The 115,343-nt window shown below is 53.4% G+C and carries 85 protein-coding genes and 2 tRNA genes (2 of these 87 only partly in view); 35 read left to right on the top strand and 52 right to left on the bottom strand.

The window, feature by feature from the left end; translation table 11 throughout:
• A protein-coding gene (locus J7I43_RS04380) for a hypothetical protein (protein WP_209143632.1) crosses the window boundary here: on the bottom strand, positions 1-2,460 show its 5' portion. It extends 504 nt beyond the left edge of the window; only the first 2,460 of its 2,964 coding nucleotides appear in the window; the start codon lies at positions 2,458-2,460; the stop codon falls past the left edge of the window.
• A 131-nt stretch (positions 2,461-2,591) separates the two neighbouring features.
• Between J7I43_RS04380 and J7I43_RS04375 the strand changes: the two genes are divergently transcribed.
• Positions 2,592-2,936 carry a HesB/IscA family protein gene (locus tag J7I43_RS04375; protein WP_209143630.1) on the top strand — a complete coding sequence of 115 codons (345 nt, stop codon included), beginning with the start codon at positions 2,592-2,594 and terminating at the stop codon, positions 2,934-2,936.
• Between the two features lie 259 nt (positions 2,937-3,195).
• On the opposite strand, the gene secDF is transcribed toward J7I43_RS04375, so the two are convergent.
• Entirely contained in the window at positions 3,196-6,330 is a 3,135-nt protein-coding gene (secDF, locus tag J7I43_RS04370) for a protein translocase subunit SecDF (RefSeq protein ID WP_209143628.1), read from the bottom strand.
• A 223-nt stretch (positions 6,331-6,553) separates the two neighbouring features.
• On the opposite strand from secDF, the gene J7I43_RS04365 reads away from it, so the two are divergent.
• From J7I43_RS04365 to J7I43_RS04355, 3 genes are all read left to right on the top strand, one after another.
• A complete protein-coding gene (locus J7I43_RS04365) occupies positions 6,554-7,747 on the top strand; it encodes a serine hydrolase (RefSeq protein WP_209143627.1) in 1,194 nt (397 codons plus the stop codon).
• A gap of 44 nt (positions 7,748-7,791) precedes the next feature.
• Entirely contained in the window at positions 7,792-8,499 is a 708-nt protein-coding gene (locus tag J7I43_RS04360; RefSeq protein WP_209143625.1) for a DUF4397 domain-containing protein, read from the top strand.
• A gap of 102 nt (positions 8,500-8,601) precedes the next feature.
• The gene (locus tag J7I43_RS04355; RefSeq protein WP_209143623.1) at positions 8,602-9,792 is read left to right on the top strand and encodes a pyridoxal phosphate-dependent aminotransferase; all 1,191 of its coding nucleotides are present in this window, start codon (positions 8,602-8,604) and stop codon (positions 9,790-9,792) included.
• Positions 9,793-9,837: 45 nt separating this feature from the next.
• Here J7I43_RS04355 and J7I43_RS04350 read toward each other — a convergent pair whose 3' ends face one another.
• From J7I43_RS04350 to nusB, 5 genes are all read right to left on the bottom strand, one after another.
• Positions 9,838-10,437, bottom strand: a complete 600-nt coding sequence (locus tag J7I43_RS04350; RefSeq protein ID WP_209143621.1) for a hypothetical protein — start codon at positions 10,435-10,437, stop codon at positions 9,838-9,840.
• Positions 10,438-10,472: 35 nt separating this feature from the next.
• Entirely contained in the window at positions 10,473-11,081 is a 609-nt protein-coding gene (gene coaE / locus J7I43_RS04345) for a dephospho-CoA kinase (RefSeq protein WP_209143619.1), read from the bottom strand.
• Between the two features lie 70 nt (positions 11,082-11,151).
• On the bottom strand, positions 11,152-11,502 hold the full coding sequence (gene yajC, locus J7I43_RS04340) for a preprotein translocase subunit YajC (RefSeq protein ID WP_209143617.1): 351 nt from the start codon (positions 11,500-11,502) through the stop codon (positions 11,152-11,154).
• A 36-nt stretch (positions 11,503-11,538) separates the two neighbouring features.
• Complete coding sequence (locus tag J7I43_RS04335; RefSeq protein ID WP_209143615.1) at positions 11,539-11,979, bottom strand: DUF1573 domain-containing protein; 441 nt, start codon at positions 11,977-11,979, stop codon at positions 11,539-11,541.
• A gap of 12 nt (positions 11,980-11,991) precedes the next feature.
• Positions 11,992-12,921, bottom strand: a complete 930-nt coding sequence (gene nusB / locus J7I43_RS04330) for a transcription antitermination factor NusB (RefSeq protein ID WP_209143613.1) — start codon at positions 12,919-12,921, stop codon at positions 11,992-11,994.
• Positions 12,922-13,193: 272 nt separating this feature from the next.
• On the opposite strand from nusB, the gene J7I43_RS04325 reads away from it, so the two are divergent.
• From J7I43_RS04325 to J7I43_RS04280, 10 genes are all read left to right on the top strand, one after another.
• Complete coding sequence (locus J7I43_RS04325; RefSeq protein WP_120516114.1) at positions 13,194-13,475, top strand: co-chaperone GroES; 282 nt, start codon at positions 13,194-13,196, stop codon at positions 13,473-13,475.
• A 54-nt stretch (positions 13,476-13,529) separates the two neighbouring features.
• Positions 13,530-15,164, top strand: a complete 1,635-nt coding sequence (gene groL, locus J7I43_RS04320) for a chaperonin GroEL (protein ID WP_209143611.1) — start codon at positions 13,530-13,532, stop codon at positions 15,162-15,164.
• A 126-nt stretch (positions 15,165-15,290) separates the two neighbouring features.
• The gene (locus J7I43_RS04315; protein WP_209143609.1) at positions 15,291-15,794 is read left to right on the top strand and encodes an FKBP-type peptidyl-prolyl cis-trans isomerase; all 504 of its coding nucleotides are present in this window, start codon (positions 15,291-15,293) and stop codon (positions 15,792-15,794) included.
• Positions 15,795-15,806: 12 nt separating this feature from the next.
• Positions 15,807-16,310, top strand: a complete 504-nt coding sequence (locus J7I43_RS04310) for an FKBP-type peptidyl-prolyl cis-trans isomerase (protein WP_209143607.1) — start codon at positions 15,807-15,809, stop codon at positions 16,308-16,310.
• A gap of 129 nt (positions 16,311-16,439) precedes the next feature.
• Complete coding sequence (locus J7I43_RS04305) at positions 16,440-17,012, top strand: RNA polymerase sigma factor (protein ID WP_209143605.1); 573 nt, start codon at positions 16,440-16,442, stop codon at positions 17,010-17,012.
• A 103-nt stretch (positions 17,013-17,115) separates the two neighbouring features.
• Positions 17,116-18,072 carry a FecR family protein gene (locus J7I43_RS04300; RefSeq protein WP_209143603.1) on the top strand — a complete coding sequence of 319 codons (957 nt, stop codon included), beginning with the start codon at positions 17,116-17,118 and terminating at the stop codon, positions 18,070-18,072.
• Between the two features lie 251 nt (positions 18,073-18,323).
• The gene (locus tag J7I43_RS04295; protein WP_209143601.1) at positions 18,324-21,839 is read left to right on the top strand and encodes a SusC/RagA family TonB-linked outer membrane protein; all 3,516 of its coding nucleotides are present in this window, start codon (positions 18,324-18,326) and stop codon (positions 21,837-21,839) included.
• Between the two features lie 30 nt (positions 21,840-21,869).
• On the top strand, positions 21,870-23,243 hold the full coding sequence (locus tag J7I43_RS04290) for a SusD/RagB family nutrient-binding outer membrane lipoprotein (RefSeq protein WP_209143599.1): 1,374 nt from the start codon (positions 21,870-21,872) through the stop codon (positions 23,241-23,243).
• Positions 23,244-23,357: 114 nt separating this feature from the next.
• Positions 23,358-24,788: an L-serine ammonia-lyase gene (locus tag J7I43_RS04285; RefSeq protein WP_317197057.1), complete on the top strand. Its 1,431-nt coding sequence runs from the start codon at positions 23,358-23,360 to the stop codon at positions 24,786-24,788.
• 120 nt (positions 24,789-24,908) lie between these two features.
• Positions 24,909-25,463, top strand: a complete 555-nt coding sequence (locus J7I43_RS04280; protein WP_209143597.1) for a DUF7935 family protein — start codon at positions 24,909-24,911, stop codon at positions 25,461-25,463.
• Between the two features lie 36 nt (positions 25,464-25,499).
• Here J7I43_RS04280 and J7I43_RS04275 read toward each other — a convergent pair whose 3' ends face one another.
• Complete coding sequence (locus tag J7I43_RS04275; protein ID WP_209143595.1) at positions 25,500-26,402, bottom strand: M23 family metallopeptidase; 903 nt, start codon at positions 26,400-26,402, stop codon at positions 25,500-25,502.
• A 54-nt stretch (positions 26,403-26,456) separates the two neighbouring features.
• Here J7I43_RS04275 and J7I43_RS04270 point away from each other — a divergent pair, with 54 nt between their 5' ends.
• From J7I43_RS04270 to J7I43_RS04250, 5 genes are all read left to right on the top strand, one after another.
• Positions 26,457-28,010, top strand: a complete 1,554-nt coding sequence (locus J7I43_RS04270) for an acyl-CoA mutase large subunit family protein (protein WP_209143593.1) — start codon at positions 26,457-26,459, stop codon at positions 28,008-28,010.
• A gap of 33 nt (positions 28,011-28,043) precedes the next feature.
• Positions 28,044-28,940 carry a class I SAM-dependent methyltransferase gene (locus J7I43_RS04265; protein ID WP_209143591.1) on the top strand — a complete coding sequence of 299 codons (897 nt, stop codon included), beginning with the start codon at positions 28,044-28,046 and terminating at the stop codon, positions 28,938-28,940.
• A 10-nt stretch (positions 28,941-28,950) separates the two neighbouring features.
• On the top strand, positions 28,951-29,355 hold the full coding sequence (locus tag J7I43_RS04260) for a hypothetical protein (protein WP_209143589.1): 405 nt from the start codon (positions 28,951-28,953) through the stop codon (positions 29,353-29,355).
• 160 nt (positions 29,356-29,515) lie between these two features.
• Positions 29,516-33,592, top strand: a complete 4,077-nt coding sequence (locus J7I43_RS04255; protein WP_209143587.1) for a gliding motility-associated C-terminal domain-containing protein — start codon at positions 29,516-29,518, stop codon at positions 33,590-33,592.
• 8 nt (positions 33,593-33,600) lie between these two features.
• Positions 33,601-34,623 carry a PorP/SprF family type IX secretion system membrane protein gene (locus J7I43_RS04250; protein WP_209143585.1) on the top strand — a complete coding sequence of 341 codons (1,023 nt, stop codon included), beginning with the start codon at positions 33,601-33,603 and terminating at the stop codon, positions 34,621-34,623.
• 48 nt (positions 34,624-34,671) lie between these two features.
• On the opposite strand, the gene J7I43_RS04245 is transcribed toward J7I43_RS04250, so the two are convergent.
• The 9 genes from J7I43_RS04245 to J7I43_RS04205 form a co-directional block, all read right to left on the bottom strand.
• On the bottom strand, positions 34,672-36,882 hold the full coding sequence (locus J7I43_RS04245; RefSeq protein WP_209143583.1) for a S46 family peptidase: 2,211 nt from the start codon (positions 36,880-36,882) through the stop codon (positions 34,672-34,674).
• A gap of 116 nt (positions 36,883-36,998) precedes the next feature.
• Positions 36,999-38,405 carry a dihydrolipoyl dehydrogenase gene (gene lpdA / locus J7I43_RS04240; RefSeq protein ID WP_209143581.1) on the bottom strand — a complete coding sequence of 469 codons (1,407 nt, stop codon included), beginning with the start codon at positions 38,403-38,405 and terminating at the stop codon, positions 36,999-37,001.
• Positions 38,406-38,563: 158 nt separating this feature from the next.
• Positions 38,564-39,229: a LolA family protein gene (locus J7I43_RS04235; RefSeq protein WP_209143579.1), complete on the bottom strand. Its 666-nt coding sequence runs from the start codon at positions 39,227-39,229 to the stop codon at positions 38,564-38,566.
• Positions 39,230-39,367: 138 nt separating this feature from the next.
• A complete protein-coding gene (locus J7I43_RS04230; RefSeq protein WP_209143577.1) occupies positions 39,368-41,959 on the bottom strand; it encodes an FtsK/SpoIIIE family DNA translocase in 2,592 nt (863 codons plus the stop codon).
• A gap of 43 nt (positions 41,960-42,002) precedes the next feature.
• Entirely contained in the window at positions 42,003-43,070 is a 1,068-nt protein-coding gene (locus J7I43_RS04225) for an alpha/beta hydrolase (protein WP_209143575.1), read from the bottom strand.
• 2 nt (positions 43,071-43,072) lie between these two features.
• Positions 43,073-44,137 (bottom strand): alpha/beta hydrolase family protein, encoded by a 1,065-nt coding sequence (locus J7I43_RS04220; protein WP_209143573.1) that lies wholly within the window; start codon positions 44,135-44,137, stop codon positions 43,073-43,075.
• Positions 44,138-44,145: 8 nt separating this feature from the next.
• The gene (locus J7I43_RS04215; RefSeq protein WP_209143571.1) at positions 44,146-44,532 is read right to left on the bottom strand and encodes a DUF423 domain-containing protein; all 387 of its coding nucleotides are present in this window, start codon (positions 44,530-44,532) and stop codon (positions 44,146-44,148) included.
• Entirely contained in the window at positions 44,525-45,031 is a 507-nt protein-coding gene (locus J7I43_RS04210) for a shikimate kinase (protein WP_209143569.1), read from the bottom strand. Before J7I43_RS04210 ends, J7I43_RS04215 begins: the two co-directional genes overlap by 8 nt.
• Positions 45,028-45,666, bottom strand: a complete 639-nt coding sequence (locus tag J7I43_RS04205) for a 4'-phosphopantetheinyl transferase family protein (RefSeq protein WP_209143567.1) — start codon at positions 45,664-45,666, stop codon at positions 45,028-45,030. The genes J7I43_RS04210 and J7I43_RS04205 overlap by 4 nt, the downstream gene beginning before the upstream one ends.
• A gap of 70 nt (positions 45,667-45,736) precedes the next feature.
• On the opposite strand from J7I43_RS04205, the gene dcd reads away from it, so the two are divergent.
• Complete coding sequence (gene dcd / locus J7I43_RS04200; RefSeq protein ID WP_209143566.1) at positions 45,737-46,273, top strand: dCTP deaminase; 537 nt, start codon at positions 45,737-45,739, stop codon at positions 46,271-46,273.
• A gap of 23 nt (positions 46,274-46,296) precedes the next feature.
• Here the strand turns inward: dcd and J7I43_RS04195 are convergent, their stop codons facing one another.
• The 4 genes from J7I43_RS04195 to J7I43_RS04180 form a co-directional block, all read right to left on the bottom strand.
• Positions 46,297-47,148, bottom strand: coding sequence for a KilA-N domain-containing protein (locus J7I43_RS04195; protein ID WP_209143564.1), 852 nt, complete (start codon positions 47,146-47,148; stop codon positions 46,297-46,299).
• 121 nt (positions 47,149-47,269) lie between these two features.
• Complete coding sequence (locus tag J7I43_RS04190; protein WP_209143562.1) at positions 47,270-48,517, bottom strand: serine hydrolase domain-containing protein; 1,248 nt, start codon at positions 48,515-48,517, stop codon at positions 47,270-47,272.
• 96 nt (positions 48,518-48,613) lie between these two features.
• Positions 48,614-49,843 (bottom strand): TlpA disulfide reductase family protein, encoded by a 1,230-nt coding sequence (locus tag J7I43_RS04185; RefSeq protein ID WP_209143561.1) that lies wholly within the window; start codon positions 49,841-49,843, stop codon positions 48,614-48,616.
• A gap of 10 nt (positions 49,844-49,853) precedes the next feature.
• Positions 49,854-50,525: a YggS family pyridoxal phosphate-dependent enzyme gene (locus J7I43_RS04180; protein ID WP_209143559.1), complete on the bottom strand. Its 672-nt coding sequence runs from the start codon at positions 50,523-50,525 to the stop codon at positions 49,854-49,856.
• Positions 50,526-50,732: 207 nt separating this feature from the next.
• Between J7I43_RS04180 and J7I43_RS04175 the strand changes: the two genes are divergently transcribed.
• Positions 50,733-51,872 (top strand): acyl-CoA dehydrogenase, encoded by a 1,140-nt coding sequence (locus tag J7I43_RS04175; protein ID WP_209143557.1) that lies wholly within the window; start codon positions 50,733-50,735, stop codon positions 51,870-51,872.
• Between the two features lie 33 nt (positions 51,873-51,905).
• Positions 51,906-52,853: an arginase gene (locus J7I43_RS04170; RefSeq protein WP_209143555.1), complete on the top strand. Its 948-nt coding sequence runs from the start codon at positions 51,906-51,908 to the stop codon at positions 52,851-52,853.
• Here the strand turns inward: J7I43_RS04170 and J7I43_RS04165 are convergent.
• The gene (locus J7I43_RS04165) at positions 52,850-53,863 is read right to left on the bottom strand and encodes a DUF3810 domain-containing protein (protein ID WP_209143553.1); all 1,014 of its coding nucleotides are present in this window, start codon (positions 53,861-53,863) and stop codon (positions 52,850-52,852) included. The genes J7I43_RS04170 and J7I43_RS04165 overlap by 4 nt on opposite strands.
• A 79-nt stretch (positions 53,864-53,942) precedes the next feature.
• Between J7I43_RS04165 and J7I43_RS04160 the strand changes: the two genes are divergently transcribed.
• Positions 53,943-54,812: a fructosamine kinase family protein gene (locus J7I43_RS04160; protein WP_209143551.1), complete on the top strand. Its 870-nt coding sequence runs from the start codon at positions 53,943-53,945 to the stop codon at positions 54,810-54,812.
• Here the strand turns inward: J7I43_RS04160 and J7I43_RS04155 are convergent.
• Positions 54,809-57,238 carry a PAS domain-containing hybrid sensor histidine kinase/response regulator gene (locus J7I43_RS04155; protein ID WP_209143549.1) on the bottom strand — a complete coding sequence of 810 codons (2,430 nt, stop codon included), beginning with the start codon at positions 57,236-57,238 and terminating at the stop codon, positions 54,809-54,811. The two genes, J7I43_RS04160 and J7I43_RS04155, sit on opposite strands and share 4 nt — an antisense overlap.
• 231 nt (positions 57,239-57,469) lie before the next feature.
• Here J7I43_RS04155 and J7I43_RS04150 point away from each other — a divergent pair, with 231 nt between their 5' ends.
• The 4 genes from J7I43_RS04150 to J7I43_RS04135 all read left to right on the top strand — a co-directional run bounded on the left by J7I43_RS04150 (position 57,470) and on the right by J7I43_RS04135 (position 59,898).
• A complete protein-coding gene (locus tag J7I43_RS04150) occupies positions 57,470-58,006 on the top strand; it encodes a YceD family protein (RefSeq protein ID WP_209143547.1) in 537 nt (178 codons plus the stop codon).
• 33 nt (positions 58,007-58,039) lie between these two features.
• The gene (gene rpmF / locus J7I43_RS04145; RefSeq protein ID WP_120516147.1) at positions 58,040-58,234 is read left to right on the top strand and encodes a 50S ribosomal protein L32; all 195 of its coding nucleotides are present in this window, start codon (positions 58,040-58,042) and stop codon (positions 58,232-58,234) included.
• 48 nt (positions 58,235-58,282) lie between these two features.
• Positions 58,283-59,236 (top strand): phosphate acyltransferase PlsX, encoded by a 954-nt coding sequence (plsX, locus tag J7I43_RS04140; RefSeq protein WP_209143545.1) that lies wholly within the window; start codon positions 58,283-58,285, stop codon positions 59,234-59,236.
• Positions 59,237-59,487: 251 nt separating this feature from the next.
• Complete coding sequence (locus J7I43_RS04135; protein WP_209143543.1) at positions 59,488-59,898, top strand: hypothetical protein; 411 nt, start codon at positions 59,488-59,490, stop codon at positions 59,896-59,898.
• On the opposite strand, the gene J7I43_RS04130 is transcribed toward J7I43_RS04135, so the two are convergent.
• Together J7I43_RS04130 and mazG are read right to left on the bottom strand one after the other, a co-directional pair.
• Positions 59,864-63,625, bottom strand: coding sequence for a sensor histidine kinase (locus J7I43_RS04130; protein ID WP_209143540.1), 3,762 nt, complete (start codon positions 63,623-63,625; stop codon positions 59,864-59,866). The genes J7I43_RS04135 and J7I43_RS04130 overlap by 35 nt on opposite strands.
• A gap of 4 nt (positions 63,626-63,629) precedes the next feature.
• Positions 63,630-64,394 carry a nucleoside triphosphate pyrophosphohydrolase gene (gene mazG / locus J7I43_RS04125; RefSeq protein ID WP_209143538.1) on the bottom strand — a complete coding sequence of 255 codons (765 nt, stop codon included), beginning with the start codon at positions 64,392-64,394 and terminating at the stop codon, positions 63,630-63,632.
• Between the two features lie 146 nt (positions 64,395-64,540).
• On the opposite strand from mazG, the gene J7I43_RS04120 reads away from it, so the two are divergent.
• A complete protein-coding gene (locus tag J7I43_RS04120; protein ID WP_209143537.1) occupies positions 64,541-66,787 on the top strand; it encodes a Tex family protein in 2,247 nt (748 codons plus the stop codon).
• A 45-nt stretch (positions 66,788-66,832) separates the two neighbouring features.
• Here the strand turns inward: J7I43_RS04120 and J7I43_RS04115 are convergent, their stop codons facing one another.
• The 3 genes from J7I43_RS04115 to J7I43_RS04105 form a co-directional block, all read right to left on the bottom strand.
• The gene (locus J7I43_RS04115; RefSeq protein WP_209143535.1) at positions 66,833-67,111 is read right to left on the bottom strand and encodes a hypothetical protein; all 279 of its coding nucleotides are present in this window, start codon (positions 67,109-67,111) and stop codon (positions 66,833-66,835) included.
• 99 nt (positions 67,112-67,210) lie between these two features.
• The gene (locus J7I43_RS04110; RefSeq protein ID WP_209143533.1) at positions 67,211-68,755 is read right to left on the bottom strand and encodes a RagB/SusD family nutrient uptake outer membrane protein; all 1,545 of its coding nucleotides are present in this window, start codon (positions 68,753-68,755) and stop codon (positions 67,211-67,213) included.
• Between the two features lie 31 nt (positions 68,756-68,786).
• Positions 68,787-71,831, bottom strand: coding sequence for a SusC/RagA family TonB-linked outer membrane protein (locus J7I43_RS04105; protein WP_209143531.1), 3,045 nt, complete (start codon positions 71,829-71,831; stop codon positions 68,787-68,789).
• 179 nt (positions 71,832-72,010) lie between these two features.
• Between J7I43_RS04105 and J7I43_RS04100 the strand changes: the two genes are divergently transcribed.
• Positions 72,011-74,884: a triple tyrosine motif-containing protein gene (locus J7I43_RS04100; RefSeq protein ID WP_209143529.1), complete on the top strand. Its 2,874-nt coding sequence runs from the start codon at positions 72,011-72,013 to the stop codon at positions 74,882-74,884.
• Positions 74,885-74,893: 9 nt separating this feature from the next.
• Here the strand turns inward: J7I43_RS04100 and J7I43_RS04095 are convergent, their stop codons facing one another.
• Genes J7I43_RS04095 through J7I43_RS04080 form a run of 4 tightly spaced genes read right to left on the bottom strand, consistent with a single transcriptional unit; the run spans position 74,894 to position 77,884 of the window.
• Positions 74,894-75,409, bottom strand: coding sequence for a hypothetical protein (locus J7I43_RS04095; protein ID WP_209143528.1), 516 nt, complete (start codon positions 75,407-75,409; stop codon positions 74,894-74,896).
• Entirely contained in the window at positions 75,409-76,050 is a 642-nt protein-coding gene (locus J7I43_RS04090) for a carbonic anhydrase (RefSeq protein ID WP_209143526.1), read from the bottom strand. Before J7I43_RS04090 ends, J7I43_RS04095 begins: the two co-directional genes overlap by 1 nt.
• Positions 76,051-76,071: 21 nt before the next feature.
• Positions 76,072-76,854, bottom strand: a complete 783-nt coding sequence (locus J7I43_RS04085) for an enoyl-CoA hydratase-related protein (protein ID WP_209143524.1) — start codon at positions 76,852-76,854, stop codon at positions 76,072-76,074.
• Between the two features lie 19 nt (positions 76,855-76,873).
• The gene (locus tag J7I43_RS04080; RefSeq protein WP_209143522.1) at positions 76,874-77,884 is read right to left on the bottom strand and encodes a DUF3667 domain-containing protein; all 1,011 of its coding nucleotides are present in this window, start codon (positions 77,882-77,884) and stop codon (positions 76,874-76,876) included.
• Positions 77,885-77,997: 113 nt separating this feature from the next.
• Here J7I43_RS04080 and J7I43_RS04075 point away from each other — a divergent pair, with 113 nt between their 5' ends.
• The 5 genes from J7I43_RS04075 (at position 77,998) to J7I43_RS04055 (ending at position 81,495) form a co-directional block, all read left to right on the top strand.
• Entirely contained in the window at positions 77,998-78,828 is an 831-nt protein-coding gene (locus tag J7I43_RS04075) for a hypothetical protein (RefSeq protein WP_209143520.1), read from the top strand.
• A gap of 75 nt (positions 78,829-78,903) precedes the next feature.
• Positions 78,904-78,979: transfer RNA gene (locus J7I43_RS04070), tRNA-Gly, on the top strand.
• An 85-nt stretch (positions 78,980-79,064) separates the two neighbouring features.
• Positions 79,065-79,150 (top strand) — tRNA-Leu (locus J7I43_RS04065).
• Between the two features lie 316 nt (positions 79,151-79,466).
• Positions 79,467-81,200 (top strand): serine hydrolase, encoded by a 1,734-nt coding sequence (locus J7I43_RS04060; RefSeq protein ID WP_209143518.1) that lies wholly within the window; start codon positions 79,467-79,469, stop codon positions 81,198-81,200.
• A 40-nt stretch (positions 81,201-81,240) separates the two neighbouring features.
• Positions 81,241-81,495, top strand: a complete 255-nt coding sequence (locus J7I43_RS04055; protein WP_209143516.1) for a hypothetical protein — start codon at positions 81,241-81,243, stop codon at positions 81,493-81,495.
• A 54-nt stretch (positions 81,496-81,549) separates the two neighbouring features.
• Here J7I43_RS04055 and J7I43_RS04050 read toward each other — a convergent pair whose 3' ends face one another.
• On the bottom strand, positions 81,550-82,455 hold the full coding sequence (locus J7I43_RS04050; protein WP_209143514.1) for a winged helix-turn-helix domain-containing protein: 906 nt from the start codon (positions 82,453-82,455) through the stop codon (positions 81,550-81,552).
• 263 nt (positions 82,456-82,718) lie between these two features.
• Between J7I43_RS04050 and J7I43_RS04045 the strand changes: the two genes are divergently transcribed.
• Positions 82,719-83,294, top strand: a complete 576-nt coding sequence (locus tag J7I43_RS04045; protein WP_209143512.1) for a GNAT family N-acetyltransferase — start codon at positions 82,719-82,721, stop codon at positions 83,292-83,294.
• On the opposite strand, the gene J7I43_RS04040 is transcribed toward J7I43_RS04045, so the two are convergent.
• From J7I43_RS04040 to J7I43_RS03950, 19 genes are all read right to left on the bottom strand, one after another.
• Positions 83,265-86,165: a PVC-type heme-binding CxxCH protein gene (locus J7I43_RS04040; RefSeq protein ID WP_209143510.1), complete on the bottom strand. Its 2,901-nt coding sequence runs from the start codon at positions 86,163-86,165 to the stop codon at positions 83,265-83,267. The two genes, J7I43_RS04045 and J7I43_RS04040, sit on opposite strands and share 30 nt — an antisense overlap.
• A 485-nt stretch (positions 86,166-86,650) precedes the next feature.
• Positions 86,651-89,092, bottom strand: a complete 2,442-nt coding sequence (locus J7I43_RS04035) for a zinc-dependent metalloprotease (protein ID WP_209143508.1) — start codon at positions 89,090-89,092, stop codon at positions 86,651-86,653.
• Positions 89,093-89,104: 12 nt separating this feature from the next.
• Positions 89,105-89,545: a hypothetical protein gene (locus J7I43_RS04030; protein ID WP_209143506.1), complete on the bottom strand. Its 441-nt coding sequence runs from the start codon at positions 89,543-89,545 to the stop codon at positions 89,105-89,107.
• A gap of 75 nt (positions 89,546-89,620) precedes the next feature.
• On the bottom strand, positions 89,621-91,132 hold the full coding sequence (locus J7I43_RS04025; protein WP_209143504.1) for a RagB/SusD family nutrient uptake outer membrane protein: 1,512 nt from the start codon (positions 91,130-91,132) through the stop codon (positions 89,621-89,623).
• A gap of 18 nt (positions 91,133-91,150) precedes the next feature.
• The gene (locus J7I43_RS04020) at positions 91,151-94,480 is read right to left on the bottom strand and encodes a SusC/RagA family TonB-linked outer membrane protein (RefSeq protein WP_209143502.1); all 3,330 of its coding nucleotides are present in this window, start codon (positions 94,478-94,480) and stop codon (positions 91,151-91,153) included.
• A 232-nt stretch (positions 94,481-94,712) separates the two neighbouring features.
• Positions 94,713-95,885 (bottom strand): FecR family protein, encoded by a 1,173-nt coding sequence (locus tag J7I43_RS04015; RefSeq protein ID WP_209143500.1) that lies wholly within the window; start codon positions 95,883-95,885, stop codon positions 94,713-94,715.
• Between the two features lie 22 nt (positions 95,886-95,907).
• On the bottom strand, positions 95,908-96,507 hold the full coding sequence (locus J7I43_RS04010) for an RNA polymerase sigma-70 factor (protein ID WP_209143498.1): 600 nt from the start codon (positions 96,505-96,507) through the stop codon (positions 95,908-95,910).
• 127 nt (positions 96,508-96,634) lie between these two features.
• Positions 96,635-97,834, bottom strand: coding sequence for an AhpC/TSA family protein (locus J7I43_RS04005; protein ID WP_209143487.1), 1,200 nt, complete (start codon positions 97,832-97,834; stop codon positions 96,635-96,637).
• A 29-nt stretch (positions 97,835-97,863) separates the two neighbouring features.
• On the bottom strand, positions 97,864-98,949 hold the full coding sequence (locus tag J7I43_RS04000; protein WP_209143485.1) for a TlpA disulfide reductase family protein: 1,086 nt from the start codon (positions 98,947-98,949) through the stop codon (positions 97,864-97,866).
• Between the two features lie 17 nt (positions 98,950-98,966).
• Positions 98,967-100,175: a TlpA disulfide reductase family protein gene (locus J7I43_RS03995; protein WP_209143483.1), complete on the bottom strand. Its 1,209-nt coding sequence runs from the start codon at positions 100,173-100,175 to the stop codon at positions 98,967-98,969.
• A gap of 11 nt (positions 100,176-100,186) precedes the next feature.
• A complete protein-coding gene (locus J7I43_RS03990; protein ID WP_209143481.1) occupies positions 100,187-101,650 on the bottom strand; it encodes a RagB/SusD family nutrient uptake outer membrane protein in 1,464 nt (487 codons plus the stop codon).
• A gap of 27 nt (positions 101,651-101,677) precedes the next feature.
• On the bottom strand, positions 101,678-105,067 hold the full coding sequence (locus J7I43_RS03985; protein WP_209143479.1) for a SusC/RagA family TonB-linked outer membrane protein: 3,390 nt from the start codon (positions 105,065-105,067) through the stop codon (positions 101,678-101,680).
• 213 nt (positions 105,068-105,280) lie between these two features.
• On the bottom strand, positions 105,281-106,414 hold the full coding sequence (locus tag J7I43_RS03980) for a FecR family protein (RefSeq protein WP_209143477.1): 1,134 nt from the start codon (positions 106,412-106,414) through the stop codon (positions 105,281-105,283).
• A gap of 92 nt (positions 106,415-106,506) precedes the next feature.
• Positions 106,507-107,046 carry an RNA polymerase sigma factor gene (locus tag J7I43_RS03975; RefSeq protein WP_209143475.1) on the bottom strand — a complete coding sequence of 180 codons (540 nt, stop codon included), beginning with the start codon at positions 107,044-107,046 and terminating at the stop codon, positions 106,507-106,509.
• Positions 107,047-107,540: 494 nt separating this feature from the next.
• Positions 107,541-109,274 carry a tetratricopeptide repeat protein gene (locus J7I43_RS03970; RefSeq protein WP_209143473.1) on the bottom strand — a complete coding sequence of 578 codons (1,734 nt, stop codon included), beginning with the start codon at positions 109,272-109,274 and terminating at the stop codon, positions 107,541-107,543.
• A 291-nt stretch (positions 109,275-109,565) separates the two neighbouring features.
• Positions 109,566-109,985, bottom strand: coding sequence for an SRPBCC family protein (locus J7I43_RS03965; protein WP_209143471.1), 420 nt, complete (start codon positions 109,983-109,985; stop codon positions 109,566-109,568).
• Positions 109,986-110,189: 204 nt separating this feature from the next.
• Positions 110,190-110,444 carry a hypothetical protein gene (locus tag J7I43_RS03960; RefSeq protein WP_209143469.1) on the bottom strand — a complete coding sequence of 85 codons (255 nt, stop codon included), beginning with the start codon at positions 110,442-110,444 and terminating at the stop codon, positions 110,190-110,192.
• 110 nt (positions 110,445-110,554) lie between these two features.
• Complete coding sequence (locus J7I43_RS03955; protein WP_209143467.1) at positions 110,555-112,792, bottom strand: S41 family peptidase; 2,238 nt, start codon at positions 112,790-112,792, stop codon at positions 110,555-110,557.
• An 89-nt stretch (positions 112,793-112,881) separates the two neighbouring features.
• Positions 112,882-115,343, bottom strand: partial view of a TonB-dependent receptor domain-containing protein gene (locus J7I43_RS03950; protein ID WP_209143465.1) — the 3' portion only. The gene runs 4 nt beyond the window's last position; the window shows 2,462 of its 2,466 coding nt (coding positions 5-2,466); the start codon falls outside the window, past its right edge; the stop codon is at positions 112,882-112,884.

The following is a 115,343-nucleotide window of genomic DNA, read 5'->3' as shown; positions in this document are numbered from 1 at the left end:
GTAACGCAGGCTCAGCGACTGCCCGAAGTGCGAGTAAATATTTTGCAACGCTTTGATGCGCTGGTTGGAAAAACCGAGGCTCAGGTCGAGGTACTGGATGTGGCTGTCGGTAAAGCGGTATTTGGAATTGCCGGCGCGCGTGCGGTTCACTTCGTGGTAATTGCCGCCGACCGTGAGGCCGGTGTAATATTTTCCCGCGGAGAACGTCAGCGGAACGCTCATACCGCCGTACCAGTCCAGCTCGTTCCATTGCACCTGCACTGTATCGTTCACGAAAAGGTAACGGTCCATGCGGTAATCGGCCCCGGTGCGCAGGTACGGGAAGAAGCCCGCGTAAGTAAGCGACCCGCTCACCGCCGGGCTGTTCTCATTCGTATTGTAATACGCGCCGATCGTGCTTTGAAGGGTGCCCAGCACATTGTCTCCATACAGGTACCAGCCGTATTCCGGGTCGTTGATGCTCGGTATCCAGCTGTGGAAATTAAAAAGACGGTGCGTTTTAGCGTATTTGCGGGCCTCCAGGTTGCTGACAGGCACTTTATCGAGAATGTTGCCTTCTTCGCCCAGATCGGGCCGTAACCATGCGCTGTGGTGATTTTCCTGCGGGTTGAAGGGCGTGCCTTCCGCCAGCGGTTCCCGCAGCAGCTTGTAACCTTCGGCGGTGAATTCGCTGAAAACGATCTTATCCTGCTGAACGGCCATGTGGCTCACGCCGTTGGGGCGGCGGGTGATGCGGCGCACGGGGCCGCCGGCCAGCGGCACGGAATAAATGTTGTCCGCATCGGCGAACGATGCCTGGAAGTACACTTTGTCGCCTTCTATGCTGGAAATGCCGATGGTTTGAGTGCCGAAAGGAACGAGAAATTCGATTTCCCCCATTCCCACCAGCATGTCCAGCAGCGCTTTATTTCTTTGGTCAATAAACGCCGGGGACATTTTTGGCAGTTCCCCTTTCTTCATCCCGATTGAAGTGTCTCCCATGCCGTGCAGCGGCGGGTACGATTCCCATTTCCCTTTTGCGGCCTGCAATTTGTCCGGAACATACCGCAGCCGCTGCCTGATCAACGCCATCCTGCCTTGCTGATCGCGCACCGCGCTGACGATATACTGATCGTCTTCCGTGAATTTTGGATAGGTATAGTACCAGTTTGCGGGGTTTTCCGGCTCCCTGAGCACCTGCCCTGTTGCCGCATCCAAGATTTCCAGTTGATATCGTTGCTCCGGCGTTACCGCATTCACCACGATCCATTTGCCGTTGTGGCTCAGGTCCGGCGAAAAACAGCGGCGCTCGTGTTTGAGCGTGGCGGCGCGCCCCGTCTGCCGGTCGAACACTTTCACGACGGAATAGTCTTTCCGGTTCCAGCGCGGGTCGTACCGTGCTTCCGTCCACAAAATACGGCCGTTGCGGTAGCTGAAATAATCGTCGAAACCGATACCCGGCCGCGCGATCAGCTCTTCGCTGCCGTCAGCGTGCCGCAGCCTGAAACTGGCGGGCTCCTTATAGGAATTATGCTGGTAAATAAGCGTGCTGTCGTTTACCGCGTACACATACCGGTAATTAGACACGGTGCGGCCCGCGGGCGTAAGCGTATCGGCCTTTTCCACGTCCTTCGGCTTCCAGTTTTTTGCATAATGGTCGAGCGAAGCGGCGAAGAACGAAGCGGCGTTTTTGCCGGTGCGGCGTTTCAGGCTTTGCGAAAAGGGATAAAACACGCCGCGGTAACGTACCGCGTCGTCCGTAACGCCCTTCCAGAAGTCTTTCCCGTATTGCAGCCTTCCGTAACTGCTCATGAGGTAGCCGGTATTGTAATGGTTGGGCATGAATTTTTTGTACGACCCGTTGCGCACCTGCATGTAACTGTAGTTTTTATCGGCCAGCGTAAGCGCGCGGAACCCGTCGAAAAACGCGGGCAGGCGGCCGCGGCCCTGTAAGCTGAGCGCGGTTTCCATGGTTACGGCATCGCCTTCCCAGAACCAGTCCGGCACCGCCACGGCGCTGGCGGCACCCTGCCCCAGTTCGCCGCCGAGCCAGTAAAACACTTTGCTGATGCCTTTTTTGAAATTGTTGTTCTGCACCACGTGCCGGTATTCGTGCAGCGCCAGCTGGTCCAGCCAGTTGATGGAGCCCAGCTCCGTACTGTTAGGCGGCGGGGTGATGAAAAATTCGGAGCGATACGGCCCCACCTGTACATAACCGTTGGATTGCAGCGTTTGATGTTGCAGGATGATATTGATCTTTTTCACCTTCGGGCCGAGGCTGCCGGTATTGTAACGGCTCATGTGCCGCACGAGGTCCGCCACGCGCCTCCCCTGCGTTTCCATGCCATAAGGGAAAATCACCCGCACCGTATCCGTATTCACCTGTTGCCACTTTTGGGAGGGCGGGTTGCCGCCGAACAGTTGTGCAGCCGCCTGGTTGGCTAATAAAACGGCCACGGCAAGGCATAGTAGTCTTTGCATATGAGATGGGTTAGGCACCGGGAAACAAATTACATACAATTTTTTACTTTCATATCTCCCGGCCTGACCTTCATGTGACAACATACATTCTTCATTTTTCCGTATTTTTGTGTATAAATCGTATCAAAACAATGGAAACAATCACCAACGCACCTATAAATCTCACCAGCGGCGCCATAAAGGAGCTGCAACGCCTCCGCGCGGAAGAAAGCTTCGACCAGAGCCAGTACCTGCGCATCGGCGTGAAAGGCGGGGGTTGCTCCGGCCTTTCCTACGTGCTGGGCTTTGACGCTAAAATGGAAGATGACGAGGTTTACGAAATTGAAGGCATTCCCGTTGTGATGAAAAAATCGCACGGCCTGTATCTCCTGGGCATGGAAATCGACTTCCAGCACGGGCTGAACGCGCGCGGTTTCACTTTCACCAACCCGAACGCCACCTCCAGCTGCGGCTGCGGAACATCATTCGCGGTTTGATCATTGCAGGAAAAGCATATTTATAGCAAAGGCCTTCCCCTCCGGGAGGGCCTTGATGTTATATGAACCCCGCCATTGATACTTTTTTGCTTTTCGCTCTCCTTCTTCTCTCCTATATCACTCGTATATCGATCCTATACGGATCGTATATGCACCGCATCCCAGTAAAATAACATTCAAAGAAAAACCTTCGCCGCGGGCCTCAAAAACAAAGGCCGCTCCAAACGGAACGGCCTTTTATGAAAATTTATTTTTCAGCTTATTTGCCTCTTACCAGCGGGGGAGCTTTTTCCACTTTCACCGCTTCGGTCTCATTGGCCAGGGTATTCTTCTTGTCGAAGTCTACCAGGATGGGAGCCGCCACGAAGATGGAAGAGTAAGCGCCGGTGAGCACGCCGATCAGCATCGCGAAAGCGAAACCGCGGGTAACTTCACCGCCGAAGATGAAGAGGATAAGGATGGTGAGGAACACCGTTACAGAGGTCATGATCGTACGGCTCAGCGTTTCGTTGATCGCGCGGTTGATCACTGTTTTGCTATCTCCACCTTTGGTGAGGCGGAAGTTCTCACGGATCCTGTCGAACACGATCACCGTATCGTTCATCGAGAAGCCGATCACCGTAAGGATCGCCGCGATGAAGTGCTGGTCGATCTCCAGTGCGAACGGTACCCAGCTGCGGCAGAAAGAGAACACTGCCAGCGTTACGAGCACGTCGTGCAGCAGGGAGAAGATGGTGCCGATAGAGTACTGCCATTTGTTGAATCGCAGCAGGATGTACAGGAACACCACAAGCAGCGACAGGATGGTGGCTTTCACGGCGCCGGTCCTCAAGTCGTCTGAGATCGTAGGCTGTACGGTCTGCGAGCCAACCAGGTATTTCGACTGCCAGGCAGCCAGGTCGAGGTTGCCCTCGTAGTTGGATTTAATGCCGTTGTACAGTTTGCCGAGCACTTCCTTGCCCACTTCGTCGGTATTCTCGTCGATCTTGTAAGCGGTAGTGATGTTCAGCTGGTTGTTGGTGCCGATGGTCTTTACGTAAGTCTCGGATTCGAACTCTTTGTTCAGCGCATCATGTACGGCTTCGCGGTTCACCGGTTTGTCGAAACGCACGGTGTAGCTGCGGCCGCCGTTGAAGTCCACGCCACGGTCGAAACCGTTGAAGAAAGACCCAACGCCCAGTACGAGCACGATTGCGGAGATAACGTAAGTGTATTTGCGCATGCCTACGAAATCGTAGTTGGCATGCCTGAAGATCCTGCGGGAGATCGGGGTGAAATACTCCAGGTGGCGTTTTTTGTTCGTCCACCAGTCGGTGATCATGCGGGATACGAGGATACCGCAGAACAGGGACAGGAGCAGACCGATGATCTGCGTGGTGGCGAAGCCCAATACGGGGCCAAGACCGAAGTAGAACAGGATGCAGGCTGTGAGCAGCGAGGTGATGTGACCGTCGAGCACCGGCGCGTAAGAACGTTTGTAACCGTCTTCCACCGCCTGCTGGTAGGTTTTACCGCGGCTCAGCTCGTCCTTGATCCTTTCAAAGATAATTACGTTCGTATCCACTGCCATACCGATGGTAAGCACCAGGCCGGCGATGCCGGGCATGGTGAGCGTGGCGCCCAGCGATGCGAGGATGCCTACGGTGAACAGCAGGTTGAGTATCAGCGCGATGTTGGCCACCCAGCCGCCGGTGTTGAAGTACACCAGCATGAGCACGAAGATCACGACGAAAGAGATGATGAATGATTTGGCGCCCGCGGCGATGGATTCCTGGCCGAGAGTGGGGCCTACCACCTGCTCCTGCACGATCTTGGCGGGGGCGGGCATACGGCCGGACATCAGGATGTTCGCAAGGTCGTCCGCCTCTTCGGTAGTGAAGCTGCCGCTGATAGAGGAGTTGCCGTTGGGAATTTCGTTGATGATGGAAGGCGCGGTGTACACGACGTTGTCCAGCACGATCGCTACGTAATTATAAGTGCTGCGGTCGTCCGGATTGCTGGGCTTCAGCTGGCGGGTAAGGTTGCGCCAGTCGCGGGTGCCCACATTGTCCATGCTCATGCTCACTTCCACCTGGTGGTCCTGGCCGAAGTCTGCACGCGCGGCGATCACCCTTTCACCGGTGATTTTCGCTTTCGGGTTGGTCGGGTTCACTTTGATGCCGAACACCTGGAGGTATTGGTTGCGGTCTTCTTTATTGGAAGGGCCGTAAAGGAACACGAGGTCTTTCGGCATGGCCGCTTTCACCGCGGGCATTTCGAGGTAGCGACGGAAAGTGGCGGTATCTCTCGGGAGCATCTGGCCCAGCATGGAGCTTGGTTCGGGATTGATCTTGAAGATCACGAACAGCGGCATTTCCTTCTGGTCCCTTGCAAGCGCGAGCGCTGCGGAATCGCCTTTCGCCACGTTCTTGCCGGAATCTTTCGCGAGAATGTCTGCGAGGGAGCCGGTGGAATCGGGGGAAGCCGGGGCGGCTGCGGTAGCGGTGGAATCCGTTGTTACGGCGCCGGTGTCTACTTTGGGAGCGTTGCCCTGCGCGGCCTTGATGGCTTCGTTCATGGGCAGCAGCACTTCTTCGTAGAACTGCTGGCTGGTTTTGTATGTTTCACGGAACTCGAGGTTGGCGCTGGCCTGCAGGTACTTGCGTACGCGCTCCGCATCGTCCACACCCGCCAGTTCCACGGAAATGATGCCGCGGTTCTCGTCGAGGTTGATGGAGGGGGAAGCCACACCGAACTTGTCGATCCTGTTCTGTAATACTTTATGCGTGTTTTTGATCGCTGCTTTGGCTTCGTTGCGGATCACGTTCAGCACCTGGTCGTTACTGCTGTTGAAGGTGATCTGCTTCTGCTGCGCGCTGGCGAAGATGGAAGAAAGTTTGCCATTGGGCGCTTCTTCTTTATAAGCTTCGCCAAACAGCGTCACGAAATCGGACTGGCTGTTCTTTTTACGTTCTTTCGCCTTGGCGATCGCTTTGTTGAACGCGGGATCTTTGGATTGATTGGCGAGCTGGCGCACAACGTCTTCCACGCTAACCTCGAGCACAACGTTCATACCGCCCTGGAGGTCGAGGCCCAGGTTCAGCTGTTTTTCTTTCGCTTTGGTATAGGTGGTAAACCAGGGAAATCCTGCAATCTCCTTGCCACTGGTGCTGTCCAGTATCTGTTCCGTACGCGCTTTGATGTAGTCGTTGAGGGTATCTCTGTACAGGGATTGCGCCTCTTTGTTACCGGCATACTTCTGTTCGGCGGAGGGATACTGCTTGGCCACAAAGTCTTCGGCCTGGGTCTTTATCTTTTTCTCATAGTTCCGCACCACGAACGTGAAGGACAACTGATACAAAGAGATAAGGATCAGTGCGACAGCAAAAAATCTAACCAGTCCTTTTAGTTGCATTTTGTTTGATTATTAATATAAATTTTTTAAGAGTTGCAAAGATAGAATTTAAATTGATATATTAAAGCCCGGATACAAACAGTTCTAAAACCAATATCTGATTGGTTTTGAGCTGCCTTCCGGCTAAAAAATCCTTTCTATGGCGCAACGGTTTTTTCTGGCAGGTGCAATATTGGTTTTTTTTGCGAACTGCCAAACTCCCAGGGCGATAATTTCCACCGCTATGACAAAAAATTCCGATGTATTCCTGGATTCGCTGCTGAAAACGAATGCCACGCGCCTGGGCCCTGTCATGGCCGATCCGGCGGAATACCGCCTCCAGGTCATCTACACCCGCATCGACCGCAATGCCCGCAACCGCCCGGTTTTTACCGACTTCACTTATCGCCTTTCCCCTGAAACCTACTTTTACCCGGCTTCCACCGTCAAAATGCCCGCCGCTTTCCTCGCTCTCGAAAAAATGAACCGGCTCGGGCTGGACAAACACACCGTCATGCATACCGACAGTCTGTCAGCCATTACTACGGCCGTTACGGCAGACAGCAGCGCGGCCAACCTGCAGCCTTCCGTAGCGCATTATATTAAAAAAATATTCCTCGTCAGCGACAACGACGCATTTAACCGGCTCTACGAATTTCTCGGCCAGGAAGATTTTAACCGCGCGTTGTGGAACAAGGGCTATCCTTCCGCCCAAATCCGCCACCGGCTCAGCATCGCACTGCCACCGGAAGCCAACCGCCTCACCAACGCCATCCGTTTCACCAAAAACGGCGAAACCGTTTATTTCCAGCCCGAACAGCACAGCCGGCTGCAGTTCCAGCCCCGGCACGATTCCGTGGGAAAGCAGCATTACGAAGGCGATAAACTCGTCAACGCCCCGTTCAACTTCTCCGAAAAGAACCGGATCGTGCTGGCGGACCTTCATCAGATCCTCCGCAGCGTAATTTTTCCGGAAAGTGTAACATCTGCGCAGCGGTTTCGTTTAACTGGGGAAGATTACCGGTTTTTATACCGGTGCATGTCTCAACTGCCAACGGAAACCGACCGGCCGGCCTACGACACCGCTGAATTTCACCGCAACTATGTGAAATACCTGCTGGGCGGGGCCGATGCAAAAACCGAGCTGCCGCCGGGGCTCAGAATATTCAACAAACCGGGATGGGCATATGGCTTTTTAACGGATGTGGCTTATTTTGCAGACTTTGCCAACGGCGTGGAATTTATGTTGTCAGCCACCGTGTACGTCAATAAAGACGGGATCATCGGGGACGATACCTACGACTTTGAATCGACCGGCCAGCCTTTCCTGAAAGAGCTCGGCCAGCTGATCTACGAAACGGAACTGAAACGCGAAAGAAAATACAAACCGGACCTTCAGCGTTATAGAATGACGTACGGGACCGAAAAACAACCTTGATCAACATTCATATACAAGTCTTAAATCATAAAATGAAAGAGCGCATGGTAACTAAAAAGAGCCGTTTATGGGCACTGGCCGCAGTGGCAGTAGCAATTACCGGTTTTTCCTCCTGTCTGAAAAACAGCGATCCCACCCCTCCCGAACCGCAGACGCTGATCGCGTTCGTGAACGGCGTGGCAAGCCCCACGTACGGACTGGACATTTTCCAGGAAGGTCAGAAGATCACCCCCACCCCCATCGCGTTCGGCGAAGCCGTGGGAGCACGTTTCAAACCGGACAGGTACAAATTCGATTTCAAAAAAGGCGGTGTGGACAGCCTGCTGAACACGCTTACCGCCACTTATGATACTTCGGCGTACAACACGGTAGTGGTATACGGCGAGCAATCCACCGGCATTGAAGTACATCGTATCCTCGAGAACTTCGAGAATATTTCCAGGACAAAAACCAACGTGCGTTTTTACAACCTGATGTCCGGCCCCGACGGTGTGGACGTATTCATCGGCGCCAATAAAATATTCGCGTCCCGTTATTATGCCGACTTTGTAGGCGGGGGATATTCCCAGTTCGAAGCGGTAGACGCCGGCAACACCACCGTTACGGTAAAAGATGCCGCGGGCACCCAGATCGCCACCAAAGGCGATGCAGCGCTCACGGCAGTTGGCGGGGCTTACAACATCTACCTCATGGGGCAGAAAGATTCCACCGGCGTTACCAAACCCGTGATCAAAGTAATCACCTATCAATAAAGATACGCTCCGGTTTAAAACAGGAAAGGCCCCGGCATTGCCCGGGGCTTTTTCATTTTTTTGCAGTAGGTTTGCCGCGGTCAACCCAAAAAAATAACGCCTATGCAATTAGCCGAAAGATTAACACGGATATCCGTGCCGCAAACCATCAGAATGGCAAAGCTCAGCCGCGAACTGAAAGCCCGGGGAATTGATATCGTCGATCTCAGCATCGGCGAACCGGACTTCGATACGCCGCAGCACATCCGCGAAGCCGCCAAAAAAGCCATCGACGAAGGATATACGCATTACACGCCGGTGGCGGGTTATGCTGATCTCAAACAAGCCGTGGCGCATAAACTGCAGCGCGACAATTCGCTGGAATACACGCCAGAACAGATCGTGGTGAGCACCGGGGCCAAACAAAGCATCGCCAACGCGGTGCTCAGCATCGTGAACCCTGGAGACGAAGTGATCATCCCCACCCCTTACTGGGTAACGTATTCAGAGCTGGTGAAACTTTGCCAGGGCGTCGTGAAATTTGTGCCCTGCGGCATCGAAGACGATTACAAGATCACGCCCGAAAGGCTGGAAGCCGCCATCACGCCCAAAACCAGGCTGTTTATGTTCTCCTCACCCTGCAACCCCACCGGTTCCGTGTATTCGCACGAAGAACTGAAAGGCCTGGCGGAAGTGTTCGAAAAACACCCGGAGATCTTCATCATTTCCGACGAGATCTACGAATATATCAATTACGTGGCGCCTCACAGCAGCATCGCCGGCTTCGGCACGCTGAAAGACCGCACCGTGATCATCAACGGGCTCAGTAAAGGTTTTGCCATGACCGGCTGGCGCCTCGGTTACCTGGCCGCGCCGCTGGAGATCGCCAAAGCCTGCGACATGGTGCAGAGCCAGTTCACTTCCGCCACCTGTTCCATCACGCAGCGCTGCGCCATCACGGCCCTGCGCGGCCCGCTGGACACGGCGAAGGAAATGGTGGCCGCTTTCCGTGAAAGACGCGCATTCATCTTCAAAGCGCTCGGCGACATCCCCGGGCTGAAAGTGAACGAGCCGGACGGCGCGTTTTACATGTTTCCCAACGTAAGCCACTTCTTCGGCAAATCGTTTGAAGACGTAACGGTGAAAGATGCGGACGATCTCTGCATGTACCTGCTGCATAAAGCAAACGTGACCGTGGTATCCGGCAAGGCTTTCGAGCAGCCGCAATGCATCCGCATTTCGTACGCCACGGGCATGGACCGCATACAGGAAGGCATGAAAAGAATGAAGGAATGGCTGGGCAAACTGAAATAACAAACCAGCCTGAAAGATAGACGGATGGCGCCTTTTGGGGCGCCATTAGTTTTTCAGGGTATCGGTGTATTCTTTATAACGCTGTTTTACGTACACACCGAGGTCATAAGCCGTAACGCCCATTAAGAAACCCGCATTGGGCCTGGTTTTCTCGATAAACGCCTCCAGGCTGTCGCCCTTCAGCGGAATGAAGCGGCCCACCAGGTAAGCATTATACATCCTGTCCACGGCGCGTTCTTCCAGCTTCGCCGTGATCCGCCGCCGGAAAGCCTCGTCCCTGGCCTTTTTCTTAAAATCGAATACAGATGCGATAGCGGCGACGTTCAGCGATACGCCGGGGAGATGATGCGTTTTACCCTCTTTCTCATAGGTGATCCCTTTTTGTTCCTCAAAGGGAAGAACCAGGTTGAGTTTCGGCTGCATCAGCTTTTTCAGCATCGCCGAATCTTCCGCCAGGCCGCGGTGGCGCACGTTGAACTCCTTCAGCTGGTAAACGCGCATGGGCACGCTGTCTTTACGCAGGGAATCTTTAAACTGCGTGATGTACCGGGGATAGGGAAACGTGTCCCGTTTGGGGAGCTGCTGCGCCGAAGCGGCGGAGCACCATACGGACGCGCTCATCAGGGCAAGAAACCTTGGATTCATGCACTGAAACTATACGATAACGTTCAAAAGAAACGTTAAAAGCGGCCGTCGGACTGTGAGGAAAAAGTTAAAAGTTGCCGGTGGAGGCTCAGCACCTGCGGGATCACCATCTGCTGTTCGTCGTTGTAAATAATGTAATCGGCCAGCTTGAGCTTGATGGCTTCGTCCAGCTGCTTGTGCATGCGCGCCAGCACGGCATTGCGGTCTACCCCGTCGCGTTTCATCACCCGCTGGATGCGCAGGGCCTGCGGCGCGGATACCACGATCACTTTGTCTACATGATGGAACGATTCGGTTTCGTACATAAGGGCGGCTTCCTTGAGCACGTAGGGACTGCTTTGCTGGCGGGCCCATGCTTCGGAATCGCGGATGGTGGCGGGATGTACGAGGGAGTTGAGCAGCTCCAGCTGCTCTTTGTCGGCAAACACGATATTGGAGATATGTTTGCGGTTGAGCGATCCGTCGTCAAAATAGGCGGCGTCGCCAAAATGTTCCCTGATCTGGGTTACGAGCAGGGGGTCCTTCACCATGATCTCCTTGGCCGCATCGTCCGCCGAATACACGGGAATGCCCAGCAGGGAAAAAATCTTCGCAACGGTTGTTTTACCCGAACCGATTCCTCCTGTAATGCCTATGATCTGCATATTCCGGCAAAATATAAAAAAAAGAGAGAAGGGAACGCCTCCTCTCTTTCATATTCTTAAATCTTAACGATTATTTGGTCTCAGCGGCTTTGTTGAGTGCGGCGGTATATTCCATGCTCACGGCAGAACGCTCGACGGTAAAGAAAGTACCGGGGCTCACTTCGATCTGCAGGGTGTTGTTGTCGTTGATCTTTTTCACTTTACCATGAATACCCGCGATGGTCACCACTTTATCTCCTTCCCTCAGGTTATCGATGAATTGTTTCTGTGCTTTTGCTTTTTTGGTCTGCGGGCGGATCATAAAGAGCCACATTACGAGGATCATACCGCCGAAAAACAGCAGGGTGCTCGCGCTGAAGCCGCCGCCGCCCTGGCCACCGGCCGGGGGCGTCATCAGGAATACGTTTAATAAATTGTACATCGTATGTTGTTTATTGATTTGAAGCTGGTAAAATTACTATTTCTTTGCCACGATCACGCATTGGATTTTCGGGCCGTTGATCATGGCCGGATTGGTATTGGCCTGGATATACAGTTCTTTTTCGGTATATCCTTCCGGGCGGCCCTTGCTGTCGAACTTCACTTTCATGAACCCGCTTTCTCCCGGTTTCAGCGGCTCTTTCGGCCATTCCGGCACGGTGCAGCCGCAGCTGGCTTCTGCCTTGGTGATCAGCAGGTCGCGGTTGCCGGTATTGGTGAATTTGAATGAATATTCCACCACTTCGCCTTCCGTTACATTGCCAAAGTTATGGCTTTCCTTTTCAAAAGTCATCACCGGCCAGGTGCCTTTCGAGGTGTCTGCCGCGTCGGTGGGCCGGGAAACGTTGTTCCCGGAAGGCCCGCCGCAGGCGGTAACCGCCATGGCAGCGGCCAAAAAAAGGTACAAGATCGGTCGCATATACAAATAGTCTTATTTCTTGTTTCTGTCCGTTTTTTCCACCAGGTTCGCCTGCACCAGGTCTTTGAGGATATTATCGAGGATGCCGTTGACGAACTGCCCGCTTTGCGGCGTGCTGTAGGCTTTGGCCAGGTCGATATATTCGTTGATGGACACTTTCGTGGGAATGGTGGGAAAATAAAGGAACTCGCACACGCCCATTTCCATCAGCAGCATATCTACCGCCGCGATGCGCTCAGGGTCCCAGTTCTGGAGCTTCGGTTTGATCAGCTCCATGCAATAATCCTTTTTATTGATCACGGTAGTGAGCAGGTCGCGCGCGTACTCGAGCTTTTCGCGGCTGATAAGCTGCAGGAAGTTGAACAGCTGTGGCTTTGAAAGGTAGTTGCCTACCAGGATGCCCATCATGTCTTCATCGTCGCCCCAATGCAGGAAGCTGTCTTCCATATGCTGGCGGAACAGTTCGTTTTTTTCGAGGATGTGCCTATAGATATATTCGACGATGTGTTTCTCGGAAGCTTTGTCTCTCGAGGGCTCCGCGATATAGGTCTTGTAGGTTTCCGATTCCGCCAGCTGGTTGTAGAGCCTGCGGATAAGGTCCTGGTCTTCGAACTTCCGGAGCTTCCAGGTATCGAGATTTACCTGGAACCCTTTGTCTTGCAGCACCTGGAACACGAAGTCGTTCCCGGCGATCTTGGTATTGACGGCGAGGTCTTCGGCGCTGGGCAGGTGTTTGCCGGCCCTGGCCTGGGCGTCCGTCTCCGCATACTGGGCCACGCGGGCCAGCGTGTACAGTATATAAGTGAATATCTGGCAGGTCTGGTCCAGCTTTTCGTTAAGCAAACCCGTTGCAGTTCCCGGTTTCACGGTTTCCTGCTCCATGGTATCCATGGCATACAGCGTTTGCATTACTTTTACCCGTATGTTTCTTCTACTGATCATTGTACGCTTAGGAAAATGGCCGCAAATCTACTGTTTTACAGGGACTTTTTAAAAAATACTTCCCGGGGCGGCATGGCGGGGAGGCTTCAAACTGCCACTGGAAGGGGGCGTGACAGGTAAAAAATGAAAAAATGGCATTTCTTGACAGTCCCGTTCCGATTTGCTTATCTTTGCTTCCTGCAAATTTGGCTCATGGCCTGGTTGGCACAATCTTCGTGAAAGGAAAAACCATCAAATTTCACAAATCTCATCTTTTTAAAAATAGAATCACAATGGCTAAAAATTTAAGTATTAAACCTCTGGCAGACAGGGTGATCGTAAAACCCGCAGCAGCTGAAGAAAAAACCGCAGGCGGCATCATCATCCCCGATACCGCTAAAGAAAAACCGCAGCGTGGTACGGTAGTAGCAGCCGGCCCCGGTAAAAAAGATGAACCCGTGAGCGTGAAAGTAGGCGATACCGTGCTGTACGGCAAATACTCCGGTACAGAGATCAGCCTGGAAGGCGACGATTACCTGATCATGCGCGAATCAGACATCCTGGCCGTTATCTAATCGTAACGCCGGCATCATTATTACTTAAACACGACCAAAGAAAATAGTACAACTATGGCAAAACAGATCTTCTTCAATACAGACGCCCGCAACAAAATGAAAAAAGGCGTTGACACCCTGGCTAACGCAGTGAAAGTGACCCTGGGCCCCAAAGGCCGCAACGTGGTGATCGAAAAGAAATTCGGCGCCCCCGGCGTAACCAAAGACGGTGTTACCGTAGCGAAAGAAATTGAGCTGGAAGACCCCATCGAGAACATGGGCGCGCAAATGGTGAAAGAAGTAGCGTCCAAAACCGCCGATATCGCGGGCGACGGTACCACCACCGCTACTGTGCTGGCGCAGTCCATTATCGGCGAAGGCCTTAAAAACGTGGCCGCGGGCGCAAATCCCATGGACCTGAAACGCGGTATCGACAAAGCCGTTAAAGCGGTTGTCGAGAACCTGAAAAGCCAGTCCGAAAAAGTAGGCAGCGACAATAAAAAGATCGAACAGGTAGCCGCAATTTCTGCCAACAACGACGCGGAAATCGGCAAACTGATCGCCGAAGCCATGCAGAAAGTGACCAAAGACGGCGTTATCACCGTTGAAGAAGCGAAAGGCACCGAAACCACCGTGGAAGTAGTGGAAGGCATGCAGTTCGACCGTGGCTACCTCTCCCCTTACTTTATTACCAACAGCGAAAAAATGCAGGCCGAGCTGCAGAGCCCCTACATCCTGATCTACGACAAAAAGATCAGCACCATGAAGGACATCCTGCACATCCTGGAAAAAGTAGCCCAGCAGGGCGCTCCCCTCGTGATCATTTCTGAAGACCTGGAAGGCGAAGCACTGGCCACCCTCGTGGTGAACAAACTGCGCGGCACCCTGAAAGTGGCTGCTGTAAAAGCTCCCGGCTTCGGCGACCGCAGGAAGGAAATGCTGCAGGACATCGCTACCCTCACCGCAGGCGTGGTAATCTCCGAAGAGCAGGGTTACAAACTGGAAAACGCCGACCTGACCTACCTGGGCCGCGCTGAATCCGTAACCATCGACAAAGACAATACCACCGTTGTAGGCGGTAAAGGCGATAAAGAAGCCATCCAGGGCCGTATCAACCAGATCAAATCACAGATCGAAGTGACGACTTCTGATTACGACCGTGAAAAACTGCAGGAACGCCTCGCCAAACTGAGCGGCGGTGTAGCCGTACTGTACGTTGGCGCCGCCACCGAAGTGGAAATGAAAGAGAAAAAAGACCGTGTGGACGACGCCCTGCACGCTACCCGCGCTGCCGTTGAAGAAGGCATCGTAGCAGGCGGCGGTGTTGCGTTCATCCGCGCCATCGAATCGCTGGACAAACTGAAAGGCGAGAACGAAGACGAGCAGACCGGTATCGCGATCGTTAAACGCGCGATCGAAGAGCCGCTGCGCCAGATCACCGAAAACGCAGGCATCGAAGGTTCCATCGTGGTACAGAAAGTGAAGGAAGGCAAAGCCGACTTCGGTTTCAACGCCCGCACCGAAACTTACGAGAAAATGCTCGCAGCCGGTGTAATCGACCCAACCAAAGTATCCCGCATCGCACTGGAAAACGCCGCATCCATCGCTGGTATGCTGCTCACCACCGAATGCGTGATCGCTGATAAACCCGAGCCTAAATCCGCTGCTCCCGCAATGCCGGGCGGCCACGGTATGGGCATGGATTATTAATCCTCCCGGGAATAAAATTTCCAAAGTCCCGCCCCGGTATTCCGCGGCGGGATTTTTTTATTGTAACTTTCCCGCCATCCCCGCCGTTTAACGGGTGTGATTTTTGAAAAAAAGCTAAATTCAGGCATGTTGTACCGTCGTATTCTGACTTTTTTCCTGCTTACGGTCCAGATAACGCTGCTGGTTTCCTGCTCCAAGGAAACACCCAGCCTCGAATCAGCGCTGGATGCCGTGTACAGGGATACGGACGTTATCAGGAACTACCTGGTTTCCACCCGGCAGGATTCCGGCGTGCAGTACCACCCCAGCGGGGTAGTGTACAAGATCATGGACAAAGGCAATGAAAAAGACACCATTCACCTCAACCAGGTGCCGGTGGTTACCTTTACCCGCCGCATCCTGGGCAACCCGAGGATCGTAGAGCAAAGCCCGCTGCCCACTTCGTTCGACAACCGGCAGCTGAAAGACCATATCGCAGGCTGGCAGATCGGCCTGCAGCTGATCACCAAAGGAGGCCGCATTATTTTATACATCCCGTCGCGGCTGGCATTCGGCGAAATCGGGGTGCCAGGCACCATTCCCCCCAACGCCATCCTCGAATGCGATGTCAGCCTTATCAATATCAAATAACAGCAACACTATATGATGAAGAGAAACATCCTTGGCCTTGTGAGCCTTCTGGCGATTGCACTGATCTTTGCCTGCAACAAAAAAGACGACCCGCAACCACCGTACGATTACGACAAACAGGCCGCCATCGACGAGCAGAAGATCAAAGATTATATCGCGGCCAATAATCTCACCGGTTATGTGCGCGATACCACCGGCGTTTATTTTAAAGTGCTGGTAAACGGCCAGGGCGGCGATACCATCAAGCTCACCGACCGTTTTAACATCGATTATAAAGGGTTCCTGCTGAACGGCACCCGCTTCGATTCCGCCAGGGCGGTGACCTTCGGCGATATGCGCCTGGGCCAGCCCGGTTTGATCGAAGGTTTTAAAGTAGGCCCGATGAAAACGACCAAAGGCGGCACCGTACGGTATTTTATCCCTTCCGTGCTGGGCTACCGCGACCAGGACAAGGGCTCCATCCCCCCCAACTCCGTGCTGATCTTCGAAGTAAAGCTGAATAATTATTATTACTGATTCAGTTTGAATTTTTTATACAAAATGCCTGTTGTTCACCGCAACAGGCATTTTATATTACCGGGAAAATGTACTACATTTAAGAAGACCAGAATCGAGAAAATCGCTGTAATTATTCCCGCGTATCGCATGCACAATGAAACGAGATACCGCCCCGATTGTAAGGACCCGTTGGAACTGCATTTCATGCAGATATTCCGCAGGCACGAAGGCCGGCTGTATGCCCTGGCCCTCAAACTCACCAAATCCGACGCTTACGCCCAGGACGTGATCCAGGATGTGTTCATCAAACTCTGGGAACACAAGGAAGATTTCGGGCAGATCCGCAACATGGAAGCCTGGCTGTACCGGCTCACCGAGAACCGCGTGATCGATTTCCTGCGCAAAGCCGCCGCAGACGAGCGCCTCCGCGAATCCATCTGGAACGCCATGCCCGTCAACCCCGATGCTACCGCCGCCGTCGTGGAAGCCCGCGAATACCATCACATTCTCCGGAAAGCGATAGACCGCCTTCCGCCCCAAAGAAAGCTCATTTATTGCCTCAACCGCGAGCAGGGGCTCAACTACCGGGAGATCGCCGAAGAGCTCAAAATATCGCGCCATACGGTCAAAAACCAGCTGTCTACCGCCCTGCAGGCCATCCGCAACTTCGTGGCCAAAACCGCGGGGCCGCTTACCTTCCTTTGCCCATTCTTCTTCTGAGCCCCTTCCAAAAAAAAATTCAGATTTTTTTTCAAACCCGATAGGAACATTTTCCCGCTGCTTCGTCTTCCCGGTATAAGTACACCATTACAACCACCCCGCGATGGAAGAACGGATACAATATTTATTCAGGAGATACCGGGACAACACGTGCACGCCGCAGGAGTACGAAGAATTTTTCGCCCTTCTCCGGCAAGGCTCGCACGACGAGGACGTGCGCGAGCTGATCCGCCAGGTTTACGAGGCCGAGGCCGCCAATACGCCCGCGGAAACCTACGTGAACGGGCACGGCCAGCTGGTGGCGCCTTTCCGACGCAACCGCGCCATATTGCGCAAAGCGCTGGCCATGGCCGCCATATTCGTAGCCGCCGTGGCCGCCGCGCTCTGGCTGATGCCCGAACGCAAGCGCGGCCCGATCGTAAACATGGCCCGCCAGCATACCGCCCGCAGCGAATACAAACACCTGCGCCTGCCGGACGGCTCGGAGGTCTGGCTCAACGCTGCCAGCACGCTCGAATTTCCGCAGCAATTCAGCGAAAGCAAAAGGGAAGTGTACCTCACCGGCGAAGCCTACTTCGACGTGGAGCACGCGGAACAGCAGCCTTTTATTATCCATACCGGCAAAATATCCACCACCGTATTGGGCACGGCTTTCAACATCAAAGCTTATCCGGGGCGTAAAAACGTGGTGGTGAGCGTGAGCCAGGGTAAAGTGAGCGTGGATTACGGGGAAAACAGTCCCACTACCCTCACCAAAGGCCAGCAGCTGAAAGTAGACCTCGGCCGCCTGGCCCCCGCCGGCAAAAAAACGCTGATCGCCGAGGCGGCGCCATGGAAACAGGGAGACCTGCAATACGACGGCGAAACGCTGGCGGATATTATTGCAGACCTGGAACGGGTATACGACGTAAAAATATCGATCACGCAGGAAGAGTTGCGGAAAGTGCCGGTGAGCACTTCGTTCAAGCGGGACATCGGGGTGGAACAGGCCCTGCAGGTGCTGTGCAGGCTGACCGATACCAAACTGACATTAACAGAAGGAATTTATACGATCCATTAACCAAAATCGAAGTCAATGAACCATCCATGCATTCTTGCATCCGGCTGATTGTTACAAAAAGCAGAGAGCCGCTCCAATTGCGACCTGGCAGCGGCTCCTGTTTGCAGTTGAATAATCCCTTTTCATGAATTATTAAACTTACCAAAGCTATGAATTTGTATGTAGAAAAAAGCAATTTCATTGCTCCGCTATGCAATGAAAAAAAGCGGCCGGCGCCCATCTTCCGGCGGCTTTCATTCAAAAGGTGTATTATGAGGATTTCCATTCTGGCAATATTGCTCACAATCAATGGCTTATTGATGGCCGCCAGCGGTAGCGGGCAGGACCTGAGCAAGATCACCGTGTCTATCGACCTGCGGAACGCATCGCTTAAACAGGCGTTCAAAAAGATCGAATCGCTGGCCGACTGCTCCTTTACCTACAGAACACAGGACGTTGCAGGTTACAACAATATCACTTACCGCGCTACAGACATCCCCGTCAACCGCCTGCTCGACGAGCTGCTGCGCACCACAGACCTGCGTTACGAGCAGGTAAACGCCAATATCGTCATTAAAAAAGGCGCCGTTCCCCTCACCGCCGGTCTTGCCCCGGCCGGTGTGGCGGCGGCTACCTTTGAAGGCGGCATCCGCGGCGTTGTGCGCGACCCTTCGGGCAACCCGGTGCCTTACGCTACCGTGCAGATCGTAGGCTCCACCAAAGGCGCCGTGGCAGACGACCAGGGCCGTTTCGCCATTGTAGGCGTGGAAGCCGGCGCTTACAAGCTGCGGGTTACCGCCATGGGGTACGAAGCCCAAACCCTCGACGTGACCGTGGTCAACAACCAGACCGTGACCGCCGATTTCAACCTCCAATTGGGCGATACCGACCTGTCTGAAGTAGTGGTAACGGCGCTCGGCATCACGCGCAACCAGCGGTCGCTCGGCTACGCCACGCAAGGCGTGAAAGGTGAAAACCTCACTTACGCCAAAGACCAGAACGTGCTCGGCGCGCTGGCCGGCAAAGTGGCGGGCGTGCAGGTGGTAGGCGCTTCCGGCGCCAGCATGGGCGGTACGCAGAAGATCAAGATCCGCGGCGTGAATTCCATTTCCGGGTCGGACCAGCCGCTGATCGTGGTAGACGGCACGCCCATTTCCAACGCCAACTTCGCCAACAGCGACCGTGCGGACTACGGCAACCTTGCGCAGGACATCAACCCCGAAGACATTGCAGACATCAATGTGCTGAAAGGGCCCGCCGCATCGGCGCTTTACGGCATCCGCGGGCAATACGGCGTGATCATGATCACCACCAAAAAAGGGCAGCGCGGCGCGAAAAAAGTGAACGTGCAGCTCAACAGCGCGTTCTCGGTTGAAAAAGCCGCCAACTTCATGAAACTGCAAAATCTCTACGGCGCCGGTTCGAAACAAACCTGGAACACGCTGGCCAACGGCCAGAAAGTAGTGCAGATGGACTGGGACGAAAGCTGGGGGCCCAAAATGGACGGCACGCCCGTGCGCCAGGTGAACAGTTTTTATCCCCTCGATCCCGATTACGGCAAAGAAACGCCCTTTGTGCCGCACCCTACCAACATCGAGGATTTTTATGAGACGGGCACCACTTTCAACAACGGCATCAACGTATCCGGCGGCAGCGAAAACGCCACGTTCCGCCTGAGCTACAACAATACCAACGTTCGCGGCATAGAGCCCAACAGCTGGCTGAAAAGGAACAATCTCGGCGTAAGCGCCTCGCTCGATCTCACCAGCAAACTGCAGGTATCCACCAATATCAACTACGCGAACAACAGCGCCCAGCGCCCGTCTCAGGGCTCCGAATGGGGCGCGCGTTACATCGTGCAATGGTTCCAGCGCAACATCGACATGAAAAAGATGCGCAATTACAAATACGCGGACGGCACTAACCTGCACTGGAATATCGACCCGCCCGCCAACGGCAGCGACGGCGTGATCACCGACTTTGAACCGCTTTATTGGGACAATCCTTATTTCGACGCCTTCGAAAACACCAGCAACGACAACCGCGACCGTTTCTTCGGCGACGTGGGCCTCACCTACAACCTGCTGCCAGGCCTCAAGCTGAGCGGTTTTGTGCGCGGCGACGTGTATACGCAGAACATCGAAACGAGGATCGCATTCGGCAGCAGAAGGGTGCCGGAATACACCGTGGGCAAGTACCAGAACAAAGAAATGAACTACGAGTTCCTTGCGCAGTACAACAAAACGGTGAACGACTTCTCCTTCAACGTGAACCTCGGCGGCAACATCTTCAACCGCAGGTACACTTATGTATACGGCGCAACGGCCGGCGGTCTTTCCAGCCCGGGCTACTACAGCCTCGAAGCGTCGATAGACCGGCCCGAGGCCAGCTCCTACCTGCTGCGGAAAACGATCCGCAGCGCATACGGCATGGCATCCGTGGGTTATAAGAACCTGCTGTTCCTGGAAGCGTCGCTGCGCAACGACAACTCTTCGACCCTCAACCGCAGCAACAACTCTTACTGGTATCCCTCCGTATCTACCAGCTTCGTATTCAGCGACGTGCTGAAATGGAAGCCGCTGAGCTACGGCAAACTGCGCCTCAGCTACGCACAGGCGGGCGCCGACGTTTCAGTATATGAAACTTCGGTCAACTACGGCGTGGGCGGCATTTACAGGCCGCCATCCGGCACCGCGGTGAACTCGCTGTACGTGCTAGACAACCTGGTAAACCAGAACATCAAACCTTCGTTCGCCCATTCTTACGAAGCAGGTTTAGACCTGAAGTTCCTCGACAACAGGCTGGGACTGGATTTTACATACTACATGCAAAAGAACAAAAACCAGATCATTCCCCTCGCGCTGTCCGGCACAAGCGGTTACAGCACCACCACCATCAATGCGGGGCTGATCGAGAACAAGGGATTTGAAGTGGCGATAACGGCCACGCCCGTACGTACGAAGAACTTCAGCTGGAACACCGCCTTCAACATCAGCAGGAACAAAAGCATGGTGGTGGAACTGGCGCCCAACCAGAACGTGTATCCCCTGTATTCTTCCACTTATTCCGGCGTAACCGCTTACCTCAACGCCTATGTGGGCAAACCTTTCGGCAGCCTCATCGGCAAGGCGTACCAGCGCGATTCCGCCACCGGCACCATTTTGCTGGGAGCGAACAATATGCCGCTGTATACCGAGGCCACGCATAACTTCGGCTCCGTAATGCCCGACGCCACCGGCGGATGGCAGAATACCTTCACCATCGGCAATTTCGACCTCAGCGCGATGATCGATTACCAGGTGGGCGGCATGTTCTTCAGCCGTTCGCGCATGCTGGCCGTTAAAACCGGCATGGCGGAAGAAACCGCGGCCATCAACGAAAACGGCAAAAACGTGCGCGACCCGCTGGCAGACGGCGGCGGCGTGAAAGTAACCGGTATGAAAGCATCCACCAAAGAAATGGTGACGGCATATGTGGACGCGCGCCAGTATTACCGTACTGTGCTGGGCACCCATGTTTACGAGGAATGGCTGTACGAAAGCGACTATATCAAACTGCGGGAACTGAGGCTGGGATATACTTTCAGCAAGGCGAACCTTTCGAAGCTGCCGTTCAGCAGCATCAACGTGGCGCTGATCGCGCGCAACCCCTGGATGATCTGGCAGAAAGCGCCGAAAGGTCTCGACCCTACCGAGCTTTCCAGCGGCAGCCAAAGCATCAGCTGGCTGGAATCCGGCCAGGCTAACACGGTGCGTTCTTACGGAGTAAACCTTATCGTCAACTTTTAAAGCCACACCCACATGAAAAGCAAATATCTCTTGACAGGAATCGTTTTCATCTTCGGGGCTTGCAACAAATTTGGCGACATCAACGTCAATCCCAACCTGCCCAGCCAGGCTTCCAATACGCAGCTGATCGCCAATGCGGAGCTATACCTGCCGGTATTGCAGGAATCCCCGCAGGGCGAATACAACGCGCAATACCTTTCCGAAACGCAATACCCTAACCTTTCGTTATACAACCAGGTTTCAGCGAGCTTCTACGGTATTTACCAGGGCCCGCTGATGAACCTGGAAACCGTGATCAATTCCAAACAGCTCGACGCAAAAGAAGGCCCCATCGCCAACCAGCTGGCCGTCGCGAAGATCCTGAAAGCATATTATTTTTGGCATATTACAGACCGCTGGGGCGATGTGCCGTATTCGGAAGCGCTCAAGGGCTCCGAAAAGTTCACCCCGGTGTACGACACGCAGGAATCCATCTACAACAACCTGTTCGCCCTGCTGGACGAAGCGGATAAATCCATCGTGGACGGCGACATTACCAACGACGTGCTGTACGACGGCGATATGGACCGGTGGAAAAAACTGGGCAACACGATCCGTTTGCTGATGGCGCTGCGCATCTCGGAAGTAAATGCCACCAAAGGCAGGGAAGAGTTCAACAAAGCGCTGACTAATGGCATCATGACCGAAAACGACGACAACATGGTGTTCAAACACCTGCCCGAAGAAGCCAATGAAAGTTACTGGTACGACCAGATCGAAGACCAGAACCGTTTATGGTGGGCGCTCAGCGAACTGCTGGTGAGCAAAATGAAACCGGTGAACGATCCGCGCCTGCCCGTATACGGCGACCCGAACAACGACGGCGAATATGCCGGGCTTCCCTTCGGCGCGCTCGACGGCCTGAGCACCACCGAATTTTCGTTGCTGGGCGAAGAGATCCGCCGGCAGGATGCATCGGTGTACCTCGTTACCTACGCACAGGCGCTTTTCGCGCGGGCGGAAGCCGCCAAACGCGGCTGGACCGGCGGCGGAGACGCCGCGGCGGCGGACTTTTATGAACAAGCCATCGAACATTCGGTTCGCCAGTGGAATAAAAACGATACCACCGGTTACGGCGTCATGATGGCCGCACCCGGCATGGCCTACAACGCCGCCACCGGCTACGAGCAGATCGGCGTGCAGCGCTGGGTACACCTGTTCATGCACGGCTACGAAGCCTGGGCCGAATGGAGAAGAACAGGCTACCCCACCTTCGTGAAACCGCAGGGCAAAGATGCGCCCAGCCGCCAGGGTTACCCGCCGGACGAAGTGTTCAACAACGGCAAAAATTACAACGACGCCGTTACCCGCCAGTTTGCAGGAGCCGGAGACGGCCTCTACGGCAAATTGTGGTGGAACAAATAAGTCTTTCTCTATCTGTCAACATATGCGCGTTACTGCTTGCGGTAGCGCGTATTTTTTTGCGCTGAACGGTCGTGCCCGCAAATCCCTTAACTTTGAAGATTAAACACGTTTATTGTGCCACACGAGTGTATCTCAGTATTTGATATTTTCAAGATCGGCGTAGGCCCCAGCAGCTCGCATACATTAGGCCCCTGGCGCGCCGCCATGCGTTTCATCGGGGAACTGGAGGCAACCGGCAAACTCGCTTCCGTGCAACAGCTCAGCATATTGCTTTACGGCTCGCTTGCCAAAACAGGGCATGGCCACGGAACGGACATCGCCATCCAGCTCGGGCTTTCGGGCGAAGACCCCGTTACCTGCGATGTGAACGACATCGACGCTAAAGTGGAAAAGATCCGGCGCGACAAACAACTTCACCTGCACGGGCAATTCACGATCGGTTTCGACCCGCTTACCGATATTCAATTCCTTTACGACGAATCGCTTCCTTTCCATCCTAACGCGCTTACTTTTTTGGTAACGCTGCAGGATGGCGAACAGCTGGCGTCTACCTGGTATTCCATCGGCGGGGGATTTGTGGTGAAGGAAGGAGAAATTGCGGGCGGCGGGAAAAACAACGTAGACCTGCCTTTCCCGGTGGATACGGCGCGGCAGCTGCTGCAGTGGTGCATCAAAACGGGTTATTCCATTTCCGAACTGGTGATGGAAAATGAAACGGCCTGGCGCAGCGAAGCCGACACCAAAGCGGGCGTGCTGCGGATATGGGAAGTAATGCGCGACTGCATTTACCGCGGCTGCCATACCACCGGCGAGCTGCCCGGCGGGCTGAAAGTTGGGCGCAGGGCCGCGGCGCTCAATCTCAAATTATTAAAAGGAAGAACTTATACCGATTATAACAGCTGGGTGGAAGCCATCCGCGCGGGCGGGGAACATTTTTCGTACACGCTGGACTGGGTAAGCTGTTTTGCGCTGGCCGTGAATGAAGAGAACGCCTCTTTCGGCCGGGTGGTAACGGCGCCAACCAATGGCGCCGCAGGTGTGATACCCGCCGTGCTGCAGTATTTCATTACCTTCTGCGACGGGCTGCATACGGAAAAGATCATCCAGTTCGTGCTCACCGCTTCGGAAGTGGGCAGCATCTTCAAAAAACGCGCGACCATTTCGGCGGCCATGGGCGGATGCCAGGCGGAGATCGGCGTATCGAGCGCCATGGCGGCGGCGGCCCTCACGGAATGTATGGGCGGCAGCCAGCGCCAGGTGCTGATGGCGGCCGAAATAGCCATGGAGCATCATCTCGGCCTAACCTGCGACCCTATCGGCGGCCTCGTGCAGGTGCCCTGCATCGAAAGGAACACGATGGGCGCCATCAAAGCCATTACGGCCTCGCAGCTGGCGCTCCAAAGCAACCCCGAGCTGGCGAAGGTTTCGCTGGACGCGGTGGTGAAAACCATGTGGGAAACCGCGCAGGACATGAACTCGAAATACAAGGAAACGTCCGATGGCGGCCTGGCGGTGAACATCCCGATCAGCCTGCCGGAATGTTAGGCGTTTCAGCAATATCATTCAAGGCGTTCCGCTACCACGGAACGCTTTTTTTATTTAACCGAAGGTTTTCACTTACAAATAATAAATTCCTATTATATTTGTAATTCTAAAACCCATTCGATGATGCCATCCAGTCAGGAACTGTTGTTTATCGTAATTATTGCCGGCGCGGTAGTGCTTGTTATCTGGACCCTGAAAGACACGCTGAAAAAAGGCGAAAAGAAAGAAAAAGAGGAAAAGGAAAAAGAGCTGAAAGCCGCTGCAGGTAAAACCGAAGGCGGCGGAGTGATATTGCCGCTGCAACTGCAGGCTTACGAGCGCATCGTGCTGTTCGTGGAGCGCATTGCACCACAAAACCTGATCAGCCGTGTGAACCAGCCGGGCTTTACCGTGCTGGACATGCAGATCGCCATGGTATCGAGCATCAAATCGGAATACGACCACAACGTTTCGCAGCAGATATATGTAACGGCGCAGGCCTGGGAAGCCGTAAAAACCGTGAAGGAACAAACCATTTCCATCATCAACCAGATCGGGCTGAAACTACCGCCGGACGCGCCTTCCATCGAGCTTAACAAACAGATCCTGGAACTGTTCATGCTGCAGCCCGAATCACCGTCGGATATTGCGATAGAGATCATCAATTCCGAAGCGCGCAAGCTGATGCAACATTAAAGACATTAACGAAGCGACCATGAGGGTCTCTTCTTTTTATAGGTTTTTCTTTTTGATCATTTCATTCAGCAGGTAACTTCTGCCGTTAAAACGTATATACAGGGGCGTGCTCGCATACCAGGGCCGCCCTTCTTCTTTTTCATGCACCTGTATGTGAAGGTGCGGCTCGGAGCTGAAGCCGGAATTACCCACGCAGCCCAGCGGCTGGCCCATTTTTACCACATCCCCTTCCCCCACCATTACGCTGCCTTTTTTGAGATGGCCCATAAACACGGTGTAATGTTCACCTTCGATCACCACCATGTTCGTATTCTTCGGGCCGCGTTCCATATTGGGAGGAATATTGTCGGGATTGTCGCCATACGCGCGCACCACTTTGCCGGCACAGGGGCTGTAAATGGTGTCGCCGAAAATGGCATAGTCTTCCAGGTTGCGGGAAAACACGGTGTTGGCGCGGTTGCCGTAATCGTTCAGCTTTACGATATCCATCGCGTAAATGGCGCCGCGCAGGCTGAAATGGAAAATATTGGTGGGTAGTCCTTTTCCGCCCTGCAGCACGAAATAACGGCCTTTTTTAAGCGGGAAGTCGAGCTCTACCGTCCTGGGTTTCCCCGTTGTGCCGGTGAAGTATAAAACCACCGCAACGCACAGCCAAACGGCGAAAAAGAATTTAAGCCAGATGGGCCGGGACCGGAGGGTTTGTTTCCGCCGGATAAAAAACCAGCCGGTGCTGAGCAGGAACAGGATGCCGAAAACATATTTGAGATAGATGCTGAGGAACACCCACATGCCGTACAGGTAGATGAACAAAGCCAGGAAAACCGAGAGCACGGCCGTAAACACCAGGTCTGCAAGAGGTTTCCGGGACGCGCGGTACATCAGGAAAATACTGAGCGCTGCCAATCCGATCGTAAGCGCCAATAACAAATAAGTGATCATAGCCGGGCAACAAAATTTACCGCAATTTATCGTTTTTAAAGTAACATTGTAAATATGGAAAAGAAGATCAGGACGGATTCGGGGATTGAAATACAACCGTTGTACGCCACTCCCCTGCCGATGAACGAAATGCCCGGCGAATTTCCCTTTACCAGGGGCATACATGCTTCGATGTACCGGGATAAGCTGTGGACCATGCGGCAATACGCGGGCTTCAGCACCGCGGAGGCGTCCAACAAACGTTACCATTACCTGCTCAGCCAGGGCGTAAGCGGCCTCAGCGTGGCCTTCGACCTGCCCACGCAGATCGGTTACGATTCCGATCACGCGATGGCGGAAGGGGAAGTGGGGAAAGTAGGCGTGGCGATCGATTCGCTGGAAGACATGGAAGTATTGTTCGACGGCATCGAACTGGAAAAGGTGTCTACCTCCATGACCATCAACGCCACCGCTTTTATCCTGCTGGCGTTGTACATCGCCCTCGCCAAAAAACAGGGCGCCGATCTGCAGAAGATCTCCGGCACTATTCAAAACGACATTCTGAAGGAATACGCCGCGCGCGGCACTTTCATTTATCCCCCGCAGCCTTCCATGCGGCTCATCACCGATATTTTCGATTATTGCAGCCGTGAAGTGCCCAAATGGAACACCATTTCCATCAGCGGCTACCACATCCGCGAAGCGGGCGCAAACGCAGTACAGGAGCTGGCTTTTACGCTTTCCAACGGCAAAGCCTATCTGAAATCCGCGCTGGCCGTGGGGTTAGATATCAATGTGTTCGCCAAACGCCTCAGTTTTTTCTTCAACGCGCACAACCATCTTTTTGAAGAAGTGGCCAAATTCCGCGCGGCGCGCAATATGTGGGCGCACATCACCAAAGAGCTGGGCGCCACCGACCCGAAAGCGCAGATGCTGCGTTTCCATACACAAACCGGCGGCAGCACGCTTACGGCGCAGCAGCCGCAGAACAACATCGTGCGCGTGGCCGTGCAAACGCTCGCCGCCACGCTTGGCGGTACGCAAAGCCTGCATACCAACGGTTTCGACGAAGCCATTTCCCTTCCCACGGAAGCGGCTGCACGCATTGCGCTGCGCACGCAGCAGATCATCGGCTACGAAAGCGGGATTGCAGACACGGTAGACCCGCTGGCCGGCTCCTATTACGTGGAAGCGCTCACCAAAGAAGTGGAGACCCGCGCCTGGGAACTGATCGAAAAGATAGACGCGATGGGCGGGTCCGTGAGCGCGATAGAGCAGGGTTTCATCCAAGACGAGATCGCCCGCAGCGCTTACCAGTACCAGAAGGAGATCGAAAACGGCGAAAAGATCATCGTGGGCGTGAATAAATTCACCGTGAAGGAAGAGCCCGATACCGAAGTGTTCCGAATAGACGACAGCATCCGCAAGGAGCAGTCCGACAAACTGCATCGCCTCCGCAGCCGCAGAAACAACGAAAAGGTAACGGCGCTGCTGTCGGCCATCGCGGCCCGCGCCCAAACCTCCGAAAACCTGATGCCCCTGGTGGTGGAAGCCGTTGAAAATTACTGCACCCTCGGCGAGATCGCAGACTGCCTGCGGAACGTATGGGGAGAGTACAGGGGGATTTAAATTGATTATCTTGCAGCCAGCTTTATGATCACCATGAGTAGTATCCATTACCAGCAATGCCCGGTTTGCGGATCGGCGAAGATTTCCAAAGCGCTTACCGCAAAAGACTATACCGTATCGAAAGAAAACTTCGACATCTGGGAATGCGCCGCCTGCACGGGCCGCTTCACACAGGATGTTCCCCCGATCGAAGAGATCGGCCGGTATTACCGTTCGGAAGAATACATTTCACATACCGAAACCCGCGAAGGGATCATCAACCGCATGTATCACAGCGTGCGCAAGATCACCATGCGCTCCAAACAGAACTGGGTGAAAACCGCCGCAGGCGTAAAAACCGGCAAGCTGCTCGACATCGGCAGCGGCACCGGCGCTTTTCTTCACCATATGAAACAGCTCGGCTGGGATGTAACCGGGTTGGAACCGGATTCCGGCGCAAGAGAAAACGCCCAAACCCTCTACCAGCTCGATACACAAAGCATGGAAGCGCTTTTCAGCCTGGCACCGGCACAGTTCGACTGCATCACCATGTGGCATGTGCTGGAGCATGTGCACGACCTGCACGGTTACCTGCAACAATTGCGTACATTGCTGAAACCCGGCGGCGCGCTGCTGATCGCCGTGCCGAATTATACATCCACCGATGCGCGCATCTATGGCGGCGAATGGGCCGCGTACGACGTTCCGCGCCATCTTTACCACTTCTCTCCCCGCTGCATGGACATCCTGTTGCAACGCCACGAACTGAAGATCGTGCAGAAATATCCCATGGTGTTCGACGCGTTTTACGTAAGCCTGCTCAGCGAAAAAAACAGCAAAGGCGGCAACGGTCTTGCAGCCGGCGGCTGGAACGGCCTCCGCTCTTACTGGAAAGCATGGCGGCATGTGGACAAATGCAGCTCCATCGTGTATGAAATAAAACCGCTGTAAAATTTTACCTATGACCGAGGAAAAATTGCACGAGCACGCGCTGTATGCAGTAGAAGCAGGCAAAGGGAAAAAATTTTCCGACATCCCCGCATTGCTTGCCCGCAAAGGGTTACAGCCCTGGGAAGTAGAGGAGGTAATGGAATTGCTCGCATACGACAACGCCCGCCGCAACCTGTTCAATGCAAGACAATACCTGCTGTATTCCGGGCTGGCGGTTTTAGTGCTGGTGCTGTACAATGTGCTGATGTTCCGCCTCGCGGAAGGCACCGGCAAACCCTGGTGGGAAATAGCGCTCAAGATCGCCGGCAGCTCAGGGGTAATGTGGTTTTGTTACGCCACCGTACTGACCGCGTTCACTTTTACGCTGGTATTGTTCTTCAAACGCATGCGGGCCCTTTCCGCCCTGAAAAAATAATGGAACGCGACAGGCTTCAATATTACGCTGATTACGCGCTCGCATAAGCATACCCCTCCCCCTTTTGGGGGATAGGGCGCCCGCGTCTGGACTTTCCCCGAATAGTTCCTTATCTTGCCTCCCATTCGGAATCCCCTGTGCTTTAAACCGTTTACCCTGCATGAATACACCTTTACCCCGCGCTTTTATCCGGCGCGCACTGTTATGTATTACCTGTGTATTGTCGTTCCGGCATTACGTTTCCGCTCAGCATCTATCCAATACCGGCACGGATTTCTGGGTCGGGTACGGGCATCATCAGTTTATGGAACCCGGTATGGGCAACAGCCAGGAAATGGTGCTTTACATCAGCGCCGGACAAGCTGCCGCCAACGTAACCGTTTCCATCCATGGAACCGCCTGGGTACGCAATTACAGCATTCCCGCCAACACCTCCATTACCACCGAAACAATACCCAAAGCCGGGTTTTATGACGCCCGGTTATATTCGCCGCCGCCTTCGTTCGGCGGAACCGGCGGCGAAGGCATTTTCGCCAACAAAGCCATTCACATCGAAAGCGACGTGCCGGTGGTGGTCAATACCCACATATACGGCAGCGCCTCCAGCGGCGCTTCCATGCTGATACCCAGCAATGCCTGGGGGTATGAGTACATTTCCCTCAACAGCCAGCAGTATTACCAGGACAACGCCTTTTCCTGGATGTTCGTGATCGCGAAGGAAGATAACACGGTGATTGAGATCACGCCTTCCAAACCCTCGCGGAATGGCCGCGTGCCCGGTGTGCCCTTCACCGTTACCCTCCATAAAGGCAATATCTACCAGGTACTCGGCGCCGCCCTCGGCGGGGGGTACGGAAACGATCTTACCGGCACGAAAGTGCGCTCCATCCCCGATGTCGACGGCGTATGCCATCCCATTGCAGCGTTTTCCGGCAGCAGCCGCACGTACATTGCCTGCCCCGGCGGCTCGCCCGGAGGAGGAGACAACATCATCCAGCAGCTATTTCCCAAACATACCTGGGGGCGGCGTTACCTTACCGCGCCGTTTTCCAATGAAAATGGAGCGGGTAACCTGAAAACGGACATGTTCCGGGTGATCGTGAGCGACCCCGCTACGGTAGTAAAACGCAACGGCAGTACGTTGGGAGGGCTTATTGACAACGTCTATTACGAATTTCAAAGCAATACGGCGGACCTGATCGAAGCGGATAAACCGGTGATGATGGCGCAATATATGTCTTCCAGCAACGGTTGCGCCAACACCCTTGGCGGCGGAGACCCGGAAATGATCTACCTGAGCCCGCTCGGCCAGGGTGTAAAAAGGACCGTGTTCTACCGTACCACGCACGAATCCATGAACATACAGTACGTTACGCTGATATTGCCCGATGCCGGCCTGGCTTCTTTGCAGATAGACGGCGCAGCCGGCGTGGACCATGTGTACGCGCATCCGCAAATGCCCGGCTACAGCGTTGCCGTAAAACGATATGCGGCAGCCAATGCCACCGGCTCCATTACCTGCGACCAGCCTTTTACCGGTGTTACCTATGGCCTGGGCAGTGTGGAAAGTTACGGTTACAATATTGGCCTGAACCTGGAAAACCTCAACGGTACCGGGCGGATCAAAAACAGTGAAAGCACCGATGAAAGCAGTGAATTCACCTGCCTGGGCACGCCGGTAAAACTGTCGGTGCTCCTGCCCTATCAGCCCACCGTGCTGAACTGGAAGATCAGCGCATTGGGAAGCGCCGTTTCCCCGAACGCGGACGTGCTCCAAAACATGCCCCCCGCGGCAGACACGCTGCGTATCGACGGCATCCTGTATTACCAGTACATATTGCCGCAAGATTATACCTTTAATACCGGCGGGGATTATACGGTCCCGGTGGAAGCCACGCACCCCTCCATCACGATGTGCGGCCATACCGAAACCATCAATATTCCCGTGGAAGTGAGAGCCGGCCCACAAGCGATGGCGGCCTTCACCACTCCAACTGCCTGTACGCTGGACACGGTTTATTTTTCCGCCGGCGAAACGAATGGCGCCTTTACATTCGACCGATGGGCATGGACGTTCCCCGACGGCAGCACCGCCGGCACACGTGAAGCGAAGAAGATCTTCCAGCCCGGCACCCATAAAATAAAGCTCAGGGCCGTCACGACAATGGGTTGCGCCAGCCTCGATTCAGTATCGTTCACCATACACGACCGCCCCACGGCCAGTTTCAGCAGTTCCACCGCGGCGGTATGCGAAGGCGGCCTTATCACTTTTGAAGATAATGGTTCCGCTTATGCAGGAACGGCGCCGGTTTCGGCGCGTTATTGGGATTTCGGGAACGGCGCTTCGCCGGTGAACAGCGCCAATACATCCGAACAGGCGGCTTATGCCAGCTACGGCACTTATGAAGCGAAAATGGTGGCAAAAGTAAGCGACCTTTGCGTCAGCGATACCGCACATGTATCCGTGGCCATACACGCAAAACCCATTATTGAATTTATAACGCCCGGCGATTGCCTTCCCGCCGACCGTTCCGCCAGGTTCACCAACAACACCACTGCTCCGGGCGGGCAAACGATCGCCGGTTATCAATGGGATTTCGGCGACGGTTCGGGTGTTTCCACAGACAAAGATCCCGTATACCAGTATACAAGCGATGGCACGTACACCGTGCAATACACCGCCACCACCAACAACGGTTGCGTAAGCGACAGCTCATTCAACATAGACGTTTCCGCGAAGCCGGAATTAAGGTATTCCGTTGTGCCGCCGGTTTGTGAAAACGTTCCCGGGCCTTCCACCGTTGCGCTGGCGGGCGTCCAGAACGGCGTAACCGGCACGGGTATTTACAGCGGCCCCGGAATTGAAGACAGCGGCGCGTTACAGCCAGGTATTGCCGGCGTAGGCGATCATACCGCCAAATACATTTTCACGACCACAGCGGGCTGTATTGATTCCATATCCGCCCCCTTCACCATACGCGCCAAACCAGACATCAGCCTCACGTTGCCGGAAGGTTGTATGCCGGTGAACGGTGAAGCCGCTTTCAGCAGCAACGCCACCACTTCCGATGGACAGGCTGTTAACGGCTACCTGTGGAACTTCGGGGATGGATCGGCCAATTCCGCGGACCAAAACCCTGTGCATCATTATACAGCGCCGGGCACTTTCAATGTTACTTATTCGGCGACTACCGTAAACGGCTGTACGAGCGATACCAGCGTGCAGGTGAAACTCAGCATGCTGCCCGACCTCGCCTACAGCGTAATCCCGCCGGTATGTGTGTCAGCGCAGGGCCCTGTAAGCGTGGCTACGGCTTCCGTGGAAAATAACCTCACAGGAAGCGGCATTTATTCCGGTGAAGGCGTTAGCACCAACGGCAACTTTGCCCCTGCAGTGGCAGGAGTTGGCACACACGCCGTTAAATATATTTTTACCACCACCGATGGCTGTGTAGATTCCGCCAGCAGCGACATTACCGTGAACGCCTTGCCTGTAGCGGGTTTTGTTGCTTCCTCGGATTCAGTTTGCCAAGGCGGCAGCCTTTCCTTTACAGACATGAGCACCGGCGGTATGGCGGCATGGAACTGGAATTTCGGGGACGGAGGAAACGCATCCGCCGCAAACCCGGATCATCGTTTTAACCGGGCCGGTACATTCAGCGTAAGCCTCCGCGTAACCGACGTGCATGGCTGCATTTCCGAGCCATTCAGTCTGCCCGTGGTGGCAACCGTTCTGCCGGTGATCGATGCGGGCCCCTCGTTTACCGTCAGAGAAGGTACGCGGATACAATTCCAGCCTACGGCGAACGATTCCACCCAGGTCACTTTCCGCTGGTCGCCGGCTGGGGAATTTACCGATCCCAACGTGCTGCGGGCAACACTTACAGCCACCCAAGACGCGGTATATACGCTCACCGCCCAAAGCGGCAGCAGCTGCAGCGCAACGGACCAGGTAACGGTCACCGTCATCAAGGCCATCAAACCGCCGAACGTATTTTCTCCCAATGGCGATAATATCAACGATACCTGGGTGATCCGGGAGCTGGTTAATTATCCCAATTGCATCGTGGAAATATTCAACCGTTACGGCCAGCGCCTTTACCGTTCCGCCGGTTACGGCACTTCGTGGGACGGTAAATACCGCGGAGACACCTTGCCGGTAGGCACTTATTATTACGTCATCCAACCCGGCGACGGCGGAAAATCCGTTTCCGGCTCCGTTACCATCCTCAAATAACATTTGTTATGATCAGACAATGTTTACGCACGATCCTGCTGATACTGGTGCTTGCACCGGCCGCCATGGCCCAGCAACAGCCGCACTATACGCAATACATCATGAACCCGTTCATCCTCAATCCCGCCGTGGCGGGCATTGAAAGTTACTGGGACATCAAAGCCAGTCACCGCCACCAATGGGCCGGCCTGCAGGACGCACCGGTAACCACTTACCTCTCCGCGCACGGCCCGGTCGGCAAATATTCCCGCAATAACACCACGCCTACCGATATGCGGTATACGTCGCGGGACAAAACTTACTGGGACGATTACAAAGCTCCCGAAGGCCATCCCGGCGTGGGCCTCACCGTGCTCAGCGACGTAACCGGCCCCATCCGCCGTTTTTCCGTGAACGCCGCCTATGCGCATCACATCGGCCTCGGGCCCAAAACCAGCATCAGTCTTGGTATTGGAGCAGGCATGCAAACCTACAGTCTTGATGCGGACAAACTCGAGTTTGCCGATCCCGGCGACCCGACCATGACCGGCGTGGGCCTGATGAGAAAATGGAAGCCGGATATTTCGGCTGGCATCTGGCTGTATTCCGCGGATTTTTTTGGTGGCGTTTCCATGCAGAACATCATCCCGCAGGAACTGACTTTTGATAAAGGAGAAGTAATTACGGCCGACGAACGCGGCAAACTCATGCCGCACCTCTTCATCACCGCGGGTTACCGGCTGTGGCTGAATAACGATTTCAGCGTATTGCCTTCCGTGATGCTGAAAGTGATAGAGCCTGCGCCCCTGGGCATTGACGTGAATGCAAAACTGCTTTACCGCGACCGTCTCTGGTTAGGCGCGAATTACCGGGTAGACGACGGATTTGCGGGCCTGCTGGGAGTTTATATCACACCCGTGCTGAATATCGGTTACGCATACGACTATACGGCGTCTTCCCTGAACTATATCAGCAAAGGCACGCACGAGATCACTATCGGGCTCACGCTGGGAAACCGCAGCGGGGCGTTCGCACCAGGGCATAACTGGTAAAAAATCCCTTCATAAAAAAGCCCCGGAAAAAATCCGGGGCTTTTTATTTTAAGACGCTTTCTTCAATGGCGTCGTTACCTTCGTTCCCTTCTTCTTTGGATGCACCAGTTTCAGTTCGTCTATCAGGTTTTTCGCGCCCGCGAATTTATCCACGATAAAGAGCACATACCGGATGTCTACCATAATATTCCTGCAAATGGAAGGATCGTAATTGATGTCGCTCATCGTGCCTTCCCAGGTACGGTCGAAGTTGAGGCCGATAAGGTTGCCGTGCGCATCCAGCGCGGGACTGCCGGAATTGCCGCCGGTAGTGTGATTGCTGGCGATAAAACATACCGGCATTTTGCCGTTTGCGCCGTATGGGCCGTAATCTTTTTTGGCGTAAAGCTCGCGCAGTTTCTCAGGCACGTCGAACTCATAATCGCCGGGCTTGTATTTTTCCATTACACCGTCCAGCGTGGTGATGAAGTCGTACCGCACGGCGTCGCGCGGCGCATAACCGTTCACTTTGCCATAGGTGACGCGCATGGTGCTGTTGGCGTCCGGGTAAAAACGTTTGTCTTTCATCACTTCCATCTGCGCGGCCATATAGCGGCGTTGCAGGCGGTTGATCTCAGGCTGCAGCGCGTCGTACGGTTTGTTGATGAAGTCGATATAACCGTTGCGCAGACCGATCATGAGACGGGTGGCGGGGTCTTTCCATACGTCGGCAGACACGGTTTTGTAAGGCCTGTTGAGGAATGCGGTCAGTTTGTCGTACGAAACAAACGCAGACTGGCTGTACATTTTATCGGCCGTCCTTTTCCCGTCTTTATTCGTTTCCATCCAGATCTGGTAAGCTTCTCCACCGATCTTATTTGAAGGCACCTCTTTGAAATAAATATCCAGCAAAGCAGTGGCCACCTCGCGGTCCACATCGTTGTTATAGTTCTGGTATTGTGGTTTTGCCTTGGCGAGATAAGCCTGTTTCAGCGTTTCGTATTGCTCCTCTCCTTTCAGCCTTGTTTCCTGCAGCAGCGTGATGGCGTTGTTGGCGAAACCGAGCATTTCCACGTTACGGACGAGCTCGCTGTAATAATCGCGGGCAACGGCGTAAGGCGCCTGCGATTTATAAAGATTATTCAGCGAATCGAGCAGGCCGCTGTAGGTACCGCGGTATACGGCGTTGTTTTTTACGAGTTGCTGAAAACGGGCTTCATAATCCAGTTTGCGTTGGATGCCGCCCGTCTGGCGCACGCCCTGCATCTCGCCGATCCATTTTTTCCAGGAATTGGCGATGGAAGCCTGTTTGGCGGCATATTGAATTTTGATCTGTTCGTCTTTCCGCATGAAGCCGTCGATCACTTTCAGCGCGGCGTCGCGCATGCTGACGCGGGCGGGGTCCTGCCCTTCCACTGTGAGCTTCATCGCTTCGGAAGGCAGGTATTCGTTGGTGCGGCCGGGAAAACCGAATACCATTGTGAAGTCGTTCTCCGCGATGCCGTCCAGCGAAATGGGGAGGAAATGTTTGGGTTGAAGCGGCACATTGTCTGCCGAATATTCCGCGGGGCGGCCGTCTTTCCCGGCATACACGCGAAAAATGGAAAAGTCGCCGGTATGGCGGGGCCACACCCAATTGTCCGTATCCGCGCCGAACTTGCCGATGGAGGAAGGCGGCGCGCCAACGAGGCGAACGTCTTTATAAGTTTCTGTTACGAACAGGAAATACTGGTTGCCTTCAAAAAACGGCTTGACGAGGGTTTCCTGCCAGGCTTCCTTTTTCGCGGTTTCTTTGATCCTGTTCAGATTTTTATCGATCGCGCTCTGGCGTTGGCTTTCGGAAAGATCGCCGGCAACGCCTTCCAGCGCCTGCCTGGTAACGTCTTCGATGCGTACGATGAAAGTGGCGAAGAGCCCGGGATTGGGGAGTTCTTCGCGGATGCTGCGCGCCCAGAAGCCGCGGTCGAGGTAATTGTTTTGCAGGGAAGAATGTTTCTGGATGGCGTCGAAGCCGCAGTGGTGGTTGGTGAGCAGCAGGCCTTTGGAGGAAATGACCTCCCCGGTGCAGAAGCCGCCGAAACTAACGATGGCGTCTTTCAGGCTGCCTTTGTTGACGTTGTAGATATCTGCCGCGGTGATCTTCAGGCCCATGCCCTTCATTTCCTTTTCGTTCAGCCTGCCGAGCAGCTGCGGCAGCCACATGCCTTCCGTGGCAAAAACGGAAAGATGTGCGAGGGATAAAACTGCCAGCAACAGGCAGGTCGCGATTTTTTGCCTCATAAGATGGATTTGGTGAATCAAAGCGGCAATTTACTGTAAACCGGAGGATTAACCATAACACAAAAAAGGCCGCACCAGCTGGTGCGGCCCTTGCCATATCGTATCAATCGTTTGATTTACAGGTGAATCGCTTCGCCGTAAGCCACTTCGATCGCATCTTTTACGGATTCGCTCATGGTCGGGTGCGGGTGGATGGAATTGAGCACTTCCATGTAAGTGGTTTCCAGCGTACGCGCGGTAACCGTCTGCACGATGGCTTCGGTCACGTTCATCCCGATCATGTGGGTGCCCAGCCATTCGCCGTATTTGGCGTCGAAAATCACTTTTACGAAACCTTCGGTAGCGCCGGCGCCAACAGCCTTGCCGGAAGCGCTGAAGGGGAACTTGCCCACTTTCACTTCGTAACCGGCTTCTTTGGCCGCTTTTTCGGTATAGCCTACGGAAGCGATCTCAGGCGTGCAGTAGGTACAGCCGGGAACGTTGTTATAGTCGATCGGGTGCGGTTTGTGGTTGTATTTTTTCTCGGCGTAAGCGATGGCTTCCACGCAAACGATGGCTTCTTTGGAAGCAACGTGCGCCAGGGCCTGGCCAGGCACCATGTCGCCGATGGCATAGATGCCGGCAACGTTGGTGTTGTAGAACGCGTCTACGGTTACTTTGCCTTTGTCGGTTTTTACGCCGAGGGTTTCGAGGCCCAGGCCTTCGATGTTGGCGGAGATGCCTACGGCGCTCAGCACAACGTCCGCTTCGAGGGTCACTTCACCGGTGGCGGTCTTCACTTTGGCTTTCACACCGTTTTTGGCGCCTTCCACCGCTTCCACGCTGGCATTGGTCATTACCTCGATGCCTTTTTTCTTGTAGATCTTTTCCAGTTCTTTGGAGATATCTTCATCTTCCACCGGCACGATGCGCGGCATGAATTCAACGATGGTCACTTTGGTGCCGAGGGTGGCGTAGAAGTAGGCAAATTCAACGCCGATGGCGCCGGAGCCGACCACGATCATGCTTTTGGGCTGTGTGGGCAGGTTCATGGCCTGGCGGTACCCGATCACGTTTTTACCGTCGATCTTCAGGTTCGGCAGCTCGCGGGAGCGGGCGCCGGTGGCCAGGATGATGTGTTTGGCTTCCTGTGCGGACACTTTGCCGTCTTTATCGGTCACTTCTATTTTGCCTTTGGCGACGAGCTTGGCGGTGCCCATGATCACGTCGATCTTGTTCTTCTTCATGAGGAACTGAACGCCTTTGCTCATTTTATCGGCCGCGCCGCGGCTGCGTTTGATCACGGCAGGAAAATCCACCGTAGATCCCTCAACGGTTACGCCGTAATCTTTGGAATGGTTGATGTATTCAACTACCTGTGCGGATTTTAACAATGCCTTGGTCGGGATGCAGCCCCAGTTCAAACAGATACCGCCCAAACTCTCCTTTTCTACAATTGCTGTTTTAAATCCCAGTTGAGAAGCCCGGATAGCCGCCACGTATCCACCGGGGCCGCTACCAATTACGATTACGTCGTATGCCATATTGCTTGATTTTTAGAATAAAACTTGGCAAATGTAGCAAAAAAATGCAAAGTTATGCTAGTTGCGGCCGATAGATGACATTCGGCGGAGACTGGCCGCTGCAAATGAAAACGGCTCCCAGTACGGGAGCCGTATCTATATAGTTGAAAAGGTTGCTGTTAGCGGAGGTCCACCACTTCCACGCCGGGATATTTTTTGGCGTCGAAAGTGAACAGATCGTCTTTCACAGCGCCATTCGGCTGGAAATTGAGGATCTCGTAGGTGTAACGGTTGCCGTTTTTCTCGAAAACCTTCATGCGGGCGAGGGTTTGGTTCTTTTTATCCACGTCTACCAGCACTTTGAAGAAGTTCTTGGATTTGTCGGTTGGCGTCAGTTCGATATTCTGCAATACTTTGCCTTTTTCGGTGGTTTCACCGTTGAGGCGGTACAGGAAGTCGTTGTCGTAGAAATTGGTGAAGATCTTGGCGGGCGTCATGCTGCTGTTGCTCTGGTCCACATTGCTGATCGTCACTTCATTCACGTCTTTAGCGTAGGTCCAGGAGGTTTTATTGTCGCTGATGATCTCCTGCCCGTCCATGATCACCTTGTATTTGGGGCCTTTTACGTAAACGGAGCCTTTTTTGGTGTCGTTCACGCTGTTATTGGCGCCTTCCACCTTGAGCACGAAATTAGCGATAACAGATTTGAGGGATTTGAATTTTTTGCTCACGCCGTCCAGCACCACCTTGGCTTTCGGGTCGTTTTTGCCGGCGGAACCGGTTTGGGCGTTTGCGCCGATCACCATTCCGCATATGATCAAACCCGTAAGTACCGTTTTCTTCATCATCATAATTTTAAATGTTCTAGTTGTAGGGAATTAGACCAAATCTTATGCCGGTAAGTTTATACCGTCATGTTAAAGAAATGCAAAATTCGTTTATTTCCGCCAAATGCGGAAACATGCGCTGCCTTCCGGCGCAAATTATAACATACTGTTAAGAATTTCTTCGAGATCGGCTTCGGTTTTCACATTCACGTCGCGTGCTTTGCTGCCCATGTTGGGGCCTACGATCCCGGCGGCTTCCAGCTGGTCCATCAGGCGGCCCGCGCGGTTGTAGCCGAGCTTCATCCGGCGCTGCAGCAGCGAGGTGGAGCCCTGCTGGTTCTGCACGATCACACGTGCGGCCTCTTCAAAGAGCGGGTCGCGGTCGGCCAGCGAAAAGTCTTTGCCTTCCATATCTTTTTCGTCGACGTACTCCGGCAGCAGGAACGCGTCAGGATATCCGCGCTGCTCCCCGATGAACTCGGCCACGCTTTCCACTTCGGGCGTGTCTACGAATGCGCACTGAAGGCGCACCAGCTCGCCGTTGAAGGAGATCAGCATGTCTCCCTGGCCGATGAGCTGCTCGGCGCCGCCGATGTCCAGAATGGTGCGGGAATCTATCTTGGAAGATACTTTAAAGGCGATACGCGCCGGGAAGTTGGCTTTGATGGTGCCCGTGATGATGTTCACAGACGGGCGCTGCGTGGCGATAATGAGGTGTATGCCCACGGCGCGCGCCAGCTGCGCCAGCCTGGCGATCGGCATTTCCACTTCCTTGCCCGCCGTCATGATCAGGTCGGCGAACTCGTCTATCACCAGCACGATGAAGGGAAGGTAACGGTGGCCTTTCTGCGGATTGAGCCTGCGCTGGGTGAATTTGCCGTTGTATTCGCGGATGTTGCGGGTGCCCGCTTCTTTCAGCAGGTCGTACCGCAGGTCCATTTCGATACACAATGCGTTGAGGGTATGCACCACCTTTTTGGTGTCGGTGATGATCGCGTCTTCTTCCCCGGGCAGTTTGGCGAGGAAGTGTTTTTCGATCAGCTTGTACAGCGACAATTCCACTTTTTTCGGGTCTACCAGCACGAACTTCAGCTGCGAGGGATGTTTTTTATACAGCAGCGACACCAGCAGGGTGTTGATGCCCACGGACTTACCCTGGCCGGTAGCGCCCGCCATCAGCAGGTGGGGCATTTTGGCAAGGTCCGCGATAAAGTTTTCGTTGTCGATCTTTTTCCCGATCGCGATGGGCAGGTCCATCTGGCTGTGCTGGAACTTGTCGGAGGCCAGCATGTTGCGGAGCGACACGATGGTCTTTTTCACGTTCGGCACTTCTATACCGATGGTACCGCGGCCCGGGATGGGCGCGATGATGCGGATGCCCAGCGCCGAAAGGCTCAGGGCGATATCGTCTTCCAGGTTCTTGATCCTCGAAATGCGCACGCCCGCCGCCGGTACGATCTCGTACAGCGTAACGGTAGGCCCGACGGTGGCGCTGATCTTCTGGATGGAAATATCGTAGTTCTTGAGGGTGTCGATGATCTGGTTTTTGTTCTTTTCCAGTTCGGAAGCGTCCTGCACGATCTTGTCCGACCCGTGGTTTTCCAGCAGGTCCAGCGCGGGGTATTTGTAGTCGCGCAGGTCGAGCGTAGGCTCGTAAGGATCTGTGGGCACGGCTTCGCGCACGGGCACGATCTCTTCCACCTCGTCGTCGGTCGGGTCTTCGTACACGGGTTTGATCTCGAAGGCCACTTCTTCCGCCTTCGTGTTCTTTTTGGGAACCGGCGGCGTGTAGATCTCCGGTTCCGGCTCTGGCTCTGGCTCGGGCTCCGGTTCATTTACCGTCATCGTGAGTTCCGGTTCGGGTACTGGCGGGATGTAAGTGATCGATTTGGCCGCGGGCTCTTCTTCTTTTTCGATCAGCTGCAATTCCTGTTCGAACGCTTCTTCTTCCACCGGCGGGATTACGGTGATGGGGCTTCCGTCGCCTTTCATCGCGTTGTTTTTCGCGGGCTGCGTTGCAAAGGGAGCGGAACTTTCATCGTCTTCCAGTTCTTCATCCGGCTCGCCGAAACCTGCAAACGGCTCTTTCACCGGTTTGGGTTTCTTTTCAGGCCATTTAAAATCGACGTTGAACTTCCAGATGATCCAGCTCAGACCGGCCACCACCAGCAGGAGGCCCGCGCCGGTTTTACCGAGGAAGCCGCTGGTCCAGCGATTGAGCGCATCGCCCAGGGCGCCTCCCCATGGGAAGGCCGATTTGCCGGTGAGGAACGCGAAGGTCATGCTGATGAACAGCAACCCGAAAATGATATATTTCACATTGCGCCAGAAGCGGAATACGCGGCGGCCTACAATAAAATTGATACCGATGATGAAAAAGAAATAACAGAACAGGTACGAAGCGATGCCGAACCCTTTGAAGAAAAACCAGTGGGACGTGAACGCGCCGAGGCGGCCCAGCAGGTTGTCCACTTCAATTTCATGCCTGAACAGCACCGATGAGGAATACCGGTGTACTTTATCGAAATCTTCTTCCCAGGTGAACAGGTAAGAAGTAAATGCAATAAAACAGTAGAGAGACAGCAACAGGAAAAAAGCGCCCAGTACTTTGTGGGTGCGCTCGTCCTTCACCAGTTCCTTCACCTTCACTTCGGGCTCCTTATCGGGCTTCAGCGTGGATGGGTCCGGTAATTGCTCTTTTTTCTTTTTAGGTTCTTTCTTCTCTGATTTCAGTTTGTTACCTGCCATAATCGAAATCAAAATTAACTATTGCCCGGGCAATCGCGGAAAATTATTTCCGGCGCCCGGCCGTTTGCCACAGCCAGCTGTTTATTTCTTCCAGCACGGCGGGCGATATGGTTTGTTTGATGGATGCATATTCCTGCACGCTGCAGGTGTTGCATTCCTGGAAAAGATGGTTCAATCCGGGCATTTCCTTCACAGTGGCTTTTGGCACGCCTTTGCGCCAGCCTCCGAGGTTCACGCCGCTTAGTATTTGTATGTCTTTCGCGCCGTTCAGCACCAGCACGGGGCATTTTACGGCGGGGAAATATTTTTTCGGGTCGAAGCGGATTATGGATAAATATTCCGGCATCATGTACACCGAAGCCAACATCGACGTGAATTTTTCTTCCGTATAAGCCGTTTTCAGCATCGGGTTGGCCGCGTATTGCGCTTTGGCATTGGCTATGATGCGGGCTTTGAGCTTAGTGGTATCCGGCTCTCCGGCGATGGCGGTGGCCATGGCGCGTTGTTCCGCTACCTTGATCCGCACCATGCTGTCTTTCATGCCCATGTTCCTGTAGATCGCTTCCGTTTGCGCCAGTATCATTTGTACGCCGTCCACACCCGGGCCGGCCATGGATATAAAAAATTTCACGGAAGGGTCTTCCGCCGCCAGCCTCAGCCCGATGGCGCCGCCTTCGCTGTGGCCGAGGATGCCCAGTTTTTTGGGGTTCACCTGCTTGTCTTGCCGCAGAAAGGCCAGCGCGGCTTTGGCGTCGCGGGTGAGGTCTGCAATGTCCGCACCCTGCGCTTTCCCGGTAGACCGCCCCACCCCTCGCTCGTCGTACCGCAGCACGGTAAAACCTTTCCCGCTCAGGTATTCCGCGACCGTTTTCAGGAATTTATGCCCGAATACCGTTCCGTCGCGGTCCGTGGCGCCGGAGCCGCCGATAAGCAGGATAGCGGGCGCAGGCTCGAAAGTTTGCTGATAGGTGAGCGTGCCGCTCAGCATCACCGAATCGGCGATGTTGTGAAAAACGACTTCCCTGGTTTTAAATGCGGGGATCTCCGCCTGCTGCGCAAACACTGTGCAGCAAAGGGAAATCAGCAATAAACAAAAGGCGGCTCTTTTCATGATCAGCTTTTTTTCAGCCCGGTTTGCACGGCTATCCATGCCTGAATATACGCAAGAACTTCGGGAGATATTGTTTCGGGCAGCTGTCCGTACTCAAACATCGTGCAGGTTTTGCAATGCTGGAAAAGATGGTTGAGGCCGGGAAAGGATTTGACGGTTACTTTTTTATTGCCGGCGGCGGCCAGGCCATCGTTCCATGCTTTCAGGTTCGTATCGCAGGCCACTTGTGTGTCCTTATCGCCGTTGATGGCCAGCACAGGGCATTTGATGTGGGGAAAAAACTTTGCGGGATCGTGCTGCAAGATGGCTTTGAAATTCACGCGGGTATAGTTGACGAGCCCTCTTTTTATCAGGTCTTCCTTCGAAATGGCGCTGGTCAGCGTGGCCGGGCTATTGTCGTAAAAATCCCCGAACAGATTGCGGAGCCTGTTTTGCATTACGAGCGTATCGTTTTCGTCTTTCACGATCTGCAGCACAGTGTCCAGCATAGCCATTTGTGCTTTAACTTCTTTTTCCGAAAGGCTTTTGAAATGCTGGGCCGATTGTTCTTTCATCAGAAGATCACCGTTCTGCCCGGGCCCCGCCAGCGATACAAAAAACGCTGCGCTTTTCTCCCCAGCCACCATTACCTGCCCGATCATTGCGCCTTCGCTGTGACCGAGTATGCCTATTTTTTCCGGATCGATGCCCGGATATTTTTTGAGGAAATCGAATGCAGCCTGGGCATCCGCGGCAAAGTCCGGAATAGTAGATTGCGCGTAATTGCCGGTGGAGCGGTGCGTGCCCCTGTCGTCGTACCGGAGCACGGCAATGCCGCGCCGGGTCAGGTATTCCGCGATCACGAGAAAAGGTTTTTTGCCCATCATCGTTTCATCGCGGTCGTGCGGGCCGCTGCCGGAAATAAGCACCACGGCGGGAACAGGCTTGTCTGCCGCCGGAATGGTGAGTGTGCCGGACAGGGTAACGTTTTTATTGGGAATACTCACGCCTTCATACGCCGGTTGATGTTGGGCATACGTAACGGACGATAATAACAGCAACAGGCATAGGGCCGCCTTCTTGATCATAAGGGAGATTATTTTTTGAGAATGCCCAGCAGCAGCATTACCCATCCGCCGATGAAGGCCAGCCCGCCGATGGGCGTAATGGCGCCGATGCCGCGCAAACCCACGGTGTCTGTGGCTTTCAGGAGGGTGAGCACGTACAGCGAGCCGGAAAACAGGAGCATCCCGATGAGGAACAACCGGCCGGCCCAGATGAGCTGCGGGCCGGGCACATGAGCGTACAGGATGCCCACCGCCAGCAAGGCGAAAACGTGGTAAAACTGGTAGGTAACGCCGGTCTGGAACGTGCTGACGGTTTCAGGAGGCACGAGCTCCTTCAGCTTATGCGCGCCGAATGCGCCGAGAATAACTGCCAGCGCGCCCAGCAGCGCCGCCCATACGAGAAATGTTTTATGCATGCCTTACCAATTTATCGAAAGTTTCCAAAGATATGGCATCGTCGCTGATGATCACCTGACTTTGCTCATAAAACGGCTGCCGCTCCGCCAGTTTTTTTTCCGTGAAGGCGGTCAGTTCTTCGGCTGAAAGGTCTTGTATCAGCGGCCTTTTTGCCTGTTTGCGCTGCAGCCGTTCGACCATTACGGGCACGGAAGGGTTCAGCCAGATGGTGATGCCGTGCTGGTTCATGAAGTCCATCGTATCGCTGAAGCAGGGCGTTCCGCCGCCGCAGGCGATAAGGAAGGTGTCGTTGTCCAGTGCCAGTTCGCGCAGGATGCGGCCTTCCTGTTCCCGGAAGTAGGTTTCGCCTTTTTCGGCGAAGATCTCGGCAACGGCCATTCCTTCCCTTTCCACGATCACATCGTCCAGGTCGAAATACGGCAGGTTCCAGTGACTGGCGAGCTGTTTGCCCCAATAGGATTTTCCGGCACCCATAAAACCGAGCAGAAATATTCTCATGTTGTCTGTTGTTTTCTTTCTCCCGCCGTCCAGGCCAGGCATAGGTTATCTTCCAGTATGTATTGCAGGTCGAGGCAGGCCAGCCTGTCTTCTTTCAGGAAATCGCAGGTAATGAAACCCGTGTTCTGAAAGGGAAAGGCTTGCAGCTGCATGTTGGCTTTGAAGTCGAGCCCGCCGAGCCCGTACCATTTGTAGACCGCTTCTTTGGCGGACCAGCAGACGGTTTGATGCTGCAGCCGGTGTTGCGCCGACATAAATTCCGCTTCCCTGGGGGCGAGGAATTTGTGCGCTACGCGGCCGATCTTGGGCTGAACGTTTTCGATATCGATGCCAACATGTTCCCTTGTGCTCACGATGGCGGCGGCAAAGTCTCCGCAATGCGAGATGGAAAAATAATAAGGATTTCCGGGAATATACGGTTTTCTGCTTTCGAGGATGCGGATTTCGTTGACAGGGAGGTCCGGGAACAGCTGGCGGAGGAGATACCGGCCGGCGAAATGCTGGAGGCGTTTGTGGGGGTGATGAACGCCGGGCTCGATGATGACCTCGGACCGGAAAAACGCTTCTTCTTCACCAATTTTCCACACTCCCAGCTTCGTGGCGGGGTCAATTTGTATCGTTCGTATTAAAGCCATAAATTCGCCGCTATTAAACGCGAATTTAATCGGAAATACCCAACCGGCCTAAACCTAAACAAACCACATCATGATCTTGTCTGACAAAAGGATATTGGAGGAAATTGAAAAGGGCACTATCGTGATCAGCCCTTATGATCGCAAATACCTGGGCACCAATTCGTACGACGTGCACCTGGGGAAATACCTCGCCACGTATGCGGACCGGGTGCTGGATGCCCGCAGGCATAACGAGATCGTGCATTTCGAGATCCCGGAGGAGGGTTATGTGCTGCAGCCGAACACGCTTTACCTGGGCGTAACGTATGAATATACCGAAACCCATGCGCATGTGCCGTTCCTGGAAGGCAAAAGCAGTACGGGCCGGCTGGGGATCGACATTCACGCCACGGCGGGCAAGGGCGACGTAGGTTTTTGCAATACCTGGACGCTGGAGATCTCCTGCGCGCAACCCGTGCGGATATACGCCGGCATGCCCATCGGCCAGCTGATCTATTTCGCGGTGGAAGGCGATATCGAGACTTTCTACAACAAAAAGGGCAATGCCAAATACAATGGCAGAACGGTGCGGCCGGTGGAGAGCATGATGTGGAAGAATGAGTTTTAAGGAATGACTTTTAAAGTTTCCGACTATATTTTTTTCTTTTTAGGACTTCCAATAGTTGCAGGATCTGCTAGATATTTTTGAAGAGAAGCCAGCTGATCGATTGCGGCTTCTCTCATCATTTCATACCGTTCCTTCTTCCCGACTCCCTGTCTGATCCAAACCGCATTAAGATTTTCAAGATTGGAAAGCACGATAAGTTGATGGGTGTCTGCACAATCTCTGATTGTTGCATGCCCATACGCTTCTTCCGGGTATTGTTCCCTCCATTGTTTTGCCGTGAGACCGAATAAAGCCAGGTTTATCAGGTCTGCTTCTTCTGCATAAATGTAAGCGTCGTTTTTCTGAGGCGTATCTCCCCAGGGGATCAGCTTGTCTTTTATGGCATCGGTATGGATTCTATAGTTGGTTGCCGCTAAACTCCTTCGAAAGTTCCATTCCAGGTGGTGTATGTTACTTTCCAGTTCTTTCAGCCGCTGAAACTCTTTAATTAAGTACAATTTAAAGGCAGGGCTTATCCATGTACCAAATTCAAAGGCAATATCCTTATGGGCATACGTCCCTCCATATCTGCCTGCTTTTGCGATAAGTCCCACTGCTTTTGTTTTTTCAACCCATTCCTTTACACTTATCTTATAGTTATTCAACCCGGCCTTACTTTTAATTATGGCAGATTCGCCATAATTAAAATCCGGATTATTGATCGATTCCCAGATACTTAAAAACTCAACGGTATTTCTGTTCCTAAGCCAGTCGGATATAAAAAAATCCCCCTCCTTTGCTTTCAACATATCAGTTATTGATATGTAATCATCGTTATTATAACCAACCACGCCTATAGTAGTGTCATTTACTATGATTTCTCTTTTCTTAACCATTGCTCAATTGATTGTTTTTTGACATAACCGGCCATCAAAAGCAATTTACCCCCATTCCCCATCCATTCCAAGCAACTGAGAAAGTCTCCGAAACGCGAAGATTCAAAACGAAAAACCGCAACTACTCCAGCGCCCCGTACGTCAATATCCTGAACTTCCGCACAAAATCGCCATACCAGGCATACGGGCTCACATTCGTGAACACCAGCAGGATCAATCCCTCTTTTTTGTCGATCGTATGCTCGGAACAATATGCCCCGCCCCAGGTGAGCGAGCCCGGCGTCGCCTGGTCGCCGTACCGCGTGTCTTCCGTAATGATCTGGAAACCCAGGCCGAACTTGTCGTTGCGGTCCCACACGAAATTGTCGCCGATCTGGTTGCGGCCCATCAGCTCTATTGTCTTCCGCGACAGCAGCCGCACGTTATTGTAGCTGCCGCCGTTGAGGATCAGCTGGCATATTTTCGCATAATCCGCCGCCGTGCACACCAGTCCCGCCCCGCCAAGGAACAGCGTTTGTTTCCCGGCAACAGGGAAAGTACGGTTTTCCACGCTGGTGCTGAGCGTGATGGGGTCATCCATCGTGCGTTTGGCGTACAGCTCCACCAGGCGGCCGGCTTTCGAAGGCGGCAGGTAAAAATAACAATCGTTCATGCCCAGCGGCCGGAAGATGCGGGTCGTGAAAAACTGGCTAAGGTTCATCCCGGAGATCACCTCCACTACCCTTCCCGCAATGTCTGTATTGTAACCGTACGTGAATTTTTCACCTGGCTCGTGCACCAATGGCCGCGCGGCCACTTGCCGGATGAGCGAATCCAGCGTAAGACCGTCCAGGTCGCTGAGGGCGCCGCCGGGCACTTTGTGCGTGGGGTGCTGGTATGGGATGCCTGCCGTGTGAGACAACAAATGCCGGATGGTAACGGCTTTCCGCGCTTTGTGCGTGATGGCTTTGCCCGTAGCCTTGTCCACACTGTCCAGCACCTGCATGTCGCTGAACTCGGGCAGGTACTTCGCCACCGGGTCGTCCAGGAACAGCTTTCCTTCCTCGTACAACATCAGCACGGCGATGGTGGTCACCAGTTTGGTCTGCGACGCGATGCGGAAAAAATCGTCCGTCCTCGCCGGGACCTTCTTTTCAATATTGGCGTAGCCATAGGCTTTGTTATGCACGATCTTGCCGTTGCGGGCGATGAAAGTGACCGCGTTGGGCGTATATCCTTTGGCGACGGCATCATTGAAAAAACTGTCTATACGGGCGAGCCTTGCCGCGGAAAAACCCGCTTCCGCGGCGTTTACGGCCGGTTTCAGCTGCTGCTGCGCCACACAGGGCACGGCAAAAAGGGCGGCGAGGAAAAAAAGGGTTGTTTTCATAAACGTGATTGTTCCGAAATATAAAAAGGAATCGCGCATAAAAAAAGACCGCCCTGGCGCAAGGCGGTCCTTTTTGGATGAAATATCGTGCGGGCGTTATTGCAAAAGCCCGTCCATCAGGTGGTTGAACTCTTTTTTGTAGGTTTCGTAGTGCTCTCCCGTACCAGGACCGTTAAACCCGGTATGCACTTCTTTCACTTTGCCGGTTTTATCCAGGTAAATGGTAGTGGGAAAACCTTTAAGCGCGGTGAGCTGCGGCAGCGTTTTCTCCGTTTTTTGCGGATCGGAAGGCGTAACGCCGGTGATCAGTACGGGATACGTTACATCGAACCGTTTGATGAAGCTTTGCACCGCTTTTTTCGATTTTTCGAAATCGGTGGTGCGCTCGTAACACAACATGATGATCTCCACGCCACGGTCTTTGTTCTGTTTGTACCATTCGCTGAGATAAGCGGTCTCGTCCATGCAGTTGGGGCACCAGGAGCCGGAGATTTGTACGATCACGGCTTTGTTTTTGAAACGTTCGTCTTTGATAGACACTTTCTGCCCGTTGACATCGGGGAAAACAAAATCGAGCGTGGCGCCGGTTTCCTTTACGGTGGCGATGGTGGTGGCGTCCTGCAGTTTGGCGCTGCTGTCTTTTTTCGCGGTGAACTGTTCCTTATTGGTGATGCCTGCGAAGAACACGCCGTTGCTGAGGGTGGAATCGTTTTCCACTTTGGCGGTGAACAGGTAAGCATGCGAACCGTCGAAGGTGGAGAGTTTCAGCGTGTCGCCGTCCACCACGCCCTGCAGGTAACGGTAATCGCCGGTGGTGGTGAGATAGGTGCCGGTCACCGCGTTGCCGTTCTGCGCAAATTCGCCGATGGCTAAGCTGGTATCTTTCCCGTCTGCCGATGTAAAATAAGTGGGCCAGCGGCCGGATACATTATGTTTGGCCGGGTTGGCGGACGCAAAACGCTCTGCCACACCGGGCACCGCTTTAAACGCGATGTTCGCGTCGTTTGCCGCCAGATGGCGTATCCACAGGCCCTGCAGGCTGCCGTCCGGCTGAAGGGCGGTTTTAAATTCGGAATCGAAAAAGGGCATGCGGATGAAGACGGAATCGCCTTCCTGCCGCACATCATCTACCAGCATGCGTTCACCGGCGTTGAGAATGTGAATGGCCTTTTTGCCGGCGCTGTCAGTGAGCTCGAAATTAAATACGATATCGCCGCCGTCTTCCCGCAGCAGGTGCGCCTGCCAGGGGCCGGTGGCCAGGGTGGCCTTTTTGTTTGCGCTGCAGGCGGCAAGGCCGATCACTGCAACGATCATCCATTTTTTCATACTGATCTGTTTAAGCATAGTTCCTTGCGCCGAAAAGCAGGCTGCCGATGCGTACCAGCGTACTGCCTTCTTCGAGCGCGATTTTATAATCACCGCTCATGCCGGTGGATAATTCTTTGAAAAATTCATCGCCGGGGAAATACTTCTCCTTCACAGCGTTATGCAGCGTTTTAAGCCCCGCAAATTCCCTGCGCACCTGCGTTTCATCGTCCGTATTGCTCGCCATGCCCATCAGGCCGGCGATGCGCACGCCCGCGAGGCTCCCGGCCTGCTCCAGCAGCTGGAACAATTCGGTTTCGCTGAGCCCGAACTTGGTTTCTTCCGTCGCAATATGCACCTGCAGCAGGCAATCGATCACGCGGTGATGTTTCAGCGCTTGTTTGCTGATCTCCGCGAGCAGCTTCAGACTGTCTACCCCGTGTATCATGCCCACGAAAGGCGCGATGTATTTTACCTTGTTGGATTGCAGGTGGCCGATGAAATGCCATTGCACGTCCTGCGGGAGCTGGCCGGCCTTATCCACCAGTTCCTGCACATAATTCTCCCCGAATATGCGCTGGCCTTCGGCGTAAAGGTCCCGGATATCTTCTACGGGTTTGGTTTTTGATACTGCTACCAGTTTTGCCTTATAGGGTTCCAGTTGCTGCAACACCTGCCGGTAGTTGTTAAAATTCACTGCCATATTCCTACAAAAATAATAGACTTCAGGCATTTTCAGCGCGGCCGCAAATGGAAAAAGCCCAAGAAATCGGCCCGGATTGCTGCAAAATATTCAACAATACCGTTGAAATGCTTGTTACCGTTTAATTCTGCGGGGGTGATTTTTTTACATCCTCATTTTAAAATAGGTTTGTAAACACCAACAATCTTATCCTAAAACAAAATTTACATGGAATTTCAGTTAACGGAAGAACACCTGATGATACAAAAAGCGGCGAGGGATTTTGCCGTGAACGAATTATTGCCGGGCGTAATTGAACGGGACGAACAGCAGAAATTTCCGGCGGAACAGGTCAAAAAACTGGGTGAGCTGGGCTTTCTGGGCATGATGGTCGATCCGAAATACGGCGGTTCCGGGCTGGACACTGTTTCGTATGTGCTGGCCATGGAAGAGATCTCGAAAGTAGACGCATCCGCTTCCGTAGTGATGAGCGTGAACAATTCCCTCGTTTGCTGGGGGCTTGAAACCTATGGTACTGAAGAACAAAAACAAAAATACCTGGCGCCGCTGGCAAAAGGCGAAGTGATCGGCGCATTCCTGCTCAGCGAGCCGGAAGCCGGCTCCGACGCCACTTCACAGCGTACGCTCGGGGAAGATAAAGGCGACCATTACCTGGTGAACGGCACCAAAAACTGGATCACCAACGGCAATTCCGCCAGCATATACCTCGTGATGGTGCAAACGCATGCCGAATTGGGCAGCAAAGGCATCAACGCGCTGATCGTCGAAAAAAACACGCCGGGCATTACCATCGGCGCAAAGGAAAATAAACTCGGCATCCGCGGCAGCGATACGCACAGCGTGATGTTCCAGGACGTGAAGGTGCCGAAGGAAAACCGCATTGGGGAAGACGGGTTCGGCTTCAAATTTGCCATGAAAACGCTTGGCGGCGGCCGCATCGGCATTGCGTCGCAGGCGCTGGGCCTTGCGAGCGGCGCGTACGAGCTGGCGTTAAAATATTCCAAAACAAGAAAAGCATTCGGGAAAGAGATCTCCCAGCACCAGGCCATCCAGTTCAAACTGGCGGACATGGCCACGCGCATCGAAGCGGCAAGACTGCTGTGCCTGCGCGCGGCCTGGGAAAAAGACAATCACCTGGATTACACGCTCAGCAGCTCCATGGCGAAAGTGTTCGCTTCCGAAACCGCCATGTGGGTAACCACGGAAGCCGTACAGGTGCACGGCGGGTATGGTTATGTAAAAGAATATCACGTGGAGCGGCTTATGCGCGACGCGAAGATCACACAGATTTACGAAGGCACGTCCGAAGTACAACGGATCGTGATCAGCCGCGGCATACTGGGCTAAACCGGCATCAGCGGCCACACACCAAAACAATGTATGAAAAACATCAAGATCATCGAGGTTAAGTCCGAGATCGGCGCAGGCACGCGCGGCGCCAGCCTGGGAGTGGATGCGATCAAGATCGCCGCGCTCGATTTTATGAGCAATTTCTTCGTGCATTTTCCCACCGAAGAGATCGAAACGGAGAACAAGCTGCTTTTTGAACCGATAGAATCCCCGTACGCCAAACGCATCAAAGGCACGCATACCTTGTATGAGCGCATCAGCAAAAGCGTTTGCGACACCATCAAACAAAACTGGTTTCCCGTGGTGCTGTCCGGCGATCACAGCACGGCGGGCGCCACCATTGCGGGGCTCAAGATAGCAAGGCCCAAAGCCAAGCTGGGCGTGATCTGGATCGATGCGCACGCCGATCTTCACACCCCTTTCACCACGCCTTCCGGCAACATGCACGGCATGCCGCTGGCCATTTCCATCGCGGAAGACAATGAGGACCATAAAGTGCATGAGCTGGACGACAATACCCTCCGCATGTGGAACAACCTCAAAAACCTGGGGAAGATCTCGCCGAAGGTATTGCCGGAAGACATCGTGTTCATTTCTTTGCGGGATTACGAAAAAGAAGAAGAACATCTGATCAAAAAATACGGCATGAAGGTGTTCACCACCAACGAAGTGCGCCGTAAAGGCCCCGAGGCCATCGCCCGCTCCGTGTTCCGTTACCTGAGCGATTGCGAATACATCTATGTTTCTTTTGACGTTGACAGTCTCGACGCGTCTATCTCCCGCGGTACGGGCACGCCTGTGAGCAATGGTTTGCGGGAAAGGGAAGCGGAAGACCTGATCTCGAAGTTCATGCAGCACCGCAAGATCTGCTGTTTCGAGATCACGGAAGTGAACCCTACGCTGGACAGGGAAAATTTGATGGCGGAGATCGCGTTCAACATCCTGCAGCGCAGCGTGAACGTGCTGATGATGAACTAAATGCGGTAGTACGTCATCAGCCAGCCGATCACTTCGCTGTAACTGCGGATACCGTGTTTCTGGCGGTTAGCTTTGAGGTATTGATCGTAGAGCAGGGCGGAATAATCGTCTGCCGGCCCTTCGTATCGTTCATAAAAACGGATCAGCGCCCGTACGTCTTCCCGCACCCCGGGCGATGTTTTTTCCCACAACACCCTTGCCAGGTAACTGTTCCGGCGGCCCAGCCTGCGGATGCTGTAAAGCAGCATGTCGAAATTGGCGGCATAACGGAAACGGCCGTCTTCCATCCTGCTGGCGACAAGATAGCCGATAAAATTCGCGTCTTCCTCCGGCGCAAACCCAAGCTGGTGGGCTATTTCATGACAGGTAACAAACGGCTGCTGGAAATGCGGCACGGTGGTGTTCACCTGCGCTTCATTCGTAAAAGGGTTCAGGTAACCCGTTATGCCGAGATAATTCAGGTATTCCCCGAACAGCGAAGATTTAACGGATGTATTCCTGTATTGCAGCGTGGGCGCGGAACGCGCGAGCTGGTTGTACCCCCGCGCGGCGAGCGTGAACATTTGTTTGCGCGGAAGCGCCTGCGTGTCCATCGCAGCACGGTCGCGGTTAGCGAGTTTTACCAGGGTGTCCGTAAGCAGGTAAAGATCGGCCGTGGTGTAATCCTTCGTTTTAAAACCAAGATCTGCTACCATGGAAGTGCGGTGATAATGCCCGCCCCACAGCAGCAGGAAAATGAAGTACAGCCAGACGAGCGAGGAAACGCCTTTGAGGAACAGGTCCAGCAGATCTTTCCATCGGCCGCGAATGAGCATCCACAAGCATCTTAACAAAAAAATTATACTGATTCCGACCCAGACGCAGTATATTACATCGCCGATACTGAAAGGCACTCTTCCGAAAATATTTCTCAATAACGTACTGATAAATTCGTACCACCTATGAAAATAGAGCTCCGCCAGCCACCCGTCCGCGGCGAAAATCCAGGTCAGCAAAATTATACCCGCCATACCGGCAGCTGTTGAAATGATATGTTTTACCGGCCGGACCCTTGTTTCCATTTAAGCAGAAAGGACTATGATTGATGAAATGATCCAACGGGAACTGAACACCGCCCTTTCCCGTCAATTATCGGTGAAAATACAGATAAATCGCGCAGAGCGGATACATGGCGGTGATATCAATGAAACTTTCCTTCTCGATACCACGGAAGGCCGTTTTTTCCTGAAGATGAACGACGCGCGGAAATACCCGGACATGTTCGAAAGGGAACTGAGCGGGCTGGAAGAGCTGCGCGCCGCCAACGTTATTACCGTGCCCAGGCCCTTGTGTTATGGTTCCGCGGGCAACCGTGCTTTCCTGCTGCTGGAATTTCTCGAAAAAGGCACCGCGGCGCCCGATTTCTGGGAAAGTTTTGCCGCTTCACTGTCGCGCATGCACGATCAGACGAGGCCGTTTTTCGGGCTGAATTCCGCCAATTACATCGGTTCCATCAAACAATACAACACGCCTTATACCAACTGGAGCGTTTTTTACGCGTTCAACCGGCTGATGCCGCTCGCGAAGATGGCGTTCGACAATTACCGGATAGACAAACCCGTGCTGCAGCAGCTGGAAACCCTTTGCCGGCGCCTTCCCCAATTGTTCCCGGACGAGCCGCCCGCTTTGCTGCACGGCGATCTTTGGAGCGGCAACTTCCTGGTAGGCGCAAACGGCAAGGCCGTTATTTTCGACCCCGCGGTGTATTACGGTCATCGTGAAATGGACCTTGCGATGACGCGCCTTTTTGGCGGTTTCGACACACGGTTCTACTACACCTACCAGGCCATCCGCCCCCTGGAACCGGGATGGCAGCAGCGCCTGGGGCTTTGTCAGCTGTACCCTTTGCTGGTACACCTCAATCTTTTCGGCGGGAATTACTACAATGACGTGAAGGACGTGTTACAGCAATACAATTAGGAATTCTCATGATTCTTCACGAACGCGTACATTTTTTGCAGCTCTGATTCGATCGTCGGATAAAGACCGTTCACTTCCGTGGTGATCTCTTCCAGCATGCCCGGGATCACGTTCAGCTCCTCGGCTTTGCGCAGGATGCTTTCCAGGGCTTCCATTTTGCCCGTGATCCAGGTGAGCCCGACCATTGAAAAGTTAGGCTTGATCTTATGTACCTGGAATTTCAGTTTTTCCCAGTCCTGCTCCTCCGCCACTCTCTCCAGTTTGTCCATTTCCTCCCTGATGGTCATCACGAAAATCTCGAACAGATCGATCGCGTAGCCGATGTTGCTTTCATAGAGGGTGTTGAGGTACCTGACGTCGAGCGCCGGATGGAATTCATAACCGCTTATATTTTGCACTTCCATAATGATTTCTGTTTCATCTTCGTTGAGGTACTTGTTGAGTACCTGCAACAGCTGGTCCGGAGTATAGGGTTTTGTCAGGATATCCGTAATGCCGATGCTGCGCGCCAGCGAAATGGTGCTGGGCATAGCGGCGGCCGTAGTGGCGATCACCGGGGTCGCCACGTTGGGCCGGCTTTCGTCTTCCCGGATCTTGCGCGCCAGCTCGAAACCGTCCATGCCCGGAATGCGGATGTCCATCAGCACCAGGTCGTATTGCCTGGATTCGAGGAAATACAGCGCATCGGGGCCGTTGGTGGCCAGCTGGTAGTTGATCCTGTACTTTTCCAGCAGGCTGATGATATACTTGAGGTTCATCGGGTTGTCTTCCACCACCAGCACTTTCGCTTGCCCAAAATCGATCCTTGAGTATTTGTTTTCCATATCGTGCTCGCCCACGGGGTGCACGGCCTTCCGCGTATCGATGAAAGGCAGCGTGAAACTGAAACAGGTGCTGTAATCGGGCCCTTCTTCCACGGAAATGTGCCCGCCCTGCAGTTCCACCAGCTGTTTGGCGATGGCCAGGCCGAGGCCTGTGCCGCCGTACCGCTCGCGGATGTCTTTTTCCGCCTGTTTGTAATTCTGGAAGATCAGTTCCAGCTTGTCTTTCTGGATGCCGATGCCCGTATCGCAAACCATGAACCTGATCCAGAGGGCGTTACCCTGGATATTCTCAAGGTAAACCTTTATTGCAATTTCACCTTCTTTGGTGAATTTTTCCGCATTTCCCAGCAAATTCATCAGGATCTGGTTCAGGATCATATCGTCGCCGATCAGCAGGGAATCGATGCGTTTGTCCAGCTCCACCGTAACTTCCACGGGCCTTTGCGCCAGTTTCAGCTGGAAAGTGTGTTTCATGCTCTGGATAAGATCGCGCAGGTCGAACTCGCGGGGGTGCACTTCCTGTTTGCCGGCCTCGATCTTGGAAATGTCGAGAATGTCGGTGATCAGGCCGTGCAGGATGCCGGATGAATGTTTTAAAATTTTGATATATTCTTTTTGTTCGTCGTTGAGGGCGGTTTCGTCGAGCAGGTGGGCCATACCGATGATGGCGTTGAGCGGCGTGCGGATCTCGTGGCTCATATTGGCCAGGAATTCCTTCTGGGCGCGCTGGGCTTCTTCGGCGGCCTGTTTGGCCTGTTCCAGCTCTTTTTGAAGGGCTTTCTGGGGGGTGATGTCCATATGAATGCCCACGCCGCCGATGGCGTTGCCTTCGCGGTCGTAGATATTGCCGGAGCTGGCCAGCACCCATTTGCGGGTGCCGTCTTTCAGCACGATCTCCATATCGTACAGCAGGGCGAGCTTTTTTTCGACGCGGTAACGGCGCAGGTTGCGGGCGTATTCCCGGTTTTCTTCGGGCACGAACACATCGGTGATGTTGCGGCCGATCAGTTCTTCCTCGGTGTAGCCGGACATGCGGCAGAAACTTTCATAGACCTTGGTGATATTGCCTTCCAGGTCGGTTTCGCAAAGGGCGGCGTTGAGATTGTCGAGGATGACGCGGTATTTTTCGTCCGCCCGTTTCAGCTCTTCCTGCCACTGGCGGTGGCGGGTAACGTCCACGATCTGCCAGATGCTGCCGGCAAAACGGTTGTTGTCGAACACGGGGATGTAGCTGACTTCCCGGATATGCCCGGTGCTGAAAGTGAGCTCCCAGCCGAAGAAAGGTTTTTTCTTCTTACGTAACTCTTTCATTTTCAACTCGAATCCTGACGGATCGGTAGTCAGCGGGGCAATATGATCGATAAAGGGCTGGAAAGCGATGTTGATGATGTTCCCGGTGTAGGGAAAGGTATTGTAGCCCATGAATACGTCGTTGCCCCAGATGAAACGGTGTTTTTCATCCGAAACGAGCACACCTGCGTTGGTATTCTGAAGGTACACTGAAATGGGCAGGGCAAAAATGTCCGGCAGCCCTTCCTGGGGTGTGGAAGTGGTCTTCAGCGCGCGTTTTTTTGTCCGGCCTATTCTACCTTTAGGTGCCATATCGTCTGGGGAATAGGGGGCTTTATAGGATTCCATAAGGCATTAAACAACAAAATTATCCGAGTACTGTGTGAAGTTATTAATTTTGACGGAAGTATCTATCTCTAAATATCTGACATTTTTATATATTTTCATATATAATACCTGATTGACAATCAGCAAAAGTAGGAAATTTTTGCTTTTGAGAATATTTGATTACCTTTGCATCCCTCTAAAAGTGAGGTTTTAGATATGAAGCATCTCCGCGAATTCGACATAGCTTTTGTAGGTCTGACGCCCGGAGTGCATACATTCCAATACCAGATCACTGACAGTTTCTTTGAGAACTACGGTCAGCAGGATTTCTCGAACTGTAACGCCACTGTAAAGTTACAATTTGATAAGAAAACGGGTTTTTTCCTGTTGAAATTCGAGGTCGGGGGTACGGTAACCGTTACCTGCGACCGTTGCGGCCAGCCTTTCGAGATGCAGTTATGGGACGATTTCAACCAGGTGATCAAACTGGTGGATAATCCCGGGGAGATGAACACGGATGAGGACCCGGATGTGACGTATATCAGCCGGACCGAAAGCCACCTGAACGTGGCGGACCTCGTGTACGAGTTCATCAACCTGAGCATCCCGATGCAGCGCATCCACCCGGACAATCCGGACGGTACCAGCGGCTGCGACCCGAAAGTGCTGGAGATGCTGGCTAAAATGAACAAACCGGGCGACGACGACACCAACCCGATCTGGAAAGGATTGGAGAAATTCAGGGACAATTAAAATAAAAACGTAGACAATTAAAAATTAAATAAGATGCCGAATCCTAAACGCAGACACTCGCAACAAAGATCAGCCAAGAGAAGGACGCATTACAAGGCAGTTGCTGACACTTTAAGCACAGACAGCGCTACCGGCGAAGTGCACCTGAGACACCGTGCTCATTGGGTAGAGAACAAACTGTTCTACAAAGGAAAAGTTGTTTTGGAAAAACAAGCAGCTGCTAAATAATAATTTTTACTAATTTTACCCCCGAGCTAACAGACAAACAGCAGTTTCATGAGAATCGGGCTTGATATGATGGGCGGCGATTACGCCCCCGTAGAAGCAGTAAAAGGAGTACAGTTATTTTTAAGCAGTGTGGCAACAGATGCGCACCTCGTGCTGATTGGTGATGAGCAAGTCTTAACACCATTGCTCGCCGGCGCGCAGTTGGACCAGTCAAGATATACAGTCGTTCATTCATCCCAGATCATCGGGATGAATGAACATCCTACCAAAGCACTCAAGGAAAAGCCGCAATCTTCCATCTCCATCGGCTTTTATCTCCTGCAGAATAAAAAGATCGACGCTTTCATCAGTGCCGGCAATACCGGCGCTATGATGGTGGGCGCCATCTATTCCATCAAACTTATCGAAGGCGTCCAGCGGCCTACCATTTCCACCATTCTCCCCCGCGAGAACGGTTCTTTGGGTCTATTGCTGGATGTGGGCATCAACGCGGATTGCAAGCCCGAAAACCTGGCGCAGTTCGCCGTTCTCGGTTCCCTCTATTCCCAATACATCATGGGCACCACTTCACCGAAGGTCGGCCTGCTGAATATCGGTGAAGAAGAAGGAAAAGGAAACCTCCTCGCCCAGGCCACCTACCCCCTGCTGAAAGAAAACACGCAGATCAATTTCATTGGCAACGTGGAAGGCCGCGATATCTTTAAAGACCACGTAGACGTGATCGTTTGCGAAGGTTTCACCGGCAACGTAGTGCTGAAAATGGCGGAATCGTTCCACGATGTGGCCGTTCGCCGCAATATCAAAGACGAATACATCGATAAATTCGATTTCGAGCAATATGGCGGCACGCCCGTTCTCGGCGTAGCCGAGCCCGTGATCATCGGTCACGGCATTTCCGGCGCAAGGGCTTTCTCCAATATGATCGTTCTCGCCAAACAAATGATCGAAAGCAAACTGCTCGATAAGATCAAAGAAAGTTTCGTCGTTACCAAAGAAGGATAACCAGACACGGTAAAATATTAAAGGCCGTTCCGCATTATGCCGGAACGGCCTTTTTGTTTCTTTTATGTATACCGGAACATCGGTAAGTCCGCCCCCAAGCACATCCCCACGGGCTAGTCCAGCGCCGGCTGTTTTTATCTTCCACGTATACCGGTACCGGAAAATACGGGTTTCCCGGTATCCCGGCAAACCCGCAATTACCTACCTTAGCGTTTTCCGAAACCTGACTTAAATAACCCACATTAAACACTATGAAAAAGATCATCTTCTTCTCGCTGATCCTGTTATCCGCCAACACATACGCCCAGGAAAAAGTGGAAAAGTACTGCGAACTGATCGCGACCGCCAAAATGTTCAGCACCAAAGTGACCATCGAGATCGACTTCGGGCAGGAAAAAAAGTTCTTTGAATTTAAAGACGCCCGCATCAAAGACGAGCTGGGCAAGGCGAAGAATTTCAATTCCGTGGTGGACGCATTGAATTACATGGGTTCCCTGGGCTGGAAATTCGTAGACGCTTTCCCGTTATCGGAAGGAAGCGGTTCGAAAGTGCTGCATTTTTTCTTCAGAAAAGAATTCCTGAAATCGGAGCTGACGGATGGCACCGCCAAAGCCGAAAAAATAACCGTCACGGCACCAGCGGCAAACGTACGAAGAACGTAGTGCCTGTGCCAGGCGTGGTTTTGAACCAGATCTCCCCGCCCGCCTGTTCTACAATGTTTTTACACATCGCAAGGCCCAGGCCCGTACCGGAAGATTTCGTCGTGAAGTTCGGCACGAATATTTTCGGCTGTACTTCCGGCGGAATGCCGGTGCCATTGTCTATCACCTCCACTACCACCGATTCGCCGTCTTCGTTTTCTTCTTCATGGACGCTGATGGCCACATGCCCTTCCTGCCCTTCGGGAATGGCCTGGATGGCGTTTTGCAGCAGGTTGGTGAACACGCGGTTGATCTGCGTTTTATCCGCGTCGATCAGGTACGGTTTGTCCTGCCGCTCATAATAGATATGACATTCGGGGCTGCTCATATACAGCGCTGTAACGGATTGCAGCACTTCGCCCAGCGAAAACACTTCGTTGTTCACCTTCGTGATATGCGCAAACGCCGCAAAGTCCGACGCGATGTTGGACAGGTGCTCGATCTGTTCCACCAGCGTGTTCGCCACATTGCGCGACAGCGCTTTTACATCCGGGGAATCGTTGGCGATGGCGCGCTGCAGGTATTGAATGCTCAGTTTCATGGGCGTGAGCGGGTTCTTGATCTCATGCGCCACCTGCCGCGCCATTTCGCGCCAGGCCCCTTCTCTTTCGCTTTTCGCCAGCATTTCGGCGCTCACTTCCAGCTTTTGCACCATTTTGTTGTATTCCGCCACCAGCAGGCCGATCTCGTCGTCGTTGTCCCACTGGATCTGTTCGTTGTGCTGCCCCAGGTTTACGCTGCGCAGTTTGTTGGTGATGAGCGAAAACGATTTGGTGATGGTGTTGGAGATCAGCAGCACCAGCATGCCCGCGATCAGGAAAATGAAGGCGTTGATGTTGATCAGCGCCACGAGGAAGGTGGAGATCTGCTGGTTCAGCTCCGTCTGCGTCGCGAAATAAGGCACGTTAAGGTACGCAAACACGCGCCCCTGGCTGCGCAGCGGCACATAACCGCTGATGTACTTCATATTGCCGATGCGCTCTTCCTGGATGTACTGGATCTTGTTGAGCCGGCTCAGCTGGTAAAACGCCAGCGGGTTCATGGCTTCAGACAACAATCCCTTTTCTATCATCAGCGGCTGCGCGGAAAGTTGCAGCTGCCCGTCGGTATCATAAATGTTGATGTCTACGTTGTGTTCCGTCGCGATATCGGCTACAGAGGCGGAAAGCCGCGTCACGAAAATGGAATCGTAGAGCATGTCCATTTCGTCGAATTGTCGGAGGGTGTAAAATTCCTCTTCAATATCGGCGCCGATGCTATGCACGGTGTTGCTCAGCTTTTCAGCGTTCTCTGCACGGTAACGGCCATAGAAAAACAGGATGGTGGCCAGGCCCAGCGCGAGGAAAGCGAATACCACCGCGCCGATGATAGTGGTCTGCACTTTCATGCGGATGCTCAGTTTTACCAGCACGCGCAGGTTAGACATGCGGAGCCTCGCTTTGATCAGCAGGTCCAGCAGGCTGTACACGGCAATGATCAGCAGGAACAAACAGAACATGTAAGCGAACAACGTGATGAATTCCAGGAAGTTCGCCATTTTGCGCACCATCACCACCACTTTGTCTTTCGAGGCCCGGTAATACAGCATCGAATTGTTCTCTATTTCTTCCACCACAATATCCGCAACGGGCAGCTCATGCGGGGCCAGCGTCGTTTTAAAAGGATAATTGCCGTGGTTGTTCACCAGCACGCCTTTGTCGTACACGGCGTAGGAATATTGCTCGGTGAGCTCCTGTCCCACATCGTCTGCCCCCGCTTCGATGAGCAGTTCGGGGTATAAACGGTCCGGCTGCGCGATCTCCGATTCGGACCGTACTTCATAGAACAGGTAACCGACGGGCAGACCCTCCGGGCCTGTAAATTCCTTTTTGCCGATATAACTGTAGTCGCGGAAACTGCGTTCATCGTAATACAGGTCGTTGCCCAGCACATGCGCAAGCGTGTTGCCCATGATGCGGCCCTGCAGGGCTACGAACGGCACGGGGTCGCCGTTGTAAAGCGGCTGGCCTTCGGCGTCGTAGGTGTAAAAGGTAAGTTGAAAGCGGCTGAGGTAACGCGAGAAATATTTTTCGCGCAGCGACGCTTCCAGTCTTTGTTTATAGTTCCGAGTGGGCGTCTGGAAATACTGGCGCACGAAAGAATCTTTGGTGAGCCGCTCCCCTACGTCGTTGAGCAATGTTTCGATGTACGGATCGCGCTGCTTGGAGAGGTTTTGCGCGACGCGCAGGCGGGTGGACAATTCTTTCTGGTTGTTGTAATAAATGAGCACGGCGGAGGTGGTCACCGTCATCATCAGCATCCACATGATGAAGGGCAGCGTGGCGGAATTGCCGGAAAAACGCAGCTCCAGCAGGTCGAGTATCACCACATATGCCAGCAGCCATAACATGAGCACGCCGGAGGCGCCAAAATCGGGCAGATTGAAGCGGAACGCCAGCCAGATAAGCCCTACCACGGCCAGTGAAATGTATTTGGTGCGGTACTGGAAATCGGTGAGCTGGTTCAGCAAATAGTTGACGATCTGCGAGAAAAACAGGAAGCTGATGGCGATAAAACCGAGGCTCATGCTGCCGATCACGCTGTATTCGTTGAGGCTGAAAAAGTTGGTAACGTCGTACGAAATTTTAGAATCGATCACGAGGCTGCGGATCAGGTCGAGCAGGAATTGCCCGGCGATGAACATCACGAGGCCTGCCGCGCCGATAATGAGCCAGCTTTGCCATTTTTTGCCCAGCACGGGCGGGTGAATGGTGCGCACATGCTGGCGGAAAAAGAGGATCAGCCAGAAGGTGAGCAGCACGTTCAGCGAAAGGTCGCCCAGGCTGCGGAACACGTCGTCTTTCGCGTAGATCGTTGGCTGGAAAAGGTTCAGCGTGCTAAGGTCTATCGGGAAACGATAGAGATAGGTCAATAGCCGGAAACCGGCTACCACTACCAGCAGGAAAAGAAATCCCCAGCCCGGGGTGAGCTTTTTGGCCATCAGTGTGGCAAAAAGGTTGATGAATATGAACACGCAGATGCAGCCCAGGGTAAGCAGCAGTACGCTGGCAAGACTGGGCGAATCGTTGGATTTGTTCGGGTCGTAGTGCAGGTAGAACAGGATGGTTTTGTTCGCGTCGAGCACGGGCAGGCCGGGCGGGCGGTTCTGGATGGTGTATTCCGGGCCGATGGCCGGGCGGCCGTAAAACGAGTTGCCGAGATAATCGTTGGTGATCGCGAATTCCTTTTTGACGGGAATAAGACCAATGAGGTACTTCTCGGGGGCGGCTTTGTGGCAGATCACCACGTAATAACCGTTGGCAAGCCGCATAAAGGTTACGCCGGGGGAAAAAACATCGTCCACCGGCGGCTGTACGGAGCTGGTGCTCCAGAAACGCAGGCGGGGGCCGTATTCCAACGAATCGTAGGCGAACACAAAGAAGTTTTCCCCCGCAATGTCTTCCACCGTTTCCTGGTTAAAATCGCCCCGGAAAAGGCTGTTCACCCGCGCCGTATCCGCCGCCAGGTCCGCAAAAGCTTCCTGCCTGCCTGCAATGTCGCTTTCCAGGCTGCGCTGCACGCCGTGGGGGGAAGAATAATAACTCCAGTAGTTGTTGAACAGGAACGCGAACGTGAACAGCCACGCCGCAATAATGAGCAGGTAGCCGTTCCGCAGGATAAAAAACCTTATTTCCCTCAGATCGAGCATATGTTTATTCGCCTTCCTTTATTTTGTTCCAGAGCCCGTCCATTTCGGTGAGGCTCATTTCGTCGAGCCGTTTGCCGCTCTCGGCCGCCATTTCTTCCATTCGCTGAAAGCGGCGGATGAATTTTTTGTTGGTGCGTTCCAGGGCGTTTTCAGCGTCTGTTTTCAAAAACCGGCTGTAGTTTACCAGCGAAAACACCAGGTCGCCGAATTCAGCCTCTATTTCCCCTTCTTCGCCTTTTTCGACGGCTTCCTTCAGCTCCCGCATTTCCTCTTCCACTTTATCCCACACCTGGCCGCGGTTTTCCCATTCAAACCCCACCTGTTTCGCCTTTTCCTGCAGGCGCATGGCTTTTACCAGCGCGGGCAGCGAGGCGGGCACGCCGCCCAGCACAGACGTTTTTCCTTCCTTCAGCTTCAGTTTTTCCCAGTTCTGCTTCACCTGTTCTTCGTTTTCCACCTTTACGTCCCCGTAAATATGCGGGTGCCGGGCCACCAGTTTATCGCAAATGCCGTTGATCACGTCGGTGATCGTAAATTGCCGTTGTTCCGCGCCGATCTTGGCATAAAACACGATATGCAGCAGCAGGTCGCCCAGTTCCTCTTTGATGCCTTTAAAATCTTCCCCGGTAATGGCGTCCGCCAGCTCGTACAATTCCTCGATAGTGAGCTGCCGCAGCGACTGGATGGTCTGCTTCCTGTCCCAGGGGCATTTTTCCCGCAGGTCGTCCATAATCTGTAATAATCTGCTGAAGGCTTGTTCCGGCTGCATAACATTAAATATTAACTAAGAAGCGGTAAAATAATGCAATTTCAGGATATGCGGGAAAAGGCGGGGTATTGTTAATTTCTTTTTCTTGGCGGAATAGCCAATTTAATTAGCTTTGCGGCCTTAGTAAAATCACAAAAGAAACGAATATGAATCCGAAACACGTGGCCCTCATTTCTGCGGAACTGAACATTTCGATGAAGCAGGCTGAGAATACCATGAGCTTGCTGGCAGAAGGCTCCACCGTCCCCTTTATCAGCCGTTACCGGAAGGAGCAGACCGGCAGCCTGGACGAGGTGCAGATCGGCAAAGTGGAAGACCTGGGCAAACGCTACCAGGAAGTGGACGACCGCCGGGCATTCATCATCAAAACCATCACCGAGCAGGGTAAAATGACCGACGAGCTGCTCGCCAAACTGGAAGCCAGCTGGGTGCTTACCGAGCTGGAAGATATGTATCTCCCCTACAAGCCGAAACGCAAGACCCGCGCCATGGCGGCTATCGAAAAAGGTCTCGAGCCGCTGGCGGACCTCCTTATGGCGCAGGAGGCCGGCGAGATAGACGAAGCGGCCAAAACCTACATCAACGAACAGGTGGCGTCCGGGGACGAAGCGCTGAAAGGCGCCCGTGACATCATCGCGGAAAGGATCAACGAAAACGCGGAGCTGCGCGACAAATTGCGCAAGCTCTTCACCCATACCGCCAAGTTCAGCTCCAAAGTGATCGAAGGCAAAGAAACGGAAGGCGTGAAATACAAAGACTATTTCGACTTTTCCGAAGAGCTGCACTCCATTCCTTCGCACCGGGTGCTGGCCATTCTGCGCGCCGAAGCCGAAGGCATTCTTTTCGGCAATATTTCTCCGGAAGAGGAAGAAGCGCAAAACATAATCATCAAACAATTCGTGACCGGCAACGGGCCCGCCAGCCAGCAGGTTGAAAAAGCCGCCGCCGATGCTTACAAACGCCTGCTTCGCCCTTCGCTCGAAAACGAAAGCCGTGCCGCTGCGAAAGAAAAAGCGGATAACGAAGCCATTGAAGTGTTTGCCGAAAACCTGCGCCAGCTGCTGCTTGCAGCCCCGCTCGGCCCGAAAGCCGTGATCGCGGTGGACCCGGGTTACCGTACCGGCTGTAAAACCGTTGCGCTGGACAACCAGGGCAATATGCTCGCGCACGACGTGATATTTCCCCTCGAAAAAAACTACAAAGCGCAGGACGCCGAGCACCTGCTCCGCAACTGGGTGAACAAATACGACATCCAGGCCATTGCCGTGGGCAACGGTACCGCGGGCCGCGAAACCGAAGATTTCATCAAAAAGATCGACTTCGGCAAAAAAGTGAACGTGTTCATGGTGAACGAAAGCGGCGCATCCGTGTACTCCGCTTCCGAAGTGGCCCGCGAAGAATTCCCCAACGAAGACGTGACCGTGCGCGGCTCCGTATCCATCGGCCGAAGGCTGATAGACCCGCTGGCAGAACTGGTGAAAATAGACCCGAAAGCCATCGGCGTAGGGCAATACCAGCACGACGTGAACCAAAGCCATCTCAAACAAAGCCTGGACCGCGTGGTGGTGAGCTGCGTGAACAATGTGGGCGTGAACCTCAACACCGCCTCCAAACACCTGCTGGCGTACGTTTCCGGTCTCGGCCCCTCCCTTGCTGAAAACATCGTGAAATACCGCAAGGAAAACGGCGCGTTCAAAAACCGCCAGGAGCTGAAAAAAGTGACCCGCCTCGGCGATAAAGCCTTCGAACAATGCGCGGGCTTCCTCCGCATCGAAAACGGCGACAACCCGCTGGACAATTCCGCGGTTCACCCCGAGCGTTACCCGGTGGTGCAGGCCATTGCCGCGGGGCAGCAATGCACCGTATCCGAACTGATCGGCCGCGACGATCTCCGTAAAAAGGTGAACGTAAAGGAATACATCAGCGAAGAAGTAGGACAGCTCACGCTGGAAGACATTCTGAAAGAACTCGCCAAACCCAGCCGCGACCCGCGCGACGAGATCGCCATTTTTGAATACGCCGAAGGCATCAAAACCATGGAAGACGTACACCCCGGCATGACGTTGCCCGGCGTGGTGACCAACATCACCGCATTCGGCGCGTTCGTAGACATTGGCGTGAAGCAGGACGGGCTCGTACATATCTCCCACCTTTCCAACAAATTCATCTCCAACCCGAACGAAGCCGTGAAACTCAACCAGAAAGTAACGGTAACGGTACTGGAAGTGGATATTGCGCGCAAACGTATTTCGTTGTCGATGAAAGACAATGAGCCCAATGCGGGCGGCGGTGGCGGCCAGCGCAGGGAACGGCGTGAGAACAAACCTTCGAAAGAAGCGCCGCTCAACGACTTCCAGGCGAAATTGCAGGCATTGAAATCGAAATTCAAGTAATAACAAAAAGGCGTCTCAAAACAGAGACGCCTTTTTTGTTGTACATCATTCATCTCCCTCCGGGTCACCCGGCAAAGGAGGTTCCGGCGGATCAAGCGCGGTTTCTTCGAAACTAACCAGCTCGATGCTGAATGTGGAGTAGGCTTTGAAATTCGAAGCAATTGATTCCAGTATCTCAATAGATGCGGTATCCGTTCTTAGATAAGTAGCATACTCTTCGCGGGAAATTGAAAGTTTCGCTGCGATCTCATCATCCGTAATAACTACGCCTCCCTTTTCCGCATTGTTTTTAATTTCCTCGATCGCTATTTTGAATACATTCATCTTTCAACATTTTATGAAAGGGCCATCTCCTTGCCGGAGATGACCCTTCTTTTTTATTAGCTGATCTTAAGATATTACTTTAGACGAATACCGCCATTTTTAATTTTTCAGATTACTGTTCCTGTCTTCCTGCTCCTGTGGTATCGGCAGGTATTCGCTTTGCCCGGTCGTAAAGCCCGGCAGCACTATAGCGGCCTGGCCGGTGCGAAGCAGGTCGTTGAACCTTTCTCCCCACCATTCGCAGATCAGTTCGGCGCGGCGCTCGTCCAGCACCTGCTGCAGCGTAACGCCGGCGATCGGGTTGAGTTTTGCGCGCACGCGCACCAGGTTAAAAGGCACGTCGCCGTTCTGGCCTTTGCGTACTTTGGCTTCAGCGTTCATCAGCAGCGCTTCCGCGTAACGGAACACGCGGATGTTGTTGTTGGCGCCGTAATAGTCTACCCTGCCCGGCGTCATTTGTGATTTCGGGTAATAGGCTTTGCCGTTGAAGTATTTTTTCAGGCCCGCGTTCCCCGAAACCGGGTCGCCGTCGGGCGTGAAGGCGGTGGTACCTGGCTGACCGTTCACGCCGCAAAGCAGGATCGTCGTTCTTTTCCGGAGCGTATCGTTGCGCGCGGTCAGAAAATCCACGGCTTTCTGCGAAGGCACCATCCAGCCTGAACCGGAGATAGGCATGCCGTAGGTATTGTCCGGGCCCTGGAACAGGAAGAAATTCCCCCATAACTCGTTGGCGCCGCCGGAGGTAACGATGTCGCCGGTTTCGTTGCCGAAATCGGAGTATTGGAATTCGAGGATGGCTTCGTTGCTGAGTTTGCCCGGTTTTTTCCAGAGCTGGTAATAATCGGGGAAAAGGTTGAACTTGTTGCTGCTGAAGATCTGGTTGGTGCAATCCAGCACCACGTCCCAATATGGACTTCCATTATTGTTCCCCGCAAGGTCCATCGCGGCTTTAGCTTTCAGCATCAGCGCGGTGTATTTCGTTACGCCGCCCATATGCGTAGCCTGGTTGGGGCGCGCATCTTCGAGGTTGGCGATGCAAAAGTCCATCTCTTCCATCACGTGCAGCCTTACATCGTCAACGGAAGACTTGGTGGAGTTGCTCAAAGCGTTGGGATCGTTGCTTTCCATGCCAAGAACGGGCACATCGCCCCAGTACCTGGCGGCCCAGTAATGCCCGAGCGCCCTGAAGAAGCGCACTTCCGCGCGGTATTGTTCCAGGAGTTTCTGACTGGCGGCATCGCCGGAAGGGATGTTTTTCCCGAATTCGTCCAGCTCGGCCAGCGCGCTGTTGGCGGCGAGCACTACGCCGTAAAGGCTGATCCACATATCGTTGATGCCCCAGTAACTTTTTACCGTTACGTTGTTCTGAAAATTATGGATGGCGATCTGCCCTGCATCGTCGTTCCCGGTTTCTATTTCATCGCCGCGCACGCTCCTGATGGCAACGCTGATCCATTTGGCGAAGGTGCCGCTCGCGGCGGTCCTGTATACGCCTGAAACCGGCTGGTACATAAGCGAAAGATTCGAATAATCGATCGCGGTAACCTGTTGTTTGTTTTCCAGCGGGCGGTCGAGGAATTTGGAACAAGCGGACAGTAAAGTAATCGCCGTTACCAGTACTGCTATTTGTTTATATCGTTTCATAAGAATTTTTTTTGTAGTTGACAGGTTTAAATCAGAATGCGGCCCTCACGCCCAGGCTGTAAGTGGCGGATATGGGATATACGTTCATGTCGTACCCCCAGCCGGACACCTCGGGCGTGAAGCCGTTGTATTTGGTGAAAATGAATGGCCTGTCTGCCGTGGCGAATACACGGATGGTAGACTGCGCGCTCTCCTTGCCAACGTTAAACGTATAACCCAGCTGTATGTTCTGTATGCGCAGATAAGAACCGTTTTCCACGAAGAAAGAGTTGCCGACCTTGAACCATCCGTCCGCGATCGCATTTGCGGAAGGGTAAGAATTGGTGGAGCCGGGCCCTGTCCAGAAGCCGTTGGCGAACGCTTCGTCTACATTCAGCGAATTGGACGCTTTATATAATTTGCCGCGGTTCAGGTTGAGGATCTTATTGCCGCCCGATCCCTGGAAAGCGATGCTGAAATCGAATTTTTTGTAATCGAGGGCCACGTTGAACCCGTAAGTGATCTTGGGAAGATAGTTGCCGATGTTCACACGGTCGTTGTTATCGAGAACGCCGTTGCCGTCCTGGTCTTTATACTTCAGGAAACCCGGGCGTATTTTCGAAAGCGCCGTGGCGTTGTAGCTGGATGCGACGGGATCTTTCGCGATCTCGTCGTCCGTCTGGTATACGCCGATCATTTCATACCCGTAAAAATACCGGAGCGGCTGACCTACTTCGATCTTGTTGGGAAACTCCGCCACATACGGGAATACGCCGCTCATCAGGCTGGGCAGGGAACCCAGGTCCGTCACTTCGTTTTTCAGCGTGGAGAGGTTGCCGCCTATTGAATAATTCAGGTCCCCTATCCTGTCGTTCCAATTCAACTGCAGATCGATGCCGCTGTTCACCATTTCCGCCCAGTTGCCGTAAACGCTGCCGTAGGTATACCCGAACGGTTTGTCGAACGCTGCGTTTGAAGTGGTGCGGTGATAGTAGTCCACGGAACCTTTCAGCCTTCTTCCGAGCACTTCGAAGTCGATACCGCCGTCCCATTCCGTTACTACTTCCCAGGTAACGTTTGCAAAGAACCTGTTTACCGTATAGCCGGGCACGTAAAGACCGTTAGCATCCGCGGTGCTGCCGAATATTGCCGAGTTCGCGCTTCCCGTGGATACGATGGCGTAACCGGCGTTGGCGTTCACACCGTCGTTCCCTAGCTTACCCCAGCTGCCGCGCAGTTTCAGGAAATCGAAGATGTGCTGGCCTTTCATAAAATCTTCGCCGGTAACCACCCAGCCGAGGCCTACGGAAGGGAAATACCCCCATTTGGTCTGGTACTTGGAGCTGCCGTCTGCACGGAAAGTGGCGGTGAGCAGGTATTTGTTGTCGTAGTCGTAAGTGCCTCGGGTGAAGAAAGACAAACCGGCGTTGCGGATACCGTCTTCACTGTAGCCGTTCGCGTTCCTGGCGCCCTGCGCTCCCGCATACCAGAATTCTTCCGCGGCGGGCACGTTGTCTGCAGACACCCATGTTTGCCGCCAGCGTTCTTCCCGGGTAGACTGGCCCAGCAACAGCGACCAGTGATGTTTGCCCGCGCCGTCGCGGTAAGTAAGCAGGTTGTCCAGGATGTAATTGGTGGTGCGTTCCTGCGTGGACCTTAAATTGGAGGCGGTCACGCTGGTGCCCGGGCCGAGGTTGCGCTCAGGGCTGTATTGAGAGCGCAGGCTGGAAGCGTACAGCTGGTTGATCTGCGAACGGAACGTCAGCCGGTCTTTCCAGAAGCTCGCTTCAGCATACAGCGTCGGCAATACCTGGAAATCTTTCAGCCGGTTGTAATTGTAAAATGCGTTGGCAACGGGATTTGCGTCTTCCCTGCCGATTACCGCCGCGGCGGCGAATTTTTCCGGGAAGGCGTTTACGTTCTGTTCGTCGTACACCGGGAACAGCGGCGTGGCGGAATACGCATCGGAAAACGCTTCGCTGTTGGGCACAAATGTCCTGGAGTTGACGATATAGGTGGTTAAGCCCACTTTCAGCCAGGGGAAAGCCCTTGCTTCCAGCTGGAACCTGGCATTGTACCTTTCGAAACTGTTCTTGGATTCCTGGATGCCGTCCTGGTAAGTATAGTTGAGCCCGACGGACCAGGTCACTTTATCGCTGCCGCCCTGCAGGTCTATGCCATGGTTGGTGATCAGCGCCTGCTTCTTCAGCAGTTCGTCGTACCAGTCTGTGCTGGTGGTGGGGTTCAGGCCGCTGCCGCCGAACCTTTCGGAAGAAAGGCGCACAGTATTGCTGTCCTGCGTGGTCCGGCGCTCCAGTGAAAATTTGGTGTACTGCTGCCCGTTGGCCATTTTCAGCATATTGACGGGCACCTGCATGCCCACGTAACCGTTGTAGGTAACGCGGGTTTTCATATTGAGTTTTCCTTTTTTTGTCGTGATCAGCACCACGCCATTGGCGGCGCGCACGCCGTAAATGGCGGCGCCGGAAGCGTCTTTGAGGATAGACATGTCTGCAATGTCCGCCGGGTTGAGGAAAGTGATGTCGTTGACGAACATGCCATCTACCACATACAGCGGCGCTTCGTTATTAAAAGACCCTACCCCGCGAACGCGCACGCTCGGCGGGCTGCCCGGCGCCCCGTTGCCTACTATCTGCACGCCCGGCACGCTTCCCTGGAGGGCGTCCATCGGGGATGATGTAGTGCGTTTCATCATGTTTTCGGTGTTCACGGTCGTGATCGGCGCGGTGAGGTCCCCTTTCCGCTGGGTGCCGTAACCGATCACCACCACCTGTTCCAGCGTGGCGCCTTCGGCCACTTCGAGGGAAATCTGCACGTTGTCCGCAACGGCAACTGCCTGCCTGTTGTACCCGATCACGGTCACCACCAGCGAATCGGCATTGGAGGGCACATTTAAAGTGAAAGTGCCGGTTTCCGTGGAAATAGCGCCCACTCCCGGGGAATTTTTTACGGTGACGGTTGCACCGGGAACGGGAAGCCCTTTTTCATCCTGCACCCTGCCCCTGACGGTCCTGGTTTGGGCGAATGCAGAAGAAGCCAGCATGAACAGGAGTACTGATAAATAAAAATACTTCATACGTGGGAATTTAATTTAGGTTATAGAAGCGGTTAGTCAAACGTTATCAAAATTAACGACCTTAGCAGCCTGATCCCGGAATTCCACTACATCATTTCCTCATCAAAAATTTCTAAGTGGTTATTTTTCAGTAAATTCAAATTACTTCATCGCCTCATCTAAGTAGGAAATTCTTGCATATGAGAACTTTAATCGTCCTGCTTGCATTCTGCAGTAACGCCGCCTATGCCCAGAATACTTTGGGAACGCCCTTTGTCGCCAATTACCATAAAGCCCTTTTTAATGGCGGCAGCCGTACCTGGGACATCAAACAGGATAACAAAGGCATCATGTATTTCGCCAACGACGAGGGGCTGGTTACCTTCAACGGCAGTTTCTGGAAACTGTTCCCTTTGCCGAACAAAACTGTCTTAAGGTCCATCTATATCGACAAAAACGACCGGATCTATGCCGGCGGGCAGGATGAAATCGGCTATTTCGAAGCCGGCGATTATCACACTTTGCGTTATACTTCCCTCAAAAAGCTGATCCCACGGCAATACCAGGATTTTGCGGACGTATGGAATACTATCGTACACGAAAAAGCCGTGTTTTTCCGGGTTTCCGACCGGATCTTCAAGCTGGACAACCAACGTATTGCGGTATATAAGCCTACCGGGGAATGGTCTTTTCTCGGGAAAGCCGGCGGGCGGCTTTTTGCGCAGGATGCGGGCACCGGCCTGCTGGAATATAAAAACGAGCGCTGGGCGCCGTTAAAGAATGGCAGGCTGCTGCAAAAAATGTCTGTAACTGCCGTTTTTCCGTCCGGGAAAGATGATTACAGGATCGAAACGCTCAATAATGTTTCATTTTGGTTGCACAATGATTCCATTTTCACCATAAAAGGCATTCCGCAGAAAGATGTGTACACCCCTTCGTTTTCCCAGCTCAGCGACAGCGTATTCGTAGCCGCCACCGCCCTGGAAGGCTGCCTCGTGCGCGACGCCCGCCATCAACTTATCCAGCGGATATCTGTGGCCGAGGGTCTTCAAAATAACAATGCTACATCGGTGTTTGTTGACAGGGACAAAAATATCTGGGCGGGCGTGGACAATGCCATCTCGTTCATCAGCTACGGTTCGCCGATCAAATTCCTGCGGCCGGACAGGGTGAACGATGTGATCGGTTTTTCGACGATGATCTACGACGGCCGGCTGTACCTTTCCACCTCCAACGGCGTGTATGCCGCGCCCCTGGCGGACGGGGCGGGCGACATGAGCTTGCAGAAAAGCCAGTTTTCCCTGGTAAAAAACAGCGATCGCGGCGAAGCCTGGCAGCTCGAAGAAATGAACGGGCAGCTGCTTTCCACCCACAACAATGGCACGTACGTGATCCGTGACCATGAAGCGTTTCCCGTTTCGAAAGGTATGGGATCGTGGAAATTCCTGCCGATGAGCTCGGTTTATCCCATTAAAAACATACTGGTGGGCGGTTATTGGGGCATCGACCTGCTGCATTTCGATGAAAAAGGATTTCAATATGCAGGGAGGCTGAAAGGCACCACCGATTCTTACCGCTTTTTGACGATGGACGAAAACGGCGACATCTGGAGCTCCCATCCTTACCGGGGCATTTACCGGTTGCGGGTTTCGGCGGACAGCCTGCGTTATGAAACACGTTTTTATTCCGCGGCAAACGGCCTGCCTTCGGCGTTCAACAACTATGTGTTCATGATAAAGAACCGTGTGGTGTTTCCCACGGAATCCGGCATTTACGAGTTTAACACTGCCGCAGACAAATTCGTTCCATCGGATTTTCTGTCCGTGTTCAGCGGGATGGCCGTGCGGTACATGAAAGAAGACGCGGAAGGCAACATCTGGTTTTGCAGCGGCCGGAAGCTGGGCCTGGCGAGGTTTTCGGCAAAAGACACGGCGCATCCCTACTCCATTACTTTTTTCCCGGAGCTGGAAGCGCACATGCTCTCGAAATTCGACAACATCTATCCTTACAATCCCGAGAATATTTTTATCGGTTCCGAAAAAGGCGCCATCCATATCAACTACAAAAAATACGTATCGCAAAAACGGGCGCTTACCATTTTCCTGAACGAGGCGAAAGCCATCGGGGCGAGAGACAGCCTGCTTTCCGGCGGGTTTTACCAGGCTGGCGGGCAGCAGCGGGAAATGCATTCCCTTCCACCCAATTTTAATGCTTTTCACTTCGAATACAGCGTGCCGGCATATGGTTTCACCAACGACATCGAATACAGTTACCGGCTGAAAGGATATGAAAGGGAATGGAGCGCCTGGAGCACGAAAACCGCGAAAGACTACACCAACCTGCCGGACGGGCGATACACCTTCATGGTAAAAGCGCGCGACAACCTGCATAACGAATCGAACCAGCTGGAATATTCCTTCGTGATCAGCCCGCCCTGGTACAAATCTCCCTGGGCCATGCCGGGATATGCTGTGATCGGCATTTTGGTTTTTTACCTGCTTCGCGCCTGGCATAAAAGGAAATTGCGGCAGCAGCAACAAAAATTCGATGAAAAGAAAAAACAGCTTGAATACATTCACCAGCTGGAGCGGGAAAAAAGCGAGAAAGAGATCATCCAGCTGCAGAATGAAAAACTCGCCGGCGAAGTAGCGCTCAAAAACAAAGAACTTGCCAGCGCCACCATGCAGCTGGCGGGCAATACGGATACGTTAAGCAAACTGAAGGACCAGGTGGTGAAACTGAACAGCCACGCGGGCAGCGGGGAAACGGAGATGAAAAAGATCATCGCGCTGGTGAAAGGAGCGGAAGAAAGCAACGCGAACTGGGACAAGTTCGCCGAACATTTCGATGAAGTGAACAACGATCTTTTGATGAAACTGAAAAAAGCGTACCCGGATTTGTCGCGGAGCGATCTGAAAATATGCGCGTACCTGCGGCTGAACTTCTCGTCCAAACAGATCTCGCAACTGCATAATATTTCCGTGCGGGGCGTGGAGATACACCGTTACCGGATACGGAAAAAACTGGGTTTGAAAACGGGACAGTCTATCAGCAGCTTTTTCGACGGACTGTGATCAAACAAATTATTTTTCCTCGAATTTCATCATCCACTGCATTAACCGCTCCGGGTAGGCCACATCGCCTTTTTCGCCATAAAGTTTCACCGCTTTGTTGCGCGCGATGCCGATGTAGATCACGTCCTTTTTCATGTCGATGGCGATAGCCGCTTCTTCCACGCCGCAATTGTGCGGTTTGCAGCCTTCGTTGAACAGCACGCCCGCATCCACTTCCAGCGGCGGCGTTACTTTATAGCGCGCCACGAAATCCGCTTCTTCCGTCCCCAGCATTTCCTTCAGGCGCGCTTTGAGCGGCTTCTGGTCGAGCAGCCTGATATCCGCGGCGTATTTGCCGTTGAATTTCTCAAACGTTTTCCAGGATTCGATCAGCGCGGGCGTAACGGTTGTGTCCGTAATGTGGATCATCGTGTCCGTAGGGATCATGACCACGGAATCGGGCGTGCGCTGCTTTTTGTCTGTGCCGGCAGGACTGTTGCAGGCCAGCGCCAGGCAACATGCGGCGATGGTGAGGAATGGCCTCATTATTTGGGAGAATTAAGGTTGAACTCGTATATCGGGTCCTGCGGGGTGCAGGGCGGCATGTGGTACACGGGATTGATGAGGCCGTCTTTCAGGCCGTACACCCATCCGTGCAGGTGCGGGCGTTTTTCGGCGGCCCATGCTTCCTGGACGGTGATGGTTTTGGCGAGGTTGTTCACCTGCTCGATCACGTTCAGTTCGGTGAGGCGGTCCACCTGCTGGTCCTGCGTTTCCAGCTGGTCCAGCTCGTCCTTATGCAGGCGGTAAACGTCTTTGATATGTTTGAGCCAGGGGTTGATGATGCCGAAATTTTGCTGCGTCATGGCCGCTCTTACGCCGCCGCAGCCGTAGTGGCCTACCACGAGAATGTGCTCCACGCCCAGCACTTTTACGGCGTATTCGAGCACGGTGAGCAGGTTCATGTCCGTATGCACCACCATATTCGCCACATTGCGGTGCACGAAGATCTCGCCGGGCAGCGTGTCTGTGATCTCGTTGGCAGGCACCCTGCTGTCTGAACACCCGATCCACAGGAACTTTGGCGCCTGCTGGTCCTGCAGCCGTTTAAAAAAATCTTTGTCACGCTCAACCTGTTTGGCCGCCCATGCTTTGTTGTTTGCCAGCAATTGTTCGAATGGATTCATGGTGTCTGAATTTTTTTATAGTTACTTGCCTGTAAATACCGGTTCTCTTTTTTCGATGAAGGCGTTCATGCCTTCTTTCTGATCGTCTGAAGAGAACAGCAGGTAGAAATTTTTTCTTTCGAAGTGCAGCCCTTCTTCCAGCGTGCTGTCGAATGCGCGGAGCACCGATTCTTTTGCCATCTTCACCGCCAGCGGGCTTTGTTTGGCCACCTCCGCCGCGAGGCGGAAAGTTTCTTCCAGGTACAGCTCCACCGGCGCAATGCGGTTGATCAGCCCTGCACTCAGCGCTTCCTGCGCGGAAATGAACCTGCCCGTGAGCACCATTTCCATGGCGAGGGCTTTGCCAACGGCGCGTGTGAGGCGCTGTGTGCCGCCCGCACCGGGCATTACCCCTATTTTGATCTCCGGCTGGCCGAACTTCGCCGTTTCAGACGCCACGATCATATCGCAGAGCATGGCCAGTTCGCAGCCTCCGCCCAATGCGAAGCCGCTGACGGCGGCAATGAGCGGTTTTTTTATTTTTTTGATCACGTCCCAGGTGGCGAACTGGTCGATGTTGTACATATCCATCGCCGAAAGGCCCACCATCTGCCGGATGTCCGCCCCCGCGGCGAACGCTTTTTCGTTGCCGCCGATCACGATCACGCGCACCTGCGGGTCTTCGTCCAGCTGCTTCAGCGCGTCTCTCAATTCCTGCATCAGCTGAAGGTTGAGGGCGTTGAGCTCCTTCGGCCGGTTGAGCCGGATGTGGGCGATAAAAGGCCGCACCTGCGGTTGTACGATAATGAATCCGGGGGCTGTCATTTGGTGTATGATTTAGTGATTATACTATCGCGAAAATAAGCAATAGGAATAAAATCACGACAATCAAAGTGCCCAGCGCGTAACATAGCAGGATCAGCACGGAATCGAGGATGGCCGTGCCCAGCGACACGGCGTAGGTATTGCGGAGCGCGAACACGAAATATATGTATGCCGGCAGCAGGAACCAGGCGTATAACGCATCTGAATGCAGCAGGAGATTGATCATTATCGCGATGATGCCCAGCATAAAAATAAAGGTATGCATGTGGATCGCAAAGATGGCATGGTCCGCATAATAATGCGCTTTCCGGAAAAAGAACCATTTGAGCAGCAATGCGAAGAAAGGCAGCAGCAGGAACATGAGCTTGGGATAGTTGTGCGTGATCTTGTCGCGCACTACGTCCTGCACATTATCGCCGTATTTGTCCTGCATTTCGTAATAACGGTGGAGGGTATTGCCGAGCAGGAAGCCGTGCCTTTCACTCTTGGGAATGGCCTGCTGCAGGGAATCGTAGATGAAAGCGGCGCGGCCGGTGGTGTCGTGCGCCAGGTCCCTCATGGTCCTCATTATTTCCACAGCCGTTTTTGTTTTGGCGATTTCGGCGGAATCTTTCACCTTACCGCTGTCCAGCGCCTTTTTCAGTTCTATGCCCACCGTATCGAAGGTAAGCGCCACCGTCGGCCGCTCTTTGTGGCGGACGTATGGGTTGTGGCTTTCCTGCGTAAAGCTGAGCATGAGGAAAAATACGAAGGAAGTGAATACATACAGCCGGATGGGGTTCACATAATCCATGCGGTGGCCCTGCATATACTTTTTGGTGAGCAGGCCGGGGTAAAAGAAAAGATATTTGAGTGTGAGGAGGAGTTTGGAATCGTAATGGGTGATATCCTGGAAAAAATGGCTCACGAGGTGGCCGAAAGATTCCTTTGTTTCCACGTTCTCCTGCCCGCAATGGCCGCAAAAGCGGTCCGGCACTTCGCGGCCGCAGTTGAGACAGGTTTTATCTTTTCTGAGATGCTGTGTTTTCAAGAGTACTTGACAGGTTTAGGACGGTTAAAGATATAGATTTATGAATTATTCCCGCGCATATACGTTTTAAATTGCCCGGAACGTTAGTACTTTTGCGAACATTGCCACCAGACATGCGTATACTCATCAATATATTCTTTTTATTGGCCCTGGGCACCGCCGCCCGGGCGCAGTACTATTACCAGGACATTTATAATACCGCTCAAACGGCCGCTACCATGGCCCGGTTCAAGGCCAACAAGGTGAGCTTTCAGACGGTTAAAACGCTGGACGCCAACCAGGAAACGGACAATGATTTTATTTGCATCCGGAGCACCAATCCCAGCTTCCGGCAGCTGAAAGCCGTGACGCAAAGCCGTGTGAGCGGCCGCAGCGTGCTGACGAGCACCTTTTCGGGCAGCGGCAAACTAACGCGCACGGTAGACAGCGCGGTGAACAGCATCAGCACGATGCAGTACCAGTATACGGCCGCGGGCGCGCTGGCCGAAATACAGGCGAACAGCAAAGGGCGGGAAGACAAGTTCCGCACCGCCGAAAAACGCCGGTACGAATACGACAGCACGGGCAAACTGCAGCGGCTGGTGATCAAAAAAGAAGGGCTGGACAGCACGATCGTACTGTTTCAGACGGACACGGCCGGCAAAGTGACCGAAGAAGCCGCCCCGGGCCGCCAGCGCGTATATTACAACTACGACGCCAAAGGCCGCCTGACGGACGTGCTGCGGTACCACCCCAGCCGCAAACGGATGCTGCCGGACTATAGTTTCGAGTACGACGCGCAGGACCGGCTGGCGCAGATGACGGTGGTGAACGCGGAAACGGGCGACTACCTGGTATGGAAATACAGCTACGACGAGAAGGGATTGCCTGCGCGGGAAGAGTGCTATGGCAAAGAAAAAGAGCTGCTGGGGATGGTGCGTTACATGTATGAATTTTTTCAATAGGTAAAAAAATACTTTGCAGATTGTAAACAATTCCTATCTTTGCAATCCCAACAGAAAAAAGTTCTTACAAGACATGCGGAAGTAGCTCATTTGGTAGAGCACGACCTTGCCAAGGTCGGGGTGGCCGGTTCGAGCCCGGTCTTCCGCTCCATAATAAAGGTTCCAAACTGTCGCGAGGCGGTTTGGAATTTTTGTTTAAAGTTCTTTGTGAATGGTATACATTTACAAAGCAGGATACCCGGGTGGTGGAATTGGTAGACACGCCGGACTTAAAATCCTGTGAGCTGCAAGGCTCGTACGGGTTCGACTCCCGTCCCGGGTACGAAAGACGAATAAAAAAGCTCATCATAGATGGGCTTTTTTGTTTTTACCGCTCACCTCCCCAATAGATACCGCTTATATTCCAAAAAATCCACCCAAACAAGATCACCCCATACAGATACCCATGTCTACCCGGAAAGGGAATCCGGCCACCACACACGATCCTGGAATATTTACAAAGTTTACATTTCTATTTACAGTACAAATTTCCCGGGCCGGAATGTATTAAAGTAAATTCGCTGCATACAATATTAACCGGCTTAAAACGCCAGTGCCTTCACTATAATTCAGAAACAATAATTTAAATAATCTCAAGCATGAAAAAGAAATGTACGACAGCCCGTTATTGGATAACCGTTTTTGCGCTGTTTGCCCTCGCTCCTATGGCATTCGCCCAGGAAAAAGCCAAACAGATCGACGATCTCATGCGCAGGTATGTGGACAATGGCAAGTTCAACGGATCTGTGCTGGTTGCAGAAAATGGGAAAGTGATCTTTAAGAAAGGATACGGCCTGGCAAATATGGAATGGGATATTCCCAATACCCCAAACACCAAGTTTCGCCTGGGTTCGCTCACCAAGCAATTTACGGCCATGCTGATCATGCAGCTGGCAGAACAAGGCAAACTAAAGCTGGATGGAAAAATCACCGACTACCTGGCCGATTACCCCAAAGCGGCAGGCGACAAAATTACCCTTCACCATTTGCTGACCCATACCTCCGGCATTCCCAACTATACCAACCTTCCTGACTATAGAACGTTTGAACGCGATCGATACAAACCAGCCGATTTCATTAAAAAGTTTTCGGATCTACCCCTTGAATTTGAACCAGGCTCTGCTTTTGCTTACAGTAATTCAGGTTATGTATTGCTTGGAGCTATTATCGAAAAAGTTACCGGTAAACCCTATGAAAAAGTTTTGCAGGAGAACATTTTCACACCGCTCCAGATGCATAATACAGGCTATGATGCATCCTACAAAGTATTACCCAATCGGGCCTCCGGCTACCAGCGATGGAATTTAGTGTATGAGAATGCTCCCTACATTGATATGTCCATTCCATATGCCGCCGGTGCCCTGTATTCAACTGTTGAAGATCTGGCGATTTGGGACCAGGCCTTGTACACCGATAAGCTTCTGTCTGCCTCCTCGAAAGCCATCCTGTTTACACCTTACAAAAGTGATTATGCATACGGTTGGGGCGTTGGAAAAATGCAGGTCGGTCAATTGAAAGATTCCATTGAAGCGATGCGGCACCAGGGTGCTATCAATGGCTTCAATACTTCGCTAATCAGGATTCCAAAGAACAAACAACTGGTGGTATTACTCGATAATACCGGGGGTGCTAATTTAGGCGCGATGCAAAATGATATCATAAAGATCTTGTATCACCAACCCTTTGACCTGCCTAAAGTCTCCGTTGCATATATTCTTGGTAATGCGATCCAAAATAAATCTTTGACAGATGCGCTGACCCAGTTTGAGAAGATAAAAAAGCAGCCTGCTTATAATCTCGATGAGGGGGAGATCAATCAAATGGGATATAATTTGATCAGTGTAGGCAAGATCAAAGAAGCGATTGTGCTGATGAATATTAATGTAACACAGTTTCCCCGGTCGGCCAATGCCTGGGATAGCCGGGGAGAAGCATATATGCTGAATGGGGAAAAGGCAAAGGCCATTCCGGATTATAAAAAATCACTCGAGCTGGACCCTTTTAGTATGAACGCCATCAGAAAATTAAATGAGCTGGGTGAAAAGGTTCCCGATCCCAAAGAGGCAACAGTGGAGGACAAGATCCTGGATACCTATGTTGGAAAATACCAGTTGAAACCTTCTTTCGTGATTTCGATAACCAAAGAGGAAGGGAGATTGTATGCACAAGCTACCAACCAGCCCCGCCATGAACTATACGCGGAATCAGCAACCAAATTTTTCATGAAGGCAATTAACGACAGGATCTTATTCGTAAAAAATGAGCAGGGCAGCCCGGAAAAGCTGATCCTTTTCCAGAATGGGCAAGAGATGCCCGGTAAACGAATCGATTAAGGCGATTCTCTCATTTTTTTCAATTTTAATTAAAATTTACATGAAATATTCAGCCGTATTAGGCCTGCTCATCCTGTTCTCTTTCGGATGCAATCGTAATGCAGTGAGAACAAAACTTTTGTACGAACAAAAAATCCTGAAGGATAGCGCTAATAATATAAACGAAAGGATAGGCGCCTTCATGCAAAAAGGCGATTACGACAGCGCTGAGGTTAAAAAGAAGCAAGTCGGAACCGTTCATGCCCGGTTAATAACTGTCCAATATTCAATTGACAGTCTGGAGAAAATAAAATAATAACTGCAGAAACTGCTACGATCTGTAAAGGCTTCCGCGAGGGGGCCTTTATGTTTATGCAACACCCTCCTGATAGCTGGTTTCAAGCTTATATCCTTTGCCGCGTACAACAACAATGTTGATATTCGGATCAACCTCCAGTTTTTTCCTGAGTTTTGATATGAACATATCCAGGCTACGCCCTACAATAACACCTTCGTCTTCCCATATCTCCTTTTGCAGCCGGCTTCTTTCTATCGTTTCATTAGGAGACATTGCAAAAATGAGCATCAGCCGTGTTTCCGTTTTGGTCAGGTCTGTGGTATTTTCATTTATTGTCAGGCGTCGTTCCTGCGCATCGAACAACACCGGGCCAAAAGTGAATATGCTGGCATGCTGCCTGTCAGGCAAAACCTTCCGCGGCTTAGCAGATCTGAAAACAATAAAACCAACCAATGCTAAAAACGGCAGACTGCCCAGGAGATATGTATTCCTGGCTGTATTTGTTTCCACCGGTTTAAATTTGATATTGATCATGTAACGTGCCCGGGGTTGCACTCTTCCTGAACAAGTTACAATATTATCCTGCTCATTGCCGGACATAGCGAATCCGTAGATCACACTGCCGTTGCCACGGTTCACAACGTTCACTACATAGTCACGTGTGAGGGGGTCTTTGGCCAGCACGCGCCGGGTTATATTCATCAGGGAATCCGGCTGAAAAGTAAGTTCGTTCTCAAAGCTGATCTGGTATTCAGTTGCCGCGATCTTTTTAACCGGGAGCACCCTTGAGGTACGGTCGCCCGACTGCAAAAGCAGTTCATGCCCGATCTTGCGGAGCAAAACCTCTTTTCTGGCGAGACCAAAGTCGTCGCCGACCGTCATATTGTAAGCGAGGCAGACTGCAAAAATAACCAGGAGCAGTATCAACCCGCCCAGGTACCTGCCTTTCCCGGAGAAAAGATTTCGGCCAACACGCATAATTTACAAGTTTACATTTCTGTTTAGGGTCCTGGTTTCCCAGACTGAAAGATATTAAAGAATTTCGGTGAAAAAGAAAAATGAAGCAATATATAACACAAGATAAGAAAGCATACGGCGCCGGGGAACAACCGTTCAGCTTGAACACTCACACCCTATTAATTGTTACTTCTAAAAGTCGCGTGAAGAAACAAAAGAGCTGATGCGACACACTAAACAGATGTACCCGTTTCGCAAAAAGCAGTTTATATAAAAACATCGTCATGAAAATAAAAACAGCCATACCAGCAGACCAACCCGGCGCCATCGGCATATTAACGCTGGCATTCAGTATCGATCCGATGGCGCGATGGTCTTTGCCTGACCCTGCAAAATATTTAGCCGTTTTTCCTTCGCTGACGAAGGCTTTCGGCGGAAGCGCGTTCGGGAAAGGAACGGCTTACATTGCCGATGATTTCACCGGTGCTGCATTATGGCTGCCGCCCGGTGTGAAATCCGATGAAGAAACTTTAAAGAAGTTGTTCGACGAGAACACCGGCGACGATATAAAAGAGGATATGCAGAAAATTTTCGGGGAAATGGGAAAATTTCATCCCGCCGAACCCCACTGGTTCCTGCCGATGATAGGCGTAGACCCGGCGCACCAGGGCGCGGGGACAGGTTCCGCATTGATGGCGGAAGCGCTCAAGGCCGTTGACCGTGACGGGGCCATCGCATACCTCGAATCTTCCAACCCCAAAAACATTTCACTATATCAGCGTCACGGCTTCGAGGTGATCGGCGAAATTCAATCCGGCAGCTCGCCTGTTTTACGGCCGATGCTGAGAAAAGCGCGATGAATAATTGATCAAATAACCCACTACATCCGCAATATCCTCTTCCGAAAGATGATTGCTGACGGGATCTGGCATCAGGCTTTTCTCCTGCTTTTTCCGCGAGATCACTTTCTTTTTATCCACTACGTGTTTTTGCCCGCCGATGTCTTTCACAACGATGGAACGCTCGTTTTCGGACACCAGGAAACCAAAGAGGGACGCGCCGTCGCTCGTGTTCACCAACCACGATTCGTAGCCGAAAACGATCCCTGCGCTGGGGTTCACGATAGCATCGAACAAGGCGGCGTTGTCGAATTTTTTACCGATGCCGGAGAGGTCGGGACCGATACCGGAACCCGCGCCATCCAGCTTATGACAGCTGGCGCAGCGGGTGGAAAATACGGTGCGGCCTTTCTTAATATCAGCCTTCAGCTTCAACATGCCAGGTATGGAATATTGCCTGTCCGCACCGGGTTGTTTGAAATATTTACCGGCCTGCATCCGGATGGTGGCATCGGGGTTCGAAAATATCTTTTCCGCAAGCACGGAGCGCAGCTCAGCAGGCAGGGTATTATCTTCCGCCATGCCGATCAGCAGCTGCCCTCCCACTGAATCGGCGGACATTTCGCGGACGCGCTGCATTCTTTCCGCGAGCGGCTGATGTTCGTCCAGCAGGAATTGTTTTTTTCCCTTCATCTTCGCCAGCTTGCGCTGGTAGGCGGTATTGATACCTGCGGCGTTCCAGTCCGCCAGGGCGAACCAGTCGTTTCCCTGCCGGAAAGAAAGCCAGTATGCCGCCGTTTCGGAAACACCCGGCAGGTTTTGTTTTGCAAGGCTTACCATCGCCGCGGCGGCGGGCTTTGTATTGATAAAGGCCAGCGCGGTTAACGCAGCCGTTCTTTCATTTACCGGTAAAGCAGTATCTGCGGCTCTTTCCGCCAGCTGCGCCACGGCTTCGGGCGGATGCAAGCGCCACGCGAGCGCGGCCATGGCAGGGCTCCAGCGGGAAGCGGATTTGCCTTCCCCGAATACTTTTACGATCTCAGGGTATATTTCCGATTCGTGCCCGTCGAAACAGGAGCCGAGCGTTTCGAGATACCAGCGGTCTTTTCCGTCGAACTTTTTTACCAGCTCCAGCAGCAAAGGCTTTTTGATGTCGTAGGGCTCGTCCCGCAGGGAAATGGCCACTTCCCGCCTTACAAAAGCGGAAGTGTCGTTCGCCATTTTCTTCGCGTAATATTGTACGTCTCCGCCGGTCTGGCGCAAGGCGCGATAAGCCGTGGCTCTCAATTGCACGTCCGGATGCTGCAGTACTTCTTCCGCCGCAGCTTTGCCTTCGGGCCCTAATTGCGACAGCAGCCAAACGGCCCTGGCCTGTATATATGGATTGGAATTGTTCAGCAAAGCTTTAACAGGCTGCACGGAAGCGGCCCCCTTGCTTTTAAGCAACGCGAAACCCTGGTAACGGACATTGATGGCCGGACTTTTCAACGCTTCCACCTGGCCTTCCGTGGTGCGCAGATCAATTTTCGGCGCGGTTAGTTTTTTATTCCGCGGCGCGATGCGGTAGATCCTTCCATACCCGGTGCTGTCCTGCATCTGGTGACCACCCACTACCGGGTCGTACCAATCCGCGATGTAAATCGCGCCGTCCGTACCCACCGTAACGTCGCTGGGGCGGAACCAGCTTTCTTTTTTTGCGTTCCGCGCCGAATCGTTCCATATATAAGGCTCCTTATCGTCTGCGATGGAACTGATGAAGTTTTCCCTTTTCCCCAAATCAAAACCCGAACCGCTCAGCGCGGGACGATAACCGAAAATGACGTTCCGCCCGGCGTCCGCACTCATCAACAGCCCCAGGTAATTTTTCCCCAACGCATCGCTTTCATATACGGTAATGCCCGTGGGCGCTCCCGCTCCCGAACGGTCGCCTGCGGGCATTACACCCGGATCGTCCTGGTGCCAGTGCGCGGTAAAAACTTCCTGCCCGGGGCGCTGGTCAGCCTGCCAGAAACGGGTGCCGTCTGTGCTGAAATACCCGGCGTTGCCGCCTTCCATCAGCCAGGTGGTCCTGCATGCCACCACCTGGTCGTCGTTATCGTTCTGCCAAAGATTGCCGTAAGAATCGGGGATCACTTCATATGCGTTCCGGAAATTATGCCCCATTACTTTCAGGCCGGTGCCATCGGGGTTGATGCGCAACGCAAGACCGCCGACCCACACCTTGCCGTCGTCGCTTTTCATGTTGCCGCTGTTTTCTGTATTGTAAGGCGAACCGCCCGTGTAAATGCTGCCCGACCGCAACGTCCAGCCGCTTTTGTCTTTCACTACGTGCGGGCCCGCGTTGCCCGTGTTGAAGTACCAGTTGCCGTCCGGCCCGGCATACACTGCGTGCAGAGAATGATCGTGATCCAGGCCGCCGAAACCGGTGAGGAAAATTTCTTTTTTATCGGGGCGGTCGTCTCCATTTTCGTCTGTATATACGACCAGGTTCGGCGAGCACGATACCACGATTTTGTTGCCGATCACGGCGATGCCGACCGGCGCAAGCAGGTCTCTGTCCTGCACAAAAACCTTCGAGGTATCGGATTTACCGTCCCCGTCGGTGTCTTCAAGTATCATCACCCTGTCTCCCGCCGCATGATGCAGATGTGTCGCCGAATCGTTGTTGTAATTCCTGTAATCCACTGCTTCGGTGACCCAGATCCTGCCCCTGGCGTCCACGTCCATATTGGTGGGATTGTAGCACATCGGGGATTCCGCCCATAGCGTAACCTCGAGGTTGTTGGGAAGATAGAGGTCCAGGCTTTGGGCGATCTCGGTTCCTCTGTCCGCGGGTTGCTCACAGGCGGCGGCAAACAATAGTGCCAATGGCAGGTAACGCCAGGTTTTCATAACGCGTGATTTGTGGTAGACCTAAAATAAAAAAATTTACTTTGAAAGACGAGCCTTTAACAAACGAAGCGCCGGTGCGCAAAAGAACCGATCGGGGCGCCGGTTAACAAACCCAGCCACGAAAACACCAGAGCAGAAACAATAAGAACATCACGGTTAATGCTGTAAACAGGCTTTCGGAAGTTGAGGGTTTTGCGCAATCATTACAAACAATGCGCATCGCGTAATACTTCCTTTTACCGGCCCAAGGCCTGTTGCCTGAGAATCCGGCGCTCTTGTGATGACCTGTGTACACTTCCTTCCTCACGCCCTGTCCCCGCTCGATCTTACGGTTGCATTTAAAACAATACGGCATAGGAGTAATTTTAACATCATAAATATATCAAATAATTTACATATATTATTCATCTTTTTTACCCGGCAAACACTATCAAAAAAAGCCCCGGATCGCTCCGGGGCAGGCAGGGATGGTTGGCAGGACAGTATCAGCTCTTTGGCGGCTGGAGCACGCTTGCTATCCTGTATTGAAGGTCTTTCAGGTGATATAATGTCAGCGGGTCTTTGGTGTTCACGAGCGCGGCGTCTATTTCCTCGCGGAGGCGGAACAGGTCCGCCCGCAGTATAGACGCAGCGTCGGTTTCGTTCACGCCTGCATCTTTGGAGGCGATCACCGACAACACTGCGCCGAAATACGCCTTCTGCAAACCGCGGCGGTAGCTGTCGATCACCAGTGAACCGCCAGCGCCAAGCTCTTTCCAGACACCTGCATGCACGGCTTCCACGTAATCCGTTAAGGGCAATGCTTTTTCGCCGAACTGCTGCATATTGGCCGCCAGTTTGTTCAGCCGGCCAATGTCCAGCAGGCTGTTGACGGCGCGGGCCTGCATGTCTGCCACAAAATTGGGAGCGGCGGGGCCGCCGGTTTTCCGAACCACGGCGGGATCGAGCAGCCAGTGCGGCGTTTCGAACAATTGCGATTGGAAAAAAACCACCGTCTGCAACTGCTTCGCCGCGGGCACGATCTCGAAAACGCTGGCGGTGTCACCATCCGTGCGCAACGTTTCGTATACGCCGCCGATGTTCTTCAGGGCATGGCCGATGTACCGGGTATATTGATTCTTCAGCGCTTCGTAGGTTTCCGACAGGTTTTGCTGCACGCCGCCTTCTTCGTAGGTCCATTCGGCGAGGTGCGGAAGTATACGTTTCAGATTGGCGATGCCGTAGGTACCGGCTTTCACCGCATCGTCGCCGAGGTCTTCCGTCTGGCAGCGGGGATCGGTCTTTTTGGTTTCGCCGTCGCCGAACCACAGGCGCGGGTTTTGCCGCAACCGCTCTTCGATCCATTTGCGGACGGTTTTGGTGTCTTCTTCCAGGCTGCGGGCATTTGCATTTTTGTATCCCCATTCAATCGCCCAGCGGTCATATTCCCCGATGCCGGGGAAGAGGTATTGCTGGGGTATCTTGTCTTCGGGTTGCGCTACATAATTGAAACGCGCATAATCCATGATGCTCACCGTATGGCCGTGTTTTTTGAGATAAGAAAGGCTGCGCAGGCTGTCTACCGGCGTGCGGCTGCTGCTGCCGAAATTGTGGCGCAGGCCCAGGGTATGGCCTACTTCGTGACTGGCCACGAAACGGATCAGCTCGCCCATCGTTTTTTCGTCGAAGACCGCTTTACGTGCTTTCGGGTCCACCGCCGAGGTCTGAATGAGGTACCATGAATGCAGCAGCTTCATCACGTTATGATGCCACCCGATGCGGGTCTGTATGATCTCGCCGCTGCGGGGGTCGTGTATCTGCGGGCCGTACGCATTGGGCGTGGCGGACGGAAAATATTGAAGAACGGAATACCGCGCATCTTCCAGGTGCATATCAGGATCGTTCTCAGGCCATTCCTTGCCGATGATCGCGCGTTTGAAGCCGGCCTGCTCGAATGCCGCCTGCCAGTCGTTGATGCCCTGGATGAGATATGGCCGCCATTGTTTCGGCGTCGCCGGATCGATGTAGATCACGATTGGCTTTTCGGGCTCTACCAGCTGGCCGCGTTCCCATTTCTTCCGGTCGCCCGGCTTTGGCTCCAGCCGCCACCGCACGATCATCCGGCGTTCTTCGGCGCGTTGCTGCTTGTCTCCGAAAGCATTGAACGTATGCGTAAAATATCCCACCCGCGGATCGAACAGGCGCTGGGCCATCGGCACTTTGGGCAATAACACGAAAGACGACTGCGTGAAAAGCGTTACCGGGTCGCCGCCGGCGCCTTTGGTCTGCACGTTTTTAGTGATGCCGATCTCCACGTTGATAGGATAAACCTGCACCGATTCCACTTTCACATCCTTCATGTTCTGCACATTCAGCTGGGAAGACAAATTCCCCGCATCGTTCACGAACGTTTTTTCCCGCAGGAACTTCGAGGCGTCGATCACATAACCCGTAGAATCTTTCGTATAAGCGATGATCGGGAAAGAATACACTACCGGGTTGAGGTTAGACCGCAGTACCCCGGCATGGATGGCTTCGCCAGAATCCGCGCGGTTCAGCAACAGGTTGTACCGTACATGGATCGTGGAATCGCGCCCTTTTTCGAATTGAATGGTGCGTTGCTCCAAAGCTTCGCCGGCGAATACGTTCAGGCCGGCGGGGGCCATACGCAGCCGGTTGAGCACCATGATGTCCCTTTTCAGGATGGAATCGGGTATTTCAAAATAGATCGTGTCTCCATGCTGATGCACGGTGAACATGCCTTTTTGCGTGGTAAAGTTTGCAGTAACGATCGTGGCGTAGGTTTTCGGCGCTTTCCTTGAACGCAGGGAAACCGGCGTACTTTTTTTTGTTGAATCCGCTTTTGTTGAATCTGCCGGCGTGTCTTGCCCGGAGACATTTCCCCATATGGCGGCGGCAAACAGCAGCAATGATATTTTTCGAAGCATGGTTTTTTGATGTTATGGTTGAAAACAATTTCCGGAGGCGCTGCCGATGCTGCGTACGCTCACGGCAGACCAGGATTCCAGTTCCCGGATAAAGACGGCGGCACGGCCGGCGGAAGCCGCGTCCCAGACAAATTCTACCGGGATCGAAAATTCCTGCGCCCGCTCTACGCGGTATTCCGCACGCAGCGCTGGCCGCGTTGCATCCGCCCGCAGGTCTATCGTTACGCCCGTGCCGCCTTGCTGCGCCCATTGCGCCAGCAGCGGAACAGCCATCGGTTTATACGTGTTCACCAGGTTCATGGTGGCGGAATCGTCTGCCGCGTTCGGCAGCGGAATGCTCGTAGTGCTTTCGTCGCCGGGCAGTTTTTTGCGCTCGGCCGGCAGCGCCATCGGGCCGCCGCAGCTGCAGAGCGCCGCAGCGAGCGCGATACAAAAAAGGTGTATTCTATTCATTGGTTTGCTTTTTTTAAAATAGCTCCCCGTCAGGGAAGGTGTTCCCTGTTGCGAGGCCGGTTGCATATATGCGTATCAGTATCCCGGGTTCTGTTTCAGGTTCGGGTTGGCGGATATCTCCTCCGGCGGAATGGGATAAAGGAGCTGGTTATTGTCCCAGGGCTGTTTGGTGCTGATGGCTCCCAATACGGTCTGCGCGCGGCCGGTGCGTTTCAGGTCCAGCCAGCGGTGGCCCCATTCCGTAAACAGTTCCGCCCGCCGTTCCTGCGCGATAGCATCGAGCAATTCGGCTTTCCCGGTTGCCGTTGTGGGTTGGAGACCTGCCCTGTGGCGGACCGTATCGATATCTGCCGTTGCACCCGCAAGATCGTTGAGTTGCGCGCGCGCCTCTGCGCGGATGAGGTATTGTTCCGCGAGGCGCAGGATCATATTGTATTCCGGTATAGCCCCCGAGGCGCTGGTCCTTTTTACGGTGTATTTACGCGGGTAAAAAAGCGGGATGCTGTTGTATGGTTCGATCGAGGGCGTAGGTACGCTGTCTATCCATTTTAATTTTCTTTTATCGCCCGGCTCAAAAACGGCTGCGGCTTGCGGCGTCAGGTAGTACGGCGGAACGATAATCGGGGAAAAACCTATAAATATTTCAGGTACCAGTATTTCTGCAAGCTGCGAAGGCGGGTACCCCGAGATCTTTTGCGCCGGCAGAAAGTTCTGGCCATCCCAGGTGCCGTTATTCGGGAGAATGCCCAGCTGCGGCTTCAACTGCCATATGGCTTCCCTGCTGGCTTTCAGGAATGCGCCGCCAGGGTCAGCCGTGAGGTTGAACGATCCTTCGCCGATAACGGCGCCGGCATGTCCGGCCGCGGCCTCCCATTCCCCGCGAAACAATTGCACACGCGCCAGCAGCGCCGTGGCTGCCCATTTATTGGCGCGCACGCGCTCTCCGCCGCCGATCCTGGAATCGCCGGGCAACAGCCTGATGGCTTCCTCCAGGTCCCGCACTATTTGCGCATATACTTCCGCCTGCGGCGTTTTTCTCATCGTTCTCGTCTGATTGTAATCAGAAAACAGCGCCAAAGGCACATCGCCGAAATAATTCGTCAGGTAGAAATAAGAGAACGCGCGGATGAAAAGCGCCTCGCCGGTGTATGCGTCGCGGTATGCTGCTTCCAGTTGCGGTGAAGTGGAAGCGGCGATGCCCTCGATCACCGAATTGGCGCTGTAGATATATCTGTAAGCCGGCTTCCAGATGATACCCATGGGAATACCGTTCGTATAGTCGAGCTTATTGGAGAATATCTGGTATTCCGTCTCGTTGTTTGTGCCCGTGAGGGGTACGAGCTCGTCGGCAGACAAACCTCCGTAAACGGAAAGACCGCCGTTGCTGAATGTCATCGAGCCCACATTGCCCGTCATTTCGGCATATATGCCCGCCAATGCCGAATTCGCCTGCGCGTTGGTTTTAAAGACCTCCTCCGTGCCGATGATGCTCACCGGAGGGTCTACCGTGATCAGTTTTTTGCAGCCCTGCCAGCATATTGCAAGGGGCAGGAGCCATAATATCGTGAATGGTCGAAGTTGATTCATACCAGGTGTTTGAAAAGATTAAAAAGTGCAGGAGAGTCCGGCTGTTATTGTCCGCACCGGTGGCATGCCTCCGAAGTTTGTAACGTCCGGGTCGAGGCCCTGATATTTGGTAAAAGTGAACAGGTTCTGCGCATTCAGGTTCACCGCGGCGCGCGTCAGTTTTGCCGCCTTCGCGATCTTTTCGGGCAACGACCAAGACAAGGCTACGGTCCGCAGCCGGATATAGCTCGCATCGGTATAGTTTGCATCGGAAAGGTTGAAATTGGAATAGGTGAGGTCGCCTGTAGTGGTCAGCGCAGGTGCGGCGGCCATATGCCCCGGGTATTGCCAGCGGTTTTCGTATAACCATCTCGGTATGTTGGCACTCGTTCCGGGAACGCCGCCCAGGTAATTGGTAGCCATTTTTTTTGTGAACTCGAAGAAAAAAGAGAACATCCAGTTCTTGTACGTGATCTGGTTGTTCAGCCCTCCGCCGAATTTAGGTCTTGTATTGACGCGGATATAACGGTCGTCTTCGCCTGAGCCCGGCTGAACACCGTCTGTCTTTGTGATCTTGCCGTCATGATTGTAATCTTCGTACATGTATTTCCCCGTCTCCGGATCTACGCCGATCAGGTGATAAAGAAATTTCAGGCTCAGCGGCTCGCCAATGATGTATTGATCGTAATAAGGCGTCTCTTCGATATTGGGATAAGAAAGGAGCTTGTTGCGGTTGGCGCTGATATTGAAGTCTGCGCGCCAGGAAAATTTCCTGCCATGCACTACATATCCTCCAACTGTTCCTTCCCAGCCGTAGTTGAGCACTTCCGCCGGGAGGTTGGCTGTTACGGAAGAGAAACCCGTATAAAGCGGTGTAGGATAATCGACAAGCTGGTTACCGCACTGGTTCCGGTAATACGATACGCCCATATTCAGCCTGTCGTTCAAAAATCCCATTTCCAGCGCTATTTCCGCTTTCCGGTTGGTTTCCCATTGCAGGTACGGATTCGGCTGGATCTGCGGCGTAAGCGGTGATATACCATTGTAGGGAAAAAGTTTCGGGGCAAGATTGCCCCACTGCGAAACGAACTGGTAATCCCCCGCGGCGTCGCTGCCTGTGATGCCGTAGCTGCCGCGCAGTTTCAAAAAGCTGATCGCTTCCGGCAGCAGCGACCTGATAGCCGCTTCTTCGCTCAGTATCCATGCCGCACCGATGGAGCCGAAGTTGCCGAACTGGTTGCCCGGACCGAAACGGCTGCTGCCGTCGCGGCGCGCGTTGAGGTTTAGCATATAGCGGTCTGCCCAGCGGAAGCCAATACGTGCAAACACGCCCGCGTACTTGTATTGACCGGCACGGTCGTAGGAAGCGATGCCGTTGGCATTGGAAATACTTCCTATAAGGGCATCGTTCGTATAGCCGGTACCGGTAATCCGTATGCCGTTTGTATTATTCGATTGAAAAGTACCGCCTGCCAGAACTGAAAGCCGTCCTTTACCGGACGCCACGTCTAACGAATAGTCCAGCTGTGGCTCAACGAGAAAGTTCGTGGCCCGTGTGTTGGCAAAGGCGGCAGTCCCGGTCTTGGTGGAGCCTGTGGTATCTATCGATGCAATGGGCGTCAGCCGGGTCTGGTTGCTGAAATTTTGATTGTATCCCAGGTTTACCATCGCATTCAGGCGCGGAGCGATATTGTAGCTCAACTGAAGGCCGCTTTGCAACGAATTCGTGCTGCTGTTATATGGCTGAATAAGGTCATCGAACGGATTGGTCTTTCCACCGGCCTTCCATGCTACGAAGTTCAGCCTTCCCGCTTCGTCGAACGCTTCGGGAGCATGCGGGGGAAGCGTGGAAGTGTTAGGCCCGCTGCCGACTCCACGGACGTTGATGTCTGAATATCCGTAATTGGCCGTGAGCTGGAGTTTGAAACGTTTGTCCGAACCCTGGTGCTGAAGGCTGAATGAAAGTGAAGCATTCTGGTTGATGCCGCTTCTCGCCGTAATGTCGGATGTACGCCCATACCCGCCCGCGATGCGGAAATTGGTGGAGGCGGTTCCGCCGGAAATGTCCACCTGCGCCTTGTTCCACGTACCCATGCGGCCCCAGGCATAATCCTGCCAGTCGGTATAACGGGTCGTATCCCATGCGAACAGGTCGGCAGCATATGCAGCCGTGCCCGGAAGGGGGCTTGGCGTAAGCCCTTTATTGGCGAACGCTTCGCGCCGCATGGCCAGGTATTCCTGCGTATTGAGCATATCCCATCTCCGGGTCACGAAACGTACGCCCTGGGAATAATCCACCTTGATGCGCGTTTTGCCGGGCGCGCCTTTTTTGGTGGTGATCAGGATCACCCCGTTTGAGCCGCGGCTGCCGTAAATCGCCGTGGCATCCGCGTCTTTCAGCACTTCGATCGATTCGATATCCGAGGGGTTCATGTTGTACAGGGGATTCTGTCCTCCGGCGGGCGACATGCTCACCTGGTCGAGACCGGTGGAAACGAGGGTTTCTCCCTCTGCAGGATTCCTCGCACCGGGCAGATTCAACACGGTCAGCGGCACGCCGTCGATGATGAACAGCGGATCGGTGGAGAACCTGGGGTTGATGGAATTTCTTCCCCTTACTTCGATACGTATCGGCCCGTGTTCATAACCGCTTTGTTGCTGGATGAAAAGCCCCGGCACCCTTCCCTGCAGCGCCAGCAGCGGGTTTTGGACCGGTTGTTTTTCGATCTCCGCGGCTTTGATGGAAGTGATGTTGCCCGTGGAGAAACGGCGCGTGGTAGTGCCGTAGGCGATCACCACCGTTTCGTCGAGGCTGGAATTTTTATTTGAAAGTAAAACGATCACCGTGTTCCTTCCACGTACGTTCACCAGCTGCGATTCGAACCCGATGAAGGAAAAACCCAGCACATCGTCTGCTTTCGCTTCGATCTCGAACGCGCCGCCGGCGTCGGTCATTACGGATTTTTTCGTGCGCTGGTTAACGACGGTGGCGCCGTACAGGACGCGCCCGAGGGTATCCCGCACAAGCCCCTTCACACGGGGCTCTTCCTGCGGAACGGCAACGGGCGCGGGCTTATTTTCAGGAAAAAGGAAAATGCTTTTGGCGTCGAGGAAATACCAGATCGGCTGATCTTTCATGATCACGCCGAGCGCATCGGCGAGCGGCATGGCGCTGATCCGGACCGTAACCGGATGTGCGTTCAGGAAAACTTCGTTGCTGCTGAAGACGACGTAGCCCGTCTGTTTTTCGATCTCCGTAAAGATCGTTTTCAGCGGCATGTCTTTTCCCGAGATAGTTACGGATTGTGCCACGGCAGTAGCGTGGCTCTGGATAATTGCTGTAAAGACCAGCAAAGCGGTCAGCCTCATCACTAGCAGGATTTTGGTGCGGGTCCGGCGCATAGGAGGGCCAGACCAAAACGCTTTTTTTTGCATAAATTGCGTTGGTTTTGGTTGTTAAAATGGTCGAGCAACCGTTGATTCAACTGAACTTTTCTGCCGTCGCGGGTTCCAGCCGCGGCGGCTTTTTTTATTCAGCCGTAAGCCGGCTTGTCTATGTATGCGTTATGTACGTGGTGTATGATGCATATTCAAAAAGGTATCAGGGCAGCATGATCAGCTTTCTGCCTTCCTGCCTGAAATCGGCGCCGGAGGCCTTCAGTACGCGAAGAATGCTGTTCAGGCTGGCGTTGCGGTCGATCTTGCCGTAAAACTCTATGTTTTTAACCGCCCCCCGGTATTCCACTTCAATGTCGTACCAGCGTTCCAGCTGCCGTAATACCGTTTGCAGCGGCATGCCGGAGAAATCGAACAACCCGTTCTTCCAGGCCAGGGCTTTTGTGATGTCGGCACGTTCTTCCACTTTCAGCTGCCGCGCCGTTACAATGGCCTGCTGGCCCGGCGCAAGCACGCGGGAACGTTGCTGCGAGGTAACACGCACGGCCCCTTCCACCAGCGTCGTTCTCATATCTTCGTCGTTGCGGTAGGCGCTGATGTTGAAACGCGTGCCAAGCACCTCCACTTCAGCCCCTTCGCCGGTTTTGATGCGGAACGGTTTTGCCGCGTCGCCGGATACTTCGAAATAGGCTTCACCTTCGATCTCCACATTTCGTTCGCCGCCGGTGAACGCGGTCGGATAAGTGATGGCGCTGGCGGCATTCAGCCACACCTTCGAGCCGTCCGGCAGCGTGAGCCGGAACTGGCGGCCCCTGGGCGTGCGCATGGTATTAAAAGCCACTTCGTTTGGCGCGCCTTCGTAAGTAAGCGTTCCGTCCTGCAGCATTACCTCCGTGCCGTGCTGGGTGGCAATCAGCCCGTTACCCGCGCTGTCCAGCAGTACTTCCGAACGGTCGGCCAATGTCAGTACGGCCCCCTCGTGGCCGGGAGCGAAGTTTTCTTCAGGCCGCACACCCGCAGCCACAGGCGGCTGTACGGGCCGCTGCGTTTTCCAGAGATAAGCGCTCACTCCCAACAAAAGCGCGGCTGCCGCCGCGTAACGGACCCAAACACGCCGCAGTACAGGGATTCGGCGTACAGGTGCTTCCGTTTGCCCGCCCCGCAGGATATGCTCCAGCACACCGGCAGCCTGGCCTGCGGCGGCAGTTCCGGCAGACAGGTCAAACGTCTCCCATTCACCGGAAACAAAAGCAGACAGCTCGGCATCGAACTGCCCGGTACGGACCAACGCGAAAAATTCCTCCCGTTCTTCCGGGGTGGCGGTTTTGTCGAAATACCGCCGGAGCAGCGTCTGAAATCGTTGTTGCGCGTTGTCCATCACTTATAAGACAAAAAGAAGGTTAGAAAAAGAGTAACGCCCCGGAAAAAAATTTCAGCCAAAACAAAAAAGCCAGGAGCAGGCGGGCGTTCGCCTTGATAAAAGCCGTCACGGAAGCGATGGCCAGTTGCATATGTTTTTTAACGGTCTTGGCCGAAATGTTCAGCTGCCGCCCGATCTCCTCATAACTCAGCCGCCCGTGGCGGGCCATCAGGTAAACGGTCTTCCGCTGCGGCGGCAGCTGGTCGATGGCGCGGTCTATCACGTGAAAACGCGGATCGTCTTCGGTTTCCTGTTGCAACTGCGGCGCTTCCTGTATTTCGCGGGCCTTTTCCTGTTCCCGCGCAAGTTTCTTCAGGGCGTTGATCGTCTGGTTCTTCGCGACGGTCATGAGGTATGCCTTGCAATGCGTTACCGCCGCCAGTGTTTCGCGGGTCATCCAGATCTTGAGGAACACGTCCTGCACGATCTCTTCAGACACGGGCGCCGATTCGGTAAAACGCTGCACGAAAGATACCATCGCCTGGTAATACCTGTTAAACAGAAGGGAAAAAGCGGCCTCATCCCCTTCCGCGATCCGCAAAAGGAGTGCATTGTCGTTATATGTCTGATAATCGGCCAAAATGAATTGAATGCAAAACAATTAAAAAAAATCCAATTATTGATTATCATCCCATATCGTACAGGCAGTGCATAAAAAAACGGGCCGCCTCTAGAGCAGCCCGTTCCCGGTTATCCAAAAAAAAAAATCAATTCCCGAATACCTCCGCCAGTTTCCGGTCCATCGCCTCATCGTTTTCTCCCCCGCCGCCATAACGGCCTACAATTACGCCTTTCGGATCTATCAATATCTTGGTAGGCAAAGAATGAATGCCATACCGGTCGCTGATGTCTTCCGGGTTGGGCTCTTTACGCCGGCGTTTCTCCATGTCCAGCCCGCGGAGCACATGTTTCCAAATGCCAATGCCGTCGTGCGCCACCGCTTTTTTCCATTCTTCGGGGCGGCTGTCGTCGTCAGAAATACCGATAATCTCCAGCCCTTTGCCCTTGTACTTCGCATACAGCTGTTTCAGATGGGGATTGCCTTTCCGGCAGGGCACGCACCAGCTGGCCCAGAAATCGACCAGCACGTACCGGCCTTTGAAATCGCCCAGGCTCAATGGCTGCCCGTTGATGTCCGTTTTGCTGAAAATGTAAGCCACGCTGCCGGGGGAACCGCTGCGCAGGCTTTCCACCTCCTTTTTTATTTCCTTCCCGAAACCGCTTTGCTGCACGGCCGGCGACATGCGGTTGTAAGCGGCTTCCGCCTCCTGTAAAGACATATTGCTAATGCGGAAACGAAGCAGGTATGCAGTGGCGTACGACGATGGATGTTTGGCTATAAAGTCCTTATCGACGGCGTTCATCTTTTCGTAATAAGGCTCCATTTTGTCTTTTACCGCTTCCAGCCCGTCCAGCATGGCGGCCAGCGAGGCGCTGTCTTTTTCCGCTTTACGCGCAGCGATGTACGCCATGTTGCGTTTGTTGTATTCGGCGGACAGCGGGGCGAGACCGTCCATTACCGGTTTCCGGGCCGTGTTCAGCAATTCCATATCGTCCTGCGCTTTGGAACCGTGCAGTACGGCGGTTTTCAGGCTGCCTTTTTTCAGGGTCGCCGTCATGGCCGCTGGCTCAAGGAAAAGGGAAGCCATGTCCGCGTCGTACGACATTGCGGCGGGCCTTTCCAGCGTCAGGCTACTCATGGCGGGGCCATTGATATTGCCGGTGAAGGAAAATTTCCCGTCCTTCAGCTGCACGCTGTCTGTATGGTAACTGTCCCCGCCGATGGGGTAAGTTAAATAGACGTAACCCGAACGCTGGCCTTCCACCGTGCCGGTAAGCGTGAAAGATTGCCCCTGTACGGCCGCCTGGCATAAACATGCGGCGACGAGCAGCGAAATTTGTTTCATGACTGATGATTAAATAAATGGATAAAAGATTAATTCATTAACTCCGCCAGCTTTTGATGCAACTCTTCGCCCCTGAGATTTTTCGCGATGATAACGCCTTCGGGGCTGAGCAAAAAGGTGGATGGAATGGCCTGTACGCCGTATTGTTTCGCTACCTCGTTGCGGTGCCCTTTCAGGTCAGAAAGCTGTATCCAGGGCATCCCGTCTTCTTCGATCGCCTTGCGCCACTTTTCACCGCTATCGTCCAGCGACACGCCTACTACCGTAAAGTTTTTATCCTTGTAAGCGTTGTATGCCTTCAGCACGTTGGGATTCTCCGCCCTGCAGGGGCCGCACCAGCTGGCCCAGAAATCGAGCAGCACGTACTTTCCTTTGAAGTCGCTCAGCGTTACGGGCTTTCCGTTTACGTCTGGCTGCGTGAAGTCTATCATCGGTTCCCCGATGGCGCTCTTTTTTAATATTACAATGCGCGACGATAAACGGCTGCCGGCTGCCGTTTGCTGCATGGACGCGTCCAGCGTGCTGTACAGGCTGTCCAGCTGCTTGTATTCGCCCATAATAGCCATGTCTGACAGCAGGGAAAGACTTACCGGGCTTTTGGGATGACCGGTGATGTAATGCATCGTTTCCGTTCTCCGCTGTTTGCGCAGCACGTCCAGCTGCTGCTCCCATGCGGCCTTCGCAGAATCGTTTTTCTGCACTTCCTGATATTTTCCGTACAGCTGCTCTTCCTGGTCGGTGATGTGTTTGATGGAAGCTTTGTAGGCAAGGCTTTCATCATGACTGGCAGAGCCCGTCACCTTCAGCCTGTCCAGCGAATCGGCGTTTCCGGTGATGTGAATATCACTGTTTTCCAGGAAAAAATCGAAGTACCGCGTGGGGAACATCAGGTAAGCTTTTACCGGTTCCGCGGCTTCGCCCGTCCAGGTGAACTTGCCGTCTTTTACGCGAATGGTGTCTGTTTTTGAAGAATCGGCCAGCGGTACGGAAAGGTACACCACTGAATCTTTCAGGCCGGTGATGTCGGCCGTGATCGTGGCCTGTCGTTTCGTTCCCGTTCCGCAAGCACAGATTGCGGTGGCGGATAAGCAAAAGAAAATGGTTTTTATATGCATGATGGTCGGTTTGTGTTTTAGTGTTTCGGAAAAATATCGCCGTACATGTCTATCAAAGCAGCGTCCATCCAGGAGCCGCGCATGTTGCGGGTCACCAGTTTGCCCTGCGGGTCGAACAGCAGGCAGGAAGGAATGCCGCGGATGCGGTAGGCTTTGGCCAGCTCGCTGTCGAAGGCTTTGAGATCGGAGAGCTGGGTCCATTTCATCTTTTCTTCGTTGATGGCTTTCAGCCATTTTTCCTTGTCGTCGTCCATGGAAATACTGACGATCTCGAAACCTTTTTTGTTGTACAGCGCATATACTTCCCGCAAATGCGGAATATCCGCCCGGCAGGGACCGCACCAGGATGCCCAGAATTCGAACAGCACATATTTTCCTTTGCCGATGTAATCTTTCAGGCGGTGTTGCGCGCCGGTAGTATCCTGCAGGGTGAAGTCCAGCACCGTTGAGCCGATTGCCGCCTGTTTGTTCGATTCCGCTTTTTCGAGGAAATATTTTGTGAGCGGGCCTTTTTCCGGCGCGTCTTCAAAATGCCGCATTAGCCGGTCTATCTCACCGGTATTGATGCTGCGCTGCTCCGCCGCCTGCAGTGCTATGAACGCCAGCACTTCAGAAGGTTTATTATTCAGCACAAAATCATTCATGAATGTTTTCCGTTTTTTCTCCACCGCGTCCATCTTCCTGCACAGGTCCATGCCGATCTCGCGCGGGCCTTTCTCTTTTCCTTTCCCGGGGTTCAGGTAGGCGATGTACCCGTCGAAATAACTGTCGGTTTCTTCATCAAAAACATTTTTCTGCCGGTAATATTGCAGGAAAAGATCGTTGCCCGCACTACCGCTTACCCTGGCGGCCAGGGACGTGCCGCCGCCGGAATACAGGTCGATCTCTTTTTTCAGGCTGTCGTATTCCGCGGCAATGGCGATGTTGTCGTTATTCGTAGCGAAAAGGTTGATCACACGGTCCTGCAGCGCCCTGTTCGTTACTTCCTCGTTTTTAAATACGAGGGAATAAAACCGGGGCGTGGCGGCGTTGCCGCTGAAGGTGAACTTTCCGTCGCGGATCACGGCGCTGTCCAGGATGGTCCGGGAAGGAATGTCCGCATACTTCAGGTATACTTTTTTGCCTTCCACCTGCCCGCTGATCTTTCCCGTTATCCGGAAAGAGCCGGGCTCGTGCGCAGACAGCAGCGCGATGGCGATGGTTGCGAGAATGGTTTGTTTGATCATGGCTGGTTCTGTCAGTTTTTAGGTAAATCGAGTATTACTTTCGGATCTGTCGGTTCGATGGTGAACGCCGTGCCGTTATTGTCCGCCGCCGTTCTCGTCATGGGCAGGCCATTGCGGAAATAATCGAAGCTGTTGTGGCCTTCGAATGCCAGCTCAATCCTTCTTTCCTTCAATACCGCGGGCAGCACGTCCGCCGTTGCCAGGTTGTCTACATCCGCCGCCGGCAGGCCCGCGCGGGTGTGGATCGTTTTCAGGTTCTCTTTTGCTTTCGCCACATTGCCCAGCTTCGCATATGCTTCGGCCCTGTTGAGATACAGTTCGGCCAAACGGAAATAGATGTACGGCGCACGGGTGAGCCATGCCTCGGGCAGCACCAGGAATTTGGTGGTTTCCACGAAGCCTGAATTAGGGTTCAGCTTGAGGAAAGCCGCCCTGGCGTCGCCGGGCGCAAGCAGGCTTTTAAAGTTGGCGGAAGGGAGGAACGTAGCGCCCACGTTGTAAATGGCGTCGTAATGATAAAACTGGCCGAGCGTGCTGGCACGGGAAGAATTGTCGAACGCAAAGATGATCTCTTTGTTGGCAGCGCTGTTGGCGCGGCCGATATTGCCCAGCTCGTCGTCCGCAAACATCTTGTTATAATCGCCGCCCTGCAGCAGGATGTATTTCCCGCCGGTCTGTGTGATCACGCTGTCTGCATAATCGATGGCGCGCTGGTTGGCCGCCGCGTCCGGCGCAGCGGCGCTGCCACCCATGTACAGGTATGCGCGGGACATCAGCGACCATGCGGCCGCTGTGCCGGCAAATGCGTTGGTTTTAGCGACGGGCGCTTTCATCAGCTGCGCCGCCGCATCGAGATCGCGGAGAATAAAGTCGTACACTTCTTTCACGGTGCCGCGTTCCGGGACGTCTTTAATGTCACTGCTGGTTTTCACGATCACGCCGGGGCTTGACGCAGCCGATTGATAATAGGGTTTTCCGTATACCCGCACGAGGTTAAAATACACGAGCGCGCGGATAAAAAGATTTTCTCCTTTCGCATAACGGAACCTGTTCTTTTCGGTTTCCGTCAATGTGGAATAACCGCTGCTTTCCATGGCCGCAATGCCTTCCAGCGTGGTATTAACGCTCACGATGATCTGGTAGGCGCCGCGATAAAGATCGGCGCTGTTGCCTTGCGTGGGGCTGCTGCTGTTCCTGAAAAAGAACGCATCGGTGGTTTTGCCTACCGGCGCCCAGTTTTGCAGCGTAACATTGTTGCCGCGGCTTTCCGCAAAATCGTGCAAGGGCACATCGAAGTAATTAAACCCGCTGCCCTGCAGCAGAACGTAGTTGCCGATGGTGGTTTCCTCGATACCGGCGAGCGAAGACAGCTCTCCTTCCTTGTCGATCTTCGTCAACGGGCGCACGCTGTCTATTTGTTTGTTGCACGCTGTTACCAGCAGGCTGGCGAATATGAATATGATGATGTTTCTCATTTTTTTCAAGATTTGGGACAGAAAAAATTAAAACCCGACCTGCAGGCCGAACACATAACGGCGGGGAATGCCGATACCGGAACCGACCGAGCCGCCGAAATCCTGCGCCTGCCCTACGGACGGGCCTTCCGGGTCTGTCGAAATGATCTCTTTGGAATAAAGCGTGTACAGGTTGTCGCCGCTCACGTACACATTCGCCTGCGAGAGGCTCAGTTTTTTCAGGAACGTTTTTGGCAGCTCGTACCCGAGGCGAACGCTGCGCAGGCGGGCATGACTGCCGTCGTGCATGTATTTGCTGGAACCAAAATAATCCGTATTGGCATGCGTGTACAGCTCCGGCTCCGTGGCGTCCGTTTGCCCTGGCGTGGTCCATTGTTTCTGGTGTTTGCGGTATGCGATCTGGTTGAAGCTCGTGATGTTCGAGCCCTGGTTCTGCTGCGCCAGGTCGTCTGTGATTACGTAACCGTATGCATAAGTGATCAGCACGTCCAGCGAAAAACTGCGGTAGCTGAAAGTATTCGTCAAACCTCCATAGAATTTCGGCTGAAAATTGCCGATGTACTGGAACTGCCGCGGATCTGCGGCCGCGCCTACTTCGTCTACCGTATTCACATATTCAACGCCGGTTTTCTGTCCTTTGTCGTCGAAGATCAGTTTTTCGAAGAGCGGTTTGCCCGTTTCAGGGTCTACTCCCGCATACTTCACGGCTTTCAGCGAATTGATATCGTCGCCGGCGAACAGGTAAAAACTGTTGGCGTTGTAGAAACCCTGCCGCAGGGAATCGTTGGCTACGCTGAGGATCTTGTTTTTGTTGAAGCTGATGTTAAAGGACGTGTTCCACCGGAAATTTTTACCGGTGATATTGTCTGAATTGATCAGCACTTCCCATCCCCTGTTCTGCACGGTGGCCACGTTCTGCCATTGTGTGGGGAAACCGCTGACGGCATCGAGTGTCACTTTCTGCAGCAGGTCTTCAGAGCGGCGGCTGTAATAGTCCACGCTGGCGGTGATCCGGTTGAACAGGCCGATGTCAGCGCCCGCGCTGAACGTTTTGGTGACTTCCCATTTCAGTTCGGGATTGGCCAGTACGGAAATAATGGCCCCGGCCTGCATGTTGTAAGTATACCGCGGGTCGTACAGGGTGCGGGTAAGGAAGTTGTCTCCCAGCTGCGAACCGCTGGTGCCGTAGTTGGTGCGTAATTTCAGGTTGCTCAGGAAGTGCAGGTTCTGGGCGAACTGTTCGTTGCTGACCACCCATGCGCCGCCGACGGAATAAAATGTGCCGTACCGTTTGTCGCGCCCGAAACTGCTGGACGCATCCGTTCTCAACGAAGCGCTCACGCTGTATTTATCGTTATACGTGTAGCCGGCTTCGCCGAAAGCTGAAAAAGACGCGCGGTCTTCCTTGCCACCTTCTATGTTATTGGTTTTGGTGGTTGGAATGCCGTAGATGGAATAATCGTACCGGCCGCCCACCAGCCTGCCCAGCGAGATCACGGGATAACCGGCCCTTACATTGTTTACGTTCACCAGCATGTTCTCCATTTTCGTGCGGCCGTATTCCGTGGCCACCAAAGCGCGCAGCGCATGTTCGCCGAACGTTTTGCGGAAGTTCAGCTGGTTGGAGGTGAGGAAAGTGTTGATATAGTTGGTATTGGTGCCCAGGAAGCCTTTGGAGGAAGTGGCGGTTCCTGAACCCTGAAAGCTCCTGGCGTCTACATACCGCTCATCTTTGGTATAGTTGAGATTGGCGGAGTTGGTGCTGGAAAAACTGAGCCAGTCGGTGAACTGGTAATCCGCTTTGATGGAGCCCGCGAAACGCTGCGCTTTGGGATGAACATAATTGTACAGGTTTTCGAAGATGGGGTTTTCGGCTTTCCGCATACTGCCGTTCAGCTTGTATTCCAGCGCTGGTTTCGGAGAGCCGTCCGCATTGTACGGATTTACCCAGGGAATCATATTGTAGAGAAAAACGCCGCTGTTGGAATTTTCCCGGTTGCCGTTGTCGAAAATGCCGTTCAACGAAATGTTGGTGGTCAGTCTTTTCGTGAGCCGCGTTTCGAGGTTGATGCGGAAGGTGCCGCGTTTCAGGCTATTGTTTACGCCGGTGGACTGTTCATCATAATAAGTGCCGCCGATGTAATACCGCGTGTTTTCGGTGCCGCCCCTGGCGGAAAGGTTCACCTGCTTCATGTTGCTGTTGAGGAAAGCGTATTTCTCCCAGTCGAAACTGTTCTGCACGTCGGCCATATCGGGCAGGCGATTGTCCAGGTACGACTGCAGCGTGGGGTATTGCGGCGCGAGGCTGCCGTTGTTGACGCGGTAATCTTCCGTGAAATAACGTTTCTGCACTTCATATAATTCCGGGCCGGAGAGGAAACGCAGCGAGCCACGGTTGGGTTTGTTCAGCCCGTATTTTATCTCGGCCAGGATCTGCGGTTTGCCCGCCACGCCTTTTTTGGTAGTGACCACAATCACGCCGGCCGCGGCGCGGGAGCCGTAAATGGCGGTGGCTGCGGCGTCTTTCAGGATGGTGAGGTTATCGATGTCCTGCGGGTTGATCAGTTCCTTCAGGTTCTGGTTGGGCATGATCACCCCGTCCAGCACGAGCAGCGGGCCGTAGTTCTGTGTGGGCATCACGAATTCGTTCGCCTGGTCTACGCCAACGCCAACGATGCTGCTCTGCCCGCGCACGAATATCTGTCCGCCGGGGCTGGTGGGGTCGCCCGCGCCCTGTTCGGAAATGTACAGGCCGGTAGCGCGGCCTTTCAGCAGCGAAACGGGATCTGCCGTGGTAATGCCTTTCCTGAGTTGATCGCCGCTGATCTTCTGCACCGCGCCGGTGAGCTCGCCCGTTTTTTTGGCGGAATAACCGGTGATGATCAACTCATCGAGCTTTGAAGTGGAAACAGACAGCAGGATGGTGATGGACTGACTGCCGGCGGCTTTTACGCGTTGCGGCTCGTAGCCGACAAAAGATATGTCCAACATTACTTCGCGGGCATCCGTTTCCAGTTCGAACTCGCCACTGGCATTGGTAACCGTCGCTTTGGTCGTACCGCGGAGCTGTACGGTAGCGCCCGGCAAAGCCGCGCCCGTTGCGGCGTCTTTCACCACGCCGCGGATCTTTTGCGGAGGGCGCGGAATAAAAGGAAGCTGCGCTTCTTTTTTAAGCACGATCGTTTTGCGGATGATCGTCCATTTTAGATGGCGGCCATTCAGGCAGGCGTCGAGAGCTTCCTCCAGCGAAACATTGTTCAGGGCGATGCTTACCACTTCGCCGGCGGGCAAAGTACCCTCCTCGTACCAGACCTGGTAACCGCTCTGCCGCTCGATTTCGCCGAGTATTTTTTCGAGCGGCGCATTTTTTTGTGAAATGGAGATCTTTTGCGCGGAAACGGCCGCGCTTAACTGCATTGCTCCAAGTAAAAAAAAGATAACTGACAGCTTCACGGTGATCAATCTTTTTGTGAACGGGCGCAGCCCGGATTTGGTTGATAGGCATAACCTGCCCTGCCGCTGTGGGCAATAGGAAGTTGAGATCATAAAACGGTTGGTTAATGATTTAATTAAATTCTATCAGAAGCTGGTGTACGATTTTGGTCTTTCTATCCTGTGTATTTTGGTTTTTTATGGTAAAACGATGATCTTTTTCCCTTCCTGCCTGAAATGCAGATCGCTGGCTTCGAGGATCGAAAGGGTTTCGGCGAGGCTGTAGCTGCGGGAAACTTTCCCCGTAAAACGCCGCCTCGTGACGGGCCCTTCATAACTTACGTCCACATCGTACCAACGGCCGATCTCCCGGAGTATAACGGTCATTTCCGTATTCCTGAACGCAAAAAGCCCGTCTTTCCAGGCAACGGCCTGCCCCGGGTCAGGGTCGCGCGCTACATCGATATGGTTGCCGGCGGTTACTTTCGCCAGGTCTCCCGGTTTCAGCAGGCTGCTTTGCCCGCCCGCCGTTACGATCCGCACGCTTCCTTCCAGCAGGGCGGTATTGGTGGCGGGCTCGTCTGCATAAGCCTTTACGTTAAAATGCGTGCCGAGTACTTCCACGCGAATATCTTCGGTTTTAACGATAAAGGGCTTGGCCGCATTCTGTGCCACTTCAAAATAACCTTCCCCTTTCAGCTCCACCACTCTTTCCGTACCGGGAAACGCCGTCGGGAACTGCAGCTCGCTGGCGGCGTTCAACCACACTTTCGTGCCGTCCGCCAATATCAGCCGGTATTTGCCGCCGCGCGGCACGGTCAGTTTATTAATAACGAAACCAGCGTCGCCATTACCGGCGTCGTATACCAGTAAAGCCTGTTGTTTGTTCACCGTAGCTCCTTCCTGCTCCGCGATAGCGCCGTCTGTACCGGCGCTCAGGTCTACCACGGCGCCGTTGCCCAGGGTAAGCGTGGCTTTGTTGCCCGCCGGCGGCACCGACACGACCGTTGTGTTTCCCGGTTTCTCCGGTTGCCGCAGCAGGTAAGTGCCCACCGCCGCCAGTATAACGGCGGCAGCGGCCCACGACAGCCATTTCCGGCGGCCGGGAAGCGCCCGTAACGGGGCTTTCTTATCCCGTGAGATCTCTTCCTGCAACTGGCGCAGCATCCGCGATTTAGCGCCTTCCAGCGTACTGTCCCGTCCGCTTACCACTACTTCCGTATCGCCTCCGTTCACCTGGTCGTACCAGTCGTGCAGGACTTTCTGCTCGTCCGCAGTGGCCGTGCCCTCCAGGTATTTTTTAGCCAAAACGCTGATCTGCGTTGTATCCATTGATTGCAATTAAAGATGAAACTATGCCCTTTGTAATAATAGAGCATTGTAAAAACAATTCACACGCAAAAAAGGAGAAAAAAATATCCGGGTTACCTGGTCAGCATAAAAATCACGGCCAGGGTAAGGTATTCGCGCCGCTGGCGCATCACCTGCATTACGCGGAGCACGTATCCTTCGGCGGTGCGCACGGATACGCCCAGTTCGCCGGCCACTTCTTCGAGGGGCCGGTCTAAAAGTTTGTGTTGCAGAAACACGATGCGATGTTTGTCGGGCAGTTCGTTGGCCAGTTTATTCAGTATTTCCAGCAGGAATTTGTTATCGATGTCGAATGCGGGCGATTGTTCCGCCGTAACGCCCTGCAAGGTATCGGCCTGTTCTTTTTTTCGCTGCAGGTTGGCAAAATGGCGGTAAACGGCGTACCGGACCATTGCCGCGAGGTAAAAAGGAAGCGATTGTATCGCCAGGGAAGCTCTTTTCTGCCAGAGCGTCAAAAATACCTGCTGAACGATTTCTTCCGCGTCCTGCGCGGATTGCAGGCGCTTGTGTGCCATGAAATACAGCGGCTCCCAATACTGGTTGTAAATTTCCGTAAAAGCAGTTTCGTCCCCTTCTTTCAACAATGCTAACAAGGCTATATCATTGGTATCTCGCATAAAGTAACTGAGACAGCAGCTCATAACTGCACCCGCATAAATTTACAAAAAGCGCCGGAAACGTCACCCGGTAATTTTCACCGTGTTTTCCGACGATCTTGTCCATTCCCGGCAAGAGCTATTGTAGAGACAAAAAGCAGGCACAAATATTTGCAGACAATTGACTACTCCAAAAAGAAAATTTGTCTGCCGGCGCTTCGCAAAGAATGCAATTGTTTTCGGGCCATCAAATCAGCTGCGCAAATGCTGTTGATATCAACCAAATTCAGCACAAGTCATAGGTTAATTATGGTATCTAATCCCATACGATGTTTAGTTCAATGAAATTGACATTAATTACAAATGCGCCGCTTTCCGGTGGCGCATTTGTATGAATGGCAAGCCGCCCGGCGATCGCCGGAAAACCCTGTAATGTCAATCAGGATGCAGCCCCTTGACGGGGCCTTATGCGTTGTTGCGTGTCGAAGTTTTTATTCGGTAATGCTGGAAGACGAATTAATTTTCACATCCGCATATTTCCACGCTTCGTCGAACGCAGTTTGGGTAATACGCGCTTCCTCGTTTTTGTTTTGCATCGCCAGCGCCTGCTGCAAGCCAATCAGCGCCCAGCCGTTCTTCCGCCAGGTTTGCAGGTCTTTTCGGTACACTTCCTCCGCTTCTTTGTATTTTTTTTCCTTGAGCAATACCGCTCCCAGGTGATGCCTGATCGAGAAAAACCAATCCGGCGGCTCGTTGTAATTGAGCGCGTCTTCCATGGCTACGGCTTCTTTCAGCATCGAAACGGACTGGCCGGGCTGCCCTTCCTGCAAGGCGATGCCGGCAGACAGCACCTTCGACGCGATCTGCACCAGGTCGGCAGTGGTATTGATATTCCAGATGGTAAGGTCTTTGAGAACGGTGTCTGTGGCCAATAGATTCAGGCTGTCCAATTCCTTTTTTGCACCGGCCGCATCATGTTTCCCCAAAAAGGCCATGCCTCTCGCGTAGTGCCGGATGGCGCGGGGATATACGAGGTCTTTTGACGGCGGCGGTATCGCCATGACCGTATCCCACATCGATAATTTCACCGCGACGTACCAGGGGATCGTATAATAATGTTGCACGGTGCCCCAGCCCGGCATGCGCATGATCTCTCCGGAAGTGTGCTGCTGCAGTCTCTTCGCCGCGCTCCAGGCCAGCGCGCTATTGCCTTCCAGCGTGGCCGTTGCGGCGAGGAAATGATAGTTGTGCGGGAAATATGCCAAAGGATAAGCGCCCTGGGCATGACAGGCGGTGGTATACACACTGTCTACCTCCACCGCGCGGATATTGGAAAGCGAGCCGAGATGATAATCGCCGGTGTTGATGTAGATGTGCGAAGGCATATGTACCAAATGGCCGGCGCCCGGCACCAGTGTGTACAGCAATTCCGCGCTGGCTATCGCTTTTTCTGGCGTGGCGGAAGCTTCCAATGCATGCACATAAAAATGATGCGCCCCGGGATGTTTCGGGTGGAGCTTCATGAGATGCTCCAATACCCCGATCAGCTCGGGCGTCCAGGGTTTGGGGGCTTTTGTTTTTTTATCGTAGAGGTCCCAGGGGTGAAGGTCCATCATCGCTTCGGCATATAAAGCGCCCACGTCCGGGTCGGAAGGATATTGCGCGTACACTTTTTTCATCGCCGCGGCGTACGCGATGTCGAGCGCGCTGCGGTCGGCTGGCGGCTCTTTGGCGTAGCGGGCGGTCAATGCCCCGATCAGCGCAATTTCTTTGGGCGTGCAGTTTTTCGAAAGCGACTGCGCTTTAACGGCCGCTTCGTAGGCGCGCTGGAAATTATCTTCTTCCATTCCGCCGTTGTAGTTGGGGCCGAGCACGTACGCAAAGCCCCAATACGCCATGGCACAGGAGGAATCCAGGCGCGTTGCTTCGAAGAAAGACCTGGCCGCTTCGGCATGGTTAAATCCGTAAGACAACATCATGCCCTGGTTAAAATACGCCTGGGCTTCTTTTACGGAAGTGGTGATCTTACAATCAATGCCGCCGAGGCCTTCAAAGAGCGGCGCTTTTTTCCCGGAGGTATACCAGTCTTTGTCGTGCGTGGGCGGTACGGCGCAACCCATGGACTGCGCGGCTTTACCTGAAGCCTGTTTTTCTTCGGTCTTGCTGCGGTTGTGGCATGCGGAAAAGATACATATCGAAATAAGTGTGAAGCAGATCTGTCTCATAAAAAATAGAAATTTGAGAGCATGAAAGGATATTTTGGAGTTGACGATCTTGGTCATAAGTATATATTCATGTCTTTGGGGAATCCGGTTGGGGTATGGTCCGGAAAACAATCTTCACTGGTCTCCTAATTTACGAATATTCCGCTTACGGCAGTTATTCCGGGCCCAATCTGCAAAGGAATTGTGTAAAACGTTGAAAATGCAGGATTTAGGCGGCCGTTCTGCAATAAAAAGCGGGAAGAACGATCGTTCTTCCCGCTTTTTTTTATTTAAATGCCGGTTATCCTGGGATCATGCATCGGGAATTTCGGGCTCAACCAGCCTTATCAGTTTGTCCAGCGAATCCTGCCAGCCAAGGTAACACATGGCTTCGGGGATAAAATCGGGAATGCCTTCCTGCACAATCTTTAATTCGGTGCCTGCGACGGTTTTCGTCAGCCAAACGGAGGTGGTCATTACGCCGGGCATGTTCGGATCATCGAATTGATCGGTGTATTTCAGGAATTCGTTCGGTTTGATCTCCACGTATTCCCCGCCGAAGGAATGGCTGTTGCCGGTGGTGAAGTTTTGGAACGACATTTTATAAGTGCCGCCTTTTTTAACCGTTAATTCATGAACGGTGCAGAGATAGCCGTAAGGAGGAAGCCAGGAAGCGATGGCGGAGGCTTCGGTAAATGCGCGGTATACCTTTTCAGGAGACGCTTTCAACATTCTGTGTAATGAAACAGTACCTGACATAAAATTCAATTTTGTTCCCTACTCATCTGGCTTTTCGGTGCCGCCCGTTTTTTATCGTGGTCGCTGCTCCACTGCCGATTGTTTGCATTACAAAGATGGCGGGAAAAAACCGAACCGGCAGAGGCTGTATACGACAATTGTGGGGTTATTTGCGACCAGGGTGAAAATGGGCGCTTTTTAGCTCCTGAATTTTACGTTTTCATACTTTCCTTCCAGGTATCCTTTGATCTTTACGGCAGGAGCGGAAAAATTCCGGCTGAAGATCTTCAAAAGGAGGGCACCCGACCCGACCAGGATGCGCGTGCGCATTTCGGGTATGCCCGGTTCAATGGTAATGCCGTTTTTTTCAAGGAAAATATCCGCCCCGCTGAACCGGGAGCTTTTTGCAATGATGCATTGAACAAAGGCCCGTTGTCCGATCCGGAACGTCATTTCAGGAAATTGTCGTTCTAGTTCGGATTTCAGGGATTGAAGCGTTTGCATAGGTAATATATTTAAAGACAAATAACGCTTTTAACGGGGGAAATTAAAGGTCAGTAAATTCATTTCCCGGCGAACAGCAACGCGGCATCCAGTTGCTCGTCCTTTCCTGCGCGAACGCCTTTCAACGTCCGTTTTACCAATATATCGGGTATAATGCCGATGCGCTGTGTTTCAGAGCCGTCCGGCCAGCAATAGCCCACTCCTGTGATCCTGGTTTTCAGCCCGCCGGGAAGATAAAATTCAGATGCATCGCCGTCTGTTCCCGCGGTGACACCGCCAATCACCGTGGCATTCGGCATCGCTTTCAGCGCCATGGTCAGGTATTCGGCCCTGCTCTCCGTAAATTCGTTTACCAGCACCACTACTTTGCCCAAATATGGCAACTTGTTATAGCCGCCTACAGAAAAGGCAGGCCGCATCTCGAACAGGCCCGGGTGCTCCATGCTGGCGTAATACGCTTTTGCAAATTCCACCCGTTTGTCCGTAAAGTACCTGCATAATGCATCGCCGATCATTTCCATCGGGTAACACCTGATATCGATGATGATCGCCTTTGTTGACCACAACTCTTTCATCATTTGCGGGATATCGTCCCTTTTTAACGTTCCGGGGAAAATATAGCCGATATTGCCCGGCAATACTTTCCAGGGGCCGGGGTGCAGCCGGTAGTCGAAGGCGGGATATGCAAACTGCCGGGCGCCGCTGAGTAATTTTACATCCACCGCATTGCCGTCACGCATTATCCGGATGTTAAACGTTGAATCGTTTCCTTTCAGTAAACGGCTTGCTATCCCAAACAGCCGCTGCGGCTCGTTGGACGCCGATATATAAGGTCCCAGCCGCTCTTGTATCTCCTGCACGGCATGGCCGTTTACGGCCAGGATCACATCGCCTCTCAACAGGCCTCCCGGCTGGTTTTCCTTGTCTTTCGGAACACTTACTACGGTAGCTTTGCCTTCCACAAAAAGCACTTCCGCCGGTACTACATAATTGCCGATAAATCGATCAACCCCGGCGGTATTTTCAGTCAGGAATGCATGCGAATCGTGAATCGAAGCGATCAGTTTCATAGCGGTGAACTGGTACGCTTCCGCCGAAGGGGTCTGCACAAACGCGGGAATGAACCGGTTGAGCACGTCTTCCCAGTTTTCACCGATCAGGTGCCGGTAAGGATAATAATATTGAATGATATTCCAGTAACGGTACAACGCCAGCAGCCGGTAACCATCGTCGGGGAAACCCAAAAAACGGTAACGCGATTCATTGAACGCAGCGTCTCCCCCCACATGCCAGTCTAAATAAAAATGCCGTTCATTCGCAGACGAACGCCGCACGGCTTCCAGTGCGGCAGATAGCGGTTCTCCCAACTCTTCGTAGTTGGTCAGCCAGTCAAGCTCCGGCAGCAGCCGCGCATCTGCGGGCGCTTTCATCGCGGGTTTATTATTTGCGCCAACCTGTTTCAGGCCGTTCAGCCATTTCAGCAGCACTGCGTTGCGCTCCTGTTTGTTCGCAGCCGCAACGATCCCGGGCAACACGCGGAACAACTCAAAATCCCAGTTATATTGCCCGGCAGCTACGGCGGGATGATAATATTTCAGGAATCCCCACACTTTGCCCAACACCACCAGGTCGTGCTGCAGGCGGGGCGAAAGACTGTCTATCACCACCCCGGAGCCCTGCTGAAAAGCCGTGTCCTTCAACGCCGGCGGAAGATCGATGCGCCCTCCCGCGCCCGGCTCTTTCCCATCTACCAGTAATTCCAGATCGTCGACCCAAACTTTCCCGCTACCAGTAGAGAAAGCCCCGGCGTAAATTTCCCGCGCGCCGCTTTTCAGCGGAAGTTTGATCTCATACCGCTTCCAATCGCCGGTGCCGCCTATCTTTTCAGACGCCGTGCTTTTCACCAAAAACCATTCCCTCTCCCCTTCCATCCACAACAGTAACCCGCCAAATCCGTTCTTCACGTTCTCTGTTTTGATGTACCCGGCCAGCGTCACCTGCGAACCTTTAAAGTCCACGGGAAAACGAAGGAACCCCCTGCCAAAGCGGAGCGCCGGCTGCGAAGCGTTGTTCCTGCATTCCAGCAGCAACGATCTTTTGCCGCTATGGGCGGTCAGGCTGTCTGAATAAATTTTATAATCGTTCTGCTCGTCGATAACGGTCCAGTTGCGGGGCAGCGTAGCCGGCCGTTCGGATTCGAACCCGATCCGGAAGGGGTTTTCTTTCCGCGTGCAGCATGTCAGGACGAACGCCAAAGCGCCCAGGAGGGGTATGGTCCGTTTCAGGTAATATTTCATGTGGCCCAGGTCAGAGAAAAAAGGACGCTGTATGTTCAGCTTCGTTTAAGTTAAGCAAATACTTCCTTTTTTTAGCTCCCGGGAGCCGTTTAAAATTCTTTATCCCCAAATTCGCTGTTGGGCAGCCTGGATTTTCCGCCTGGTTTGTTCAGGTTGAAACTGAGATTAAGCAGGAACACGTCCGTTTCGTAAATGTAGTTGGTAGTGGTATAAAAATCCCGGCCGCTGGTAGTGATGCGCTGCCGCTGCGTTTGTTTCATGCCAAGGTCCATGTTCTGCCATTGTAAGGTGGCGGCCATACGGCCATCCATAAACGTTCTTTTCAGGGAAGTATTGGGCACCAGGAAACGGGAATCCTCACCCTGCGCGGTGGGCCTGGCGGAAAGATAATTGACGTTCGCCTGCAGGCTCCAGGTGGTTCCCAATTTGAAACTGGTATTCATATTCAGGGAATATACCCAGTTTTTATTGTTGACCGTGGAGCTTACGCCCAGGATCTCCAGGTTGCCTTTGATCCTGTAGTTGTACACATTGCCTCCCAGGTACAGGCTCCACCATTTTGCCGGCTGAAGATTGGTGCCCGCTTCAAGACCGAACGTACGCGCGGCTTCCGCATTGGTGAACACGCGGTTTAAGATCGTATCGGCATAAACGCTGTTTACCCGCTGGATCGGGTTTTTGATGTGCTGGTAATAGGCAGTCACGAAAACGGACCCGTTTTTAAAATTGTAAACCGGGCCTGCTTCCGCCAGGTCGATAAAAGAAGGCAGCAGATCGGGATCGCCCTGTTCCAGCGTTTCGGAGTGTTCCCGTTCCGGTATAGGGTTCAGCTCAAAATTATTTGTACGTTGGATTCTTTTGCTGTACCCTGCTTTTGTTTTCCACTTTTCATTGATATTATACAGCAAATTAACGGAGGGGAACAGGTTGGACAGGTCCAGCTTGTGAGGCTCCGGGTCATACGAAAGCTCCACCGTTCTTGCGGCGTATTCATACCGCAAACCGGCTACATATTCCAGTTTTTGCTGCCGCCCGGAATACTGGGTATACACGGAATTGACCTGGTTGCGTGTTTTGGCCGATCCCCTGAACCGTTCCGCATCCGGCTGGGAAGTGGCGGGATCTACGAAGTAATCGAATTTACCGTTCTGCCTGTCGTGCCTGAACTGGTAGCCGCTCTCCAGTTTCCCTTTCCCGATATTGACCGAATAATCCAGTTTGAACCGGTACCCGTCGATCGGGTTTTCGTAGGGATTGCGGACCTCCTGCAGCACCTTCGTCATATCCGGGTAGCCGAGGTTCCTGTTACAGGTATTGCCGTAAAGCCGCGCGCTTTCAAACAATGCCGAAGCGGTGAGGGTGGATTGATTCCGGAACCTGCGCGTATAATCCAGGTTACCGAGGGAAAAGTTGCCTTCTTTCGTTTGGAGATTGGAGTTAAAATAGATCGTGCTGCTGATCAGTTCGCCAGTGTTAAGGTCTGAGGCCGTATTGTTATAAAGGATATCCGCCAGCCTGGCCTGGTACCTTTTACCGATAAAAAAGCCTGCGGAGAAAGTGTTGTTAGAATCCGGTGTAAACGTTGCGGAGGCGCGCCCTGCGTAATTGTATTTGTCAAAACTTCTTTCACCGTTCGACGGGAAACGGGTAATAATGCCGGAAGTGAAGTTTTTTGTATAAACGTCCCCTTCGCGGTAGCCCGCGTTGTCGTTCCTGGTATAATTACCGCTGATGGAAACATCCCATTTATTCTTTTTAAAATTGACGGTCAGGTCGCCGCCAAAACGTTTGGGGTTTTCTTTATTGCCATGATCGGTGGTACTGGGCAAACCGGCCATGATGTTGGCAGAGACGGCCAGCCCGTCTGTTGCTCCTTTTTTGGTAATGATATTGATGATGCCTCCTTTACCGTCGGGATCATATTTTGCGGACGGCGAAGTAATAAGCTCGATATTTTCCACCGCATTGGCGGGGAGCTGGCTTAAGACCGTCTGTGCATCCGTAATCACCGGTTTCCCGTTGATCAACACCAGGAAACCCGAAGAACCGCGGACGGTGATGCCGCCCTGCCCGTCCATCGAAACGGAAGGCAGGTTTTTCAGCACATCGATGGCGTTGCCTCCTTTTGCGGATTCAAACTGCCCCGCGCGGAATGTTTGTTTGTCTATCCTGCTCGACACATCCGCGCGTTCGCCGGTAACGTTCACCTGGTTCAGCAAAGCGCTGCCCCGGCTGAGGGAAACCTTGCCCAGGCTCAGCCGCTGCCCTTCCGTTAAGTTGATGCCGCTGACGTACCCGGCTTCATACCCCATGAACAACACCCGCAGGTGGTAGTTCCCCGGTTTTAATTTTTCCAGTGTAAAAGCGCCTTTTGCATCGGTTACGGCGCCGGCAACCAGCGAAGAATCGGCGGTTTTGAAAACGGCTACGCTGGCGTATTCCAGCGGCTGACCGTCTTTTTTATCAACGACTGCGCCTGTAACGGCCGCCTTTTGCCCAAAAGCCGCCTGGGAAACTCCCAGGAAAAAAATAGCAATAAACAATCTAAAGT

This window comes from Chitinophaga chungangae (assembly GCF_017742215.1).
Classification (GTDB): Bacteria; Bacteroidota; Bacteroidia; order Chitinophagales; family Chitinophagaceae; genus Chitinophaga; species Chitinophaga chungangae.
The sequence above is the reverse complement of the archived record's forward strand: the minus strand, read 5'-3'. Positions and strand labels throughout refer to the sequence as shown.

Excerpts from the sequence above, each read along its gene's own strand:
- J7I43_RS04375 (WP_209143630.1), top strand. The coding sequence starts at position 2,592 with ATGGAAACAATCACCAACGCACCTATAAATCTCACCAGCGGCGCCATA.
- secDF (WP_209143628.1), bottom strand. The coding sequence starts at position 6,330 with ATGCAACTAAAAGGACTGGTTAGATTTTTTGCTGTCGCACTGATCCTT.
- J7I43_RS04365 (WP_209143627.1), top strand. The coding sequence starts at position 6,554 with ATGACAAAAAATTCCGATGTATTCCTGGATTCGCTGCTGAAAACGAAT.
- J7I43_RS04360 (WP_209143625.1), top strand. The coding sequence starts at position 7,792 with ATGGTAACTAAAAAGAGCCGTTTATGGGCACTGGCCGCAGTGGCAGTA.
- J7I43_RS04355 (WP_209143623.1), top strand. The coding sequence starts at position 8,602 with ATGCAATTAGCCGAAAGATTAACACGGATATCCGTGCCGCAAACCATC.
- J7I43_RS04350 (WP_209143621.1), bottom strand. The coding sequence starts at position 10,437 with ATGAATCCAAGGTTTCTTGCCCTGATGAGCGCGTCCGTATGGTGCTCC.
- coaE (WP_209143619.1), bottom strand. The coding sequence starts at position 11,081 with ATGCAGATCATAGGCATTACAGGAGGAATCGGTTCGGGTAAAACAACC.
- yajC (WP_209143617.1), bottom strand. The coding sequence starts at position 11,502 with ATGTACAATTTATTAAACGTATTCCTGATGACGCCCCCGGCCGGTGGC.
- J7I43_RS04335 (WP_209143615.1), bottom strand. The coding sequence starts at position 11,979 with ATGCGACCGATCTTGTACCTTTTTTTGGCCGCTGCCATGGCGGTTACC.
- nusB (WP_209143613.1), bottom strand. The coding sequence starts at position 12,921 with ATGATCAGTAGAAGAAACATACGGGTAAAAGTAATGCAAACGCTGTAT.
- J7I43_RS04325 (WP_120516114.1), top strand. The coding sequence starts at position 13,194 with ATGGCTAAAAATTTAAGTATTAAACCTCTGGCAGACAGGGTGATCGTA.
- groL (WP_209143611.1), top strand. The coding sequence starts at position 13,530 with ATGGCAAAACAGATCTTCTTCAATACAGACGCCCGCAACAAAATGAAA.
- J7I43_RS04315 (WP_209143609.1), top strand. The coding sequence starts at position 15,291 with ATGTTGTACCGTCGTATTCTGACTTTTTTCCTGCTTACGGTCCAGATA.
- J7I43_RS04310 (WP_209143607.1), top strand. The coding sequence starts at position 15,807 with ATGATGAAGAGAAACATCCTTGGCCTTGTGAGCCTTCTGGCGATTGCA.
- J7I43_RS04305 (WP_209143605.1), top strand. The coding sequence starts at position 16,440 with ATGCACAATGAAACGAGATACCGCCCCGATTGTAAGGACCCGTTGGAA.
- J7I43_RS04300 (WP_209143603.1), top strand. The coding sequence starts at position 17,116 with ATGGAAGAACGGATACAATATTTATTCAGGAGATACCGGGACAACACG.
- J7I43_RS04295 (WP_209143601.1), top strand. The coding sequence starts at position 18,324 with ATGAGGATTTCCATTCTGGCAATATTGCTCACAATCAATGGCTTATTG.
- J7I43_RS04280 (WP_209143597.1), top strand. The coding sequence starts at position 24,909 with ATGATGCCATCCAGTCAGGAACTGTTGTTTATCGTAATTATTGCCGGC.
- J7I43_RS04275 (WP_209143595.1), bottom strand. The coding sequence starts at position 26,402 with ATGATCACTTATTTGTTATTGGCGCTTACGATCGGATTGGCAGCGCTC.
- J7I43_RS04270 (WP_209143593.1), top strand. The coding sequence starts at position 26,457 with ATGGAAAAGAAGATCAGGACGGATTCGGGGATTGAAATACAACCGTTG.
- J7I43_RS04265 (WP_209143591.1), top strand. The coding sequence starts at position 28,044 with ATGAGTAGTATCCATTACCAGCAATGCCCGGTTTGCGGATCGGCGAAG.
- J7I43_RS04260 (WP_209143589.1), top strand. The coding sequence starts at position 28,951 with ATGACCGAGGAAAAATTGCACGAGCACGCGCTGTATGCAGTAGAAGCA.
- J7I43_RS04255 (WP_209143587.1), top strand. The coding sequence starts at position 29,516 with ATGAATACACCTTTACCCCGCGCTTTTATCCGGCGCGCACTGTTATGT.
- J7I43_RS04250 (WP_209143585.1), top strand. The coding sequence starts at position 33,601 with ATGATCAGACAATGTTTACGCACGATCCTGCTGATACTGGTGCTTGCA.
- J7I43_RS04245 (WP_209143583.1), bottom strand. The coding sequence starts at position 36,882 with ATGAGGCAAAAAATCGCGACCTGCCTGTTGCTGGCAGTTTTATCCCTC.
- lpdA (WP_209143581.1), bottom strand. The coding sequence starts at position 38,405 with ATGGCATACGACGTAATCGTAATTGGTAGCGGCCCCGGTGGATACGTG.
- J7I43_RS04235 (WP_209143579.1), bottom strand. The coding sequence starts at position 39,229 with ATGAAGAAAACGGTACTTACGGGTTTGATCATATGCGGAATGGTGATC.
- J7I43_RS04230 (WP_209143577.1), bottom strand. The coding sequence starts at position 41,959 with ATGGCAGGTAACAAACTGAAATCAGAGAAGAAAGAACCTAAAAAGAAA.
- J7I43_RS04225 (WP_209143575.1), bottom strand. The coding sequence starts at position 43,070 with ATGAAAAGAGCCGCCTTTTGTTTATTGCTGATTTCCCTTTGCTGCACA.
- J7I43_RS04220 (WP_209143573.1), bottom strand. The coding sequence starts at position 44,137 with ATGATCAAGAAGGCGGCCCTATGCCTGTTGCTGTTATTATCGTCCGTT.
- J7I43_RS04215 (WP_209143571.1), bottom strand. The coding sequence starts at position 44,532 with ATGCATAAAACATTTCTCGTATGGGCGGCGCTGCTGGGCGCGCTGGCA.
- J7I43_RS04210 (WP_209143569.1), bottom strand. The coding sequence starts at position 45,031 with ATGAGAATATTTCTGCTCGGTTTTATGGGTGCCGGAAAATCCTATTGG.
- J7I43_RS04205 (WP_209143567.1), bottom strand. The coding sequence starts at position 45,666 with ATGGCTTTAATACGAACGATACAAATTGACCCCGCCACGAAGCTGGGA.
- dcd (WP_209143566.1), top strand. The coding sequence starts at position 45,737 with ATGATCTTGTCTGACAAAAGGATATTGGAGGAAATTGAAAAGGGCACT.
- J7I43_RS04195 (WP_209143564.1), bottom strand. The coding sequence starts at position 47,148 with ATGGTTAAGAAAAGAGAAATCATAGTAAATGACACTACTATAGGCGTG.
- J7I43_RS04190 (WP_209143562.1), bottom strand. The coding sequence starts at position 48,517 with ATGAAAACAACCCTTTTTTTCCTCGCCGCCCTTTTTGCCGTGCCCTGT.
- J7I43_RS04185 (WP_209143561.1), bottom strand. The coding sequence starts at position 49,843 with ATGAAAAAATGGATGATCGTTGCAGTGATCGGCCTTGCCGCCTGCAGC.
- J7I43_RS04180 (WP_209143559.1), bottom strand. The coding sequence starts at position 50,525 with ATGGCAGTGAATTTTAACAACTACCGGCAGGTGTTGCAGCAACTGGAA.
- J7I43_RS04175 (WP_209143557.1), top strand. The coding sequence starts at position 50,733 with ATGGAATTTCAGTTAACGGAAGAACACCTGATGATACAAAAAGCGGCG.
- J7I43_RS04170 (WP_209143555.1), top strand. The coding sequence starts at position 51,906 with ATGAAAAACATCAAGATCATCGAGGTTAAGTCCGAGATCGGCGCAGGC.
- J7I43_RS04165 (WP_209143553.1), bottom strand. The coding sequence starts at position 53,863 with ATGGCGGGTATAATTTTGCTGACCTGGATTTTCGCCGCGGACGGGTGG.
- J7I43_RS04160 (WP_209143551.1), top strand. The coding sequence starts at position 53,943 with ATGATCCAACGGGAACTGAACACCGCCCTTTCCCGTCAATTATCGGTG.
- J7I43_RS04155 (WP_209143549.1), bottom strand. The coding sequence starts at position 57,238 with ATGGCACCTAAAGGTAGAATAGGCCGGACAAAAAAACGCGCGCTGAAG.
- J7I43_RS04150 (WP_209143547.1), top strand. The coding sequence starts at position 57,470 with ATGAAGCATCTCCGCGAATTCGACATAGCTTTTGTAGGTCTGACGCCC.
- rpmF (WP_120516147.1), top strand. The coding sequence starts at position 58,040 with ATGCCGAATCCTAAACGCAGACACTCGCAACAAAGATCAGCCAAGAGA.
- plsX (WP_209143545.1), top strand. The coding sequence starts at position 58,283 with ATGAGAATCGGGCTTGATATGATGGGCGGCGATTACGCCCCCGTAGAA.
- J7I43_RS04135 (WP_209143543.1), top strand. The coding sequence starts at position 59,488 with ATGAAAAAGATCATCTTCTTCTCGCTGATCCTGTTATCCGCCAACACA.
- J7I43_RS04130 (WP_209143540.1), bottom strand. The coding sequence starts at position 63,625 with ATGCTCGATCTGAGGGAAATAAGGTTTTTTATCCTGCGGAACGGCTAC.
- mazG (WP_209143538.1), bottom strand. The coding sequence starts at position 64,394 with ATGCAGCCGGAACAAGCCTTCAGCAGATTATTACAGATTATGGACGAC.
- J7I43_RS04120 (WP_209143537.1), top strand. The coding sequence starts at position 64,541 with ATGAATCCGAAACACGTGGCCCTCATTTCTGCGGAACTGAACATTTCG.
- J7I43_RS04115 (WP_209143535.1), bottom strand. The coding sequence starts at position 67,111 with ATGAATGTATTCAAAATAGCGATCGAGGAAATTAAAAACAATGCGGAA.
- J7I43_RS04110 (WP_209143533.1), bottom strand. The coding sequence starts at position 68,755 with ATGAAACGATATAAACAAATAGCAGTACTGGTAACGGCGATTACTTTA.
- J7I43_RS04105 (WP_209143531.1), bottom strand. The coding sequence starts at position 71,831 with ATGAAGTATTTTTATTTATCAGTACTCCTGTTCATGCTGGCTTCTTCT.
- J7I43_RS04100 (WP_209143529.1), top strand. The coding sequence starts at position 72,011 with ATGAGAACTTTAATCGTCCTGCTTGCATTCTGCAGTAACGCCGCCTAT.
- J7I43_RS04095 (WP_209143528.1), bottom strand. The coding sequence starts at position 75,409 with ATGAGGCCATTCCTCACCATCGCCGCATGTTGCCTGGCGCTGGCCTGC.
- J7I43_RS04090 (WP_209143526.1), bottom strand. The coding sequence starts at position 76,050 with ATGAATCCATTCGAACAATTGCTGGCAAACAACAAAGCATGGGCGGCC.
- J7I43_RS04085 (WP_209143524.1), bottom strand. The coding sequence starts at position 76,854 with ATGACAGCCCCCGGATTCATTATCGTACAACCGCAGGTGCGGCCTTTT.
- J7I43_RS04075 (WP_209143520.1), top strand. The coding sequence starts at position 77,998 with ATGCGTATACTCATCAATATATTCTTTTTATTGGCCCTGGGCACCGCC.
- J7I43_RS04060 (WP_209143518.1), top strand. The coding sequence starts at position 79,467 with ATGAAAAAGAAATGTACGACAGCCCGTTATTGGATAACCGTTTTTGCG.
- J7I43_RS04055 (WP_209143516.1), top strand. The coding sequence starts at position 81,241 with ATGAAATATTCAGCCGTATTAGGCCTGCTCATCCTGTTCTCTTTCGGA.
- J7I43_RS04050 (WP_209143514.1), bottom strand. The coding sequence starts at position 82,455 with ATGCGTGTTGGCCGAAATCTTTTCTCCGGGAAAGGCAGGTACCTGGGC.
- J7I43_RS04045 (WP_209143512.1), top strand. The coding sequence starts at position 82,719 with ATGAAAATAAAAACAGCCATACCAGCAGACCAACCCGGCGCCATCGGC.
- J7I43_RS04040 (WP_209143510.1), bottom strand. The coding sequence starts at position 86,165 with ATGAAAACCTGGCGTTACCTGCCATTGGCACTATTGTTTGCCGCCGCC.
- J7I43_RS04035 (WP_209143508.1), bottom strand. The coding sequence starts at position 89,092 with ATGCTTCGAAAAATATCATTGCTGCTGTTTGCCGCCGCCATATGGGGA.
- J7I43_RS04030 (WP_209143506.1), bottom strand. The coding sequence starts at position 89,545 with ATGAATAGAATACACCTTTTTTGTATCGCGCTCGCTGCGGCGCTCTGC.
- J7I43_RS04025 (WP_209143504.1), bottom strand. The coding sequence starts at position 91,132 with ATGAATCAACTTCGACCATTCACGATATTATGGCTCCTGCCCCTTGCA.
- J7I43_RS04020 (WP_209143502.1), bottom strand. The coding sequence starts at position 94,480 with ATGAGGCTGACCGCTTTGCTGGTCTTTACAGCAATTATCCAGAGCCAC.
- J7I43_RS04015 (WP_209143500.1), bottom strand. The coding sequence starts at position 95,885 with ATGGACAACGCGCAACAACGATTTCAGACGCTGCTCCGGCGGTATTTC.
- J7I43_RS04005 (WP_209143487.1), bottom strand. The coding sequence starts at position 97,834 with ATGAAACAAATTTCGCTGCTCGTCGCCGCATGTTTATGCCAGGCGGCC.
- J7I43_RS04000 (WP_209143485.1), bottom strand. The coding sequence starts at position 98,949 with ATGCATATAAAAACCATTTTCTTTTGCTTATCCGCCACCGCAATCTGT.
- J7I43_RS03995 (WP_209143483.1), bottom strand. The coding sequence starts at position 100,175 with ATGATCAAACAAACCATTCTCGCAACCATCGCCATCGCGCTGCTGTCT.
- J7I43_RS03990 (WP_209143481.1), bottom strand. The coding sequence starts at position 101,650 with ATGAGAAACATCATCATATTCATATTCGCCAGCCTGCTGGTAACAGCG.
- J7I43_RS03985 (WP_209143479.1), bottom strand. The coding sequence starts at position 105,067 with ATGCAGTTAAGCGCGGCCGTTTCCGCGCAAAAGATCTCCATTTCACAA.
- J7I43_RS03980 (WP_209143477.1), bottom strand. The coding sequence starts at position 106,414 with ATGGATACAACGCAGATCAGCGTTTTGGCTAAAAAATACCTGGAGGGC.
- J7I43_RS03970 (WP_209143473.1), bottom strand. The coding sequence starts at position 109,274 with ATGAGACAGATCTGCTTCACACTTATTTCGATATGTATCTTTTCCGCA.
- J7I43_RS03965 (WP_209143471.1), bottom strand. The coding sequence starts at position 109,985 with ATGTTGAAAGCGTCTCCTGAAAAGGTATACCGCGCATTTACCGAAGCC.
- J7I43_RS03960 (WP_209143469.1), bottom strand. The coding sequence starts at position 110,444 with ATGACGTTCCGGATCGGACAACGGGCCTTTGTTCAATGCATCATTGCA.
- J7I43_RS03955 (WP_209143467.1), bottom strand. The coding sequence starts at position 112,792 with ATGAAATATTACCTGAAACGGACCATACCCCTCCTGGGCGCTTTGGCG.